Origin of the sequence: Cryobacterium sp. Y57, assembly GCF_002929505.1 — a bacterium.
GTDB lineage: Bacteria > Actinomycetota > Actinomycetes > Actinomycetales > Microbacteriaceae > Cryobacterium.
On sequence record NZ_PJJL01000068.1, the window covers coordinates 1 to 115,343 of the forward strand.

Consider the following 115,343-nt stretch of genomic DNA (forward strand, 5'->3'; position numbering starts at 1 on the left):
CGCACAATGCGCGCAAAAAAGCGGCCAGACCTGCGATAACAGGCCCGGCCGCATCCATGTGCCAAAATAAACGAATTTCGACTCTGCGATTCTCGCGCGCGCCGGGCTACGCGGCTACGCGGCTACGCGGCTACGCGGCTACGCGGCTACGCGGCTACGCGGCTACGCGGCTACGCGGCTACGCGGCTACGCGGCTACGCGGCTACGGATTATGGGCGACGAGTATGGGCGTGCGAACGCACGCTACTGGCTTGATACGGCGACGTGGCGCGGGCGGGCTGGGTCAGGAGTCGACGGGAGGCCAGATGCCGTCGCATCCGCTTTGATCACAAGCGAACTGCCACGCATCCCCGTTGAGCACGACCTGCATCGGCATGAGACAGCGCACGCAGTTGGGCGGGCCGAGCACGACCGTGTTGTCGCTGGCTAGTTCGGATTCGGTATAGGGCGGACCGCAGTAGACCAGCGAGCACGCATAGTTCTCGCAGCCATAGTCGTAGGAGATGCCGTGCCAGGAGACCTGCATGGGGTCGTTACACTGCGGGCACAGCCGCGGCCGGGCCACGTCTTTCTTTTGAAAAACCCACGACACGTTGTCGTCCATGAGGTGAGACTAGTCCTGCTAGTGGGAGCTCGGTATGGTTTTGCCAATTTGTGGAGAGCCGAGCGGTTCCTACTCCGGTCGACGTTCACACGTGCGCAGACCGTGGGTGAGCGCAGGGGCATGTTGGCGCGGCTAGCATGGCTCGCGAAAATTTGCCCAGGTAACCGCGGCATCAGACTCCTGCCGCGATGAGGGCTGCCGTGATCGTGGTGACGGAGACATTGATGGCCGCCGCCGCACGGGCGTACACGGTCGTGGACTGCCGGTAGGGGTCATTGACGTCGTCAAGAGTGGGGGGAATGGGCGAAGGGTGGAGTCCGCGGGTCAAGGCGACGTCGGCGATGAAGGCTGCGAAGTCGAGGGGTGGCGGGGCCTTGATGACGGGGGGCAGGAGTCTCATAAAGGTCTCGACAGGCTCGACCGCCGAGTTCTGGGCTGCGGAGCCGGCGCCGGCCGAGGCCGACGCGTCGACGCGAGCAGCCGGGGCTACCAGACGCGCAAACTGGTTGAGGGTGAAGGTGTAGCGGGTTGCCTTGGGCAGCATCGATACGACCTGACGACGGTGCTCTCTGGTGGCAGTCAGCACCAGGTCGGCATCGGCGATGAACTCCTCGATGAGCTGCCGTGCTGCGTGCCTGGTGTGTGACGCACCATACTGCGACGCCAGCGCCGCTGCCTCGGGTGTCATGGCACTACCGGTCATGGCTTGGGTTCCGGCACTGGTGATAACGGCGTCGATGCCTGCTGTGCGCAGGTTTTCGCGCAGTAGCAGCTCGGCCAGCGGTGACCGGCAGATGTTGCCGGTGCAGACCATGAGAATACGGGGGGCGCGAGCGGGCGCGGCGCTCACGTGCACGGATGCAGCGTATGCGGCAGCGTTCAGGTCCCTGCTGGTCTGGGATTCGTTCATGTTTTGCTCTCGATCGGCCGGAGTTTGTGGGGCGATGACTTCGGGGCCGGAAACGTCACCGTCGGTGTGTCCATTTTCGTAGTGGCTTTAGCCGTCAGTACCGGCCTCTCAGCATCGGACTCGCAGCAGGCAGCGCGGTCATGACGGCGCCGCGAGCACGACCAGAAGTTTTCGAAGGTGAATCCCGTGTAGCGCGGTGGTACCGGATGGCTCTGCTCACCCAGGATCGCGGCGTTCTGCGATCGCTGTGGTCATTCGTGGCGATCCTAACAAGCGAATTCTAATGATGCGGTGTCGTTGAGCACGATCAGTGGTGTGCTGCGCAGTTCGAGCTGGCCGGTGAAGGGTTTTGCGCCCAGCCAGTTGAAGCGCAGCACGGTGCTCTCGCCGGGTGCCAGTTCGATGCCGATCGAACTCACCGGATACCCGGCATCGGTAGCCGGATGATACGGCACTTCGACGCCGTCACGGGTGAGGCCGACGTTGTGCACCTCGGGGGTGCCGTAGCCCGCGACCATGGTCTTGATATTGCCGGGTGCTACACCGAAGGCGCCGCCACCGGTGACGTAGGCCGGGAGGCTGGTGGCGGCATCCGCTGGGGCAGTGTTGGTGAGGGTCACCTCGAACGCATACTGCGGGCGCCGGTCCTGGCGGCAGGTCTGCTGGCCGATAGCGGTCTGCACGTCGAGGTAGAGGTCTATTTTGGAGCCGGTTCCGTCGTTCAGGTAGAGCCCGAACCGGTTGGTCGTGTCGTCACTGACCGGTCTCGCGCCGGCCAGGGTGGTGTCGTTGAGAATCGTCTGCTCGGCTTCGTCGGCATTCCAGACCAGCACCCGGTTCTCGGCAGCGGCCCTGGCGAGCGCTACGATGAGCTTGGCCGGGTCAGCGTTGCCGCTTTTGACTACGGTGAACACGGCGTCGGCTGCGGCCGCGAAAAAGATGTCTTGCTGCTTCGGATCGTCATATCGCGCGTACACGTCACTCAGCAACAACCGCACGGCATTGTCGGCGTTGAGCTGGTCGCCCGTGGGGAGGGTGATCGGGCCGGTGGCTTTGAGCAGGTAGCTGAGCGCGACCGGGTCGATCGAAAGCACACCATTTGCTTCCAGTCCGAAGTCAAGGCGCCACATTTCGCGGGCGAGCTCACCGGTTTGCGCAAAGTCAGGGGCCATTGAGACGTTCTGAATGAACTGCCCGGTGATGTCGCCGTAAATGCTGCGAATCTCCTCGCCGAGGGGCAGCACCGGAGCTGGGTATTGCGCAAAAGAGGTCGAGCTGGCCTGCTGGGTGAGTTCAATGCTGCCGTTATCAGTGTGGAGCAGCGCGAGCGCACCGGGGATGCCGCCGGTGGACCGCAGTTCGGCCGGGTTTTGGAACAGCAGGATGTAGTCGCGCGGCTCGGTGGCGCCGAGCATGGCCGGCAGCAGGGTCACTGCCCGGTTCATGCCGTCGAGCGTGGCCGAGGTTTCACCGGCGACGGTCTGCAGCCGGGTGACGGCACCGCGCACGACGTCGAGCACGTCGTTGGTCTCGATGGCTTTCACGTTCGTCACTGAGCGGGCCAGGGCTGCATCGGCAGCTGCTACTGCCGGCTGCGCATCGAGCAGCGGTTGCAGGGCAATGGCGCCGTCGACGGGCTTGAAATCGGTCAGGTCGAGATTGCCGGCCAGCGCAGCCAGAGGGGTGACGGCCCTCTGCGCAACGTCGTCGACGACCGCGGCGATTTGACGCACGGCCACGAGGTTGGAGCCGAGAAAGGGCAGCAGCTCGAACGTGCGCCAGACCGGGTCGCTCGTGCGTGACCGGGCGGTGGTGGCGTATCCGGCCAACTGTGCAGCGGTCCGGGCAGCAGCCTCACCGTCACCGGAGACGACTTGGTCGGTGATTTTCTCGGCCAGCGGCACCGCAGCTTCGAGTGCGTCCTTGGCCTGCAGGCCACGAATACCCACCCAGGCGGTGGCCGCCACCACAATGACCAGCAGACCGAGCACCAGGAACCCCACGGTGGTGCGTGTTCGCGAGCGCTTCGGAGGCGTGGTCTGGGCCGCGTGAGAAGAGGACATGGCCATATTCAAGCAGACCTCGGATGTCGGCTACGGCTTAACGCGCGCGCCGGTGCGGCATCCGTTTCGCTGGCTTCCGGGCGGAGCGCTGGCGCGATCATCGCGGACCTGACTTTCATCGGCCTCGTGATCGAGCCTGCCTTAGTGATTTTCTGACGATATGCGTGCTGGCCATGCGCTAGCAGCCTCACACCGATCTAACTGTCCCTAGAATTGGGTCTGGGTTATAGCTAACTAAGCGAAATACTTTGCGTCGGAGTTCACTAGGCTCAGCAGCATATGGAAATTGTAGTTCCCGTTTTGGGAAGGAAACCCGTGGTTGTATGCGATTCGGCCTGCCGTTCGCATTCGCCGATGAACCAACGCGAGGCACAATAATGGGCAAGTTGACGTATGACTCAAGTATCACCGTCGAGTTCGATGACCGAGTACTCGCGCACATTCAACTCGTGGTCGGCGCCAAGCTGCGCCGCGGCGAATCGTTCTATTTCTCCTGGCGCGACGACCCCCCCGTCGGGGGAGGCCGCAGCACTGTTTGGATGCACCCCGGCATTTCCTTGGCCTATAAGTACTTCGGCAGCAAGGTGCCGGCACTCAACCGCGACTGGGTTGAGGCGCTGTCGCTCTCGGCCAACTCCGCGACCGGCCTGCAGGTGATGGCGGAACCGGCGCAACGCACCCCCCTAGCGCTGCGCCCCGGCGGTTAGTCTCACGTATTCCCCGGCTACTCCCGAGGAGCAGAACTCGCACAGTCACGCATCGCGTTGAATCGGGCGCGCCCTGTGTCCGTCGTTGAAAGTGGTCGCGCTAATTCAAGTTCTCAGGGGTACGACGCAAGGGGCCTGCGCATTGGCCGCACAGACCGCGAGCACCACACGCTCGCGCTATGTGCGGCGTCAACACGGTCTGGGTCGACGTCACTCGTAATTGTTGAACCGTCCGAGAAGCGCGATCATGAGAACGAGCGCTCCACCGGCCTTATTCGGGCGCTGGTCGGCTGCGATTGTTCAGCACGCCGTGGCTCTCATCGAGGTAACAACTGCCGCAGAGTGACTCGTAGGTGACTTCTTCGCCATCGATAGCCACCTGGTCGCCGTCGAATACGAAGACGCCGTCGATCTTGCGACCGTTGAACACGGCCTTGCGCCCGCAGCGGCAGATAGTTTTGAGTTCTTCGAGGCTATGAGAAACTTCGAGCAGGCGGCGACTGCCGGGAAAAGCGACGGTCTGAAAGTCCGTGCGGATACCGTAGGCCAACACGGGCACGTTCTCCAAAATAGCGATGCGCAGCAGGTCATCGACCTGGGTTTCGGTTAGAAACTGAGCCTCGTCGAGCAGCAGCGCACTCACGTCCCGGCCGGATCTGTGCAGAACCTGCGCGCGGTGCTGCTCGAACGCGGCGTACGCATCCGTCTCGGGGGTGAGCAGAAAATCGACGGTTCTGGTGACACCGAGGCGAGAGAGGATGCCGCGGTCGCCCTTGGTATCGACGCTCGGCTTGGCCAGCAGCACATGGTGGCCGCGTTCCTCGTAGTTATAGGCCGCCTGAAGCATGGACGTGCTTTTGCCGCTGTTCATGGCGCCGTATCGAAAGTACAGTTTTGCCATTATTTAATGCCTTTGATCGTGGTGCGTTCAGCATTGAATTTTAGCGTGAGCAGCGCCTGCCGACTGGTCACCCGCACCCGCGTGAACACGGCGCGCAACACGCTCAGGTACGGGCGCAGGGCACGGCGGCGCTGGTGCGGCGGCAGTGAGGTTACGACCTGGATGGTGATGGTGTCTACGTCGCGGTCGTCGCGGCGGGGTTGCATCTGGGAATGCAGCTGCGCTTGGGCACGCGCCTGGGTGCGGGCCTGCGCGGACGCCTGCTCCTGGGCGGCGGTGACGATGGCGATGGTCGTGGTGTCGGTAGCCGGCGTGGGAAGAGCTCCGCGCAGTCCGAAGGCCTGGGTGACCTGGGCGGTGTCGGTCGGGGCGGCGCCGGATCCGTCGATCTGCACGACGAGGCTGGTCGGGTCGAATCCTTTGAGAGTGCACAGCGCCACGATCATGGCACCAGCGGCGGCGCGCTGGTCGGAGTCGAAAGCGGTCGCTCGACGGTCGGGGTCGGCGATGACGCAGAGCGGGTCGAGGCCGCGATCGGTAAGGCCGATGCGTTCGCGTGCGATGAGGTCGTCGAGCCAGGTGTGGTCGACCTCGGCTACGAGCACCCGCCGCACCTGGAAGGCGAGGGAGCGCGCGCGTTTGATGTCGGCGGCAGTGAGTTCTTGCCGACCGAGGACGTCGGCGAAAAAGGGGAGTACATCGGCGCCGAGATTGGTCAGGCGATGGTCCACCACCTCGTGCGCGAGGGGGCCGCGGCTCTCTTCCGTGCGCGCGCGGATGGCGCGGCGGGCATCCGTCTGCCAGCGGTGAATGGAGTTGACGACTTGTCGAGAGTATGCGGCGGAGGCCAGGGCGGGCGCGAGCACCTGCGTCATAGCGATGATGGCGAACAAAACGGGCGGCGTCTGCACACCGAGAAACGGTGACTGAACCAGGGCCGTGATGCCCACTACCGTGGCGGACGAGCCGCCGAGCACGAGGATCTCTTTCCACGGCCGGAACGGCGCGAGGGCCAAGAGCAGCAGGCCGAGTCCGATCGGGGCAAAGTCGTCCTGGATCATGCCGTTGAACTGCCAGGTACTCGCCGCGGCGAGCAGGTGCGCAGCAAGCCCCAGGGCCACGATCACGATGGCGCGGATACGGGTGAATGGGGCCAGGTCGGGACGAGCCGCCCAGACGAGCACGGCGGCCGCGATCATGAGTACACCAACGGACACCACCGCAAGCTCTATGAGCTGAATCTCATGCATGCGCGAGATCGTCGCGGCGACGGCGTAGGTGACGACGATGGCCGAGACAACCGGAGCGAGCGGCCAGGCGGCCAGGCCTCCGATCGGGTCGAGCCGCTGCTGAGAAGCGGATGCCGGCGCCCGCGGCCGACGCGGAGTGGGGGTCGCGCGGGTCATGCGGCGGGCCGTTTGACGCGGTTCGGCCGATCCTGGGGCTGTATTGGTGCCGCCGGCACCGTCAGGCGCACGTTCGTGCCGGCGCCGGGTCTGCTCCAGATCAAGACGGATCCGCCGAGTTGTTCGATACGGCGCCGCACGGACTGGCGGATACCGAGGCGGTCGGACGCGGATTCCGATTCGGTGAAGCCGCGGCCCGCATCCGTTATAAGAAGTGAAATAGTGCTCAGGTCGGATTCGACGGCAACCTCGGCGGAGGCGACGCCAGCGTGCAGGATGACGTTGACGAGGCAATGCTGTACGGCGAGGCCGACGTCGCGGTCGCTTTCGGCGTCGAGGCGGGCGAGGGCGTCGCGGTCACCGGTGACCTCGACGACGAGTCCGCGGTCACGGCTCCGTTCGATAGCGGTGTACACGGCGCTGGAGAGCCAGGCGTCGCTGGGTGACTTCTGGGTGTCAGTCGGTTGCAGGGCAGTCGTGGTGCGGGCGTCGATGTCGGTGAGCCAGTTAGTGTCGTGCAGGGTGGTCAGCGTGTATTTGAGGCTCGCGGTGAGGCCCGGTGAGAGCGCTCCGGGCTCGGCGAGCGACAGCGCGACGAGCTGAGCCACCGTCGTGTCGTTGAGTAAGGCAATAGCGCGGGTATCGAGGGCATCACGCAGCTGCCGGTTGGCGCCGTCTTGCACTGCGCGGTGGATCGCAGGCTGGGCGGCGTTGCTGGCCCGACGGTCGATTCCGGCGAGCACCATGGCGCCGACCAACACGAGGTAGGTAGACAGGGTGAACAGATCGGGCCGGTAGGGCACGGTGGTGGTGAGAATGGCAAGGAAAGCGGAGGCCTCGGCGAGAATGAAGGCGGCGGTGCTCCAGAGCACGCCGCCGATAGCGGTGATTCCGGCGCCGCCGACCATGACGAGTGCCATCTTGGGCATGGCAACGAGGAACATATTCGACGCTGGGAATGCATCTGGGACGCCGAGCACGGTCGTGGTGAAGACGTAGACGCCGAGGGTTCCCACGACCAGGTAGGCGACCGCGAATGCAATGCGGCGGTGCCGGGTGAACAGCACGAGCAGGGCGCCCATGGCCACGATGACCCCGACTGTCACCCAAAGTTCGGGACTGTGCAGACTAAGAATGGCAACCGAGACGACTGCGGCCATAAGACAGGTCAGCGCAAACCAGTGTGCGGCCCGCGCGAGGGCGCGCGCGAGCGTCAGCTGGACCAGGTGGCCGGGTAACCCTAGAGACATATTTCCCCCAGGTTAAGTATGCCACCGGGGTGGGCGGTGGTTGAGCGGGGGTGGTTCTGGGGCGGTTGGGGCTGGCGTGGTTGGGGCGGCGGTTGGGGCTGGCGCTTGCGGCATCCGCTCGCCGGGCCCACGTCATGACCCCGGGCCCAGTTTCTAAGCTGGGCCCACGGTCCGGGCCCGGGCCCCGTCCCGGAACGGAGTCAGAACAGGGTCGGCGTCAGATCGAGCGGCAGCTCCGCCGCGATCAGCGATCGGGGCGCGTCCGCAGCGCGGGCCCACGTTATGGCCCCGGGCCCAGTTTCTAAGCTGGGCCCACGGCCCGGGCCCGGGCCCCGTCCACTTGGCGCGGCCGGCACACTTGGCGCGGCCGGCACACGGAGCGCGGCCAGGAGCGGCGCGGGCGTGCGCGACCCTGACGTCGGCATCCGCTCTGGGGAGGCCGGAAGAGCACTCGACCGCAGGCCACCGGTGGCTGGGTCGACGATTCCACGCTCCAGGCCGTGCGCACGAATGAGGGGTTTGATGCGGGCGGCGAGCCAAGTGCGGTACTCCTTGGGCGCGTATTGGCCGCCGGCGTAGAGTTCCCGATAACGGCCAACGAGTTCCGGATGCTCGCGCGTCAGCCACAGCAGATACCAGTCTTTGACGGCCGGTTTGAGGTTGAGCCCCGAGTAGAGCACGCTCGTGGCGCCGGCGGCCTTGGCCCGCCGCAGGGCCTCGTCGAGGTGGGCGCGGGTGTCGGTGAGAAAGGGCAAAATCGGCATGAGAAAGACGCCGCAGTCGAGTCCGCGTTCGCGAACCGCGGTGACCGTGGCCAGGCGCGCCTTGGTGGTGGGGGTTCCGGGCTCGACCGATTGCTGCAACTCGTCATCGTAGATCGCGATCGACATGGCCAGGTCCACCGGAACGTGTTCGCTCGCCTCCACGAGCAGGTCGAGGTCGCGGCGCAGCAGCGTGCCTTTGGTGAGAATGGAGATGGGCGTCTTGCTGTCGGCGAGGGCCGTAATGATGCCGGGCATGAGGCGGTAGCGTCCCTCCGCGCGTTGGTAAGGGTCGGTGTTGGTGCCAAGAGCCACTGGATGCCGGCCCCACGTCGGCTTGGCGAGTTCTTTCCTCAAGACCTCGGCCACGTTGACCTTCACGATGATCTCGCTGTCGAAATCTTTGCCGGCGTCGAGGTCGAGGTATTGGTGCGTGGTGCGCGCAAAGCAGTAGGTGCAGGCGTGTGAACAGCCGCGGTAGGGGTTGATCGTGTAGCCGAACGGCATCGTGCTCTGGCCGGGAACATGGTTGAGCGCCGACTTGCACAGGATCTCGTGGAACGTGATTCCCGCGAACTCGGGCGTCTGCACGCTGCGCACGAGGTTGTTCAGTCGGGCGAGACCCGGCAGCGCACCGACTTGTTCGGTCTGTAATTCTTGTGAGCTCCACCGCATGCATCCAGTCGAACACAAGTACTAGTCAAGTGCAAGTGCAACGCAATATATTCGGACTGAAACGAATGCCGGCGGCCGCCCCGCGCGCGCTGCTTCTTCGCGGCACTCGTCCGAGAAGCGGGTACCTCTAACACGGGGTGCCGTGAGTTGCAACGAGTGCCGCGAGGCCTGACGTGCGGTGCGACCCGCGAGACGGGGGTGGTGCCGCATCCGTGCTCGGGTGATTCGCACTACGCTTCGGGCAGGCGCACTGAGAGGGGATTCGGATTACTCGGTTACGACGCAGCGACCCGACCCGACCTGGGTATTCCCGGCGGCGAGCGGGCACGGGGTTCAGCTATCGCGATCCGTCGGGCCAACAAATCACCGACCCGGAGCTGCGGCAGCGGTTCGCGGCCCTCGCTATCCCTCCAGCGTGGAACGACGTCTGGATCTCGCCGCACCCGAACGGTCATATCCAGGCGATCGGTATCGATGCCGCCGAGCGCCGCCAGTACATCTACCACCCGGCCTGGCGTGAACAGAAGGACCGCCTCAAGTTCGAGCGCGCGCTGCAGTTGGCCTCCTCTTTGCCGCGGGTGCGCGGCCAGGTCACCCGTGAGTTGCGCGGCGACGGCCCGCCGCGCATCCGGGCACTCGCCGCGGCATTTCGCATGCTCGACCTGGCCTCACTGCGCATCGGCAGCGAGCGCTACGCCGACACCTACGGCAGCCACGGACTCTCGACCCTGCTCTGCTCGCACGTCACGGTGCGCGGTGACGAGGTCAGGCTTGATTTCCCGGCCAAGAGCGGGCAGCAGTTCGAGGGCGTGATAACGGATGCCGACCTCGCCACCTACCTGCGTGCCCGACTGCGCGAACGGCCGGCCGCACCCCTGCTGTCCTGGGTGTTGGATGACATCGAGGACGTCGTCTCGGCCGCCGACATCAACGATTTCATCAGGGAACGCACCGGCGGCGAGTTCACCGCAAAGGACTTTCGTACGCTGCGAGGCACGATCGCTGCCGCGCAGAGCCTCGCTCAGAGCTTGACAGAGAGTCTGGCGGCGAGCGAGCGACCGGCCGGGCCAGCTGCTAGAAGGTCGACCGGTGGGGCGGGTTCCGATGGCGTGCCCGCCTCGTTGGCTGCGCCCCCGGCATCCGCTGCGCGGCCACCACGCGCGGCCACGCGCAGCCGACGCTCCGATGACCGCGCCATCGCCGAAGCGATGCGGCAGGCCGCCGATGCGCTCGGCAATACGCCGGCGATCGCCCGCACGAGTTATGTCGATCCGCGCGTCGTGGATCTGTTTCGTGCGGGTGAAACCATCGACCCGGCCAGCCGGGTATCGGTCGAAACAGCCCTGCGCGCACTTCTGCTCGGCGACACGGAGTGAGCAAAAAAAGTCACCCGGCACATTGTCACGCCGGCAGCGCGAGCCAATTTCAGTGGATGTCCCCCGTTCGGGGTATAACTTAAACGTCGCCGATCGAGGCGCAGCTATGGTCGTCGAGAAAGGTATGCCCGTGACCCACGATTCTGATCCCGTTGAAGAGCCGCAGCTCAATATTCCGGACCCACCGAGCACACCGACCAATCCCGACCAGCTCGTGGGACCGGACGGCCCAGACGGCCCGGACGCAGAACACGCGGGGTCTACCGGGAAACCAGCCGGTTCTTCCAGGGAACACCCCAAACCGACCATTCTGATCGCGAGCGCGAGCACCGGCCCGGACGGTCCGGCTCCGAGCGTCGATGAGTCGACGGCGGGAGAAGCCGCCGTCGCAGCCGCGGTCGAGCCGGACACCGACACCGACAGCGACAGCGACAGCGACAGCGACAGCGACAGCGACAGCGAAGACGACCAGAACAACCGCGACAACGAGGTGAACCTCGACGACGTAGACCCGGTCGACGATCCCTCGAACCCTGATCTGATTGGCCGCGACGTGGATGACGATGATCCCACCCGCACCGAACCCACGACGCGGATGACGAAAAAACCACCCGCGCCGAAGCCAGGGCCTCAACCCCGCAACCTGAAGGAGTCCCCATGAAAGGCAAATTCCTGTTCCTCGCCGGCACCGCAACGGGCTTTGTGCTCGGATCCAAGGCTGGCCGCCAGGCCTACGACCGCCTGAGCGCGAAAGCCCACCGGCTCTGGGGCGACCCCACCACACAGAAGGTTATCTCGCAGGCCGAGACCATCGCACGAGACGCGGCATCCGTGGCGCAGACCAAGGTGAGCGATCTGCTGGATCGCACGGAGGCATCCGTCAAGAAAGAAGAGTCCAGGACCAGTTCGAAAGAGGATGACGGGGGCCACGTCATATAGACCACCCGCGGAGTCGGCGGCCATGGGGACTCTGTGCCGGTACACGGGCCTCTGTGCCGGACAAGGGCTCTCTGCCGGTACACCGCCTCTCTGCCGGACACAGGCTCTGTGGCGGTACGCGGGCTCCGTGCTGGTACACGGGCAAGGGCGTCGTGTCGCACGGGCCGTCGCGTCGGCCACTTCGCTGTGCGTGAACCGACCGGCTGGGCTGGCTGCGATGCTACTGGAGCCGCCGGTGCGCCTCGCACCAGAAAACTAGCCCGGGCCCGGTCGAACGAGGAGTAACCCACCTTGTCGTGCGCACTCCGAGCTTCGTCACCTCGAAGGCTCCCCCGCTCTGCTGGATGACTCCCCGCAGGGCGTCCGGGTCGCTGTCAGAACTTTCGCACCCACCATTCGGTCGGTGCGAGTTGAAGGATGCCGAGCTGCGATACGCGCAGGTTTCCGCATCCGAAACGCCAATGTTCGGGTGCACTTGCCGCCTCCGGACCGTTCTGAGCCTCAAGTAGATATCAGCTCGTAGACATCAGCTGGCCTTGATCACAGGGTTGACAGGACGCTCCTACAAAAACTCTGACGTCACTTCAAGGCACCACCTGCGCATGACTCCGGCACAGCCCTCCGGGCAACTTCTCTCAGGCGCATAACTCCTGCAATTCGTTCGAGGCACGACGAGGCTTCCGCGTGATCACGCAGGAGCCCACGTAGCGGCACGCAGATTGCAGGAGTTATGCGCCTCGCCAGCCGACCAGCCAGCCAGCCGACCAGCCAGCCGAGCAGACGCCCAACAGCAGCCGAGCAGAGACCGGGCAGTAGCCACGTAGGCGAAAGCCACGTGGGTGCCCACCCGGCCGGCGCCGGATGGCTAGTTGCTCAGGTGCAGGACCTCAGCGGTGGCGGCCAGCGACGCCGCGGCCGCGGCCGGGTCGTCGGAGAGTTTGGTGCCGTAACTCGGGATCATCTGACGTATACGCGGCTTCCAGCCCTCGATGCGGTCGGGGAAACAGCGGGCCAGCAGGTCCACCATGATCGGCGCGGCCGTCGAGGCTCCCGGCGAGGCGCCGAGCAGGCCGGCGATCGACCCGTCAGCGGACGTGATGACCTCGGTGCCGAACTGCAGCACCCCGCCGAGCTTGGCGTCGTGCTTCATGACCTGCACGCGTTGGCCGGCCGTGATGAGCTCCCAGTCGCCAGAGACCGCAGTGGGAATGAACTCGCGCAGGGCCTTGAGCTTGGCGTTTCGCGAGGCGAATACCTCGCCGAGAAGGTATTTCATCAAGTCGAAGTTGTGACGTGCGACGGCGAGCATGGGGCCGAGGTTGTGCGTACGAATCGAGAACGGCAGGTCGAACCAGGTGCTTGTCTTCAAAAACTTCGGGCTGAAACCGGCGTACGGGCCGAACAACAGCGACATTTCGCCGTCGACCATTCGGGTATCGAGGTGCGGCACCGACATGGGCGGCGCGCCCTTGGCTGCCTTGCCATATACCTTGGCCTGGTGCTGGGCGACGAGCTTTGGATTCGTGGTGCGCAAAAACTGGCCGCTGATCGGAAACCCGCCGAAACCCTTGATCTCGGGGATTCCGCTCTGCTGCAGCAATGCCAGGGCTCCACCGCCGGCGCCGACGAAGACGAAGCGGGCGTTGATGCTGGTGCGGGTCTGGCCGACTTGGCGCAACAGTTTGAGGTTCCAGGTGCCATCCGCTTTGTGCTTGAGACCGACGACCTGCTCGTTCATGTGCATCGTGACCCCCTGCTGTTCGAGGGTGTCAAACATGAACCGGGTGAGGGCGCCGAAGTCCACGTCGGTTCCGCTCACGATGCGCGTCGCGGCAATCTTCTGGCCGGCCGGGCGCTTGCGGGTGAGCAGGGGCGTCCACGTACCGATCTTCGCGGCGTCGTCGCTGAACTCCATGCCGGAGAACAACGGCTGGGTGGCCAGCACGGCGTGACGTTTGCGCAGGTACTCCACGTTGGCTTTGCCGTGCACAAAAGTCATATGCGGGGTGGAGTTGATGAACTTGTCCGGCTCCGGCAGGGCGCCGATGGAAACGAGGTGAGCCCACAGCTGGCGGCTGATCTGAAACTGCTCGTTGATGACGACAGCCTTGTCGGCCGTGACCGAACCGTCGGGTGCCTGCGGCATGTAGTTGAGCTCGCACAGGCCAGCGTGGCCGGTGCCGGCGTTGTTCCACGGGTTCGAGCTTTCCTGGGCAAGTTCGCCGAGACGCTCGTACACCTCGATGCGCCAGTCGGGCTGCAACTCCTTCAGCAGTATGCCGAGGGTGGCGCTCATGATGCCCCCACCAATGAGGACTACGTCGACGGTTCCCGAAGAATTCACACTGTTGAGTGTATCGCTGCGAGCGGATGCGCCCTACCGTGCCGCCCAGCCCCGCGGCGGCCCACACCTATCGGCGAGCGGGCGCATTGAGGCACCCGTGGGTCGCGCAGTACCGTTCCACGGCTACTTTCACGACGCAGCGCACACCGAGGTCGATCACCGGCCAGCGCCCACCCCGTGCCGGCAGCGGGGAGAACGTCGCAGTGATTTTCGGCCAGGATCGGAACGGTCTGGTTATTAACGCAATAAGTCACCTCGGTGAGGATCTGCCGACTTAACGGGATACTGGAGTGCATGTTGTCAGAAAAACCCGAGCAGCGCGTCGCCGTCATCATCGAAGACGACGCAGACATTCGTAACCTGCTGGAGGCCGTGCTCACCCAGGCCGGGTTCGAGACAATCGCCGCGAGCAACGGCCTCGACGGTATCGCCGCGGTACGCGCCTACGATCCGATCGTCACGACCCTCGATGTGAGCATGCCCGGTATGGACGGCTTCGAAACGGCCAAGCGTATCCGCGCGTTCAGCCCTACCTACCTCGTCATGCTCACCGCCCGTGACGACGAAATTGACACCCTCCAGGGCCTCGATGCCGGCGCTGACGACTACCTGACCAAACCGTTTCGCCCACGGGAACTGCGGGCCCGCATCGAAGCAATGTTGCGACGCCCTCGCCACACCATCACCGCGGCTACCGTCGTCCCGCCCGCCGCCGCAGTGCACGCCGTGCCCGCGCCGGTAGCGGCCCGGACAGGGGCGGTGGTGGCCGACCCACTGATCGCTGCGCCCACCAGCACGAGCTTGACCAGCGCTGTGCCAAGTGACCCCCCTCGTGACTCGGTATTTCGACAGACCCACGTCGCATCCGCTCCTACCTTCGCTCCGGCCGAAGACGCCGCGAGCCCGCTGCGCGGCGCCACACCACGAAATGGTTGGTTTGAACACAACGACCTGCGCCTGAATCCCGAGGAACGCCTCGTGCAATTGGCCGGCACTCAACTCGAACTGACCCGCACGGAGTTCGAACTGCTCGCCGCCCTGCTCGAATCACAGCGGCGGGTGCGCAGCAAGAACGACCTCGCCCTGCTGCTGCGCGGCGAGGCCTACGCGAGCGCCTACCCGGTGAACGAGGCCGATCGGCGCGCGGTTGAAGTGCACATGGGCAACCTGCGTCGCAAACTCGGTGACAGCAGCACGACACCGCACTGGCTGGAAACCGTGCGGGGCGTTGGCTATCGCCTGGCAGCCGAGAAGTAGTGCGACGAGACGCAAGCGCCGGGCCACATCTGGCCGGCTGAAGCAATCTAACGCGCGATATACCGCGACAGCGCCAAGCAGGTATCTGTGGCCACAGCGGTGAGAAGGGGCAATTGCTGTCGGCACCCGGGCAGGTCCTGGTTCTTCAGGGTGCGGTGCAAAAGGCCCGCAGTGTTTTCGAGACGCACGGCTCCCAGCATTTGGCTGCTCGAGCGGATGCTCAGCAACACAATGTCGGCAGCCTCGAGGTCTGCTGCAGCCAGGGCGGCGCACAAGCGCAACTCCCGGTTGTGCCAGAGATCGAGAAAATCGTTCACAAACCGGTTTTGTACAGCGGCGTCCCCGCCGAGATCACTTCTCAGCCGCAGCAATGTGGCCGGGTCGACCAGCGAACTCATGCCGGGCATCCGCTGGTCGCGGTGGCAGAATTCATCGGCACGGTCACGCGTATCACTCTGACAGATCTGGGTGTATTTCGGGGCTGCTTCGCGTCAAGATCTGATCAAGATCCGTCGTGGCCGGTCGCGGCGAGTTCGACGGCGATGTCGTTACCGCCGCGCGCCTTGACGGTTTCTATGGCCGTGTTGACTGCGATGCTCAGCGCGGTCAGCGCATAGCCGTGGTCGAATGTGTCGGCAATACCAAAACTCGCGGTCAGTCGAATCAGGGAAGCCTCCTTCAACGGTTCGTCGACAAGGGTCGCCTGCATGCGTTCCGCAACCGCGCGGGCTTCGGCCGCCGACCCGGCGCCGACGAGCACCAGAAACCGCCCGCTGGCAGGGTGCCCGATGATCGACAGCACCGGAGCACTTGCACGTAGTTTCGAGGCGAACGCGGCGATCGCCTCGTCGCCGGCCACCCGGCCGAAGGCAACGTTGATTTCCGGCAGGTTGTCGATATCGGCACCGATCACGGCGAGCCCCACGCCCGCATTTCTCGCACGACTCAGATGGTCGGTGGCCGCCTGCCCGAAGGCGGCAGCCGACAGCACACCCGCCGCCGAGTGGATGCCGTCGGTCAGGTCACCGACGGCACTGCCCGGCATGTGCTGCGCGCGCAGGGCGGAAACGGCGATGGTCAGCAGCACCACGACACACAGGCTGAGCGCCGTGGTGTTGGCCGTGTTGAAATAGGTCAGGAACAGCGCCCCGGTCTCCCCGTCCACGGTGAAGACGATGGAGCGAGCCGTAGCCGCCGCTGCAGTGACCCACAGGGCCACGGCCAGAATCTGTCCGCTCAGGTTGCGGCGCATACGCCCGCGCACGGCTTCGAGTGCACCGAGCAGGCACAGGACCGCCACAGCAATCCACAATTCTGCGGCGCCGGCCCAGCGGCCGGCGGATTCTCCGTGCAGCAGCGTTGCGGCGAGCACAAGAACGCTGATCGCGCCGACCACCCACAAGCAGCCACGGCTGCGCCGGTTGTACCGCCGGAGCCCGGCCCACAGCGACCCGACGGCGATCGTCAACGATACGTTCGCGACAACGATGGCCCACCAGATCAGCTGGCCGGTCGCGGAAGCGTCGTGCGCAATGGTGACGACCATGGCGGCGATGAAGCCCAAGCTCCAAATGCGGCCGACGGAATCGGTGCGATGGAACGCAGTGTTCAGAATGAAGGACACCCCACACAGCGCGACGATCACTCCGTTCATGACGAGCAGAGTCAGTGTGTCCAGGTTCATGCCCCTACCCCTTGATTGCCGTTCATGATGTGCGCGGTAACGTCGCGATGGCGCTGGTGCCCTTGCCAAGCTCGGATTCGAGCCTCAGGTCTCCCCCATGCTGGCGGCAAATGTCCCGGCTGATACTCAGTCCGAGTCCAGTGCCGTGGACGCTTGACCCGCGCACCGAATCGGCACGGTAGAACCGATCGAACAGGTTCAGCTGCTCGCCCGGGGACATCCCCCGGCCGGTGTCGGTCACGCGCAGCTCGATCTGGGCATCGGAATCGAGCAGGGTCACGTCGATGCGTCCGGATGCGACGTTGTACTTGATCGCGTTCGAGAACAGGTTGTCGATCACCTGGCGCAGGCGAAAGGCATCCGCGTGCAGTCGCACGGTCGGCAGCGCCGAGAGTACGAACGTGATGTCGCGCTCGGCGGCGGCCGGCCGCAGCGATTCAATGGCGTCGGTGATGATCACCGACAGGTCACAGGGGGCCGGGATCATCGCCAGCTCGTGCTTGGCCGCGGCGGCCGTTGCCAGCAGGTCGGCGACGAGAGCCAGCAATCGGTCGGAGTTCTTCGACGCCACTTCGAGCATGCGCCGGGTCGACGGATCGAGGGTGTCATCGTCGAGGGCCAGCTCGAGATACCCCATGATCGAGGTCAGCGGCGTACGCAATTCGTGCGAAACGGATGCCACCAGGTCGTCGCGCGCTTTGATCGCGCGCAGTTCGACGGTGACGTCCCGCGCGACCAGGACACCGCCGTCGTAGTTGTTGTTTTCGTCGAGAATAGGGCGCGCGGAGACGAGCACGGCGGTCTGCTGCGTGCCCTGTTCCCCCAACCAAACCGTCACGCGGTCGACCGTTTCGCCGCGCATCGCTTGTCGGAACGGCCGATCCCGCTCGGCCAGGGGGGTGACCTGGTCCTCGTGGTACACGTCGATAGAGCCGAGCTGGCCTTCTTTCACCCCGAACCGGGAGAACATTTCACGCTGGGCGCGGTTGATGAGGTTCGGCTTGGCGTCGCGGTCGAATCCGACGACGCCGAAGTCGATGGCGTTGAAGATCTCGTCGAGGGTGCGCTCCTCTCGGCGCGAGCGACGCAGGGCTCCTTCGAACAAAATGGACTGCTGGGTGAGCAACACCCGCTGCGCTGCGGCACGTTTCGTGGTCGTGTGGGTCGTGGCGGCGACAAAGCCCAGCACGATGGTCACAACGGCTAATCGCGGAATCTCACTGCTCGACAGTGCCTCGGTCCGAAACAGGCCGGCCGCCCACAGCATCGCGGAGGTGAACACCACGCCACCAAGAGCACCCCGACCACCAAAGTGCGTCGACAACCAGATGATGGGAAAAACAAGCAGAAACGTCGTTCCGAGCAGCGGCTCGCCTTCCCGGGCGATCACCAGCCCGACCAGGTCGACGACTGGTAGAACGATGATCCATTTTTTGTCGAGACGTCGCCAGGGCACCCCCGCCGCGACCGCGGTGGCGACAAAGATAATGAGGATACCGGCCAGAAACAGCTGGTTGGTGAAGAGGTCGATGTTGAGCATCCCCGACACCGCGACCAGGAGAAGGGTCGACGAACCGACCAGCAGCTGGGAGAGAAAAACGGAACGTTCGACCCGATAGCGAAGCGCTCGTTCGGGTCGTGGGCGGCTGTGAATTATGACGGTGTCACCGTCGCATGCGGCGTAATCGGCGCGAGCGCGGGGCTCGCCGAGGCCGGTAGTACGGCCTTCGCCCCAAATTCATCGAGCCGGTCAACGGTTTCGGTGAACCCCTTCGGTACACCGAAGTGAAAACCCTGGGCGCTGCGAATGCCGAGCCGCGCCAGCTCCCCGGCCATGTATTCGTTCTCCACACCCTCAACGATCATCGAGTACTCGAGCTTGTCGCCGAAACTTTGCAGTGCGGTGAGCACTTCACGCTGGCGCACGTCGGCGAGGTCATCGACCAGGCTGCGATCAATCTTGAGAATGTCCATCGGCACTCGAACGAGCGAATCGACCGAGGAATCTTCGGAGCCGTAGTCATCGAGTGCGATCAGAATACCCACCTCGCGCAGCCGATCAGCCTGCTCTCGAATCTGCGCCGAGACCCGCGCCGCCGAACGTTCGTTGAGCTCGAGGCATAGCAAAATCTCGGGGTAGCGACTGTTCAGGTTTTCTGCGAAGACGCCGAGTCGTTCCGGCGCCAGCTGTTCGGCCTCAACGTTGACGGTGATGCAGATGATGCCGGGTTCGACGAGTCGAAATTCGGCGGCCGCGGCCATGGCCTTCTCGGCAACCTGCCGGGTCAGCTTGTCGAACCGGCCCAGGCTCTTGGCCTTTTCCACCAGCGACGGCGGTGAGATCGCGCCCAACTCCGGGTCGACGTAGCGCAGCAACGCCTCAAACGCCCAAATACGGCCGGTGACGAGGCTGACGATGGGTTGATAGGCCAATTGCAACTGGTTTTCGTCGATAGCACGAGCAACCGTGGCGTTGAGCCGTGAGGAGCGGTGGCCAGACACGTTGATGCTCGCCACACCGTCGGTGCTGCCGCGGCGGCGCCTTTTCTTGACCATGAGCATGCTGTGGTCAGCGTCGTGAACGAGCGCGGCGATATCCGTTTCGATGACAGCGGAGAACGCCACGCCGATGCTGAGGCTGGGCGTGAAGCTCTCGGTGCCGACAGCGAGCGGCGCCGCGGATGCCCTGAGGATCGTTTGGGCGATGGCCGTGGCTTCGTCGAGGGTGGCCAGGCGGGTGAGGATGATGACAAATTCGTCGCCGCCGACCCGCGCGACGACATCGTGCGGACGCACAGCCTGGCGCAGTCGTTGGCCGAGAACCCGCAGCACCTCGTCACCCACCTGGTGCCCGCAGGTGTCGTTGAGACGTTTGAAATCGTCAAGGTCCATGAACAATACGGCGATGGCTTCGGTGTCGCTGCGGGTGCTGTTGATGGTGTCCAGGGCCTCCTGGAAGGCGCCATAGTTGGGCAGGCCGGTGAGCGGGTCGGTGTTGGCTTTCGCGGTGAGTCCGGCCACATTCTGCCGGGCTTTTCCGGCCAGTTCAGCGGTGGCAGCAAGGGCTTGCAACGCGTGCCGGTCGACGCCGGAGAACGCGCCATCCATCGGGTCACGACGGGCCACCAAAAACTGAGGTTCTCCGGGGGTGAACGTGACCGGGACACCGATGGCACCGGCCTCGGCGGGGCCAGGCTGCAGGGCGATGGACTGCACACCGACCGCGGCCGCCGCCGTCTGGCAGAGGGCATCCGCGAGGCTGTCCACGCTGCGTGTGCCGCTGAGGATGCTGCTGCCGACCACGAGACCGTTCAGCCTCCCTCGCATATTCCACGCGGAGCGCACAACAATGACGATCACGGCCGCCGCGAGACTCCCCAGGAGCGTGCCGACCGCGGTTTGGATGCTGGTGCGACCTTCTCCAGGAGTGGGTAAGCCGGCGCTAATCCAGTGGACCGAGAACATAGTCAACGCGGCAACGGTAACCAGCAGCGCAGCCAGTCGCACCGGCGAGACGAATAGACGGCCGCCGCGGTCTGCTGGGGCGTTGAGCAGGTGCATTCTGACGACTTCGAGCGCCAATACGAACAACACATATCCAGCAGATGCCGCGGCTGCGGCTGGCAGCGCGGCCGCGCCGAACTGACCGAGAAGCCAATCGATCAGAAAGTAGACCATGCAGCCGACACCGGCGAGGCCCGAGCTGTAGACGGCCACTGTGATGCGACGGGACTCCAGCAACCGCAGGAGGAGAATTCCACACATCACGACGCCGATGATGGCCTGCCCGGGCAGTACCGGAACGAGCGCGGGAACGGCGAGAATCGGCAGGCTGACGACGGGCGTTCGATGACGCACACTGCCCACTCGAATCCAAGCCAATTCCAGGGCGGCAACGCACAGGATTCCGCTCACCGCAGCGGCGATTCTGGTGCCAGGATCAGCCAGAACGGCAACGATTGCGCCCGAGATGAACGCCACAGCCGCGACCGTGAACATGCCTAAAGAGACGCGCTGCAGCACGCCCGACACCCCAGTTCGAGTCACGCGGTCAAAGCCTACGCGACTTGTCGTGGAACGCGCGCACGGGACGGGATTTGATCGCGGTCGTTGGTTGGGCTGTGGTGACAAACGGCGTTCAGATTTCGGGCGCACCAGCGAAAGCGGGCCCGCGCGCGTCGAGGTTAGGCTACGACGAGGTCGACCGCGATGAGCTCAGCGATCTGCACGGCATTCAGCGCTGCACCCTTGCGGAGGTTGTCGTTACTGATGAAGAGGGCGAGGCCGCGGCCATCCGCTACGCCTTCGTCCTGGCGGATGCGACCGACGAAGCTGGCGTCCTGACCGGCAGCCTGCAGCGGGGTGGGGATGTCGCTCAGTTCGACGCCAGGGGCGGATTGTAGTAATTCCTGAGCGCGGGCAACGCTGATCGGCTTGGCGAACTCGACGTTGATCGACAGGGAGTGGCCGGTGAACACGGGTACACGCACGCAGGTTCCCGAAACGAGCAGCTCGGGCAAGTCGAGAATCTTGCGGCTCTCATTGCGCAGCTTCTTCTCTTCGTCGGTCTCGAACTGGCCGTCATCAACGATGGAGCCGGCCAGCGGAATCACGTCGAACGCGATCGGACGGGCGTAGATGGTGGGCTCGGGCAGGGCAACCGACTTACCGTCGTGCACGAGCTGCAGAAGGTTTTCGTCCTGGGCGGCGACGCGTACCTGGCTGGCCAGCTCGAACGCACCGGCCAGGCCGCTGCCAGACACCGCCTGGTAGGTACTGACGATGAGCCGTTTGAGGCCGGCTTCATCGTGCAGAACTTTGAGCACGGGCATAGCTGCCATGGTGGTGCAGTTCGGGTTGGCGATGATGCCCTTGACTGCTCGTTTGATGGCTTCGGGGTTGACCTCGCTGACGACCAGCGGAACGTCGGGGTCCATGCGCCAGCCCGAGGAGTTGTCGACGACGAGCACGCCGGCTGCGGCGAAGCGCGGGGCCTGGGCTTTCGAGAGGGTGGCGCCGGCCGAGAAGATGGCCACGTCGAGCCCGGTGGGGTCGGCGATCGAGGCGTCTTCGATCGTGATGGGCTCACCCTTGAAGGTGAGGGTACTGCCAGCCGAGCGGGCCGAGGCGAAGAAGCGGATGCTCTGTACCGGAAAATCGCGCTCCTCGAGCAGGCGCCGCACCACGGCGCCGACCTGTCCGGTGGCTCCGACGACGCCGATGTTGATACCGGCCGTGTTGGCTGAGGTGGTCACGTGTGTTTCCTAACGTTGTTCGCCCTCACGGGCACTTCATGCTGTCGAGGGGCTAGCGGCCGGAGCCACCGTGCACGACGGCCTCGATCTCGCCGTCGAGCCCGAACGCAGTGTGCACCACGCGGAGGGCTTCGTTGATGGTGTCGGCCCGGGTGACCACCGAGATGCGGATCTCACTCGTGGAGATCATCTCGATGTTGATTCCGGACTCGTAGAGGGCCTCGAATAGTTTCGCCGATACGCCGGTATTGGTGCGCATGCCACCGCCGACCAGGGCGAGCTTGGCGATCTGGTCGTCGTATTGCAGGCTCGCGAAACCGATGAGCTCCTTCTCGTTGGTCAGCGCGGTGAGTACCCGCTCCCCTTCCGACTTAGGCAGCGTGAACGAGATGTCGGTGAGCCCGGTGGCGGCAGCCGACACGTTCTGCACGATCATGTCGACGTTGGCGTTGGTGCGCGCGACGATCTTGAAGATGAGCGCGGCCTTGCCGGGGATGTCGGGCACACCGACCACGGTGACCTTCGCCTCGCTCAGGTCAGCGGCGATTCCGGCGATGATTGGCTCTTCCACGATTTCTCCTTTTTCTCGCGCGGTCACGGCGTTGTACACGATGGTGCCGGTGTTGTTGTTGAACGAGGAGCGCACGTGGAGCGTGACGCCGTGGCGGCGCGCATATTCCACAGCGCGAATATACAGAACCTTGGCCCCGGCAGCGGCGAGTTCCAGCATCTCTTCGCTCGTGACGCGCTCGAGTTTGCGAGCGCGGGGAACGACGCGCGGATCTGCTGTGAAGACGCCATCGACATCGGTGTAGATCTCGCAGATGTCGGCGCCGAGGGCAGCGGCGAGAGCGACGGCGGTGGTGTCGGACCCCCCGCGTCCGAGGGTGGTGATGTCTTTGGTGTCGCGGTTGAAACCCTGGAAACCGGCAACGATGGCGACGGCGCCCTCGTCGAGCGCCGAGCGGATACGCCCCGGTGTGACGTCGACGATACGCGCGGAACCGTGCCGGGCATCCGTGATCATGCCGGCCTGGCTTCCGGTGAAGGAGCGTGCGTCGTAGCCGAGGCTTTTGATGGCCATCGCGAGCAGCGCCATCGAGATGCGTTCACCGGCCGTGAGCAGCATATCGAGTTCACGCGGGGCGGGCAGCGGGGTGACCTGATGGGCGAGGTCGAGCAGTTCGTCGGTACTGTCGCCCATCGCCGAGACGGCGACGACGACCTCATTTCCAGCCCTGCGGGTGTCGACGATGCGCTTGGCGACCCTCTTGATACTTTCGGCATCGGCGACGGATGACCCGCCGAACTTCTGCACGATCAAGCTCATGTGACTCCTGAAATGGGGGTTTGCGGGCCGATGATGCGCGCCCCGTCCAAGGTCCCATCCTAAATGCTGGCGCTCGGGGACGGTGCCATGTGACGCTGCGCTGCTTTGCGGACCGCGGCGGAAGTGGCTAGTGCGAGACCTCGCGGCGACCCTCGAAGGCGCGGCCGAGGGTGACCTCGTCGGCGTACTCGAGGTCGCCGCCCACCGGAAGACCGGAGGCGAGGCGGGTCACCTTGATCTCGAGAGTTGTGAGCAGGCGCGACAGGTAGGTCGCGGTGGCCTCCCCCTCGAGGTTCGGGTCGGTCGCGATGATAACCTCCTGCACCGTGTTATCGGCGAGACGCTGCATCAGCTGGCGGATGCGCAGGTCGTCGGGGCCGACGCCGTCGATCGGGCTGATGGCACCGCCGAGCACGTGGTACAGCCCCTTGAACTCGCGGGTACGTTCTATTGCTACGACGTCTTTGGCCTCTTCAACCACGCAGATCGACGTGGGCTTGCGACGTGGGTCGCGGCAGATTAGACAGGTGGGCTGCTCGGAAACATTGCCACAAATTTCACAGAATCGCACCTTGTCGCGCACCTCGAGCAGCACGTTCGCCAGCCGGGTCACGTCGAACTTCTCAGTCTGCAGAATGTGGAATGCGATGCGCTGGGCGGACTTTGGTCCGATGCCCGGAAGCTGGCCGAGCTCGTCGATCAGTTCCTGAACGATGCCTTCATACATGGTCTAGTAGTCGTTTCTGGTTCGGGGTGCCGCGGTGTACGGCTGCTCTTCGATGAAGGTGGCGCCGAGTATCTCGCGCACGACGGCTTCGCCGTAGCGCTGCTTCGCTGCGAACGACGGCGCCCGCGATGGATCTTTTGGGGCGCCGCGCTGGCCGGCGTTCGGGTGCTGCCGCCCACGCTGCGCGCTGGTCTGCACGGCGTTGGTCTGCACGGCGTTGGTCTGCACGGCGTTGGTCTGCACGGCGTTGGTCTGGACAGGTGATGCCTCAGCCTGCCCCGCGTAGTTCGGCACACGTTCGTCGGCGGGAGCGTCCATCTCGGGGGGAACGTCGTCATCGAACGGTGGTGGTACATCGTCAAACGGCGGCTCGTCGTGACGCGGCGGCGCGGCGAACGGCGCAGCAAACGGCGCAGCAGCCGAGGCGTCAGGCACTACGGAGTTCGCAGCCCGGGAAGTGGCAACTGAGGACACAACTGAGGACGCAACTGAGGTCGCTGACGAGGACGACGAGGCCGACACCGGGGCAGTCGTTGAAACCGGCGCAGCGGCGTCGGCCGTGGCGTCTGTTGTCTCGTCGGCGATAACGGGCAATGCCGGACCATTGGGCGAACCGGGAATGGCCACGGTGGCCCACCCACTGGTCGATGCGGTGACCGGTGACGCGCCTGCGCCCGGCGACGCTACCGCGCGCGCAGCAGCGGCCGGAACGGACGCCGTGCGCGGGGTAGCACCAGCCCCACGTGCAGTCGGTGTGGCTTTAGTCGGTATGGCTGCACGGGATGCCGCCGAAACCATAGCCCCTGGATCTGGCTCAGCCGCTTCGAACGCATCAGCCGCGGGTGCTGCACTTACGGTTGATTCGAGTGCGGGGTTCGCTGGCGCAGGCTCCGCGGCGGCGGTCGGCGAGGCGCCGGACGACGCGCTGGGCGAGGAGGTCTCCCGGCTCGCTTCGACGCGCGCGATGAACTTGACCCGCAGGCCGAGCACAGCCACGATCGCCGTGCGCAGAAAATCACTGGTTCCCATTCCGGGAACCTTTTGCTGCTTGAAGCTCTCGACGTCGGCTTGGCTCGGGAACGAGAGGGCGAGCACATCGCCGTTCAGACCGAGCACCTGAGCGGTGTAGACGACGAGCCACGCCGTGGTCTTCTCGTTCTTGACGGCTTCGAGAATCTCCGGCCAGGCATCCTTGAGCTGCTGCAGAGTGACCGGGGCGCCGGGGGCGATAGCGGGGCGGTCAGTGGGGCGGTCAGCCTGCGTTCCCGAAATGGCAGACTCGGCTACCGGTTGTGGAGACAGGATCGGCGCCGAGGCTGCGGGCGCGGAGGATGGCGACGCTGGGGAGGCGGGCAGTATGCCCCGTGCGGCGGTCTTGGCGGGCTCGACCAGCGGTGCGGGCGCGGAGGAGGCGTGCACCGAAGGAGGCGCGACAGCCGCGCCCGAGGCAGGCGGCACAGATGCCGCGGAATTCGCCGAGCCACCAACGGCGGGCGCCGCAGCAACACCGTCGACGCCGATGCGACGCTCGAGGCGCTCGACCCGAGCCAAAGCGCCGCGGTTCGTGTCATCGGTCGCGGGAATCAGGGCGCGCGCGATCATGAGCTCGAGGTGCAGGCGCGGCGAGGTGGCCCCGCTCATCTCGGTGAGCGCGGCGTTGAGAATATCGGCGGTCCGCGAGAGTTCGGCCGTCCCAAAAGCGGCGGCCTGCACGCTCATGCGCTCGAGTTCGTCTTGCGGCACTCCGCGCAGCACGGCCGCGGCCCCGGCGACGCTCGTGGCCGCGACGATAATGAGGTCGCGCATGCGTTCCAGCAGGTCTTCGACGAACCGGCGCGGATCTTGCCCGGTCTGGATGACCCGGTCGACCGCATCGAACGCGGCGGCGGGATCGCGGGCGCCGATGGCCTCAACGGCTTCGTCGAGCAGGGACGCACTCGTGTAGCCCAGCAGTGCCACGGCGCGCTCATACTCAATGGACTGCCCGTCAGACCCGGCCATGAGCTGGTCCAGGAGCGAAAGAGTGTCGCGCGGCGAGCCGCCGCCAGCGCGCACGACGAGTGGCAGCACCCCGGGGGCAACGACCATCTTTTCGGTGTCGCACATCTGCTGCACGTATTCGAGCATCGGCCCCGGCGGCACCAGCCGGAACGGATAGTGATGGGTGCGCGAGCGGATGGTGCCGATCACCTTTTCGGGTTCGGTGGTCGCAAAAATGAACTTCACGTGTTCCGGCGGCTCTTCGACGATCTTGAGCAGCGCGTTGAAGCCCTGCGGCGTGACCATGTGCGCCTCGTCGAGGATGAAGATCTTGTAGCGGTCGCGAGCCGGCGCGAAAATAGCGCGCTCACGAATATCGCGGGCGTCGTCGACACCGTTGTGGCTGGCCGCGTCGATCTCGACGACATCGAGGGAGCCTCCACCGTCGCGGGCGAGTTCCACACAGCTCGGGCAGACACCGCAGGGAGTGTCGGTCGGACCCTCGGCGCAGTTCAGGCAACGAGCCAGGATGCGCGCCGACGTGGTCTTGCCACAGCCACGCGGACCGCTGAACAGATAGGCGTGATTCACCCGGTTGGTGCGAAGCGCCGTCATCAACGGATCGGTCACTTGGGACTGGCCGATCATCTCGGCAAAGGTCTCTGGCCGATAGCGGCGATACAGGGCGGTAACCACGTTCTCCATGGTACTTGCCCGCACCGACACTCGCCCGCGCTCGCGCCCTTGACTGTTCTGCGCCCGCGCGTCAATCCGGTCGATCCAGAACAGGGCCCTCGAGCGGGCTAACCCACCGTCGCCAAGGTCTGGCGGGCGATCTCAAGCTCTTCGTTGGTGGGAATCACCAGTACGGTGACCGCGGAATCGTCGGCGCTGATGACGCGCGCGCCCCGTTCGGCGGCCTTGTTGCGCTCAGGATCGATGCGGATACCCAGCGCCTCCAGCCCGGCAAGTGACCGTTCGCGCACGAGCGGCGCGTTCTCCCCGACACCGGCCGTGAACGAAATCACATCGAGCCGGCCGAGCTGCGCGTAGTACGCCCCGAGATAGCCCTTGATTCGGTGCACATACACGTCGATCGCCAGTTGCGACGGCCCGTCACCGGCCGTTGCGGCTTCCAGGACGTCGCGCAGATCGCCGCGTCCGGTGAGACCGAGCAGCCCGCTCCCGCGGTTGAGCAGGGTGTCGAGGTCATCGAAGTCGAGTCCGGCTCTGCGGTGCAGGTGAAAAAGCACGCCGGGGTCGATATCACCGGAGCGGGTGCCCATGACGAGTCCCTCGAGCGGCGTCATACCCATGCTGGTCTCGACCGAACGGCCGCCGGCGACCGCGCAGACCGAGCCTCCGTTGCCCAGGTGCAGCACGATCTGGTTGAGTTCCGTCACCGGGCGCGCGAGAAAGTTGGCCGCCTCGCGGGCCACGAATCCGTGGCTCGTGCCGTGAAAGCCATAGCGACGAATGCGAAAACGCTCGGCCAGATCGGCATTGATCGCGTAGGTGAACGCCTCCGGAGGCAACGTCTGGTGAAACGCCGTATCGAAGATGGCCACGTGCGGCACATCCGCGAAGGCTTCACCGGCCGCGACGATGCCCTGCAGCGCGCCCGGATTGTGCAGCGGCGCGAGCCCGGACAAATCATCGATGTCACGCTCGACCTGCGGCGTCACTAGGGTCGGCTCGTGAAAGCGCGCTCCGCCGTGCACGACCCGGTGCCCGACCGCGACCGGCGCGTGGGCCGCGAGCGATGGCCCGTGGGTCGCGAACGCCGCGAGCATCACGGCAAATCCGGCCGTGTGGTCGGGAATGGGCAGCTCACGCTGCCATTTCTGATCGGCGGATGCTGAAACCGGTGTTTTCGACGCGGCGTCCGCCTCCGCGGTCGTTGCCGCCACCCCGGCGACAGAGTGTGCGGCGGCGCCCATGAGCTCACCGATGCGCTCGACCAGACCACTCGCCAACGTGGTCTCGGTGTCCATTTCGATCAGCTGATATTTGAACGAGCTCGAGCCGGAGTTGACGACGAGAACCGCAGTCACCGAGTTGCTCCGGCGGGTGTGGCATCCACGACCGGCATGCTCCGCGCGCCGCTGTCCGAAGCGGAGGCAAGCCCGGCCGCCTGGATGGCCGTGATTGCGACGGTGTTGACGATGTCCTGCACCAGCGCGCCGCGCGACAGGTCGTTAATCGCCTTGCGCAGGCCCTGCAGCACAGGGCCGATCGCGACGGCGCCAGCACTGCGCTGCACCGCCTTGTAGGTGTTGTTGCCGGTGTTGAGGTCGGGAAAGATGAACACAGTGGCGCGACCGGCCACGCTGGAACCGGGCATCTTGGTGGCGGCGACCGCGGCATCCGCTGCTGCATCGTACTGGATCGGACCTTCGACCAGCAGGTCGGGCCGGCGTTCGCGCACGAGGGCGGTGGCGGCGCGTACCTTCTCGACGTCGGCGCCCTCGCCGGAACTGCCGGTGGAGTACGACAGCATGGCGATTCGCGGTTCGATGCCGAACTGCACCGCCGTCGCCGCAGCGGAGATAGCAATGTCGGCGAGTTGCTCGGCCGTGGGCACCGGAATGACGGCGCAGTCACCATAGACCAGCACGCGGTCGGCGAGGGCCATGAGGAACACGCTCGACACGACTCCGACACCGGTCTGGGTCTTGATGATCTCGAAGCTCGGCCGGATGGTGTGCGCGGTGGTGTGGGTGGCCCCGGAGACCATGCCGTCGGCGAGACCCTGCTGCACCATCATGGTACCGAAGTAGCTCACGTCGGTGACGGTCTCGTTGGCCTGGTCGAGCGTGATGCCCTTGTGGGCGCGCAACTGCATATATTCCTGCGCGAATTTGATGCGCAGCAGGTCGTCGTAGGGGCTCACGACGTGGGCCTTGGAGATGTCGAGGCCCAGGCCGATGGCGCGCGAGCGCACCTCGAATTCCTCGCCGAGGATGGTCAGTTCGACCACATCGCGGGCCAGCAGGGTGGCAGCGGCGCGCAGCACGCGGTCGTCCTCCCCCTCGGGCAGCACGATGTGCTGGCGGTTCTGCCGGGCCCGTTCCAGCAGCGTGTACTCGAACATGAGCGGGGTGACGACCTCGGCCCGGCTCACATCGAGCCGATCGAGCAGTGCGGCCGCGTCGACGTGCGTTTCGAACAGGGCCAGCGCCGTGTCGTGCTTGCGTTGCGAGTCGGCGGCGAGCCGTCCTCGGGTGCGGGTGATGCGCATGGTCGTGTCGTAGGAACCGAGCGACGTCCGAATGATCGGCAGCGATGGGGCGAAGCCCTCCATCAGCTGCTGGATAGCGTCGGGGAGTTCGAAGCCGCCGTTGAGCACGATGCCGGCGATCGACGGGAACGTTGCGGAGGCGTTGGCGAGCAGCACGGCCAGCAGCACGTCCTCACGGTCGCCAGGCACGACGACGACAGCGCCTTCGATCAGTCGCGGCAGCACGTTGACCATCGACATGGCCGCCACGACGACGCCGAGTGCCTCACGGGCTAGCAGCACCGGGTCGCCCTTGATCAGGGTGCCATCGGTCGCCTCCATGATGCTCTGCATGCTCGGTGCGACAAGGTAGGGGTCTTCGGGAATAGCCCAGATCGGTACGCCGAAGGCTCCGCCCGAGCGCGCCGGCTGGGCGTTGGTCGTGGCGCGCACCGACTGGATAATCTCGGTCAGGGCCATTTCGTCGGCGCGGTTGACGATGATCGCCAAAATGGATGCGTGTTCGTCGCGCAATTCCGCTAGCGCCACGTCGGTCTGCTGACTGATGTCCATGGCGGAGCGGGCGTCGCTCTGGCCGAGGCGTTCACCCTCGCCGGGGCCGACACGGCCGCCGAGCACAAGCAGTACCGGGGCGCCGAGATTCGCGGCGATGCGGGCATTGAAGGCGAGTTCGGTGGGGCTGCCGACGTCGGTGTAGTCGCTGCCGATGACGACGACCGTGTCGCAGTGGGCTTCAATCGCCTTGTAGCGCGCAACGATACGGGCCAGGGCCGCGTCGGGGTCGGTGTTGACGTCGTCGTAACTGACGCCGATGCTCTGCTCGTAGGTTTGCCCGGCAGCGGCGCCGGGTCCGGCGTTGGCCTGCAGGTGGCGAAGCAGCAGCTCGACGACATAGTCGGGTTCGGTTGCGGTGCGGGCAACAGGGCGGAACACGCCGACCCGCTCCACCAGGTGGGTGAGCGTGTCGAGTACGCCGAGAGCGATTGACGATTTGCCGGTATTGCCTTCGGCGCTGGTGATATAGATGCTTCGAGCCACGTTGTCCATTCAAGCGTATCTGGGGTGTGAGTGTGTTCCAGCTAGATGTTGTCGCTGCCGGTTTGGTCGGCGCGCGGCGCGGCATCCGTCTTCGACCAGGACCAGTCGGTGACCGCTGGCAGGTCCTCGCCGAAGTCCCGGGTGTACTGGCGCGCAGCCAGGCGGGCGTCCTGCATCTGCTGCCGGAGCAGGCCGGCGCGGGCGGCGAGGCCGGGGGTGCGGTCGATGACGTCCATGACGAGGTGGTACCGGTCGAGGTCGTTGAGCATGACCATGTCGAACGGGGTCGTCGTGGTGCCGTTCTCCTTGTAGCCGCGAGCGTGCAGGTTCTCGTGGCCGTGGCGCTTGTAGGTGAGCCGATGAATCAGCCACGGGTAACCGTGATAGGCGAAAATAATGGGCTTGTCGGGCGTGAACACGGCGTCGAAGGCGCTGTCGCTCAGGCCGTGCGGATGGTCGTCCTCACTCTGCAAGCGCATCAGGTCGACGACGTTCACGACCCGCAGCTTGAGATTCGGCAGATTCTCGCGCAGAATCTCGGCGGCGGCGAGCACCTCGATGGTCGGCACATCGCCGGCCGCGACGAGCACGACATCGGGCTCCTGACCGGCAATTTCAGTGCCCGCCCAGTCGAAGATGCCCAGCCCCCGGGTGCAATGGGCGACGGCCTCGGTCATGGTGAGCAGGTTCGGCGCTGGCTGCTTGCCGGCCACGACCACGTTGACATAGTCGACGCTGCGCAGGCAGTGGTCGTAGGTGCTCAGCAGCGTGTTCGCGTCAAAGGGCAGGTAGACCCGCACCACGTCGGCGCTCTTATTGACGACGTGGTCGATGAATCCGGGGTCCTGGTGGCTGAAGCCATTGTGATCCTGCCGCCAGACATGCGAGCTGAGCAGGTAATTCAGGCTCGCGATCGGCGCCCGCCACGAAATATCGGCGGTCACCTTGAGCCATTTGGCGTGCTGGTTGAACATCGAGTCGACGATGTGGATAAAGGCTTCGTAGCAGTTATACAGCCCGTGCCGCCCGGTGAGCAGGTAACCCTCGAGCCACCCCTGGCACTGGTGCTCGCTCAGCACCTCCATGACCCGGCCGGCGCGCGCCAGGTTGGTATCGCCGGGCTTCATCTCGGCGTTCCACTGCTTATCGGTCACCTCGTAGACCGGCGGGGCCAGCCGGTTCGAAGCGGTTTCATCCGGCCCGAAGATGCGAAAGTTGTCGGGATTCAAGCGGATGACTTCGGCCAGGTAGCCGCCCAGCACCCGCGTGGCCTCATCAACCGTTGCGCCCGGCTCTGGCACGTCGACGGCGAAATCGCGAAAGTCGGGCAGGTGCAGGTCGCGGCGCAGGAGTCCGCCGTTGGCGACCGGGTTGGCGCTCATGCGCAGGGGGCCGACCGGGGCGAGAGCTCGGATGTGTGCGACGGGAGCACCGGTCGCGTCGAACAGTTCTGCGGGACGGTAGGAGAGCATCCACTTTTCGAGCAGGGCCGTGTGCTCCGGGGTGTCACGGGCGTTGGCGAGCGGAACCTGATGCGCCCGCCAGGTGTTCTCCACCTGCACGCCATCGATGAGGGCGGGACAGGTCCAGCCCTTGGGAGTGCGCAGGATGATCATCGGCCAGCGCGGGCGGGTGAAATCCTCGTTGTTCTTATCGGCCTTCGCCGCGGCTGCCTTGATCTCGGCAATCTGGTTGAGTACGAGATCGAGGGTCTCGGCCATACGGGCGTGCACGAGCAGCGGATCTTCGCCGTCGAAGCCGCCGGAGACGATGTATGGAGTGTGACCGTATCCGCGCATAAGATCGAGCAGCTCGTCTTCGGGGATGCGCGCGAGCACGGTGGGGTTGGCGATCTTGTACCCGTTGAGGTGCAAAATAGGCAACACGACGCCGTCCTGAATCGGGTCGATGAACTTGTTGGAATGCCAGCTGGTGGCGAGCGGCCCGGTTTCAGCCTCGCCGTCGCCCACCACCGCGGCCACGAGCAGGTTGGGATTGTCGAATGCGGCCCCGTAGGCGTGGCTGAGGGCGTAGCCGAGTTCGCCGCCCTCGTGAATGGATCCGGGGAGTTCGGGCGAGGCATGGCTGGGGATTCCGCCGGGAAAGGAGAACTGGCGAAACAGCTTCTGCACGCCGCGGGCGTTCTGTTCGATGTCGGCGTAGACCTCGGTGTAGGTGCCGTCAAGGTAGGCGTTGGCGACCATTCCGGGGCCGCCGTGGCCCGGGCCGGTGATATAGATGGTGCTCTGGCTGCGTTCCTGAATGGCGCGGTTCAGGTGCGCATAGAGAAAGTTGAGGCCGGGCGTTGTGCCCCAGTGCCCGAGCAGTCGCGGTTTGACGTGGTCGCGGGTGAGGGGCTCGGTCAGCAGGGCGTTGCCGAGCAGGTAGATCTGGCCGACGGCCAAATAATTCGCGGCACGCCACCAGGCGTCGATACTCGCGAGGGCCTCCGGGCTAAGCGGTGCGGGTGCACGCGAAGGCCAGGTCATGGTGCCGGAATCATGGATCATCGGTCCTCCGCATCGTCTCGCGGCCACGCAGCCGCGCTTCTTCCATCCTATTCAGCCTTGCTCGTGCCTCAAGTGCCAAAGGTCCCGTAGGCCGCGGAGGCGTCCACCCCCTGGCGACAGTCCAGTAGATCTACTTCTGAACGCAAGCTAATCCAGTCATAAGATCGTTCAATGGAACTGCGTCAACTTGAACACTTCGTTACGGTCGCCGAGGAACGTCACTTCACCCGTGCCGCTGACCTCTTACAGATCTCGCAGTCCGGCCTCTCGGCTTCGATTCGCGCCCTCGAAGGTGAACTCGGGATGTCGCTTTTCGCCCGCAGCACTCGACGGGTCGAACTGACCGCGGCCGGACAGGCGCTTCTGGCAGACGCCCTGCGCACGCTGGCCAGCGCCGCCGCGGCGCAGAATGCGGTCGCGGCCGTTCGCGGCGTCATGCGTGGCCGGCTCACCGTCGGGGCCGAACCGTGCGCCGGCGCAATCGACCTGCCCGCCGAGCTGGCGCAGTTCCGCACGGTCAACCGTGGTGTCGAGGTCAGACTGCGCTACGCGGGTTCGGTCGACCTCATCGAGAGCGTCGCAAGCGGGCGAGCGGATATCGCGGTCGTCGTCGAAACCGGTCCCACCCCGCCCGGGGTTACCCTGCACGAGCTCGGCACGCAGAGGCTCGTCGTACTGGCCCACCCCGACCATCCGCTGGCCGGCCGATCCTCGATCACCCTGGAGTCTTTGCGCACCGAGTCGCTGATCGGTTTTCAGTCCGGTTGGGCCGCGCACGTGCTCGCCCGACGGGCCTGTGCGGCAGCCGGATTCGACTATCGGGCGGCGATGGAGGTCAACGACGTGCATCCTCTACTGGATCTGGTGGGCTACAACCTCGGTGTCGCCATTGTTCCGGCGAGCTTCGCCGCCAAGCGTCCCGAAACCCTGCGCACGATCGAACTGCCCGGCGGCCTGCCGACGTGGAGTGTCGCGGTCGCCGTTTCCGACGAGCCGAGCCCGGCCGCCAGAGCGTTTTTGGATCAGCTCTTGACAAACGTGGCGGTTCAGGTTCCGGGCAGTTCGGTCGACGCCAGCTGAACCGCCACGCTTATTGCTGGCTGCTAAGCCCGCGTCCTCGCCGCGTCAATAAGCGCCTCGAAGCTGCGCTCGAGGTCCTCGTCTCTGATTTGCGCGTCGGGGTGTGCGTCGAACCAGCGGATGGTGTCGCGCGCGCCCTGCGCGAGCGGGGTGGTGCAGACAAAATCGGGCACGAGCGCCTTGATCTTGCTGTTGTCGAAGATGACGGAATGTGCCTTGTCGCCGAGCAGTGCCGGGCCGAGATGCGGCACCGCAGCCGCGATGGTCTCCGACGCCACGTGCACCAGCTCGGGCAGTGGCACGCCCGCTGCCTCGGCGTACAGCTCGTAGACCTTATTCCACGCCAGAAATTCGTCAGAGGTGATGGTGAAACTGTCGCCGATGGCCTGCGGCAGGCCGAACAGCCCAACAAAAGCTTTGGCGAAGTCCGTGCTGTGCGTGAGGGTCCAGAGCGAGGTGCCGTCACCGTGCACCAGCACGGGGCGACCGGCGCGCATGCTGACGATGTCACTCCACCCGCCGGTGAGCGGGATCGCGGTCTGGTCGTAGGTGTGCGAGGGGCGCACGATCGTGACCGGGAATCCCTGCTCGCGGTAGGCCGCGACCAACAAGTCTTCGCAGGCAATCTTGTCCCTCGAGTACTGCGAGTAGGGGTTGCGAAGCGGCGTGGATTCCAGAATGGGCAGTCGAGTCGGCGGCTTCTGGTAGGCCGACGCCGAGCTGATGAAGACGAACTGGCCCGTGCGTCCCGAGAACAGCTCGATATCGGCCGCCACGTGCTCAGCTGTGAAAGCTACGAAGTCCACGACGACATCGAAGGTTCGCTTGCCCACGGCAGCCCGGATCGAGGCCGGGTTGCGCCCGTCTGCCGTGAGCACCTCTACACCGGCGGGAACCGGGCGCTGGGTTGTCGTCGCCCGGTTCAGCACCGTGAGACGGTGCCCGGTCGCGACCGCACGTGCGGCGGCGGCAGCGCTGATCACGCCGGTGCCGCCGATGAACAAGACGTCGAGCCCGCGCATCACCATGCGTAGTCTTCCGGAGCGCTTTTCTTGCCGGGAAAGATCTCGTCGAGGCGGGCCAGTGCCGACGTGTCGAGTTTCACATCGAGGGCGCGGATACCCGCAGCCAGCTGGTCCTGCGTGCGTGGACCGATGATCGGGGCGGTGACGCCGTTCTGGTGCAGCAGCCAGGCGAGCGCGACGTCGCCGGGTTCGTGGCCGAGTTCGGCGGCGAAGTCTTCGTACTTCTCGATCGCGTCGCGGTGAGTCGCGAGGGCGTGCACGGCTTGGTCGGAAAGGCGACGCTTTCCGTCTCGTTGCTGGCGGAGGACTCCGCCGAGCAGTCCGCCCTGCAGGGGGGACCAGGCGATGACGCCGATACCGTTGGCCTGTGCGGCCGGCAGTACTTCGAGCTCGATATCACGGGTGATCAGGTTGTAGATGGACTGCTCGCTGATCAGCCCGGTGAAATTACGTCGACGCGCTTCGGCCTGGGCCGTGGCAATGTGCCAGCCGGCAAAGTTGCTGCTGCCGGCGTAGAGGATCTTCCCCTGCGCAACGGCCGTCTCCATGGCCTGCCAGATCTCGTCCCACGGGGTGCTGCGGTCGATGTGGTGAAACTGGTACACGTCGATGTAGTCGGTCTTGAGCCGGGTGAGGCTCGCGTCGAGGGCGCGGCGGATGTTCAGGGCCGAGAGCTTGCCGTTGTTTGGCCAGTCGGTCATGTCACCGTAGAGCTTGGTGGCGAGCACGGTCTTCTCGCGGCGCTCGCCGCCCTGGGCGAACCAGTCGCCGACGATCTTCTCGGTCGCGCCGTGCCCGAGGTGACCGCCGTAGACGTTCGCGGTGTCGACATAGTTGATTCCCGCGGTCTGGGCGGCGTCCAAAATGGCGAACGATTCGGAGGGGTCCGTTTCCGGGCCGAAGTTCATGGTGCCGAGGCAGAGGCGAGAAACCTTGAGGCCGGAGCGGCCCAGTTGGGTGTATTCCATATCTTTAGGTTGGCCGCGCATCGGTCGACTGTCCAACAGCACCTACGGATACCACTGTGCACCTGCGCTTCTCAATCGAGAACGACTCCCCAGCCGTCTCGGCACACGGGTACCGCCCTGGTTGTCCCCGCGCTTCCCCGGATAAAAAAGACTCCTCGCGCACCCGCCAGAGCCCGGTTACCCTTGCTACGTTTCCGTCCTGGGGGAATTGGCCAAGGTGGCGCCACGCGAGGAGCCGAATCTTAGTTTAGGGTACGACGTGGGGCGTGGCCAACCGAGCGCGGTCTGGGCCGGTGGCGGCAGCATCCGCTGGAAACAGGTAAGATTCTCTGGTGCCGTTGCTTTACTGGAACGGCGGCCAGGAGAATTCGCCTAGTGGCCTATGGCGCACGCTTGGAAAGCGTGTTGGGTGAAAGCCCTCGGGGGTTCGAATCCCCCATTCTCCGCCAGATAAGCAAACCGCAGCGTGTTGGGTGACGCACAGCCCCATTTGCGGGGTTCGAATCCCCCATTCTCCGCCAGATCAGCACACCGCCCCACTTACGGGGTTCGAATCCCCCGTTCTCCGCCAGATCAGCAAACGCAGCGTGCTGGGTGACGCGCAGGTCAGGCGTCGGCGCGATCGGCGAGACCGCGCACAAAGGCGGCCTGGCCAGCGTGCTGCAGGTCGTCGGAGAGCACACTTGCCAGGCGCACACCGACCGTGACGGCGGGAGTCCAGGACTCGTCGACGACCCGCTCCAGGTCCGCTTCGCTCAGACCGGCTAGATAGGCGAGGGTCGCGGTGTGCACGGCGTCGTAATAGCCGCCGAGCAGGTCGGCGTCGGCTCGAACGGCGGCGACTTCGGCCGAGGTGAAGCCATAGCCGATCCTCGTCGGCTCGAACGGCAGGTCGAATCGTTCGGCCCACCCCTGCCCGGTGTAGACCTGCTCGCTGCCCGCGAGGTCGGCGATGTGGTCGTCTTGCAGGCGGGACAGGTGCCAGATGAGCCAGGCGATCGTGTTAGCGTCGGCATCCGCTCGATGCGTGAGGGTGGTGACGGTCGCGTTTTTCAGGGTCGCAGCTACGTATCCCTGGATACGGGAAAACTCTTCGATGAGCAGTTCGGACGGGGTCATGGCTCTCCTTAGTCGTTCTGCCACCGTACCCCCGCGCTTAGCCGCGATCCTGCCGGGACTCAGACGCATCCGCTGAACCGCGGGTTGTCGCCACCTCCGACGACACCAGAGCCTGGGCGATCTGCACGATATCTTGAGAGGAGAGCGCCCTGCGGGCGATGTTATTGCTACGCTCCGACCGGACGTGTCCAGCCACGATGGCCACAATCCCGAAATCGCGCAGGTCATCGATTCCGGCCGAACGCAGTCTTGTGTTGTTTACGTGGCGTAAGCGTAAAACTTCGTGCCTCGATCAGCGCTGCGGTCCACCGAGCACGCGCTGCCGCGTCAGGTCGAGTCCGAGGGCAACGACGCGCGCCGAGAGGCCCTCGGGCCCTTCGGCGCGCGCCCGCACCTCGAGCGCGTGCTGCAGCACCGACGCACTTCGCACGGGGAGCGCGCGCCAGAGGTCAGCAACGGTGTGGCATAACGAGATCGAGCCGGTGGCGCTGGTCACCGACCATCCCGCGGCGAGCGCCGAGATGCGGGGTGCGCCGGGCACGCCGGCACACACGGCGGACACCGTTTGCGCCACCAGGATGCGATTTCTGAGGGTGTGTTCGTTGCCCATCACCGGGTCGGGGTAGACCGTCGTGCCGCATGCTCCGCACATTTTTGGTTCCTGACTGACCTGACGGTCCGAGTTACTGCATCACGTCGCCGGAGTTGGGCCCGAGGGTCTGCCCCACATAGAGGTTTCCTCCCGGCTCACTCGCAAGCAGCAGCGCCGTCGGGGCGACTTCGGCCGCAACGCCGAACCGCCCAAGCGGCAATTCGGCGCGCTTGGCACTCTTCCAATCTTCGGAGATGCCCTGCACGAGCGGGGTCTCGATCGGGCCGGGAGCGATGCTGTTGACGAGCACGTTGTCGCTGGCAACTTCAAGCGCCAGCGATTTAGTCAGAGCCACAACCCCGGCCTTGGCCGCCGAATAGTGGCTCAGGCCGGTGCCACCCTTGATGGCGAGCTGGGAGGCGATATTGATGATGCGGCCCCATTTCTGTTGACGCATCTCCCCCACCACCTCCCGGCAACACAGGAACACCCCGGTGAGGTCGACCGAGAGAGTCTCGTTCCACATGGCGAGTGTCATGTCTTGCAGTGGCGACTCGGTGAGCAAGCCGGCGCTGTTCACCAGGACGTCGATGGTGCCAAGCCGTTGGCGAGCGGTCGCGAAGGCCGCGCGCACGCTGTCCTCCTGCGACACGTCGACGTTGATCGCGTCACTGTCCGTGCCCGCGCGATCGAGTACGACCACGCGGTCGCCGTTGGCGACAAATGCTTCGGCGATCGCCCGCCCGATTCCGCTACTGCCGCCGGTGACGACGACTCCGCGGCCGGTGGACGCGCGATGCTGCTGCACGGTCATTTCTGTTCCATTTCTAAGCGCGCATTTTCACGGTGAGTCCGCCGTCAACGATAAGGGACTGCCCGGTGACGTACCCGGCCTGCGACGACGTGAGAAACGCGATGACGCTGGCCACTTCTGCCGGTGTCCCCACGCGACCCCAGGGGATGTCCTTTCCGGCTCGGGCCAGGCCGTCCGGTCCCAGCGAATTTACCGGGTCGAGTGACTGCGGAGTTTCGATGAGTCCGGGAATGACCGCATTGGCCCGAATGCCCTGCGGCCCCAGTTCGACAGCCACACTGCGAATCAGACCGAGCACGCCGGCTTTCGCCGCAGCGTAGTGAGCATGACCTTCCCACCCGTAGACCGCGCCGGCGATCGAGGAGACCGCCACCATGGCGCCGCCCTCGGTCATGCGTTCGGCTCCGGCACGCAGTGTGCGCAGCACACCGGTGAGATCGACATCGAGCATGTCGGTCCACCGGGCATCCGTCATGTCGAGAAGCGAAGAATGACGCAAAATGCCCGCGTTGGCCACGGCGTAGTCGAGACGGCCGTACTCGTCAACCGCTCGTTGGGCGAAAGCGTCAACGGATGCCGTGCTGCGCACGTCGACCTCGTGCACGACGGCTTCACCACCGGCATCGCGCACCGACCGCAGTGTTTCCTGCGGGTCGTGCGGGTCACCCGGAAACGTGCCGATGACGCTGCGCACCCCCTGGCCGGCATAGTGCACGGCGAGGGCCCGACCGATGCCGCTGGCGGCTCCGGTAATTATCGCGACGCGGGCTTCAGACACGCTGGGCTTTCAACTCGTTTTCCGGTACGACAGCGAGCGGAGCTTCTGCCATGGGCTTGGCGGCGAACATGAGCACACCCGAGATGAGAATGCCGAGGGCACCGACCCAGAGCGCAGCGGTTCCCGTGTTGGCTCCGGCGGCGACGGCGGTGAACAGCGCGCCGCCGATAACGATGCCGGGCTGGCTCATCGCGCCGATGAACGCCGTGCCGGTGGCGCGGCAGCTCACCGGGTAGCACTCGGCCATGAAGTACTGAATAGCCGCGTACGGGCCCACGAGAAAGAACAGGCCGGCGCCGAAGCTCGCGACGATGGTCACGGGGCTGTTCGCGAGGGGGCTCAACATGATGGTGAAGGCGACCGATGCGAGGATCCAGCCGCTGATGATGGTGCGCTTGCGACCGATCTTGTCGCCGAGCCACCCGTGAAACACGTAGCCGAAGTAGGCCAGGGCGTTGATGACAATGAGCATCCAGAAGGCATCGGAGAGTTCGACGCCCTTGGCGTTCTTGAGTACGGAACTGCCCAGAATGCTGAAGATCATGATGCCAAAGAAGTTGAAGATCCAGGCGAGTGAGAACACGATCGTGTTCCGGCGCAGCTTCGGCTCCCAGATGAGCTTGAGTGGTGCGGTCGAGGAGTGCTCGACGCCATACGACCCGGCGAGCAGGTGGGCTTCTTCGGTGCGCCCGGCCTTCTCGAGTCGGGTGAGTTCACTGTGCAGTTCGAACTGGGGAGTTTCTTTGAGCTTGCGTGCGATGGCCCAGACGATGAGCGCTGCGGGGATGGTGGCCATCAAGTACAGGGCACGCCAGCCGAGGGTCGGAAGAAAGGCCAGGGCGAGCGCACTGGCGAGCAGAAAGCCGAGCGGCCAGCCACCCTGGATGAAGGAGTAGCTCAGACCCGGGCGCTTGCGCTTCTTCTCGTCTTCGGTGACCTGGTAGACCTCGTTCATGTAGGTCGCGTTGACGGCCTGCTCGGAGAACCCCAGACCGCCAAATGACCGAACGATCACAAGCAACCCGCTGCTGAGGAAGGCCATTCCGGTGGGGATGATGGCGGTGAGGCCGGAGACGATGGCCGTGCCACCGACGGTGACCATCATGCCCTTGCGTCGTCCGAGGCGGTCGATGACCGGGCCGACGCCGAAGCAGACGATCGCGGTGCCCACGGCGATCCAGGTGTTGATCGCGTAGGCTTCGGGCGCAGTCCAGCCGAAGGATTCCTGCATGGCGGGAAGGAGCGTGCCGAACAGTCCGTAGTCGAAGACGGCAACGGTCCAGGCCAACAGCGCCAGAATCGTGGCGGTGCGGGTCTGCTTCACGGTGAAGGCGGGAAAGCGACGTTTCTCGTTGACGGTCGCCGCCGTGAGATCGAGGGTGGGAGATTTCAGTTTCATGCGGAGGGAACCTTTCGGGGGGAACGGGCGAGGAACGAATCTGCAATCTGGTCGAAGGTGTTCCAGCTGACGCCTTCGTAGGAGTTGAAATATTCGATGAGGCGCTCGAGCATGAGGAGCACCTGCGGTCGTCCGGAGACGTCGGGGTGGATCGTCATCGTGAAGACGGCCTGATCCATTTCGCGGTAGACCCAGTCGAACTGGTCTTTCCACATCTGCTCGATATCGCGCGGATTCACGAAACCGTGTGAGTTCGGGGCGGCCTTGATGAACATCATCGGCGGCAGGTCATCGAGGTACCAGTTGGCGGGAATCTCCACCAGATCGGTCTCGACGCCGCGCACGAGCGGCTCCATCCAGGTCTGGGCGTTCTTTGCGTAGTCGATCTTTTTCCAGCTGTCACCGACACGCACGTAGTACGGCTCGAAGTCGTTGTGCATGAGCGAGTGGTCATACTTGATGCCGCGTTCGAGCAGGATTTCGTTCGTCACCGTCGAGAATTCCCACCACGGGGCGACATACCCGGTGGGGCGGTGGCCCGAGACGTTTTCGATCAGTTCGATGGATCGGTCCAGGATCGTGGTCTCCTGTTCGCGGGTCATCGCGATCGGGTTCTCGTGGGAGTAGCCGTGCACGCCCATCTCGTGGCCCGCGGCAACGATCATGCGGGTGAGCTCGGGAAAGGTCTCGATGGAGTGCCCGGGAACGAACCAGGTGGTGGGCAGGTCGTACTTGTCGAACAGGCGGATAAGACGCGGCCCACCGACCTCACCGCTGAACATGCCGCGAGAGATGTCGCACGGGGAATCTTCGCCGCCGTAGGAACCGAGCATGCCGGCGACAGCGTCGACGTCTACTCCAAATGCAATCTGGATATCTTTTTTCATATCTGTGCCTTTCGTTGCACTAACAAATTTGGGTGGACTCGACGATGGCTGCCCCGTACCGGGCAAACGCGTCGGCGATCTCGTCATGGTTGCGATCGAGCTGCAGCAGAAGGCTGAGCAGAATCAGCGATTGTGAGGGCCGCAGCAGGCCAGTGGGGATGGCACCGGCCGCGACGAGGTCTCGTCCCCCGCCGGCGCCGTAGACCGGGATGACCGGGCCGGCGCTCACCCGGGTGCTCGTCACCACCACGGTGCCGGCCGCGGTGGCGGCGGTGACGGCGGCGCACAGGGCGGGGTTGCCGTTGCCGCTTCCCGTTGCTTGCAACACGATTCCGCTGGCCCCGGCAGCCACGGATGCCTGCAGCAGGATTCCGTCCGCCCCCGGATAGGCAGACACCACGTCGACGCGTCTGGCCTGACGGGGAGGGAGGGGCGGGAGCGGGAGCGGGGGCATCCGCTCGTTATGGCGGGTGATGACGACGTCACCGGCGGCGGTCACAAAACCGGCCGAGCCGAAGTCGGGGTTGGTGAAGGCCGAGAGCGCGAAGGTCTGTGCTTTGCGCACGCCGCGGGCGGGGAATATCTCGCCGGCGAAAACGATCAACACGCCGAGGCCTGCTGCCGCAGGTGATCCAGCGACCGCGATGGCATCGGCGAGGTTGCCAGGACCGTCGGGGTCGGCGGCGTCGGCGGATTTCTGCGCCCCGGTGAAGACCACCGGGCTCACGTGGTCGTGGGTGAGGTCGGCCAGGTAGGCGGTCTCTTCCATCGTGTCAGTGCCGTGCGTGACGACGACCCCCCGCACCGATGGGTCGGCGAGGGCAATCTTGATCTGCGCGCAGATCGCGATCATGTCGACGAGAGTGAGTAGGTAGGAGCCCTCACAGGCGACGTCGACGACCCGCACGGGGTAGGCCGGGGCTGTGGCCAGACCGCAGAGAATTTGCGCACCGGCGTCGGCGGCAACCGCGGCACCGCCTTCCGCAGAGCGGGCGCGCGACGAGATTGTTCCACCGGTCGCCAGCAACACCACGTGGGTGCCGGCACGATTCGTCATTATTTTCTCCGGGGGTCGGTACCCAAACGATTGGGTTTCTTGATGTAAGAGTAGATACCCAATGTTTCGGCCGACTGCACGCGTCATTGCGGGTATGTAACGCTCATTACCCAATCGTTTGGGTAGTGAGGTTGTAAAACTATAGAATGAGATCGACAGGCAAGTCAAGCTTCGTATCCGGCTTTCTCGGGTCACGGAAACTGGAGACAGCGACATGACAGGCATCGGACCGGGGTCCGTCACCCTAAAAGATCTGGCCGCCGAACTCGGCCTGCACCCGTCGACCGTGTCACGGATCCTGCATGGGAAAGCTGAGACGGCACGCGGTGCCGCCGCGCCGGTCACGGCCCAACGTGTGCGTGACCTCGCCAAGAAGGTGGGCTACTCCCCCGACCCCCAGGCCACGAGCCTGCGCACGCGGCGCACGCATCTTCTCGGAGTTATCGTTCCGCGTCTTTCCGACCTCGTGCTTGCGGTTATGTACGAAGGAATCGACGAGGCAGCCGACGACGCCAACTACTCCACATTCGTCATGAACTCTCGTGACGATACATCGATACAGCGGCACAAAATGGAAATCATGCTGTCTCGACGGGTAGACGGCCTCATCATCGGTGACGCGCACCTTGACGGCAATATTCTCGACGAGCTCGCCGAACGCAAGGTGCCGTTCGTGCTCATGAACCGCGCCATTGCCGGTTTTGCATCAGCCACCTGCGATGACACCCTGGGCGGAGCTCTGGTGGCGCAGCACCTGTGGGACCAGGGCCACCGCGATGTTTCCATCATCGCTGGTGAACCCTACGCCAGTACTGGAGTCGATCGCACGCACGGCTTCGTCTCCCGGTTTCGCGCGCTCGGTGGAACAATCCCTGAGAGCGCCATCGTGTGGTCGCGCTTCGACACATTGGGCGGGCACACCGCAGCAAATAGCATTCTGCGAGACACAGATCGTCGCCCCAGCGCGATCTTCGCGGTCAACGACTTCGCAGCCATCGGCGCTATGGGCGCGGCAAATTCTCACGGATTACACGTGGGCCGCGATCTGGCAATTGTCGGATTCAATGACACGTCGCTGGCCGCGCAACTGCCTATCGCGCTGTCATCGGTGCACTCGCCGATGCACGACATCGGCCGGGTCGCCGTGAAGTTGCTCCTCGGCGTGCTGAACGGAGACGCCGTGGAGTCGATCAAACTTCTTCCTGTTTTATGCGTGCGAGACAGCAGTGATTTCACCTGGGCGGCGGGGTAAAAGACGGTTACTGCCCGAAAATGCTGCGGCTCCCCCGGGTACTTGGTTGGTGCAGGTCACAGTTGACGCTCCCTGGCACATCATCGCGAAATACCCTTTTTCTCAGCGTTGCGCGCCGTCCCTGGTGCCCGGAATGTACACGTCAGCGACGGTAGGCACTCACATCGGTGGCCTTGACCGAAAGCCAGACCGTCGAGCCCACCTGCAGGCCGAGGTCGGCAACCGCGGCCGGGGTCAGCTCCGCGATGACCTCCGGGTCGCCGCTCGTGCGCAGTCGCACTCCGCCCGTGCCCGGCTCAATGCTCCTCACCCGGGCCGACCAGACGTTGCGGGGACTCGCGTGATGGGGCCGTTCCGTGTGCACGACGACGGATGCCGGGCGAAAGACTGCCGCGACGGGCGCGGGGGCTGCGGGCGCGGGGGTCCCGGAGCCGGGGGCCTCTCTGGCGGGGGTTGCGGGTGACAGGGCCGCGGCATCCGCTGGGCGCACCCAGAACGTGCGGCCGTCTGGGGCGACGACCGCGCCGTCCTGCGCGGTACCCACCACAAGATTGACGCCGGCGAGGGCCGCGACGAAGGGGTTCTGCGGGGCCGCGAGCACCGCTGCGGTCGTGCCTTCGTCGATGAGTGCACCGTGGTGCAGCACGGCGACGCGGTCGGCGAGCACGACGGCATCGACGATATCGTGGGTGACGATGATGGCGCTGGTGCCGGTTTCGGCAAGCTGCTCGCGGATGAGTTGACGGATGAACGGTGCTGTTTCCGCGTCGAGGGCGGCCATCGGCTCGTCGAGCAGGAGCACGCGCGGGCCGGCCGCGAGGGCGCGGGCGAGGGCGACGCGCTGCTGCTGTCCGCCGGAGAGGGCGCCCGGCAGGTTGCTGCCGAGGCCGGCCAGACCGACCCGGTCGAGCCATCGGTCGGCCTGCACCCGGGCCGACGCGGCGTTCAGTTGCGCTTCACCGACCCGGAGCGCGAAGGCCACGTTGGCGCGGGCGCTCAGGTGCGGAAAGAGCAGCGGCTCTTGTCCGAGCAGGCCGATCGCGCGATTCTCGGGTGCCACAAGCCGGCCGGGGGCGGTGAGAGTCGCGCCACCGAGGGTGACGGTTCCGGTATCGGGGGTGGCCAGTCCGGCGAGCAGATCGAGCACGGTCGACTTGCCTGAGCCGTTCGGGCCCAGGAGGGCCAGCACCTCGCCGGGCGCGAGCGTGAGTTGCACGTCGAGGGTGAACCCGCCTCGGGTGAGTTGGAGGTTCGCGGCGAGAAGTGCGGTGACATCCTGGCGGAGGGTGGCGGTCATGAGAGCACGCTCGCCCGGCGGGTTCCGACCAGCACGAGGATGATCACCGCGACCGCTATGAGCAGCAACGACAGGGCCACGGCCTGGTCGGTCGTCACGCCCGAGCCGTTGAAGGCGGTGTAGATGGCGAGGGGCATGGTGCGGGTGACGCCGACGTGGTTACCGGCGAAGAGGGCGGTCGCACCGAATTCTCCGAGGGCGCGGGCAAAGCTCAAAACGGTCCCGGCGAGCAGTCCGGGGCCGACCAGCGGCAGCGTGATGAGCGCGAAGACCGTGCCGCGGCCGGCGCCGAGGGTCGCCGCGACGCGCTCATAGCGGATGCCGGCGGTGCGCAACGCCCCCTCGACCGCGATCACCAGGAACGGCAGGGCCACGAAGGTTTGCGCAATGACCACCGCGGCCGTCGTGAATGGAATGCGCAGTCCGGCAAGTTCGAGGGTGTTGCCGAGTACGCCGCCGCGTCCAAGCAGGGAGAGCAGCGCGATGCCGCCGACGAGCGGCGGCAAGACGAGTGGCACGGTCACGAGCGCGCGTAATAAGCCGGCTGCACGCGGCTGAGACCGCGCGATGACGACAGCCAGCGGCACGCCGAGCAGCAGGCAGAGCAGCGTCGAAACGGATGCCGTCACCAGCGACAAACCCAGCGGCTGCAGGGCCTCGGGTGAGAGCAGCAGGGCGGGCAGGGCAGGCCAGTCGACCTTGAGCAGGAGCCCGGCGAGCGGCAGCACGAGCAGGGCCAGGCCGATGCTCGCGGGTAAATAGAGCAGGCGCGGGATCACGCGCGCCTCCTCCAGGATTCGGTCGCGGCTCCGGTCGCGGCTCCGGTCGCGGCTCCGGTCGCGGCTCCGGTCGCGGCTCCGGTCGCGGCCGGATTCCGGGCCCGGGCCCAGGCCCGGAACGGGGGCCCAGGTTCTAACCTAGGCCCCCGTTCACAAGGTGGGCCCAGACGAACCAGAACCCTCACGGGGCAAGAAAGCCGTGGGCGGCGAGCACGGCCTGACCGGCCGGGGAAAGGACCAGGTCGACGAAGGCCTGGGCGGCCTCGGCGTGCGCGCTGTCGGCGACGACCGCGATCGGATAGTGCCCGACGACCGCATCCGCTCCGGCCGGCGTCACGCCCTGGATGCGGTCGGGATTGGCGGCGACGTCCGTCGCGTAGACGAGGCCGGCATCCGCCTCGCCGCCGGCGATTTTGGTGACGACGGCCGTCACATTCTGTTCCTCGCTGGCGGGGCTCAGTGCGACGCCGGCTTTGGCGAGCAGGCTGGCGGATGCTGCGCCGCACGGGACCTGCACCGCGCACAGCACGGTGATCACGCCGGGTCGGACGAGATCTTTCAGAGTCTCGATCTTGAGCGGGTTGCCCGGGGCGACCGCAATGCGCAGGGTGTTGCCGGCGAACAGCGTGGCGGGGCCGACCAGTGCTTCGTCGCCGAGCGGCTGCATATTCTTCTGGTCGGCACTGGCGAACACGTCGGCGGGGGCGCCGGCCGCGATCTGGGTAGCGAGGGTGGAGGATCCGTCGTAGGTGACCTGCACGTCGAAGGCCGGATTCTCATGTTCGAGCAGGGTGGCGAGCTCGTCGAAGGCGCCGGTCAGAGACGCGGCGGCGTAAACGCTGAGGGTCTGGGACGCCAGCCCCTGACCGGTCGGCTCATCAGTGTTCGAGGTGTTCGAGGTGTTCGAGGGTGCACAGCCGGTGAGGGCCAGGGCGAGCACGGCCAAGACGGCGAAGGCCTGCGGGAGGCGGCTCATGGCATCCGTCCCGGAGTTTCGACGATCACGTTAGTGGCCTTGATCACGGCAACGCTGAGCGAGCCGATCTCGAGGCCGAGTTCGCGCACGGCCTCGCTCGACATGAGCGAAACCACGCGGTGCGGGCCACACTGCAGTTCGACCTGGGCCATGACCGTGTCCATGGTGATGGCGGTGACGATGCCGACGAATCGATTGCGGGCGCTGCGCCCCACGCTCGACGGGTCGGTCGGGGTGCTCGCCTGGTCGACCGCGAAGGCAGCGAGCGCGGTTCCGTCGACCGCGAGGCGACCGGTGGCGTCGGCATCCGCTGCGAGACGGCCACCGTCGACCCAGCGTCGTACGGTGTCGTCACTGACGCCGAGCAGCTCGGCGGCCTCACTGATCCGATATTGCGTCATAAATGGCACGATAGCACCGCATGTGCGGTTTCAACCCATCCGGCTGGCCCCGAAACCTTTCCCAGCTGTCCCGGAAACCACGGCCGGCTGTCCCGGAAACCACTACCGGCTGTCCCGCGCCAGGCGCATAACTCCTGCAAATTGCTCAGCCCGGCTGGTGCGAACCGCTCAAATAGGGGCAGAGTGACGGCGGCGGCGACAGATTGCAGGAGTTATGCCTCTGGGCAGGGCGGTTCGGCTGCGCTCTTCCCCGAGCTGGTGGCCGCGGGGCCGCGCAGCGCCTAGCGTTAAGTCATGGCTATTCCTCCCCTTGTCGAGCCCGTTGATCGGCTCACCGCCTCCGAAACCGTGCGTACCGCCCGCCAGCGTCGCCTCCCCCAGCTCAATGAACTCGGTCAGCGCCGCCTCGCCAACGCCCGGGTGCTCGTGCTCGGCGCCGGTGGCCTCGGCTCCCCCGCCCTGCTCTACCTCGCAGCGGCTGGCGTGGGCACCATCGGCATCGTCGACGATGACGACGTGGAGCCGAGTAATCTGCAGCGCCAGATCGTTCACGGGCAAGCGGATGTCGGCCATCCCAAGGTAGACAGCGCCGCGGAGCGCATCGCCGAGATCGCTCCGGAAACCACGATCGTCCGGCACTCCGAGCGTCTCGTCGCGAGCAACGCGGACGAGATCATCGGCGGCTACGACATCGTCATCGACGGCACCGACAACTTTCCGACCCGGTTTCGCGTCAACGACACCTGCGCGCGGCTGGGGTTACCGCTGGTGTGGGCATCCGTTTTGCGGTTCGATGCCCAGCTCTCGGTGTTCTGGGCCACTCCGCCGGCCGGCAGCGGCATCACCGGAGTGCACCTGCGCGACTTGTTCCCGACGCCACCGGCCGAGGGCGAGGTGCCCAACTGCGCCGACGCCGGTGTGCTGGGCGCGCTGTGCGGCCAGGTCGGGTCGCTCATGGCGACCGAAACCATCAAGCTCATCACGGGGATCGGCTCGCCCCTGATCGGTCGAGTGCTGGTGATCGACGCGCTATCGGGTCGGTTCAGCGAGATTCCGCTGCTCGGAACTGGCATTGCCGCCGAGCCGACCGCCGCCGAGATCGCCGCCGAGCGTTCAGCCGAGCTCGCCGAGGCGGCCATGAAGAGCACCCCCGAGGTCTCGAGCGTGGAACTTGTCCACCGCCTCACCGCGCAGAGCGCCGGCACCGATGATTTTCTCGTCGTGGACGTGCGCGAGCCAGATGAATTCGCCGAAAGCTCGATTCCAACGGCCCGGCTCTTGCCCATCGGTGAGCTTCTCACCGATGGGGCGCTCTCGGACAGTGGCCGCGCCGCGCTGCCTCACGACACGCCGCTGATTCTGCATTGCCACGCCGGCGGCCGGGCGGCCCGCGCCGCGAACGCGCTGCGTGAGGCGGGATTCACCGATGTTTCCGTGCTTAGCGGCGGGATCCTCGCCTGGGATGACCTCGTCACCGCCGGGGGCGCGTCGGGTATCGGCAGCCGCTGGGAGTTGCCAGAGCCCGTCCCGACTCGGCGGCACGCCTCGGCGGGCGACGACGCCGGCACCAGCGATCAGTCAGACAGTCTGGTCTAGCCGGTGACCGACACCGAACGCACACACGATCACACGCACACCGAGCGGGCGGATGCGTGCGCACCCGCCGCATCCGCACGCAGCGTTGCCGAGCAGCTCGCGATCGTGCTCGGCAGTGTCGATCCCCTGTCGCCGGTGCGGGTCGGGCTCGACGAGGCCCGTGGGCTCGTATTGGCCGAAGACGTACTCACGGTGACCGACACGCCTCCCTTCGACAACTCCGCGATGGACGGCTACGCCGTTATCCGCGCTGATCTGCTCGAAGCATCCGCTCAGAACCCGATCACCCTGCCCGTCGTGGCTGACCTGGCTGCCGGCACGGACCAGAACCCGCGCCTGGTACCCGGGCAGGTCGCGCGGATCATGACGGGCGCACCGATTCCCGACGGAGCGGATGCCGTCGTGCCGATCGAAGACACCGACCAGGGCACCGAGCAGGTCACCATTCTTCAGTCGCCCAAGCCCGCCGCGCACGTACGCCGGGCCGGAGAAGATGCCCACGCCGGGGACCGGGTGCTGCGCGCGGGCAGCGTGCTCTGGCCCACCCGGGTCGCCGCAGCGGCGAGCGCCGGAACCAGCTCCGTACTCGTGCACCCCGCCCCTCGGGTGGCCGTCATCTCCACCGGCAGCGAACTCGTCACTCCCGGCAGCCCGACGCGTCGCGGCCAGATTCCCGATTCCAACTCCTTTCTGCTGTCGGCGGCCGTCGCCGAGGCCGGTGGGATTCCGGTACGGATCGGCGCCGTGCCCGACGACGACGATGTGCTGCGTGCGGTGTTGACCGAGCTGGCCGGCCAGGTCGACGTGATCGTGCTCTCCGGCGGGGTGAGCGTCGGAGCGTACGACGTGGTCAAAGCCGTGCTCAAGCCGCTCGGCACCGTCGACTTCGGACCGGTCAAGATGCAACCCGGTAAGCCGCAGGGGTTCGGACGCTGGCCCGCCACCAACAGTGTGCCCGGACCGCTGATCTTCGCCCTGCCCGGCAACCCGGTCAGCGCCTACGTGTCCTTCGAGGTGTTCGTGCGACCCGCGCTGCGGCGTCTGCTCGGCCACGAGACCCTGCAGCGGCGCACCGTCACCGCTACGGCCGTCGATGGCTGGCGTTCCCCGCCCGGACGTGCCCAGTACATGCCCGTCATCCTCACGCACCGCACCGCCGACGCTGAGAGCACAGACGGCAGCACAAACGCCAGCACAAACAATTTCGAGGCACGCCCGGCTTCTCGCGGCGGGTCGGGTTCGCACCTCGTCGCCGGCCTCGCGCAGGCCAACGGGCTCGCCATCGTGCTCGAAGACACGACTCACATTCGCGGCGGCGACCTCATCACTGTCATGCTGACATCATGACGCACATCACCGACACGACCGGAGCGACCATGCCCGCACAGCTGTTCACCCACCTCGACTCGGCCGGACAGGCTCGTATGGTCGACGTGACCAACAAGGTTCCGACCGTGCGCAGCGCCACCGCCGCCGGTTTCGTGCGCTGCGGCGCGACAGTGATCGCCGCCCTCCGTGACGGCACCGCGCCCAAGGGCGACGTGCTCGCTGTGGCCCGTATCGCCGGAATCCAGGGCGCCAAAAAAACCGCCGACCTGCTGCCCCTGGCCCATGTGATCGGTGTGCACGGCGCCGTCGTCGACCTCGTCGTTGACGATGACGGCGTCAGCATCACCGCCACCGTGCGCACCGCCGACCGCACCGGCGTCGAAATGGAGGCGTTCACCGCCGTCACGGTCGCTGCCCTCGCGGTCGTCGATATGGTCAAGGGTCTCGATAAATCCGTCACGATTGAAAACGTGCGCCTCCTCGCCAAGAGCGGCGGCAAGAGCGGCGACTGGCTGCGCGCTTGACCCGGCGCGATTCCGGCACATCCTTCGCGCAAAACGGATGCCCCGCCATCGTCACGGGCGCGCCCAGTTTCGGAAGCCGCTATCCCGGCTACCGGAGCGCGCACCGAAATCGGGCGCTCCCATCCGCTCGGCAGGCGACATGAGTGCCCCTGCAGGCGGCACTGTCGATCTGCTCGTGCTCGCCGGCGGCCGCGGCCGCCGACTCGGCGGTGCACTCAAGCCCGCGGTCGAAGTGGCCGGGCGCACCCTGCTCTCCCGAGTTCTCGACGCCCGCCCGGTCGCCCGGAATGCCGTCGTCGTCGGCCCGCCCGCCGCCCGGCCCGCTGCCGGCGGCCGACCGGATGACGCCCTGGTCTGGGCCCTGGAGGATCCTCCGTTCGGCGGCCCGGTGGCCGGCATCGCGGCTGGCCTCACCGCGCTTGCGGCGAACGCCGATGCACCCGCCGATTGGGTGCTCGTACTCGCCTGCGATCTGCCCTGGGGAGCGGATGCCGCCCGCCTGCTGGTCGCGGCAGCATCCGCTGCCGAGACCAGCGGCGAACAGACCGAGGGCGTGCACCTCACCGACGACACCGGCCACGCCCAATGGCTGGCCGGGATTTACCGGGCGTCTGCCCTGCGCGCCGCCGTGGACCGACTGGGCGCTCACGTTAATGGTGCCAGCATGCGTGAGCTGCTCGCGGGACTCAACCTCATGGGACTACTCGACGAATCCGAAGCCGGCGCTGACGTGGACACGTGGGAAGATGTTGAGAGTAGCACCGCTCGCTTGACCGGTGCTCCGACAATTCAGCTCGACCAAAGGAGTGACCCCGAATGAGCGCTACACCGTTGCCTCCCGAAGCGCTCGACGAGTGGCTCACAGCCCTCGCCGATCGGCTGCAGCTAGACCCGGCCGACGTGCCGGTAGGCGACCTGCTCGACGCCGCCCGCGACATTGCCCACAACGTGGCCCGGCCGGCCGCTCCCCTGAGCACCTTTCTGATCGGCCTCGCCGCCGCGAAGAACGGTGGAACGGGCACCGATATTGAAGCTGCCTGCGCCGCCGCGAGCGAACTCGCCCGCGACTGGGCACCCGAGAAGCTCTGATGGCGACCCTGCGATTCTTTGCCGGCGCAGCCGAAGCCGCCCAGACTGACACGACCACGCTCGACGCTGGCACGATCGGCGAGCTCCGCGCCGAGCTCGGCGAGCGCTACGGCACCGAGTTCATGCGCGTACTCGGGCTGTGTTCCCTGCTGGTGAACGGCGCCCGCGCCGGCGATGACGCGGTTGCGCTTGCGCCCACCGACGCGGTCGACGTGCTCCCGCCCTTCGCCGGCGGCTGATCACCCGGTTTGCCGAACGCGACTTCCAAGATGTGCCCCGTCGCTTCGGTCCTGGTCGTTCGTAACCGGTCGAAACTATAAACCGACCCAGGAATGCGTTCCGTCAACCTCGTACTGCTTCTTCCAGATCGGAACCTCTGCTTTCACGGCCTCGACGAGACTCTCACAGGCCGCGAAGGCGTCGCCGCGGTGCGCGCTCGCCACGACCGCCACGAGGGCGAGGTCGCCGACCTCGAGGTGTCCGATACGGTGGCTGACCGCCAGCACCACCAGCGGATGCTTCCTCCGCACCCGGTCAGCGATCTCACCGATGATGCGCCCTGCATCGGGATGCGCACTGTAGTCGAGGCCCGTGACGCGGCCGGAAGCATCCGGATCGTGATCGCGCACCTGCCCGATAAACGTCACCACGGCGCCATGGGTCGCATCGGACACCGCCGACAGATGCTCACCCACGTCGAGCAGCGACTCGGTGACCCGGGCGAAGCCGACGGACATCAGTGGTCCCCCCCGTCGAGCTGGTCGATGATGTGCCGCACGAGCGGCGCAAGAATGGCCACACCGTCGCGCACCGCGCCGGTGGAACCGGGCAGGTTCACGACCAACGCACCGTTGTTGCCGACCGAATCGGCGATACCGGCGATACCGCGGGACAACACAGCGGTGGGGATCGTCGCGGCGCTCAACGCGCGCATCCGCTCGGAGATTCCCGGCAGCATCGTGTGGATCACGGTCGTCGTGCCCTCGGGTGTGAGGTCGCGCGCCGACACGCCGGTGCCGCCGGTCGTCACGACGAGGCGGGCGCCATCGCCGAGCGCTGCCAGGATCGCTCCCGCCACACTCTCGATGCCGTCGGGCACCACCCGCGGTGGCCCGCACGGAATTCCGACCTCCGCGAGTGCATCAACGGTGGCCGGCCCCGACCGGTCTTCGCGCTCCCCGCGCGACGAGCGATCAGACACGGTGATCACGACGGCCCCGAGTTCGGCACCAAGCTTGAGCTGAGTTTTCACCGTTCTACACTACCGCGACGCAGCCCGAGCGGTCCGGCTACCGGCATGCGCTCTGGGCCGAATTCATTTATCACGGTGTTTGCGCGGTGCACGCCGAACGGCAAACGAACAGGCTGGTTACGCAGCGGGCCGTATGCCCGATAACCAGCCGAGGAAGCCCATGTCAACCGTCTTACCACCACGCGTTACGTCCACGCTGAAGCCGGACCTCTCCAATTGGGATCCGGAACACGACGAAACGTGGGATTCGCGCCTTGCCTGGCGCACCCTGTGGATCACGACTTTCAGCATGACCTTGGGCTTCGCGGCCTGGTACCTGGTCAGCGCTATCGCCCCACGGCTCAACGACATCGGCTTCGACCTCGGCACCAGCCAGCTGTACTGGCTGGTCGCGCTGCCGGGCCTCGCCGCCGGCCTGCTGCGACTCATCTTCATGTTTTTACCGCCGATTCTCGGCACCCGCGTACTCGTCGTCCTGTCGAGCGCCCTGCTGCTGCTGCCGATGATCGGCTGGACCCTCGTCGCCCGCGACGTTTCCACCCCCTACTGGGTGCTCCTGGCCCTCTCGTTCGCCGCGGGTATCGGCGGCGGCAGCTTCTCGGGGTTCATGGCGTCGACGAGCTATTTCTTTCCCAAGCGCCTGGCCGGAACAGCCCTGGGCCTGCAAGCGGGGCTCGGCAACTTCGGCATCGGGCTCATTCAGCTGCTCACTCCGTGGGTGGTCGGTTTCGGCCTTCTCGGCACTGCCGCCCTCACCCCGGAGAGCGACTCGAATGGTGAACTGGTCTGGCTGCACAACGGCGGACTCGTGCTCATCCCCTGGGTGATCCTCGCGATCGTCCTCGCTCTCCTCTGTCTCAAGCGTGTGCCAATCAAGGCCAACTTCACCGAGCAGCTCGACATCTTCACGGTCAAGCACACCTGGATCATGACCGCCATCTACCTGATGAGCTTCGGCGCATTCAGCGGCCTGGCCGCGCAGATGGGCTTGATCATTCTCAACGTGTACGGCGATTTTCCGGATGCTCCCAACCCGCTCGCTTTTGCCTTCATCGGCCCCGTCGTCGGCGCCCTCGTGCGCGCGGCCTCTGGCCCGCTCTGCGACCGGTTCGGCGGCGCCATCTTCACCTTCATCGGCGGCGCAGGCATGGCCGTGGGCACCACCGTCACGGTATTCTTTCTCACCCCGACGAGCGTCGACGAGTTCCACGGCTTTCTCACCGGCATGATCATCATCTTCTTCTTCTCCGGACTGGCCAATGCCGGAACGTTCAAGCAGATGCCGATGATCTTCCCCAAGCGGCAGGCCGGCGGAGCGATCGGCTGGACCGCGGCGATTGCCGCCTTCGGACCGTTCATCGTGGGTATGGCCCTCACCGCCATGAGCCCGACCACCTTCTTCATCGGCTGCTCCGCCTTCTGCGTGGTCTGCACCGGACTGGCCTGGTTCTATTACGCGCGTCCCGGTGCCCCCAACCCGAGCTGACGCTCCCTCCATCGACCCGAAGTCCCCTCCTCCTCCAGCGGGGGGCTTCGGGTTTTTTCCTGCCAGCAGGGGGTCATACTGAAATGAGGAGGTCACCGATGGCCAAAAATGAAGAACCAGTAGGCGGCGACCCGGCCTGCTGGCTTGAACAGGTCTGCCCGGAGTGCGGCGCCTACGTCTCCGGCGAGTTGCCGGCCACCTGTTGGCGGTGCGACACGGTGCTCTCGCCGTCCTGACGGCGTGAACCGCGCATCCGTCAGCCCTTGTGTGAAGCGGATGCCGGCCCGTCGCCCACGCGGCCGGCGGTCGCATCGCGCGTGCCCGCGTGCATGCTGCGAGCTGTGGGCGGGCTGCGTGCGTGCGTGCAGCGTGCGTGCTGCGGACGCTGCGCACGAGGTGCAACACCCGCATCTAACACAGGGACCGCGCAACGCACCCCGCAAGCTTGGCACGCGCGGCGAGCTCGACCAACGGAATCGGCGGGGTCCACAGACGCATTCAGGCGCGGCCCGACATGCGGGCCGCGCTTGAAGTGCGTGTACTCGGAACGGTTAGACGCGCGTCTCGGACAGTTCAGACGGCGCGGGCTCCGCTACGTCGTCCGTAAAGGGCTGCGAGGTTCGCGGGGCGTTGTACAGCGTCTCCTCCAGGATTCCCTGGCGCTTGGCCACGATCGTCGGCACGAGCGCCTGACCGGCCACGTTCACGGCGGTGCGGCCCATGTCGATGAGCGGATCGATGGCCAGCAGAAGGCCGACCCCGGCCAGCGGCAGACCCAGCGTTGACAGGGTCAGCGTCAGCATGACGACGGCGCCCGTGGTGCCGGCCGTGGCGGCCGAACCCAGTACGGATACGAGAACGATGAGCAGGTACTGGGTGAGGTCCAGCTGAATTCCGAAGAACTGGGCCACAAAGATGGCGGCGACGGCGGGGTAGATAGCCGCGCAACCATCCATCTTGGTCGTCGCCCCGAGGGGAACAGCGAAGGATGCATATCCGCGCGGTACGCCCATGCTGCGTTCCGTGACGCGCTGCGTCAGCGGAAGAGTGCCGATGGATGAGCGCGACACGAAGCCCAGCTGAACAGCCGGCCAGACGCCGGAGTAGTACTGCCTGACGGAGAGACCGTGAGACTTGATCAGTACCGGGTAGACCACGAACAGTACCAGGATCAGGCCAACGTAGATGGTGGCTGCGAACTTGCCCAGCGAACCCATCGTGTCCCACCCGTAGACCGCGACGGCATTACCGATCAGGCCGATCGTGCCGAGCGGCGCGATGCGAATAATCCACCACAGCACCTTTTGAATGACCGCCAGAGCTGACGCGTTGAGGTTCAGGAATGGCTCGGCGGCTTTGCCCACCTTCAACGCTGCAATTCCCACCACGATGGCGATGACTAGAATCTGCAGCACGTTGAAGCTGACGGTGGTGCTGGCGATGCCGTCAACGACGGAGGTATTGGCGCCGAGTCCGAGGAAGTTCTTCGGGAAGAGTCCGGTCAAAAATGCCCACCAGTCTCCGGTCTTGCCGGTGTATTCGGCGTTATCGGCAATACCGGTGCCGGCCCCCGGTCGCACCAGCACGCCCAGTCCGATGCCGATCAGAACGGCAATCAATGCGGTGATGGCAAACCAGAGCAGAGTGTTCCACGCCAGCTTCGCCGCGTTGGACACTGCGCGCAGGTTCGCGATGGAGCTGACCACGGCCGTGAAGATGAGCGGTACGACGGCAGCTTGCAGTAGCGAGACGTAGCTTGACCCGATGATTTTCAGGGTCGCACCGAGACCGTTGGGATTCGCTTCGGTACTGCCGGTGTATTTGGCCAGCAGTCCGAGGCCGAGACCGATGATGAGCGCCGCGATGATCTGAACGCCGAACGAGCGCACCCATTTGGGAAATCTGCTGCCGTGGGTACTGACGGGAACTACTGAAGTCACTGGTTCGACACTTCCTATTGTCATTCGTAAGTCACACTGGCGCCCCTGTCCCGCGCAACGGAGCCCCTTGAGAGTCCACCGCCGCGTGCAGGCGCCCTTAGCCCCAAGGCTGAAAGGGGGCACAGTATTCCTTCACGCGGTAAGTGACCTGCTGCGGCTACTTCTCCTGCAGGTATTCGGCGAGCACCCGCGCATGGTTCACCCGTGGGTCCTTTGCTCCATAGACCAAGGTCGTCACGCCGGCCGCGGCGAGCGCGCGCAGCTGCACGACGGCCGCCTGGGTCTCGGTAGTGCCGTCGAGTTCGGCGCGATAGCGCACGGCGAACTCGTCCATGCGCTTCGGGTCGTGCTTCCACCAGGTGCGGAGCTTGGGTGACGGCGCGATCTCTTTCAGCCACTCATCGAGGTCGGCGCTCTCCTTGGAGACACCGCGCGGCCAGAGTCGATCAACCAGCACCCGGCATCCATCAGAAGCGGATGCCGCCTCATACGCCCTCTTGATCCGCACCATGAAAACAGACTACTTTCTGGAGCGCTCCAGCGGGCGCTCGCTTTTCTCCCAGCCCCGGTGGGGCGCCCGCGAACCGGCGCCTCGCGGGTCGTCGCGGGAACGGTAGACCACGTAGGGACGCACGAGGTAGCCGAGCGGCGCCGAGAACACATGCACCAGTCGGGTGAACGGCCAGAGCAGGAACAGCATCGTGGCCGTCAGCACGTGCAGTTGAAAGAAGAACGGCACGTCGCTCATCAGCGACGGGTCGGGCTGCAGGCTATACAGTGAGCGGATCCAGGGGGAGATCGACCCGCGATAGTCGTAGCCGCCGCCAAAGATTTGATACAGCACGGTCGCCGTCGTGCCAAAGGTGATCGTACCGGCCAGGAACACGTACATGACTTTGTCCATTACCGTCGTGACCAGCAGTACCCGTTTGGTCAGGCGGCGGCGGTAGATCAAAATGGCGAGCCCGGAGACGGTGAGTACGGCGGCGAAGCTGCCCAGCCAGGTTGCACCGAGGTGGTATATGTGCTCGGTCACGCCGAAGAATTCCAGCCACGGCTTGGGAATGAACAGGCCGACGACATGCCCGCCGATCACCATGAGAATGCCATAGTGAAACATGGGTGAACCCCAGCGCAGCAGGCGGTTCTCGTAGGTCTGACTGGATCGCGAGGTCCAGCCGAACTGGTCATAGCGGTAGCGCAACAGGTGCCCCACCACGAAAACGCCCGTCGCGGCGTAGGGAAAAGCGACCCAGAGCAGGTAATCCCAGGCGGTCATACTCTCACATCTTCGTTCGCGTGCGCGGAAAACGGCTTCAAATTGCCGAGGTAGGTCATGCCGACCGTCTCGGTCGGCGGCCCCTCATTGACCAGGTTGAGGTAGCGTTCGCGGGTCTCGTCGTCGATCACGGGCAACGACAGGCACACCGCCCCCACCAGGTGCGCGTAGGGACTGTCGAACTTTTCGAGCGCCGAGCGCAACACTTCGATGCCGTCGCGGTGCGCGGCGAGCAGTTCTTGCGCGATCGGCGAATCGGAAAGCGCTGAGAATTCCAGCACCATCGGCAGGTAGTCGGGCAGTTCATCGGCATCCACCTGCCAGCCCGCCGCCCGGTAGGCCTCGACGAACCGCACGAGCGCCATACCGCGGCGGCGGGTATCGCCGGCGGCGTAGTAGGTGAGGTACGGGCAACATTTGCGTTTCAGGTCGAAAATCGCAGTGAAGTGCGTTTCGAGCTCCTGCTGGCTGAGCGTGTTGACCGCGGTGAAAAATGCTTGGAAACTGCGGCGCAGTTCACCGGGCAGATCCGCAACGGATGCCTCCACCAACGAAAACTGCGCCCGCCGCTCGGGCGCGGGGTAGTCGAGCAGAATCGACGCCGCCATGTGCGCGACCACTCCTTGCACGGGCGTCAGCGGAACGGCCGCAAGCGCCCGCGGGGCCGTCTTGGGCGCCCGAAAGCCGAAATTCATCCGTGCGCCCAGGGTGCCGACGTTCACGCGGGGCTCCCGGCATCCGCTATCGGCGGGAACATGCCCTGGGGCGCTCCGTTACCGTTCCAGTTGAGCAGGTTGACCCGGCCCGGGGTGGTCGGCGCGGTCGCACTCGGACGCCCGGTCATCTGGTTGTAGTTGTCGACGGTGGCACCGAGTGGCATACCCACGGTGTTGCCGTATGGGCCACTGTGCCCGGCAGAGCCGGGCCCGCCCATGCCGGGGCCGCCGTCGGCGTCGAGCGAGCAACCGAGCTCTTCAAGCTCACGCGCGGTCTCGACGTGGGCCTTGGGAATGACATAGCGGTCTTCGTACTTGGCAATTGCGAGCAGCCGGTACATGGCCTGAATGGTCTCGCCGGTCATGCCCACCGCGTTCGGAATGCGCTCGTCAGGCTCGTTGCCGAGGTTGATATCGCGCATATAGGCGCGCATCGCGGCGAGCTTGCGCAGCGACAGCTCCACCGGAACCACGTCGCCGGCCGAGAACAGCCCGGCGAGGTATTCCACCGGGATGCGCAGCTTGTCGATCGCGGCGAACAGGGTGCGGGCGTCTTCCCCGTCGCTGCCCGAGTTGCTGACGACATCGACCACGGGCGAGAGCGGGGGGATGTACCAGACCATGGGCATGGTGCGGTATTCCGGGTGCAGCGGCAGGGCGATCTCGTACTCGGAGATGAGCTTGTAGATGGGGCTGTTCTGGGCCGCTTCGATCCAGTCGTCAGCCATGCCCTCTGCCTTGGCAGCGGCGATGACCTCGGGGTCGAACGGGTCGAGAAAGCAGGCGCGTTGGGCGTCGAGCAGGTCCTGATCGTTTGCGATCGAGGCCGCGGCGAGCACCGCGTCAGCGTCGTAGAGCATGAGGCCCAGGTAACGCAGGCGTCCGACGCAGGTTTCGGAGCAGATGGTGGGCTTGCCCTGCTCGATCAGTGGGTAGCAGAGCGTGCACTTCTCGGCCTTGCCCGTTTTGTGGTTGAAGTACACCTTCTTATAGGGGCAGGCGGAGACGCACATGCGCCAGCCGCGGCATCCGTCTTCGTCCACGAGCACGATGCCGTCTTCTTCACGCTTGTACATGGCGCCGGAGGGGCAGGCCGCCACGCAGGCGGGGTTGAGGCAGTGCTCGCAGATGCGCGGCAGGTAGAACATGAAGGTCTCTTCGAACTCCATCTTCACGTGCTCGCTCATCGTGGCGAGAATCGGGTCCTGCGCGGCAGTTTCCTGCGAGCCGCCCAGGTTGTCGTCCCAGTTGCCCGACCATTTGATGTCCATGTCCTGGCCGGTCAAAAGCGACTTCGGGCGGGCGACCGGGCTTTGCGTGCCGGCCGGGGCGGTGGTGAGCATGTCGTAGTCGTAGGTCCACGGCTCGTAATAGTCGTCGATTTGCGGCAGGTTGGGGTTGTTGAAAATCTGCGAGAGCTTCTTCAACCTCCCGCCGACCTTCAGCTGCAGGCGACCGCGACTGTTACGCACCCAGCCGCCCTTCCACTTCTCCTGGTTCTCGTACTCGCGCGGGTAGCCGATGCCGGGCCGCGTCTCCACATTGTTGAACCAGGCGTACTCCACACCGGTGCGGTTGGTCCACACCTGCTTGCAGGTGACGGAGCAGGTGTGACACCCGATGCACTTGTCGAGGTTCATAATCATCGACATCTGGGCCATGACACGCATTAGTAGTCCACTTTCTGGCTGCGACGACGAATCACGGTGACCTCGTCGCGTTGGTTCCCGGTTGGGCCGAGGTAGTTGAAGGCGAAGGACAGCTGGGCGTAGCCGCCGATCAGGTGGCTGGGTTTCAAGAGGATGCGGGTCAGCGCGTTGTTGGTGCCGCCGCGCATACCGCTGGTTTCGGCGACCGGCACGTTGATGGTGCGGTCCTTCGCGTGGTACATGTACACCGTGCCTTCCGGCATGCGGTGCGAGACGATCGCCCTCGCCACGACGACGCCGTTGCGGTTGTACGACTCGATCCACTCGTTGTCGCGCACGCCGATCTTGTCGGCGTCCTGCGGGCTCATCCAGATGGTCGGCCCGCCGCGAGAGAGCGAGAGCATGAGCAGGTTGTCCTGGTATTCGGAGTGGATCGACCACTTCGAGTGCGGGGTCAGATAGCGCACGGCGACCTCCGCGTGACCTGCGGCTCCGGTCACCCCGGCACTTGAGACGCTGGTCGCGCCGACGATCGAATCGTCGAACAGGCGGTGCATGTCCAGCGGCGGCCGAAAGATGGGGAGTTGCTCGCCGAGCTCGATCATCCAGTCGTGGTCGAGGTAGAAGTGCTGGCGACCGGTGAGGGTATGCCAGGGCTTCAGGTGCTCGACGTTGATGGTGAAAGCGCTGTAGCGGCGACCACCGTGCTCGGAACCCGACCACTCCGGGGAGGTAAGCACCGGAACCGGCGCTCCCTGCACATCCGGGTAGCTGAATCGGCGGCCCTCGTTGTCGCTGGCCAGTTGGGCGAGCTTGACGCCGGTGCGTTCCTCGAGCTGGCGAAAACCCTGGGTGCCGAGGCGGCCGTTGGTGGTGCCGGACAGTGCCAGCACCATTTCGCAGGCGTGGATCGCCGTCGACAGGCGCGGACGGCCGGCGGCTGGCCCGCTGGGCACCAGGCCATTCTTCTTGCCGAGGTAGGCGACCTCCACGTCGGGGTTGAATTTCACCCCTTTGGTGACCATGCCGAGCTTCGCGGTGAGCGGGCCGAGCGCGCCGAGCTGCGCGGCAAAGGCCGGATAGTCGCGTTCGACAACGACGAGCCTCGGCATGGTGACCCCGGGAATGAGCGGCTGGTCGCTGAGCACAATACCGTGCGGCGTGGCCATGCCGTCGGGGGTGTCGTGCTGCAGCGGAGCGGCGACGAGGTCTTTCCGCACGCCCAGGTGCGTCACCGACATTTCGGAGATTTTCGCGGCGAGCACGTGAAAGATGTCGAAGTCGGTCTTGGCCTGCCACGGCGGAGCGATCGCGGGGTTGAACGAGTGGATGAACGGATGCATGTCCGTCGTTGAGAGATCGTTCTTCTCGTACCAGGTGGCCGGGGGCAACACCACGTCACTGTAAATAGTCGTCGACGTCATGCGGAAGTCGCTCGTGACCATCAGGTCGAGCTTGCCCTCCGGCGCGCTCTCATGCCATTTCATGGTTTTCGGACGGCGAGCCGGCATCGATTCGACGGCGCGCACAGCGGAGGGCGCCCCGAGCAGGTGCTTGAGAAAATACTCGTTGCCCTTGCCGGAAGAGCCGAGCACGTTGGCCCGCCACACCACGAGCACGCGGGGAAAGTTCTCGGGGGCGTCGGGGTCTTCGCAGGAGAACTCGAGCGAGCCGTCCCGGAGCGAATCGACCACGTATTCCGCTGGCGCTTGGCCCGCGGCTGCGGCGTCGTCGACGAGGTCGAGCGAGTTGCGGTTGAAGGTGGGGTAGCTGGGCATCCAGCCGCGTTTGGCCGAGTCGACCATGGTGTCCGCGGTGGTGCGTCCCGTGAATATGCCGGCGCCGAGCGGGCTTGCCAGGGTGTCGGCGCTGAGTCCGTCGTAGCGCCACTGGTCGGTGGCGAGGTAGAAGAAGCCGGTGCCGATCATCTGGCGCGGCGGTCGTACCCAGTCCAGGCCGAAGGCGTATTGGCCGTATCCGGTGAGGGGGCGCACCTTTTCCTGGCCGACATAGTGGGCCCAGCCGCCGCCGTTGACGCCCTGGCAGCCGGTCATGGTGGTGAGTGCGAGAAAGGCGCGGTAGATGGTGTCGGAGTGGAACCAGTGGTTGGTGCCGGCGCCCATCAGAATCATCGAACGACCCTGTGAGTCCTCGGCATTCTGCGCGAACTCGCGGCCGATGCGCGCGGCGGCCTGCCACGGCACCGAGGTGATCTCTTCCTGCCAGGCAGGGGTGCCGGGCGTCGTCGCGTCGTCGTACCCGGTGGGCCACACGCCCGGCAGGCCGGGACGACCGACGGCGTACTGGGCGAGCAGCAGGTCGAACACGGTCGTCACAAGCACGCCGGCGACGAGGCGTACCGGTACGCCGCGGCGCACGATACCGGCCGCTCCAGCGTGCTGTTCACCGGCATTATCTGCGCCCGGCGTGACGTCGAAGCGGGGCAGGTCGATTGCGACGGTGGCACCGTCGTAATCGGGGGCATCCGCTATCGAGAGCAGCGGATCGCGGCCCTCGAGGTCGAGGTTCCAGGTGCCCTTGTCGGCCTCGCTGAACCGGTGGCCGATCGAACCGTTCGGCACGAACGGTTCGGCGTTTTCGTCGAGCATGAGGGTTTTGAAGGCAGCGCTCGACACCGATGCGTCGGTGCCGGGCAGCGCGTCAGCCGTCAGGAACTTGCCGGGAACCCAGGCATCCTGGCGCGGGGTGAGTGCGATCAGGTAGGAGGAGTCGCTGAACTTCTTCATATAGTCAACGAAACACGGGGTGCGCCGGTCGACCAGAAATTCCTTTAGCACGACGTGCCCCATGGCGAGCGCGAGGGCGCCGTCGGTGCCGGGGTGCACGGCAAGCCACTCGTCGGCGAACTTGGAGTTGTCGGCATAGTCGGGCGAGACCGTGATGACTTTCTGGCCGCGGTAACGGGCTTCCACCATGAAGTGGGCATCGGGGGTGCGGGTAACGGGAACGTTGGAGCCCCACATGATCAGGTAGCTCGAGTTCCACCAGTCGGCCGATTCGGGAACGTCGGTCTGGTCGCCGAACACCTGTGGGCTCGCCACCGGCAGGTCGGCGTACCAGTCGTAGAACGAGAGCATGGTGCCACCGAGCAGCGAGATGAAGCGGTTGCCAACGCCCTGGGACACGATCGACATGGCCGGAATCGGGCTGAAACCGGCAATCCGGTCCGGGCCGTATTTCTTGATGGTGTGCACGTGTGCGGCGGCGACGATTTCGGCGGCCTCATCCCAGCTGGCACGCACCAGTCCGCCCTGCCCGCGGGCACTCTTGTACTGGCGGGCGGTCTCGGGGTTATCGGTGATCTCCGCCCAGGCGAGCACCGGGTCGCCTAGACGGGCCTTCGCTTCGCGATAGAGGTTCAGCAGTACACCGCGCACGTACGGGTAGCGCACCCGGGTCGGCGAGTAGGTGTACCAACTGAAAGCGGCGCCGCGGGGGCAACCGCGCGGTTCGTATTCGGGGCTGTCCGGGCCGACACTGGGATAGTCGGTCTGTTGGGTTTCCCAGGTGATGATGCCGTCTTTGACGTACACCTTCCACGAGCAGCTGCCGGTGCAGTTCACGCCGTGGGTGGACCGCACCTCTTTATCGTGGGTCCACCGGTCACGGTAGAACGTGTCGGCGGCGCGGCCGCCGTTCTTGAACACGCTGCGCAGGTCTTCGCTGGTTTCGCCGCGGCGCAGAAAGCGGCCGAGCTTGATCAAAGAGTCGGCGACCGGGCCGTCGGTGCCGGGCTTGGTCGCGGCGCTGGTGGAAACTCTAGTGCTGGTGTTTATGCGCTTTTTCACGGCTGTCCCTTACCTGCCGGGGAATGCCGCTGCGGCACTCACCCTCGAAATAAGCTTTGCCGCTGGGTAAAACGGCTACAACCGCGAAATACCGTGAATAATGTTTTGCCCCAATTCACACGAGCCTGCATCTGCTTTTTGGGCACTCTGTTCGCTGTCGCGGGCACCGGAAACGGCCACCACGTCGATCACGCAGAGGTGCGGGGCATCGATGAGGTTCAAGCCGACCGCCCGGAGTGGGCCGTCGGCCTGCTCCAGCACACCCTGAATCAAGCGGTAATGCACGCCGCAGACCTCGGGATGGTCCTTGACCATTTCCGAGTACGGGCAGTCACGCAGGTTGAGTTGTGCACGGTTCGCGGCGATGCTCGCGTCGAAACCGGCCTGGTCGAGGTGGTCGTCGAGCGCATCGAGCTGCCGTTGCGCAGCCGGACCAGAGCAACCGGCGAACCCCTGACCGGCGGGCAGCAGTGGCAGCATCCGTCGCAGCTGGTCGGCACGCTCCTGCGCGGCCTCAATCTTGCGGCTGCGAATCGACCCGAGCTCGGCACTGACTCCGTCCGCAGCGGTATAGAGCATTTTGGGACGACCCTTACTGTCGCGCGACTCGGGCGCGCAGGTGACAAAGCCCTCGTTGATCAGGCGGTCGAGGTGTTCGCGGGCGGTGTTGTGATGCAGACCGGCGGCTTCGGCGAGGTCGTTCACGGTCATCGTTCCGCGGCTTTGCAGCTGGTAAAGCAGGTTCATGCGGCTGAGACTGGCGAGCGTTTTGTAACTCGGGGGTTGGGCGGCCATGAGTCTATTATGGGCACCAATCATGTGCGGCAGCAGAATCGATCAGTTTCTTTCTTTCTTCCCGCAGATCCTTCCGCTGCATGGTGGAAAAAGAAAATATTCAGCACACAGTATTAGTCTGGTCAGACGAAGCACGCAGGAAGTGGGATCACATGGCGGCAAAAGCCCGCACGCGACCGGAGTCAACAGTTGAGTCCACGGGTGGTGAGCCCGCCGACACCCTGCGTGACTATTACGAACAGATGTCGTTGGTGCGAGCCTTCGAGCTGCGCTCCAGCGAGATGTATGCCCGGGCCAAGATCGGCGGCTACTGCCACCTGAACCTCGGCGAAGAAGCCACGGTGGTCGGCCTGATGGCCGCCATCGAGGCCCGTGATTATCTGTTCACCGGCTACCGCGACCACGGCTATGCACTGCTGCGCGGGCTGTCGCCCGAGCGGGTCATGGCCGAACTGTTCGGCAAAGTCACCGGCGTCTCGGGCGGACGCGGCGGTTCGATGCACCTGTTCGACGCCGAAACGCGCCTGTTCGGCGGCTACGGCATCGTCGGCGGGCAGATTCCCCCGGCGACCGGCGCCGCACTCGCCTTGAAAAATCAGGAAGTGGCTGGCCCCGACGCTGCGGCGGTGATGTGCCTGCTCGGTGACGGCACCACCAACATCGGCGCGTTCCACGAATCGCTCAACCTGGCCGGGCTGTGGAAACTTCCGATCGTCTACGTGATCGTCAACAACGGGCTGGGCATGGGCACAACGGTGGAGAAAGCATCCGCTGAACCCGACCTGTACAAGCGCGGCGCGTCGTATCGCATGCCCGGCGTACGAGTTGACGGCGACGACGTTCTTGCCGTGCGCGACGCCGCCCGCGATGCACTCCAGCAGGCCCGCGAGTCGCGCCAGCCGGTGCTGCTCGAGGTCATGTGCTACCGGTTGCGCGGCCATTCCGTGGTCGACCCGGCCCGCTACCGCTCGAGCGAAGACACGACCATCGCCCAGCAGTCCGACCCGGTACCGAGCTTTCGTGCCAAGCTGATCAGCGCCGGAGTGCTCAGCGAAACGGATGCCGCCGCCATTGACGAGGCCGCCGATGTGCGCGTGTCCGAGGCGGTCGTTTTCGCCGACGAGAGCCCCGAGCCCGATGTTGACGACCTGTTCAAATATGTATACGCGACCGCGGTGGCAAATATGCCAACCGCCTTGGCCGGAGAACCCGTTATGGACGCACTGTGAACACCGAAGTAGCAACCACCCGCACGATCACCTACCGCCAGGCGCTCAACGAGACACTGCGCGCTGAGCTCGAACGTGACGACAAGGTCTTCCTCATCGGTGAAGAGATCGGCATCTTCGAGGGATCTTATAAGATCACCGTCGGACTGCTTGAAGACTTCGGACCCGACCGGGTGATCGACGCCCCGATCGCCGAAGAGGGTTTCGTGGGGGCAGCCCTCGGGGCCGCGATGCTGGGAATGCGCCCGGTGGTCGAGATCATGACCATCAATTTCAGCCTCATCGCGATCGACCAGATCGTGAACCACGCAGCCAAGATGCGGTCGATGTTCGCCGGCCAGGTGTCCATTCCCCTGGTCATTCGCATGCCCGGCGGCGGTGGCCAACAGCTGGCCGCGACCCACTCGCAGAACCTCGAGGTCTGGTACGCGCACATTCCGGGACTCAAGGTCGTCGCCCCGTCGACTCCGGCCGATGCCAAGGCACTCCTCACCGCTGCCATTCGTGATGACGACCCGGTGATTTTTCTGGAGAACCTTTCGCTTTACAGCGCCAAGGGCGAAGTTCCCAACGACGAGCAGGTTGCCGAGATCGGCAAGGCTGCTGTGGTCAAGACCGGCACCGACCTCACCATCGTAAGCTACTCGCGCGGCACCACAACAGCTCTCGAAGTGGCTCGCCAGCTCGAGGCGGAGGGTCTGTCGATCGAAGTCGTCGACCTGCGCAGCCTGCGGCCGCTCGACCGCGACACCATTTGCGCCTCGGTGAAGAAGACCGGCCACGCCGTCGTCTTCGAAGACGACTGGCTCAGCTACGGCATCGGCGCCGAGATATCGGCGACCATCGGCGAGGGAGTCTTCGACTTTCTCGACGCGCCGGTGCGTCGCGTCGCCGCCGCAGAGGTGCCGTTGCCCTACGCCAAATCCCTCGAGAAGGCCGCTCTGCCCAGCGCCGCCGATCTCGCCAGGGTCGTGCGCGAGGTACTCAACATTTCATCTACCCCGAACGACAAGTAGGAGCCGGCCATGCCCGACGTCATTATGCCCCGTCTCTCCGACACCATGGAGGAGGGCGAACTCAGCCGCTGGATGAAGCAGGTCGGCGACGAGATTCACAAGGGTGACGTGCTCGCCGAAATCGAGACCGACAAGGCCACGATGGACCTGGAAGCCTTCGACAACGGCATTCTCGAGCAGCTGCTCGTCGTCGCCGGCGCGCTCGTACCGATCGGTGCACCGGTTGCGCGCATCGGCGACGGGAGCAACATCGTCGCTGAAGGCGCAGCCCCGGCAGCCCCGGTCGCGGCCCCGGCAGCTCCGGTCGCAGTCGCTGCAGCAGCAACTCCCCCAGTCATCCCCCCAGCGGATGCCCCCACACCGGACACACACACGGCAACCCAGACGGGCGAACTGCGCACCTCGCCGCTGGCCCGCAAAATCGGCCGTGAGCACGGTATCGACCTGCACACCATCGCAGGCACCGGACCGCAGGGCCGCATCACGCGCACCGACGTCGACAGGGCGATTTTGGCCCAGGAGGCGGCAGCATCCGCTGTCCTGACGGCGCATCAAGCCGCAACACCGACGGCAACACCGGCCGCAGCACCGGCCGCAGCACCGGCCGCAGCAACACCGGCCGTCGTTTCGGCCGACTCCGTCTCCGTGCCGGTCAGCCGCATTCGCGCCGTCACGGCCCGCCGACTCACCGAGAGTCAGGCCGTTCCGCACTTCTTCCTCACCAGCGTCGTCAACGTTGAACGGCTGGTCGCTTTCCGCGCCGACGTCAACGAATCGCTCGCCGCCCTCGGCACCAAGGTGAGCCTGAACGACCTGTTCGTGCGCGCCAGCGCGGTCGCGCTGCGCGCGCACCCCGAAGTGAACGCGTCCTGGGGCGACGGCGTGATTCTGCGCCATAACCATGTCAACGTCGGCGTGGCCGTCGCGACCGACGATGGACTCCTCGTTCCCGTCGTCGCCGATGCCGACCAAAAGTCGCTCGGTGCCATCGCCATCGAAACCCGGGCCCTGGCCGGCCTCGCCCGCACCGGCAGCCTGTCCCTCGCCCAGATGTCGGGGGGAACCTTCACCATCAGCAACCTCGGCATGTTCGGCATCGACTCCTTCACCGCCGTATTGAACCCGCCAGAGGCCGGTATCTTGGCAATCGGCGCGGCGAGCGACGTTCCCGCGGTACGGGACGGCGTTCTCGTGACGGTACCAACAGTGAAGATCACCCTGACCGTCGACCATCGAGTACTCGACGGCGCCGTCGCGGCAGCGTTCCTGCGCGATCTCACGACCCTGCTTGAAGAGCCGCTGCGCATCGTTCTCTAGCCGGCCCACCCCACAAGATTAAAAGTACGCGACTCCTCATAATTCCGGGTTAGTCTTGTGGGGTGGATTCCGACGAACGCACTCCCGCCTGGCACGCCGCGCTGGCGTCGCCGATTCGGCGCAGCGTGCTCCAGTTTCTGGTCGCCTCCAGCGAACCGCTCGACGCGGCCGCCGTCGCCGAACGGATGAATCTGCACGTCACCACGGCCAGGTTTCACCTCGACCAGCTTCTGGCCGCCCGGCTCATCGAACGAGAGGCCGTGCGGTCCGGCCAGCGGGGCCGGCCGCGCATCCGCTTTCGTGCCGTGGCCGCCGCGCGCGTAGACACGCGCGACCAGCTCAGCCACGCGCTCGCCAGCGTGCTTGCCGAAGACGACGACGGCGGCCGTGCGCGGGCTATTCGGGCCGGCGAGAAGTGGTCGGAGGCCTTCACCGGCGGCCTCGCAGCATCGACCGGAGCGGGCGCCGCCCCGCTGGTCGAATTACTCGACGAGCTCGAATTCGCCCCCGAACTCGATGAGTCCACGCAATCGATCGCGCTCACGGCCTGCCCGTTTCGCGAGGCCGCCCGCGAAAACCCGGGTGTGGTCTGCGCCGTGCACCTCGGGCTCATCCAGCGGGTGGCGCGCACGCTCGGTCACGACGACAGCGTGATCGAGCTGCGCCCCTTCGTCGGCCCGCACCTCTGTGTCGTCGACCTCGGCAGCAACTGGAATGCCGCTCCGGTCGAGTTGGGTTAGTCCCGGCTCAGGTCGCGCCTCGGGCCCGTCGACTCGGGCACGGACTGTTCCCCGCTCAACCCGGATCCACCGCGCACGTGGGATAGCACGCCTTCACAGCGCGGCCGCCCCCAGTCCCGCGCCCTCCGGTGAAGGGGCGTTCACCCGGTCGAGGTGGTCGATTCCGTCGGCCGTGATCCAGATCACCCGCGCCGTGGACAGGTCGTAGAAGACGCCGGCAAGATGCACGCGACCGCTCGCGACCGCCGGGCCGACAAGCGGATGCCGCTGCAAATTCTGCAGCTGGTCGACCTCGCTGAAACCAGCATCTCGTGCCGCCCGCCCAACGGGATGTCCGTTGCGAAGGGCTTCACGGCTGGGGCGCACATGATCGAGCCAGGCATCGATGGCTCCCCGTTGGCGGCCGGCGCTATCCTCGGCGGCCGCCTCTGTCGCATCTGTCACGTCCATCGCCTCCGTCTCCTCCCGCGCCTGCTCATTGTGCACGGCCGCCATGGCACCGCAGCCGGAATGGCCACACACCACAATTGAATTCACGGATAGTTCGTCAAGACCGAACGCGAGCGCCGCGTCGATCGAGGGTTCTGTACCGTGCGCGCACACGACGTTACCGATATTGCGCACCGTGAACAGGTCACCGGGGCCGCTGCTCGTGATCAGGTTGGGAATGATGCGGGAGTCCGCGCAGGTCAGGAACACGGTGTCGGGATTCTGGGAGTCGGCCACCTCCTGCATGTGCGGGCGCACGCGAGCCGCATGGCGACGGTGATAGTCGTCGATGCCGTGGATCACCGGGTTCAGCGGACGCGGGTGCGCGTAGCTGTTGGCTCCGCCGCGGTCACGGCCCTGCCAGGCCTTCCAGGGCGCAAAACCGAGGCGGGTCGTGGACGGTGCCGAGTTTCTGCGGGGCGGGAGTGCCGCCGCCAATTCGAGGGTTGCGGCGCCGCCCTCGTCGATCTGTACCGTGCCGCCGGTGCTCTCGTGTTGACGTTGCCAGGCGCTGAGCGTCTCGTAGGCCGGATGGTCGAAGAAATCGACCGCCAGATCGATCGTGACGTGGGAACCCGCTGGCACAGAGCTCAGAACAGAATTCAAGCGCGGGAGCGACAGAAAACTGCACGACCCCTCGATCACAACCCGCCACAATTTCGATTCCGGAGGACCCGCTGGTTCGGCGTGGATGGAGGCGCGAACCACACGCCACAAAACGAGGGCGGCTGCCAAGGCGAGTCCGATCATGACCCCCTCAAGCAGGTTGAGAAACACGACCCCGATCAAAGTGATGCAGTACACCAGCAGGTCGCCGGTGCGTCGGGCGGTCTTGAAATTGGCCAGGCTCGCCAGCCGCACGCCCACGACGATCAGAAGTCCCGCGAGCACCGCCTGCGGAATCTGCTGAATCAGACCGGCGAACAGCAACGAGAAGACCAAAATCCACACGCCGTGCAAAATGGTGGACGTGCGCGACCGTGCACCCGCTTCCACGTTGGTAGCACTGCGCACGATGACCCCGGTGACGGGCAAACCGCCGATCGCACCGGAGAGCATGTTCGCCGCCCCCTGCCCCAGAAGTTCGCGGTTGAAGTTGGTGCGCGGTCCGGTGTGCATCTTGTCGAGTGCCACCGCAGAAAGCAACGATTCGATGCTCGCGATCAACGCGATAGACAGAACGCCCATCATGATCGCCTGCCAGTTTCCCTCGGGAACCTCGGGAAAAGACAGGGCGTCGAGAATTGACCCGTCGAAGGTGACGCGTTCCACGTTGGCACCGAGCAGTACCGACAGGATCGTGACGCCGACCACGGCAACGAGCTGTCCTGGAACCCGGCGCACGGCTGGCGGCAGTCGTTTCCAGAGCACCAGGATGGCGATGACCAGGGCACCGAGGAGCACGGCCGGAAGATTCGCGGCCGCGAGCGCTGCGGGGAGGCTCGTAATGTTCGCGAGGGCTGAGCTGCTCGATTCGGAGCCGATCATGACATGCAGCTGTTGCAGCACGATGGTGATTCCGATGCCAGCGAGCATGGCGTGCACGACCACCGGGGAGACGGCCAGTGCCGCCCGGCCGATGCGACAGGAGCCAAAGACGATCTGCACAAACCCGGCGGCGACGGTGATCGCGCAGGTCGCCTGCCACCCGAACTGGTCGATGAGGCCGGCGACGATCACGGTCAGCCCAGCGGCGGGGCCGCTGACCTGCAGCGGAGAACCGCCGAGGCTGCCCGCGACGATCCCGCCAACGGCGGCGGCAATCAGACCGGCCATGACCGGCGCGCCCGACGCCGCTGCGATGCCCAGCGAGAGGGGGACGGCTACGAGAAAAACGACGAACGACGCGGGAAAGTTGAAACGCAGGTCGTTCGTCAGGAAACTGCGAATGCGCCCGCTGCGCGACGTTCCGGGGGGCGAGGAGGCCGAATGGGTGAAGTGCGTGGTCATGAAAAAGTCCTTCGTTCGTAGAATATTCGTGCTGCCTGGGTCCGGAGACAGGCCATCGCACCAGGCGCCGAGTCTCGGGACGCCGATAGGCGGGTGCCGATAAGTCTCCGTGGACGCGCTGGTCTCAGTGAGCGCGCAACCAACCCGCTCCTGGGGGCACGTGAAAGGCGTGCACTGTCTCTGGGCAGGAATTGCGTGGCGGGGTGCTCTGCCGTGGGAATCTGCTCGACTTCTAGGTCTGGCTGATGCACAGTGCGGTAAGCGTGACCGGGCGAGGCGGGGCCTCCAGGCAGCGTATTGCTGCCGACCAGCGAATGCGCGGCGCGAAAGACAACACTGTGAGGGCGCTGGGCTGGCGAATAAGCGCTCGAGGCAGAACGATGCCTCGCCCGGGCTCTGCCGCCGCGCAGAGATCCGCGTCGTTGACCTGGAGTGCCGGTGCGGCCGGCTCTGTTCCGACGACCTGCACGGAGCTGATCGCCGAAGTGGCAGCGCTGTCACCCGAATCGGCCAGGAGCGCCCCGTCGAGGGAGTGTCCGAAGATCAACGAGATGGTCGTGCCGATAAGGGCCAGCATCATCGTCACGGTGCGGCGCAGGTCACCCGCCGCCTGAAACGCAGGGGTCATCGGGTACCTCCTTATCGGCACCTCAGGTCGTCGTCGACCCACGACCGCGAGCCTTCCGACCGCTGAAAACTCAGGTGATCTGGAAGGTAAAAAGTAGCAAGATAATCTCTGTTTAACCTGACCAGAAGGCAAATCAACGCTAGATGTTCACGCACTCGTCACGAAACCTTCAGGGCACGCCGCACGCGCCACGCAACTGATGGACGGGCCGGACGGAGCCTCAGCGCGGTCAGAAAGACTCAGCGCGGTCAGAAAAGCGCAGCGCGGTCAGAGAGACTCAGCGCGGCCAGAAAAGCGCAGCGCGGTCAGAAAGACTCAGCGCGGCCAGAAAAGCGCAGCGCGGTCAGGAAGGCTCAGCGCGGTAGGTGGCGGAAGCGTTTTGGGTGCACGTTCTGGTTCAGATCCTCACGTCAACCGGAAGCTTCAGGCCTGGGCCCGGCGCGGTCTTGGTTCGGGCGCCGGCGGCACGAGCTTCGCGGCCACGACGTCAGCCATCGCGAGTGTGACCAGTCCGCGCCGGGTCTCCACCGAAACGGATACCGCGCTGCGGCTCCGCAGAAAGCCCAGCGCGTCCGTGTATCCACCCGGAATGCTGGTGCGCACGACGACGCGAGTGCCAAGCGGTGCGTCCGTGAGAAAAACGAAGGGGGAACTCATCGCATCAGGCTGTATTCTTCGACTCGCGCAGATTCTCCGGCGATGAGAATGATGTCGCCATCTTCGATCACGGTGTCGAGCGAGGTGTAGCTCCAGCCTGTGCCGGGGCGGTGAAACGCGGTGACGGTGATGCCGTAACGGGCACGCACCTTGGCCTGGCCGAGAGGTACGCCGATGAGCGCCCGCGGCGGTGCCGTCTTGACCAGCGCAAAGTTCTCGCCGATCTCGATATAGTCCTGCATGGCGCCGCGCACCAGGTGCGCAACTCGCTTGCCCATATCTTTCTCCGGGTAGATGACATGGTTGACGCCGAGCTGGGTCAGGATCTCGCCGTGCGGGTCGCTGACCGCTTTGGCCCAGATGTTCGCGATGCCCAGCTTGAGCAGCAGCGAAGCGGTGAGGATGTTTGCCTGGATATCGCCGCCGATCGCCACGACCACGCTGGAGAAGTCGGGTACCGAGAGCTCCCGCAGGGTCGCCTCCTTGGTGGAGTCGGCACGCACCACGTGGGTGAGCAGTCGGTTGTGCATCTGTACCACCTCTTCGTCCCCGTCGATGCCGAGCACCTCGGTGCCACTGTTCATGAGTTCGAGCGCGAGCGCGCTGCCAAACCGGCCGAGACCGATGACGACGACCGACTCAGCTTCGGCGAGGCGGGCGGGGTCGCGGTTTCCGAACAGCGAATATTTAGCCAATGATCGGCCTTTCCTTGGGAAGTTCGTAGGTGGTGTGGCGTTCGCGCAGGGCGATGGCCGACGCGAAGGTGATCGGGCCGAGGCGGCCGATGAACATGAGCAGAATCAGGATGACCTGCCCTCCCCATGGCAGCCCCGCGGTGATCCCGGTTGACAGTCCCACCGTTGCAAAAGCGGAGATCGTCTCGAACAGCAGCGCGTCCAGAGAGATGTCGGTCAGGAGCATGAGTGCCGCCGTCGCGGCAATGATGACGCCGACGGCGAGCAGGGAGATCGTGATCGCCTCACGGTGCACCGCCCGGGAAAGCCGTTTGCCGAACACGTTGACGGCAACTTGCCCGCGCACCTCGGTCCAGATAATGAAGAACAGTACGGCGAACGTCGTGATTTTAATGCCGCCGGCGGTTCCGGCGGGGCCGCCACCGATCAGCATCAAAACGTCCATCCCGAGCAGGGTGGCGGAGTCGAGCTGGCCGATGTCGATGCTATTGAAACCGGCGGTGCGGGTCTGCACCGACTGGAAGAAACCGGCCAGTAGTTTGCCCGACCAGTCCAATGGGCCGAGAGTATTCGGATTCGACCATTCAACGGCGGTGATGTATGCCGTTCCGGCAATAAGTAGCACGAGCGTGCCGACCACCACGATGCGGGTATTCATGGTCCAGGTGCGAATCGACCAGGCGTGCTGTAACCAGTGCCGGGAACCCCGCCCCTGCCGCCGCAGCTGCCGCCGCAGCTGCACGATCACCGGAAAGCCGAGGCCACCGAGAATGACGGCGGCGGCGATCGGCAGGCAGATCCAGGCATCCGTTGCGTATCCCATGAGATTGTCGCTGAACAGGGCGAAGCCGGCATTATTGAAGCTCGACACCGAGTGGAACACCCCCAGCCAGATAGCCCGGCCGACGGGCTCGCCGTAGCCGATCATGAAGCGCAGCGCGAGCATCATCGCCACGGTGACCTCGATCGCGAGCGAGATCCGCACGACACCGAACACCAGCCCCTTCACGTCAGCGAGACCGACGCTCTTGGTTTCGGCGGCGGCCGTGATGCGCGAGCGCAAGGAGAGCTTGCGGGCGATCGCGAGCCCGACGACCGAGGCAAAAGACATGATCCCGAACCCGCCAATTTGAATGAGCAGCAGAATCACGACCTGACCGAACGGTGTCCAGTACACCGCCGTATCGACGACGGTCAGCCCGGTGACGCACACCGCGCTCGTCGCGGTGAACAGGGCCTCCAGAAACGATGCACCGCCCGGCCCGACCCGAGCATTCGGCAGCATCAACAGCGCCGTGCCGCCGAAAATGGTCAGGGCGAAGCCGGAAACGACGACCTGCGCCGGATGCAGCCGGTACCGCTTCGTTGTGTTGCCGCGTTCGCGGATGGCCCGTGAGTGCACGGACCAACTCTACGCTGGGCGCACTCGCCGCGGGTTACCCCTGATTCGTCGACCCGAGACCGTACTCGCTTCAGACGGCTTCGTCTACCCCCCTGAAATAGCAACGAGGTACTGGGTCGATGTGCGGGATACTCACTTTAAGGGGTGAAACGGAACACATGATGCGCGAGGGGTTCGAGCCGGTAGTCAAGCACGTTCTGCGACCGCGGCGCAAGCTGGTCAAGCGGTCGATTATCGCTGCACTGTCGTTGCTGGTCCCCGTTCTGATCGTGCTGTACTGGCTCACTATCCCCCGCGACACCTGGATTTTTGTCGCCGCTGTTCAGTTCGGCCTGACCCTTCTCGCAGTGATCGCTGTATTCGGGGCCCGCAGAGTGTGCGTGACCGTTGCGGCTGAGCGCTTGGAAAGCCGAAACCTACTGGGCCGGGTGACCACGTTTGGCACGGCCGAAATTGCCAGCGTCGTGCTCGTCGAGCTGTATCAGAGCGAGATGGTCGAGACCCTCTCGCACCTGTACCTGCTGGACTCCGGCGGCGACGTGCTGCTTCGCCTGCGGGGCCAGGTGTGGCCCCGATCCGGGCTGGAGAACATTGTCGACACACTCGGGGTGACGGTCGTGCGACCACCCGACCCGCTCACCGTGTCCGAGCTGGGGCGACTCCGTCCGCGGCTGGTGCGCCGCTGGACTCGACACGCTGCTCGGCTGGGAAACTCCTATCCCCGCACGTCTGCGCGGCGAGTGACAGATCCGATCGGCCGTTTACGGCCCCCGGCCCGACACGATGTCGGCCATGCGCGCGAACGGTGACGTGGTGCGACGCCCGGCAAGCTCTGCTCGACCAACCAGTGAGTAGGAACGGTAGAGCGGTGGCGGGGAGCCAACGCAACGACTCGGTTCCCAGTCTTGGACCCGATGAGTGACCCACGGTAGATCGAGGAGCCCGCTGTTGCGCGAATGTCAAACAAAGCGACGACGGGGACCTTGCCGTTCTGCCGGGGGGACCGTGCCGCGCGTGTCATGACGAAAGAGTTTTCCGCTCCTTCCGCTGCCGTTCGAGTCGGCGGCGGGCGGCGAGTGCACGTTCGCCATCGAGTTTGGCGGCGACCGGAGCCCACAGCACGATAGCGACACCGGCGCCGAGTAATAAGCCACCGATGGTGTCGGTAAGCCAGTGCGCACCCAAATAGGTGCGGCTGAGCAGCATCACGATCGTGTACGCGGCGCCGGCGAGCGCCACCCAGAGGCGCGGAAAGATGATGGCGACGCACACCGCCATGGTCGCCGCGTTGGCGACATGACCGGAAGGAAACGACCCAAAATCGGATGTGACCAGCATGTCTTCAGGGCGGGCCCGCCCAAAGACTTGTTTGAGCAGTTGCACGCCGACCGCACTCAGCACCGTGGCCACGAGGTAGTATCCGGCCGCCCACGGCCGTTTGATCAGCACAAGCACGAGGATGATGACCAGCGGCACGACGAGCACGCCGAACGCGCCGCCGCCGAGTGTGTTCATGAACAGCGACGGAACTTCCCAGACCGGCGAACGATGCTCGATGATCTCGTTCATCCACTCGGTGTCAACCTCGAGGGCGATGCTGTTTGCCCGCACGACCACGACGAGACCGAGCAGGGCAGCCAACGCCATCGCGGAGATCCCGCTGACCACGGGCCAGCGACGGGAGATGCGGCGAGCTGCGGGGTCTGCAGCGCGTTCGGGGTTAGTCATTCCGCCATCGTAGGTCAGCAGCCCGTTACTGCGCCTCCCATTGTGGACGGGGCCCGGGCCCGGACCGTGGGCCTAGTTTATAAACTGGGCCCACGGTCACACCATGGGCCCGAGCGGCGAAAGGGCTCAAGACGCGAAAGGGCTCAAGACGCGAAAGGGTCAGAGCGAGCGCCTCGGGCTAGCGTTCGAGCGCTGGCACGCTTCTCGGGCGCACAATCAGCCAGAGCGCGAGAATGGAGATCACGGCGGTGACGCCCATGACGGATGCCATCGGTATCGCCGTGCCTACTCCGAGCAGTCCGACAATCGGCGAGATCAGTCCGGCCACACCGAAGTTCGCGGCACCGAGCAACGACGCGGCGGTTCCAGCCTCGTGTCCGTGCGCGTTGAGCGCGATGACCTGAACACTCGGCAGGGTGAAGCCGCAGGCCGCGATGAAGAACCAGAGCGGCACCAGGGTACCCCATAGCCCCATGCCGCCGAGGTCGAGCAGCACGATCGCACCGGCGGTGATCACCAGCACAACCGTGGAGACGGAAAGAATCCACTGCGGCCCGATGTTGGACCGGTGCATCAGGCGCGAACTCAGCTGCACCCCGGTGACCACACCGAGGGAGTTGATGGCGAACAGCAGACCGTACTCCTGCGGACTGAACGCGTACACGTCCTGGAACAGAAACGGTGAGGCGGACAGGTAGGAGAACAACCCGGTGAAGGTCATCGCCCCGATGATCGCGACGCCCACGAAGGTGCGGTCGCTCAGTACCGCTTTGTAGCGTTGGCCGAGGGTGCTGTGGCCCGTCGCGTTGCGTTCGCTTTCGGGCAGGGTTTCAACGATCCAGAAGGCGACGGCCAGAATCACGATGACGCCGTAGGCGGCCAGTACCCAGAAGATTCCCCGCCAGCTCATGACGAGCAGCAACTGCGAGCCGATCACCGGTGCCAGCACCGGCGCGAGGCCGCTGACCAGCGCGAGGCGGGACAGCATCTTGACGAGCGGCCTGCCGCCGAACAGGTCCCGCACCATGGCCATGGCAACGACGGCGCCGGCCGCGGCGCCGAAGCCCTGCAGCACGCGGAAGATGGCGAGCACGATGATGTCGTTCGACAGGGCGGCGCCGACACAGGCGAGAATGTGCACACCGGTAGCGAGCATGAGCGGGAGTCGCCGTCCGACCTTATCGCTCCAGGGACCTACGACCAGCTGTCCGAAACCGAAGCCGATCATGGTGCCGGTCAGGGTGAGCTGGATGACCGACGGCAGCACGCCGAATTCGTTTTCCAGGGTCGGAAAGGCCGGCAGATACAGGTCGATGGTAAACGGGCCGAGCGCCGTGAGCGCCCCGAGAATGAGTATGTAGACGATGCGCTGGCGCCGAGTCAGTTTGTCCCCGGGATGCGCGGCGGTGGAGGCGAGTTGCGCGGCGCTAATCACGGGGATGCTGGCTGTAATCACGAAAACGGATGTCCTTGGCTGGTCTAGAGAGGCTGGATGGCGGCGGGCGGCGCGATTTCGGGCGACACGGCCGCAGTGGCACTTCCGGCCGCCCTTACGCTAAGCGAGGATAGACCCGAACTATTCCCGCTTTCGGACTGTGGATCGAGAAGCAGTGCTTCGAAGGCCAGCTCGGCGGCACCGATCAGGAGCAGGTTCGAGCCGAGAAGCGCGGGGGCGATCTGCACCTCGTCGAACGCAGTCCCCAGCGTCAGCGCGGCCACCGCGCTTATCAGGCGCCCCGGGTCGACCGCATAGAGCGCCCCGAGGAACCCGCCAAGCACCACGAGCTGCGGGTTGAGTATATTGACGGCGCCGGCTAAAGCCACGGCCAAAAAATCGAGCTGCCGGTTCACTTCGGCGCGGACCGCGGGCGCGGTGGAGGCGAGCAGTGCGCGTTCGAGGTCGTCGGCATCCGTTTTTCCGGCGGGCAGGCCGAGCACGTCAAGGAGCGCGCCGCGGGTGACCTCGGCTTCGAGAGTGCCGGCGATACCGGCCGAGTCGGTGCGGCAGCTCGCGCTCACCCTGGTGTGCCCGAATTCCCCCGCGTAGCCTGCCCGTCCGCCGGCCGCGACTTCCCCGACGACGAGGCCGCCACCGATGCCGCTCGAGCCGCCGTTGAGGTAGATGAGATCGGTCATTCCCTGCCCCGCTCCGAAATAGCGTTCCGCCGTGACGCCGAGGCTCGCGTCGTTGGCGGCCACGACGGGCAGACCGGTGACCTCGGCGAGCAGGTCGCAGAGTGGTTCGTCGACCCAGCCGAGATGTGGAGCGTTGCGAACCAGGCCGTCGTGTGCGCGCACCAGGCCCGGCACGGCCACCCCCATTCCGATAATGGAATACTCTCCGAGCTCGCGCCGCAGGTCGGTGACGATACTCGCCGTGATAGCGACCGCTTCGGCGACCGTTGGCGTGGTTGGCGTGGCGACGCGGATGCTCCGGTGCACGACGCCGCTGAGGGCGACGACTCCCACGGTGATCGCGTCGATTTCAGGATTCACCGCAATGGCCACAACGCGGTCGCTCGCCGCCACGATCGGGCTCGGGCGTCCGGCAAGTTTGGTGGGGTCGGGCGTGCGTTCCTCGACCAGGCCGCGTTCGACCAACTCTGCGACCAGCGCGCCGATGGTCGACCGGTTCAAACCGGTCAGGCGGGTCAACTGGGCCCGCGACGCCGCGCCACCGCGGTGTACGAGGCGCAGAATGATCGATAGGTTGTGCCTGCGCACATCGTCATGGTTACTACCCTGCATGGCGTCCACTGCTCTCGGCTTCCCGCTCGCTTTTTCGGTCAGAAGTCAGGTTACTGCGCCAGATGAGCTCGATGGATGATACGTTGCCAATGTCAACAAATCATCGAGGGCGCTGGCAGACACGAGGCGCCAGACAGGGACGTCATGGAGTTTCGATATCTTGGCAACAGTGGATTGAAAGTTTCAGAGATTACCTACGGCAACTGGCTCACCCACGGGTCTCAGATCGAGAATGACACCGCGACGGCCTGCGTACGCGCGGCCCTCGACGCCGGCATCAGCTCGTTCGACACCGCTGACGTCTACGCGAACACCATCGCCGAACAGGTATTGGGCGATGCCCTGCGCGGTGAACGCCGCCAGTCCCTCGAAATCTTCACCAAGGTCTTCGGCCCGACCGGTCCCAAGGGACACAACGACACCGGCCTCTCCCGGAAGCACATCCTCGAGTCGATCGATGGCTCGCTCACGCGCCTGCAAACGGAGTACGTCGACCTCTATCAGGCGCACCGGTATGACGTGGAAACCCCGCTCGAGGAGACGATGCAGGCCTTTGCCGACGTCGTACGCCAGGGCAAAGCCCTGTACATCGGAGTGAGCGAGTGGAACGCCGAGCAGTTGCGCGCCGGCCACGCCCTCGCCACTGACCTGGGCATTCAGCTCATCTCCAACCAGCCGCAGTACTCGATGCTGTGGCGGGTGATTGAATCCGAAGTGGTTCCGGCCTCCGAAGAACTCGGCGTCTCGCAGATTGTCTGGTCCCCTGTGGCTCAGGGCGTGCTCACCGGCAAGTATCTGCCGGGTCAAGCGCCCCTGAAAGGCAGCCGGGCAACGGATGCCCAGGGCGGCGCCAACATGATCAAGCGTTGGATGGATGAGCCGGTGCTCACCGGCGTGCAGAAATTGCGCCCGATCGCCGACGGGCTCGGACTGAGCATGGCGCAACTCGCGCTCGCCTGGGTGCTGGCGAATAAGAACGTTGCATCCGCCATCATGGGCGCCTCCCGTCCCGAGCAGGTCGCCGACAACGCGAAGGCCGCCGGTGTGCACCTTGACGCTGACGTGCTGGCAAGGATCGATGCGGCCGTTGGCGACCTGGCCGAGTTCGACCCGCGCAAGACGACCTCGCCGGAGCAGCGCGAGGTGTGAGCCAGCCGCATCCGCTTTTGAAACTTAAGGAGTATTCATGAGAATTGCCGTCACCGGTGGTAGTGGCAAGCTCGGCCGTAGCGTGGTTGCACGCCTGGCCGGCGAGGGGCACGAGGTCACCAATCTCGACCAGTCGGGACTTCGCGGTTCCGGATTCACCCAGATCGACCTGACTGATTATGGCCAGGTCATCGACGTGATGTTCGGCATCGACGACCGCACAGATGGGTTTGACGCACTCGTACATCTGGGCGCCATACCGGCCCCTGGCCTTCTGCCCGACGTGGCCACGTTCCACAACAACATGCTCGCGACCTTCAATGTGTTTCAGGCGGCGCGGCGGGCGGGCATCAAGCGCATCGTCTATGCCTCGAGTGAGACGACCCTGGGTCTGCCATTCGACATCGACCCGCCCTACATCCCCGTTGACGAGGAGTACCCGGCCCGGCCGGAGAGCACGTATTCCCTGGTCAAGCACCTCGAGGAACAGATGGCTATCCAGCTCGTGCGCTGGGATCCGCAGCTGAGCATCACGGCGCTGCGCTTCTCCAATGTGATGGACGAAGATGACTATGCGGCATTCCCCGCCTTCAACGATGACGCCACCCTGCGCAAGTGGAACCTGTGGGGCTACATCGACGGTCGCGACGGCGCCCAGGCCGTACTGCGCGCGCTCGAACAGGCCCAGCCGGGTTTCGAGACGTTCATCATCGCCGCCGCCGACACGGTGATGAGCCGGTCGAGCGCGAGCCTGGCCGCCGAGGTCTTCCCGAACGTCACCGTGACGAAGACGGTGGGCGAACACGAGACCCTGCTGTCGATCGACAAGGCGAAGCGGATGCTCGGCTTCGCCCCCGAGCACAGCTGGCGCGACCACGTGTAGGTAGCCACGGCAGCAACGCCACCTACCAGTTGCTGGGCACAGCGCCTTCGGGAACGAGATCCGGCCGCTCGACCGTGCTGGCCAACTCAATGACCGTGTGGTCGTGGCCAGCCCGCACTATGGCGTCCATGATCTCCAAGACGTGAAAAGCCAACTCAGCCGAGGCTCGGTGCGGACGATCGGTCGCGATCGCCCGCGCCATGTCGGCGAGCCCATATCCGCGCCCGGCTTCCGCATATCCGGCTTCGGCCGGAACCTCGCGCCAGGTTCGGTCGTCGCTCGTGAAGAGCTCAGTCACATCGCTGAACCGGTTCGGGTCCGGTACAGCGATCGTGCCGAGGGTGCCGTAGATCTCGATGCGCGGCAGCCGGGCCGCCCACACATCGAAACTCATCATGACGGTCGAAGTGACGCCGGAGGCGTGCTCCAGCAGCGCAGACACGTGAGTGTCGACATCCACTGAAATACTCGTGCCTTCAAGCGGCCCGGTCGCGACTGTGCGCTCCCGCCCGGAGCGCCCGACGCTGCCCGACACGCGCACGACCGGTCCGAGCAGGGTGACCAGGGCGCTCAGGTAGTACGGTCCCATATCAAACAACGGCCCGCCACCCGCCGAATAGTAGAACTGCGGGGCCGGGTGCCAGAGCTCATGCCCCGGCGCGGTCCAGAAAGCCGATGCCGCCACCGGCGTTCCGATGCGGCCACCGTCGAGCAGTGAACGGGCGGTCTGCACGCCCGTGCCCAGCACGGTGTCGGGAGCCGATCCCACCCGCAGCCCGCGTTCGTCGGCGAGCTTGAGCACCGGGGCAGCTTCGTCGGGATTGAGCGCCAGGGGCTTTTCCCCGTAGACGTGCTTGCCGGCGGCCAGCGCTCGCAAGGCGACCGCTGCATGGGCCGCGGGAATGGTGAGGTTGAGCACCGCGTCCACCTCGGGCGAGGCGATCAACTCGTCGACCGTCAACGCCAGAACGCCCTGCTCGGCGGCGACGGCTGTGGCCCTGGCTACATCCAGGTCGGCGACGGCCACGAGTTTCAGGCCAGGAAGCTTGGGAAACTCGGCGAAATACTGCTCGCTGATCTTTCCGACGCCGATAATTCCTATTCTCAACGGGCCGCCCATAGCAATCCCCTCTCAATCATCGTGCGCACGCTGGAGTTCTGCAGGATGTCGACCCGGTGCCCGGGCGTTGAGACGAAGATGCGCCCCTGCCCCCACTGCCGGGTCCAGACGGCCGGCGACGTGATCGGACGGTGCCACGGGTCCCATGGGCGCACGGCCTGCGTCGTCGTGGCCAGCACATCGTTGTAGTCGTCGTGCAATACCCAGTACTGCTCGCTAATGAGGTCGAAATCCTCGATGCCTTGGGTAATCGGATGATCTGCGGCCGCCGGCAGCATATTGATACGGTACGGAACGTAGTTGTCTGACTGTTCCCCGATGCGCTCGGCGGGCGCCTTACCGGGGTGCGCGGCGAATTGCCCGCCGATCAGCTGGAGGTAGTCCACGTTATTGCGGTAGGAGTCGGCGATGCCACCGTGCCAGCCGGCGAGGCCCGTGCCGTTCTCGATAGCCGTGCGCAACCCCAGGAATTCGTCCTTCTCGATCGTGGTCATGGTGTTGGTCTGCACCACGAGGTCGACATTCGTCATGTAGTCGGCATCGGCGTACGGCGCCGGTGATTCTTCGACACGCACCGTGAAGCCGTTCTCCTCCAGGAAAGGAATGAACAGAGCTGTCGTCTCGACGGGCTGGTGGCCGTCCCATCCTCCGCGCACGACGAGTGCATGGCGAAGAGCGGATGCTGCGGGGTTTGTGGTGGTCATGAAAATCCTTCCAGGGTTTGCACAAATGAGGTGTTATTCGCTGAATCCTGCCGTCGTTCCATTGAGCAACTGTCGACGACCGAGCACGTGAAGAACAAAGATGGACAACGTCGATAGCGTGATAAGGCGCCTCTGCTTCCTTACCCTTGACGATTAGGAGGTAATGGTCCAGGCGCTGCCTTTTTCGGCGCTGTTCTTGATCGCGTCGAGCACACGTTGCACCTGGAGGCCGTCGGCGAACGACGGTTCGGGGCGCAGGCTCCGCAATGTCGAACACCAGATCGCGAACCTGGTGAGAGAACGGGTGCTCGTAGCCGATGGTGTGGCCGGTTGGCCACCAGGCTGACAGGTACGCATGCTCCAGCTCTGTCACCAGAATGCGGCGAAAGCCACGCAGGTCGGCTAAGTCGGTCACGTCGTAGAAATCGAGCTCGTTCATGCGCTCGAGGTCGAAGGCCAGCGCTCCTTGGGATCCGCTGATTTCGATGTGGAAGGCGTTCTTGCGGCCGGTGGCGAAACGCGTGGCCTCGAAGGTGCCCAGCCCGCCGCCGGTCAGTCGCGCCGCGAACAGGGCCAATGTCGATCAGATCGATGTCGGGATTGTCCACGACTCGTCGCCAGTCGGTTTCGACGTGTGCCCAACCGAACTTCTGCGCCGCGGCGGCTGTACGGCCGGTGTGCCTGCCGACGATCGTGTGCATTCTCGGTTCAAGGGGTGAATCGAAGAACCGTGAAGCCACTCGCCACGCCTTCGGGTGGGCCGCACCCCTGAATCCGTAGCCGATCATCGCAACGTTCAGGCGGGGCATCCGGTGACTCCTTCGTCGGCGGGCCAGTCTGAGCTAGCCGCTACCCAACGCTATAGGTGTCGCAATAAATTACGCAACATGTAAGTTAATTATCAGAAACTTTCGCAGTTTAATTACCGCACGCCGCCGTACTAGCCCGCTGCACGAGGTTGACCGCAAGATCGAGCCTGATGTTCTCGGTGTGCCGGTCGGTGCGCAGTTTGAGTACGAGTCTGGTCGCCTCCTCCGCCATTTCGACGAGCGGCTGGCGCACGGTAGTCAAGGCAGGATCGACCCATTGGGCCACGGGGAGGTCGTCGTATCCTACGACCGAAAGATCGCGTGGAATCTGCAGATCCAGCGCCCGCGCTGCCTCGTAGAGCCCGATCGCCTGTAGATCACTGCCGGCGAAGATGGCGGTCGGGCGGTCCGGGCGCGCCAGCAGCTCGCGCCCGAGGCTCACTCCAAGCTCGCGGTGAAAGTCGCCGGTCTTGACGAGGCTGGCGTCAAACGGGATGACGGCCGCCTCAAGCGCCGACCGGTAGCCCGAAAGGCGAGCTAGCGAACACAGCATGTCCTCTGGGCCGGTAATGATGCCGATACGGCGGTGCCCGAGCTCGATCAGGTGCCGGGTGGCCAACAGCCCGCCCGACCAGTTGGCCGAGCCGATGGATGGCACGTCCGTGGCCGGGTCTCCGGCCGGGTCCACCACGACGAAGGGAATGTTGCGCGTGTTCAGCTCACGCTTGTGGTCAGCTGACAAATCGGAGAAGACCAGAATCACCCCGAGTGGTTGACGCTGCAACACGCCCTTGATCCAGTCTGGCGCGGGCGAGTGGCGGTCGCCGCTCTCGGTGAGAATGACGCTCAGGCCGTTCTGCCGCGCGACCCGCTCGACGCCCCGAATGATTTCGAGCGACCAGATACTGCCTATGTCGCTAAAGACCAGCTCGATCAGGGTGCTTTTCGAGTGCTCGGATCCGCGCCGACTGTACCCGGAGGAAACCAACAGCGCCTCCACCCGCACTCGGGTCGCTTTCGATACACCGGTTCGAGCATTGAGCACCTTGGAGACCGTCGACATTGACACGGATGCGTCGTGAGCAATTTGGGCCAGGGTGGCCCGGCCATTTTCTCGGTCGAGAAATGTTTCCTGAGTCATAGTGCCAACTCTAATCAGTGGGTCGAGCGGCTTCGCCAGAGGAGTGCCCGAGCCGTCGACTTGGCCTCTAATTACTTTCTACTCCATAGCGACACATTTATTGCTGGCTAGCCCGACAAAGAAGAACTGGCATTTTCGGCAGCCACCGCCCACACCGTTCTGTCGCATGCTTAGCGACTGACGGGCTCGTTGCGTCCCAGAGTTGCGAGCTCGCTGCGGCGTGGCATACCCTCCCAGTCCCCTGAAACCAGGCAGGCGTACGCGCCCACCGTCACGGCGGTGGTCAGCCGGGTGGCCACGTCGCGGCCCAGTAGGTATTCGGCGAGGTAGCCGGCCACGAAACCATCCCCGGCGCCCACGGTGTCGAGCGCCGCGGTCGGAATGGCCGCCCGCTCGTATTCGCGGCCCTGCACGACCGCGACGGCGCCGCGCTCGCCCAGTTTCACCACGGCCTCACCAGCCCCGGCTTCGATCAGCCGATGCGCCAGCAGCAGCGGGGTCGCCGCCTCGCCCACCGCGATGGCCGCCTCGTCGTCGCCGGCGAAGACCACGTCGACAAGCGGCAGGATGCGGCGGTACACGGCGCCGGCTTGCTCTGGCGACCAGAGTTTTCCACGAAAATTGAGGTCGAATGACACCGTGACCCTGGCCTCTCTGGCCACCCGCATCGCCTCAAAAACAGCGTCGGCAGCGGTGTTCGAGAGCGCGGGGGTGATGCCCGTGAGGTGCAGCAGCGACGCCGAGCGAATGAGTTCCGGATCGATGTCGCCCGGCGCCAGCCGCGACCCGGCGTTGCCTCGCCGGTAGTACCAGACGCGGGTATCCCGGCTCGTGCGGCGCTCCTTGACCATGAGCCCCGTCGGCGCCTCTGAATCGCGGATGCCCACCACCTGCACGCCCTCCGCGCTGATTTCGCGCAACACCATGTCGCCGAGAGAGTCCTCTCCGACTCGGCCGATCCAGGTGACCGGCGTACCGAGGCGTTGCAGCGCGATGGCCACGTTACTCTCGGAACCACCAATGCCGAGAGTCATCGCCCGAGAGTGCTGCAGGGGCCCGAACGAATCGGAGCTCATCAGGGCCATAGTCTCGCCGAAGGTGACGACTGATTGTGCAACGGCTGCGGCGCTCATCGCTGCGCCAGGGCATCCGCTGCGAGGCCGGTGACCCGCTGCGCCCGCTGGGCGAGTGCCGCGAGCGACCCGCCTTTCAACGCGTCGCCCACGAGCGGACCGCCGAGGCTCACGGCGAGGGCGCCAGCGTTTAGCCAGCGCGGAACGTCATCGAGGCCGATTCCGCCGGAGGGTACGAACTCGAGATCGGGAAACGGCCCGCGCAGGTGCGAGCCATACTGCGGCCCCACGGTTTCGGCCGGGAAGATCTTCACGGCCGTGGCACCGGCGGCCCAGGCGCCGAAGAGTTCGGTGGGCGTCAGCCCACCCGGGAACACTGGAATACCTTCGCGCACGGCGAGCGCGATCACGTCGAGGTTCACTATCGGCGTCACGAGATAGTGGGCCCCGGCCGCGAGGGCAAATTCGGCCTGCCCGACGGTCACGATGGTGCCGATCCCCACTTCCACGTCGTTACCCAAGCGCTTGACCAGGGCCGGCAGGTGCTCGAAGGTGCCGGGCGTGCTGAGCGTGAGTTCGATTGAACGCACGCCGTTCTCGGCGAGTACGTCCACCACAGGGTCGTAGTCAGACGCGGCGCTGGCGCGTAAAACGGCGATGATCGCGTGCTGGCGTAGCCGAGCGGATGCCGGCACGCGGGTCGATGAGGGGGCGGGGATCACGATGGCTCCGGAGTCTTTTCTTCACGAGGGTTGAGATCGACGGCGGCTCTCGCCGTCGACCGACGCACAATGAGGCGGGTGGGGACGCTGCCGTTCTGCTTCGATTCGGGATCGAGTACGGCGGCCGCGGCAAGGGCCCCGAGGGCCCGGCTCGAGCTGTCAACGGTGCTCAGCGCTGGCCAGGCAAGGCCGTCGGGGAGGGAATCATCGCAGCCGATAACGCTGATGCGGCCGGGAACGTCTATTCCGCGGGCACGGAGGGCAGCGAGCACTCCGAGGGCGACCTGGTCGTTGAAAGCGAGCACCGCAGTAGCCTGGTCGAGGTCGAGGTCGGTGCCGGCCGCGAGTCCAGCGGTGAAGTCTGGCCGTTCGATGCCGACGATGGTCAGGTTCAGCCCGAGCTCGCCGCAGACCCGGGTGAGGACGGCCCGTTTCTGACGCGCCGACCAGGACCGGGCGGGGCCGTCGAGGTAGGTGAGTCGGCGGTGGCCGAGTTTGTACAGGTGGGTCACGGCCGCCGTGAAGCCGGCGTCCACGTCAATGACCATCTGACTCAGCCTCGGCGGCATAGCCATGTCGTCGCCGAGCCGCCGGTTGGCGAGCACGATGGGCAGCCGGCCGGCCGCAGCCACGATCTGTTCGTCGGTCAGTCTGCTGGAGGTGAGCACGAGGCGGTCGACCTGGGTGGACATCTGGCGCACCAGGGCGTACTCGCGATCGGGGTCTTCGTGGGAGTCGCCGATCACAATGCCCAGGTCGTGCGCGCCGACCAGCGACTCGACTTCGGCCAGGAACGAAGTATAGAAGGGGTTGGTGATGTCGGGAAAGATCAGGCCGATGTTGCCGGTCGTGCCGGTCACGAGGCCGCGCGCCAGGCGGCTCGGGGTGTAGTCCAGTGCAGCGGCTACTCGTAAAACGCGGTCTTTGGTCGCAGGCACCACGGCATCGGATCCGCTCAGCGCTCGAGACGCGGTGGCGATCGACACCCCGGCAGCCTCTGCAACCTGTCGAATGGTTGTCGCCACTTGACCCGCCTGTCGGAAAGAATGATACTGGTGAATGAAATCGTTTACATTCACCTTATAGCAGCCACAAGGATCCCGCCAGATGCCCACCAGAGTCTTGCTCCGCGACGTTGCCCTGCACCTGAACGACCGGGACGAGGTGGCCATCGCCCTGCATCCGCTACCCGCCGGCACCGTGATAGATCTCGGCCGGAGCGGCGCTGAGCTCATCCTCCCTGCCGACATCTCGCGCAGCCACAAGTTCGCCCTGGTCGCTATCGCCACGGGCGCGCAGGTGCACAAATACGGGCAGTCCATCGGCCGCGCGACCACGATGATCGCTGCCGGCGAGCACGTGCACAGCCACAACCTTGGCATGGACGACACCGGGCGCACCCACGAGTTCGGCACCAGCCGCACCGACCTCGCGGTGCCGAGCGAGCCGATGCCCACGTTCCTCGGCTACCCGCGCGCCGACGGTCGGGTCGGCACCCGCAATTATGTGGGCATTCTCACCTCGGTGAACTGCTCGGCCACGGCCGCGAACCTCATCGCCGAGGCCTTTCGCGGCTTCGCCCTCGACGAGTTCGAGAACGTTGACGGCGTGATGGCTCTCACACACCAGAGCGGATGCGGCCTGGTCCCCACCAGCGAGGGTGGCCAGGTTCTGCTTCGCACCCTCCGCGGTTATGCGGCCCACCCCAACTTTGGTGGCCTGCTGGTGGTGGGACTCGGCTGCGAAATGGTTCCGGTTGAGTCCCTCGTCGAGGGCTACGACCTGCCGAGTGACACCCTGGTGTCCACCATGAACATTCAGAGCGAGGGCGGCGTGCGGGCCACCGTCAAGGAAGGGATTGCCCGCATCCGGGCCATGCTGCCCGAACTGAACCAGCGCAGCAGGGTTCCGGTTCCGGTGTCAGAACTGGTTCTCGGCCTGAACTGCGGCGGTTCAGACGGTTTCTCCGGCATTACCGCAAACCCGGCTCTCGGAGTGGCGTCCGACCTCCTCGTGGCCTATGGGGCGACATCCGTTTTGGCCGAGACTCCAGAGGTGTTCGGCGCAGAGCACCTGCTCACGAGCCGCGCGGTCTCGCCCGTGGTGGGGCAGCGGCTGCTCGACCGCATCGAGTGGTGGCAGGGCTACGCGAAGCAGGGTGGGGGCAGCCTCGACAACAATCCCTCCCCTGGAAACAAGGCTGGCGGGCTGACGACCATTTTGGAGAAGTCTCTCGGAGCCGTGGCCAAGGCCGGGCAAGCCGACCTGTCTGCCGTGTATGAGTACGCCGAGCGCATCACCGAACGCGGCCTCGTCTTCATGGACACCCCCGGCTACGATCCGGTTTCGGTGACCGGCATCATCGCCGGTGGCGCCACGGTCGTGTGCTTCACCACCGGCCGAGGCTCGGTGTTCGGCTCCAAGCCCACACCCTCGATCAAGCTCGCCACCAACTCGGACACATTCAACCGGATGCCCGATGACATGGACCTCAACGCGGGCCGCATCGTCGACGGCACGGCCACCCTCGCCGAAGTCGGGGCCGAGATCTTCGACCTCATCATCCGAGTGGCGTCGGGCGAACAGACCGTGAGCGAAGAACTCGGCGTTGGCCAGGAGGAGTTCATCCCCTGGCAATTCGGCACCGTCACCTGAGCGCTTCGGCTGCACCTTCCCGGCGCATAACTCCTGCAAATCAAAACAGCCGAGTTGGACTACCGCGTCATTCTGGGGCCGAACTATAGCCGGCCCCAGATCTGCAGGAGTTACGCGCCAAGGCCGGCGGAGATATCTCGTCCACACTCGGCAAGCGGATACCGTCGGGCTACCAGTCGTGCATGGTCCCGTCGCGCTGCAGCCTGTTCACCGGCAGGTACGCCGGCGTGTAGTCGAAGGTTGCGGCGAGCGCCTCGTCGTACTCGACACCGAGGCCGGGGTTGTCGCCCGGATGCAGCAGCCCGTTCTCGAAGGTGTAGCTGGTCTGGAACACAGAGAGGGTGTCCTCCGAGTGCTTCATGTACTCCTGGATACCGAAGTTGTGGATCGCGAGGTCCAGGTGCAGAGCGGCGGCCTGGCCGACCGGCGAGATATCGGTCGGTCCGTGAAATCCAGACTTGATCTGGTAGATCGCCGCGAAGTCGATGATCTTTTTGAGCGCGCTGATGCCGCCGGTGTGAGTGACGGCGCTGCGCACGTAGTCGATGAGCTGCTCGGTGATCAGGGTCTGATAGTCGAAAACCGTGTTGAAGACCTCGCCGATGGCCAGAGGCGTCGTGGTCTGCGCGCGCACCCGGCGCAGGCTCTCCTGGTTTTCACCGGGGGTGCAGTCCTCGAGCCAGAACAAGTCGTAGGGCTCGAGCGATTTACCGAGGATGGCCGCCTCGTTCGGCGTGAGCCGGTGGTGGCCGTCATGCAGCAGCGGCAGGTCGTAGCCGAATTCCTCACGCACGGCCGCGAAGATCGTCGGGATGTGGCGGAGGTACGCGCGGCTGTCCCACTGCTCTTCGGTAGGAACCGAGGTGCGCTTGGCGGGTTCGTAGTCGTAGCGTTCGCCGGGCTTCTGGTTCGTGGCCACACCGTAGACCTGACCGAGGCCCGGCACTCCCGTTTGCACGCGGATGGCCTTGAACCCCTGGTCGAGGTGGTTCTGAATGGAGTTGAACAGCGACGGCAGATCCGATCCGGACGCGTGCCCGTAGGCGAGGGCGCCCGTGCGGGAGGCCCCACCGAGCAGCTGATACACCGGCTGGCCGGTGACTTTGCCCTTGATATCCCAGAGGGCAACGTCCACTGCGGCGATCGCCGCCATCGTGACGGGACCGCGACGCCAATATGCCCCGCGGTACAGGTACTGCCAGGTGTCTTCGATCGACTGCGGGTCGCGGCCGATCAGCAGCGGCACGATGTGCTCCTGCAGGTAGGCGACCACCGAAAGCTCACGCCCGTTCAGGGTCGCGTCGCCGAGGCCCGTCACGCCGTCCGACGTGGTGATCTTCAGAGTGACGAAGTTCCGGCCGGGGCTCGTAACAAAGACTTCTGCATGTTCAATGACGCTCATAGCGCGGCTCCTTCTGGGGTTACAGAGGCTGGTGCCATGCCAGCGGATGCGTCGTCGCGGCGCGCGTATGCCGCCAGCGGCAAGGTGTAGGCGAGGTCGATGGCTGTCTCCGTCGCCTCGTCGAGGGTGAGTCGGTGTTCGGCCACGAGCTTGGATAGGTAGCCGGCGTCGATGCGTCGGGCAAGGTCGTGCCTGGCCGGAATCGACGCGAACGCACGGGTGTCGTCGACGAAACCGCTCGTGTTGTAAAAGCCAGCGGTCTCGGTGACGAGCTCACGGAACCTCGCCATGCCTCCAGGCGAATCGAGGAACCACCAGGGCGCACCGAGCCGCACCGAGGGGTAGGCCCCCGCGATCGGGGCAAGTTCCCGCGAATAGACGTTCTCGTCGGTCGTGAACAGGATGATGCGAAACCGCGGGTCAAGACCGAAGGCGTTGAGCAGTGGCTGCAGCCCGCGGGTGTAATCCACCTGGCGAGGAATGTCGAATCCATTGTCCGGTCCGAAGGCGGCAAAGATCTGGTCGGAATGGTCGCGCTGCACTCCCGGGTGCAGCTGCATCACGAGCCCGTCTTCGACCGACATGCGAGCGCTTTCGAACAGCATGTTGGCTGCGAAGGCTGCGCCGGTGGCCGCATCGACCGGCCCGGTGAGCGCCTGGTCAAAGATGCGCTGGGCATCCGCTGCGGAAAGTGGGGTGGTATCGGCGGAGAGGTGGCCATGGTCGGTGGCCCGGGCGCCGGCCGCCACGAATGCGAGCCGTCGTTCCTGTACGGCCACCAGGAAACTCGCGTAGTTCGTTATCTCGGTGCCGTTGCGGGCGGCGAGCGCGCGCACGGAGGCCCGCCATGCTGCGCGATCGGGGTAGAAAATTCCGTCGGGCCGGAAGGTGGGAACGACGCGCTCGCCCCAGCCGTCTGCGGCGAGCGCTGCATGGTCGGCCAGGTCGGAATCCGGCGCATCCGTTGTGCTGAGAATCTCGATATTGAAACGGTCAAAGAGTGAGCGGATGCGCCACGACGGCGTGGCCAGTGCGGCCGACAGCTGGTCGTAAATCGCGTCAGCCGTGGCGGCGGAGGGTTCTTCGGTAATGCCGAACACCTCTACCAGCTCGTGTTCCATCCAGTACCGGGTGGGGGTTCCCCGAAACAGCTTCCACGTGGAGCAGAAGCGCCGCCAGACGAGGCGGTGGTCGGTCTCGTACGGGTCGCCGTTCAGAGGCCGAACGCCGAGATCTTGTTGACGGTAGCCCTGGGACACGAGCATTCGCACGAGGTAGTGGTCTGGAATGATGAACAGTTCGGCCGGGTCGCCGAAGGCATCGTTGCGCCGGATGGCCCCGGCATCAATGTGCCCGTGCATCGAGACGATCGGCAGTGCGGCGACGCTCCGGTAGACCTCACGGGCGATCGAGCGCTGAGTCGGTTCGGCCGGGAGCGCCCGGTCAGGGTGAAGTTTCCATGGCATTTTGGCCATTTTCTGCCTCCTCGTTGAAACAAAATGAATATTGTTGCAGTCGGTCGCGCCTGATGAACGCGTCTTGGCCGGGTCCGCTGAGACCACTATATGCACGTAAGTAGGACTAATGGAACGGTCATGGTTGTCAATAATGCAAACTTTCTCCCGTTATAAAACTGAGACTTGACGAAACACTGCAAAGGTTTGCAGAATGTATCCACGGTCCACAAACGCTCGGACCATTACACAGGGTGGTGCTGAGCATGGTCGTGACTATTCGCGATGTGGCCCGCGCCACCGGCGTATCGATCTCCACGGTCTCGCGGGCGCTGGCCAACCCTGATCAGGTCGCCGAGGCCACCCGCCTGCACGTGCAGGAGACGGCACGAACCATGGGCTACCGCCCGAACCGCGCCGCCAGGGGGCTCGTCACCGGGCGCACGGGCAGCATCGGTCTGGTCGTTCCCGACCTCGAAAACCCGTTTTTCGGCTCGATCTGCAAGGGAGTCCAGGCCCGCGCCCGCGCCGCCGGCTACGCGGTGTTCATTGCCGACACCGACGAAGATCCGCTCCTCGAAGACGAGGTCGTGCGCGGCCTAGCCAAACAGGTCGACGGCGTCATCCTCTGCTCCCCGCGTGGCTCTGACGAGGCCGTTAGCCGAGCTGCCGAGGAGAGTGCGCTCATTCTCGTCAATCGAGCCCTTCCCGGAGTCCCTTCGATCACGTTCGACAACGGCGGCGGAGCCCGCGCTGTGATGCGGCACTTCATGGCGCTCGGTCACCGCAGGATCGCCTACGCGGCAGGCCCAATCACCTCGTGGTCCAACCAGGAACGCGACCTAGCGCTACGCGAATTCGCCGAACAGTCCAACGATATCGAGTTGATCGAACTGGGCAATTTTTCGCCGGTGTTCTCCGGCGGAACCCAGGCGGCGGACCTCGCCCTCGCGAGCGGCGCCACGGCTATCGTGGCCTACAACGATCTGATCGCTGCCGGGCTCGTCGATCGACTGCGACACCGCGGCATCACCGTGCCGGCCGATATCAGTGTCACCGGATTCGATAACGTGCCAATGTCCACCCTGGTCTGGCCCAACCTCACGACCGTTGATCTTCCCCGGATTCAGATGGGGCGCGCGAGCGTCGACGCGCTCCTCGACAGAGTTCTGGGCCGTTCAACGGGTCCACGCCCCAACCTCGAGATTCCGGTCGAACTCGTCGTGCGACAGTCCACCGGCGTCGTGCCTGCCATCCCGGCGTCATCCACTCAATCAGCAGCGACCCCCTCTTCCAAACGCAGTCGTTTGGTTTGAACAGAAGGAATGAAATCGATATGAGAGCTTTCACCCGCACCTATGTCACAGCGGCAGTCGCCGTGGCAGCCCTCGTTCTCACGGGGTGTACCGCACCGAACTCCGGCGCAGCACCGGCCACACCGGTGGCCAACGCCGCCGATGTGCCCGATAAGCCATCCGCCCCCGTGACGTTGAACATTCTCGACGTGGCGGGCAACCAGAAGCTCACCGGTCCCATGGTCGACGCCTTCGTGGCGGCGAACCCCGACGTGATCTCCGCGGTTACCTGGGAGAGCGCCGGCGCGCCGGACCTCGTGGGTTCCATCAAGCCGCAGGTCGACAGTGGAAGCCTGTCCATCGACATGGTCATGACCGGAACCGACGGCCTGTCTGCCGGTATCGGCCAGAACCTCTGGGTTCCGCTTGTCACCGACTATGGCGACCGGCTGTCGAACCAGGACGGCTACATCGAGCCCGCCGCCAACATGCAGAAGCTCGCCGAAGGCTTTGGCGTCGTCACGACGTACTACCCCTCCGGCCCGCTGCTGCAGTACGATCCCGCCGTGGTAACCGACGTTCCCAGCACCCCGGAAGAGGTACTCGCCTGGGCGCAGGCCAACCCCGGCAAGTTCGGCTACGCCCGTCCGGCCAACTCGGGCCCCGGCCGCACCTTCCTGCAGGGCCTGCCGTACATCCTCGGCGACTCCGACCCGACCGATCCCGTGAACGGGTGGGACAAGACCTGGGCTTATCTGAAGGAACTCGGCCTCACCATCGACAACTACCCCACCGGTACCGGCCAGGTCATCACCAATATGGCCGACGGCACCTGGGCCATGATCCCCACCACGACCGGCTGGGACATCGAACCCCGCGCGACGGCCAAAATGCCCGCAAGCATCGAAGCTGCCCCGTTCGACGACTTCACCTGGGTGACGGATGCCCACTATGCCGTGGTTCCGAAGGGGCAGACCGCTGACAAGATGTCCGCCATCCTGCTACTGCTGCAGGACATCCTCACGCCCGAGACCAACGCCATGGCGTATGACACCGGCTATTTCTACCCCGGCCCGGCCATCGAGGGCGCCACGCTCGACAAGGCGCCCCAGGCTAGCCAGGACGTCATCGCCGAGTTCGGCCGCGACTGGTACGACGACCTGATCGAGGAGATGCCCAAGACAACTCCGCTCGAGCCTGCCGCGCTGGTGCAGGCATTTGATATCTGGGACCGCGAAGTCGGTTCGGGAAAATTTGAGGCGAAGTAGCTCATGACACGGTCGACCAATACATTTGACACCCTCGAACTGAAGAACGTCGGTCGCAGCTTCGGCGGCCAGAATGCGTTGGTCGACCTCAATCTCACGGTTCGGGCGGGCGAATTCATCGCCCTGCTCGGACCGTCGGGATGCGGCAAGTCCACCGCACTCAACTGCCTCGCGGGACTCCTCCCGCTGACACACGGTGAAATCCTGATCGACGGCAAGCGCATCGACGTGCTGCCCTCCGAGAAGCGCGACTTCGGCATGGTTTTCCAGAACTACGCGCTGTTCCCCCACTTGTCCGTGGAGAAGAACATCGCTTTCGGGTTGCAGATGCGCAACCTGCCGAGGCCCGAGATCGCCCGGCGGGTGGCTGAGGGCCTGGCCCTGGTGAAGCTGCAGGAACAGGCGAAGAAACTGCCAGGCCAGCTGTCCGGCGGCCAGCAGCAGCGCGTTGCCATCGCCCGCGCCGTCGTGCTCGAACCGCGCCTCGTTCTCATGGACGAGCCGCTCTCCAACCTCGACGCCAAGCTGCGCCTCGAGATGCGCACCGAGATTCGTCGCCTGCACCAGTCCCTGGGACTCACCACCATCTACGTCACCCACGACCAGGAAGAGGCCCTTTCCCTGGCCGACCGGCTCGTGGTTCTGCGGGAGGGTCGGGTGCAGCAGGTCGGCACGCCGGAGCAGCTGCACGACAACCCCGCCAATTGGCACGTTGCCGATTTCATGGGTTATCGCAATATCGTCGACCTCGAGGTCGAATCGGTCGTGGGCGACCTCGCCAGAGTCTCCGGCCGCGGCATCTCGATCATGGCCACCCTCGCCCAGCCGGCGGCCGTCGGGGACACGGTTCGCGTCGCCATCCGCCCCTCCGACCTTGTCGTTGCCGGGCCGGATACACCGCCCGGTCGCGATACAGTTCAGGCCACCGTCAACGTCGTCGAATACCAGGGGCGCGAGTTCGCGGTCGAGGTCACGACCACCCAGGGCCAGAATCTTTTCGTGCACGCCTACACGGCGCTCGTTCCCGGTTCGACCGTGCAGCTCACCGTCGATCCGTCCCGGGCGCTCGTCTACCGCACGAGCCTCGACGGTGTCGACGCGCCCCGGGAACTCTCGGCGGTGCGATGATGACGTCCGCTACCAATACGGGCTCGCGGGCCCGGGGCTCGGCCAGCCTCAAACACCGGCTGGCCGAACGCGGAGTCGACACGAAGCTCTTGTTGCTCGTGCCGGCCATCGTGTTCGCGCTCCTGCTATTCGTATACCCGTTCGCCTACGGCATCGGGCTCACCTTCCAGCCGCTCGCCGCCACCCAGGAGCAGTGGGGCGGCGGACTCTTCGCCAATTACGTGGCGTTCTTCAGGGACGCGTTCATCTTTGACTCCGTCTGGATCACGCTGCGGCTCGCCCTACCCGCCGCGCTGTTCAACGTGCTCGTCTCGATCCCGATCGCATTCAAGCTCCGCAGTAAATTCCGGGGCAAGCGGATGCTGCAGACCCTGCTCGTGCTGCCGATCACGCTGGGTACCGTGCTCACCGCGCAGGGCCTGTTGATCTTTGCCGGGCGTCAGGGCTGGCTCAACCGGTTCCTGCTGGAAAACGGGATCATCGACCAGCCGCTCCAGCTCGTCAACAACTACCTCGGCGTGATGCTGTCGCTGATCATCTCCGGCTTCCCGTTCGCGTACCTGCTGATCTCGTCGTATCTCTCTGGAATAGATCCCTCGCTCGAAGCTGCGGCGAAAACCCTCGGCGCTAACTGGAAGCAGCGCTTCCGACGGATCACGCTGCCGTTGCTCGCGCCCGGACTGGCGACGACGTTCATCCTCACGTTCGTGCTCGCCTTCAGTGTGTTTCCCTCCGCCCGACTCGTCGGTGACGCCTCGGGTGAGACCCGGGTGCTCGCGCTGATGGCCTACCGGGCGTTCTCGGAGCAGCTGGACTACAGCATGGCTTCCACGATCGCAATCATGATGGGGGTGGTGGAGCTCATCGTGATCGCGTTCGTGTTCCTGGGCCGCTCCTTCCTCTACAAGGGTTCAACGGGAGGGAAGGGCTGATGTCCAACTCACGGCTCAAGGCTGCTCCACCCACCGAAGTGGTCAACATCGTCAAGAACCGCAATCACGGCAAGCTGGCTCCCGGCGAGAAATCCCTGGCGGCCTCGCCGGGAACCTGGTTCGTCTGGTTCGGTATCGCCGCGTTCTTCATTTTTCTGTTCGGCATCGTGCTCAGTGTGCTCGTAGACTCGCTCGGCAAGCCCTGGTTCAACACCTGGCTGCCGGAGAACTTCACCCTGGGCTGGTACCAGGAATCCTGGGCCCGATTCGACCTGGCGCACATTATCGGGGTCACGCTTCTGGTGGCCTTCTCCGTGATCGTCATCTCGGTCATCATCGGGGTGCCGGCCTCTTACGTGCTCGCCCGCAGTAACTTTCCGGGTAAGAAGCTCGTGATGCTGCTGTTCCTGCTGCCCATCCTGATTCCGCCGATCACCTTCGGTATTCCGCTGGCCACCGTGATGTATAACTTCGGCCTCGGCCGCACCGTGCTCGCCGTGATCCTGGTGAACCTCGTGCCCTCCGTGCCGTTCGTGATCATCACGATGACACCGTTCATCGAGCAGATCAACCCGTCAATTGAGAACGCTGCCCGCATGTGCGGCGCCAGCATGTACCGGGTCTTCACGAAGATCCTGGCTCCCCTTCTGATCCCGGGAATCCTCGCCGCCAGCATCCTCGTTCTCGTGCGAACGGTGGGCATGTTCGACCTCACCTTCCTGGTATCCGGCCCGACCTCCGACACCCTGGTGGTCGCCATCTACCGGGCCATGACGAGCGCCGGTGGCGGTGAGGCCCGACAGCTCATCTCCTCGATGGGCGTGATCTACACGGCGATGATGCTGCTGATTCTGATCATCGCCCTCCGTTTCATCAATCCCACCCAGCTGGTGGCCCAGGTCAAGGACTCGCGTGAAGACTGACACAACAGAACGACTGTCGCTCGGGAACATTCCTGGCGTTCACTCGGGGGGAGCCACTGGCCCGCGCGTCGACCCGGCCGCTCTCACCATCGGAATCGTGCACTTCGGAATCGGGGCCTTCCACCGGGCGCATCAGGCCGTGTTTACCGAAGACGCCGCCGCGGCCACGGGCGACACCCGCTGGGGAATCCTCGGCGTCACCGGCCGAACCGATTCCGTGGTCCGGCAGCTGCAACCGCAGGACTGCCTCTACGGCGTCCTGCAGAAGGGCGCCGCCGAGACCGCGCTCCGCATCGTGGGCACGGTTCGCGACGTGGCCTGGCCGGCTCGGGATTCCGAGAAGGTCACCGCCACGCTTGCGCAGGCGACGACCCACATCGCGACGCTGACGATCACGGAAAAGGGCTACCTGCAAGCCGGCGACGGAATCGACCTGAGCCTTCCCGTCGTGCAACAAGACTTGGCTCTGATCGAGCGAGAGCTCGACGGCGAGGGCGATTTGCCGGCCTCCGGCAGTCCGATCGGGCTGCTCGTTCGCGGCCTCGCCCGGCGGTTCCGCCGGGGCGCCGAGCCGTTTACGGTGCTCTCCTGCGACAACCTCGTCAACAATGGCGCCGTGACCCGGGCGTTGGTGTTCTCGCTCGCAGAAGCGCTGTCGGCGGGCGCGGGGCGCGATGATCTGCTGGCGTGGCTCGCGGCATCCGTTTCGTTTCCCTCGAGCATGGTCGACCGCATCGCCCCGGCGACGACGCCGGGCGACCGGGCCGAGGCGCTTACGCTGCTGGGACTTCGCGACGAAGCACTCGTCGTGGCCGAGCCCTTCACGCAGTGGGTCATCGAAGACGACTTCGCCGGACCGCGCCCCGCCTGGGAGCTAGCGGGAGCGATCCTGACCACCGATGTGACTCCGTACGAGCGGGCCAAACTGCGCATACTCAATGCAACGCACACCCAGCTCGCCTACCTCGGAGCCCTCAAAGGGCATACGACCATCGCCCAGGCGATCGCGGACCCGGCCCTGCGGGCGGCTGCGCGCCGCACGATTGATGCAGACATCCTGCCGACACTCGACGTGCCGTTCGGGCTCAACCTTGAGCAGTACCGCGACAGCGTTCTCGAGCGATTCACCAACCCGAACCTGCCGCACACGACCCTGCAGGTCGGCATGGACGGTTCGCAGAAGCTGCCCACTCGCATCCTCGGCACGGTCACCGACCGCTTGAATTCCGGCCACACGCCCGCCGGGCTCGCCCTGACGGTGGCCGCCTGGATTACGTTCGTCGCGTTCACTCTTCACAAGGATGGCCCAACCCTCGACGACCCGCTCGCCGCCCGGCTGCAGCAGGCCGTCGGGTCCGACCATGCCGCGGTGACAGGGCCGGCCGCCCTCGTTGACCGATTCTTCACCCTGGGCGACGTCTTTCCGCCGGACGTCAGCGCGTCGGCCGCATTCCGCGCTGCCGTCGTGGACCAGCTCGGTGAGGTGCAGCGACTCGTTCACCCGTCGGACTGAGCCGCGGTCCTGGGTCCGCAGTCTGACGCTGGTTCCGCCCTGAGCCAGATTGCGCACCCAACGCTGGGCGGCCCGCTCGGTCTGCCTGAGATCGGTTCGAATCAGACTCCGACAGTGGCCGTTGTCGCCATGCGCGTGGCGACCCACGGCGCCCCAGACCCTTCCATACTGAAATAGAACGGCGACGTGGCGTCGATGTCACCAGGTCGCACGCGCACCCCCGTGAAAGCGGAGGCATAGATGCCGGCGATGAGTTCGAGGGTTCTGCGGGCCGACGCGGTGTCGACCGGAAGAGGTTGACCCGCCGCAAGTGCCCGAGCGATGACTGCGAACTGGGCCGCGTGCCCAGATCCCTGGCCGTGTGGGCCGCGGGCAGCAACTTCTGCGACGAGATCTTCGTAGCCGGGGGCTGGCGTGACGCGCCAGTTGTCGTCGCTGTAGCCGTACAGGTGCTCGAGCTCGACGGTGGCGTACTCGAAGTCGAAGCGCAGATAGCTGGTTTCGCGGGGCGAGAGCAGGCTGTTCACGACGCTGATCACCGCGCCGCCCTCAAGCATCACGATGGCGTGAGACACGTCTTCGGTCTCCACATCCCGAGCCAGCCGCGAGGCAACCCCGACGACTTCGGCCCAGTCACCCACGAGGGAAAGCATGGTGTCGATCTGGTGGATGCCGTGACCCATCGTGGGCCCGCCGCCTTCCACGTTCCATTTGCCGCGCCATGGCACCTCGAAGTAAGCGTCGGGCCGGAACCACAGGGTGTTGCACACGCCGGTGAGCAGGCGCCCGAAACTAGCTTCGGCCACCACGTCGCGCAACCAGAGTGCCCGGCCGCCGAAACGGTGCTGGGAGACGGTTGCGAATGATGCCCCGCCTGTTTTCTCGGCCGTCCGGATCTCGTCGAATTCCTGCAGCGACAGTGCTGGCGGCTTCTCGCTCAACACGTTGATACCACGCAACAGGATCGCGATGGCCTGTTCCTTGTGCAGTCCGGGAGGAGAGCACAGATGCACGATGTCGAGCGGCCCGTCGACATTCGCATCGTCGAGCAATTGTTCGAGACTGGCGAAGGAGTTGGCGACCTGCCACTCGGCACAAAACGCCTGCAGCCGGTCAGGGTCGATGTCGGTCGCCGCCACAATGTGTGCGGCCCCGTGCAGTTGCGCTATGCCCTCAGCGTGCACGGCGGCGATTCCACCAGTACCCACAAGGGCGATGCGAAGCGGACGGGCGGTATCGATGGAGGTCATTCTGTGGCTTTTCCCTGCAAAACTCGGCGGCCGGAGTTAGCCAGTGCGGTGGCGCGCTCGCCTTCGGCCCGGCCGTCGGCGATCACCACTGCATAGGAGAACGCGAGTGTCTCTCTCGACGCGAAGCTGTATTCCTCGCTAAAGAACGGCGCGGGGTTCAGGCAGCCGAAATTCTCGCTGCGGGCAAACCACTGCGGCGGGTGTTGCAGGTTGTCGCTGTGGTCGACGATCACGATCGAGGAGAATCCGCCGGCCGAGTCGTGCTGGCCGGTGAGACCAAGCCATGGATGCCGCGTGCCACGTAGTTCCTCTCCGCCCGGCCCTTCCGGGCCGAAGAGAGAGCCATCGGTGAACGACCGTGGACCGCGCCAGAAGAGGCCGCCGTATCCGGCGTTGTCCCGACCCTCCGTGGTGGGAGAACCAATCTGAATGGACGAGGCGGAGACGTTGGTCATCTCGGTGTCCCAGCGCAACACCCAGGCGTCGGGAACGTCAGCGATGGAGACGGTCAATCGGCGACGCTCCTCCACGAGATCGTCACCGGACTGGGTGCGCCAGACCAGGTCATGGGCGAATGATGCCTCCTCGTCGTCGACGGTCACGTCAACAACGGTGTCGTGGGCCATGGTGCCGTTGTTGGGCAGTTGCTGGTAACCGCCCTCTCGCCGGTAGGTGACTCCGCCCCAAAAGTTATCGTCGCCGAAATTGGGCAGCGACCACGCGATGCCTTTGTGCCAAACGTGGTCGTGTGGGCGGAACAGACTCACGATGTCGCCGCCGAGTGTATGCACCGGGTGTACGTAAGGACGAGGGGATTCCATCTGCGCATCCGTGGCCTCGTAGGTATAGGACATGAGCGGGCGCCCCCGCCACGTGACGCTCACCCCGGAACCGATTGTGTGGATGAGGCCGAGGTCACGCTGTGGGTCGGGAAGGCTCATGCTGAATTCATTCCTTCGGTTCATCGTCATTGATTGCCAGCGCATCACTTCTCGAGCAGGCCAATACCAAGCCTAGGGCGCATTCAAATCATAGGGCAAGCGTTTTCCGGCGGCGGTATAGGCTGGGGGCCAGCCTGGCGCTGCCGCTCAGCACAAACCGCTAACCACGCGTCTGCACTATCATACGAACCACCCCCTGCACCACCAAGGAGAATCGATGATGACCTCTCACCGGAAAGTATCACGGGCAGAGCACCCGACGTGGTTGCCGAAGGAGTCCTCCCGCAACCTCGGCGACAAGCGCGTGCACATCGCCGCAACAGGTCCGCTCGTCGAAACCGTGCGTAGTGAGTTCAGGCGTGCAATGCGCCTCTTCGGCGGTAGCTTCGTCGAGAAAATCGGTGATGCCGAAATTGTTGTGATTGTCACCGGCGACCAAGGCCCGGTCGGCCTCGACGATGAGACTCCGGCCGCCGTGCACGAAGCGCTTGCGGCGCATGCGAGTGAACCCGTGTCAGCGGAGGGCTACTTTCTCGCCAATCGCGACTCCGTCAGCGTCATCGTCGCCGCCACCGATCGCGGCGCACTCTATGGCGTGCTCGACCTGTTACGTTCGGGTGAACCGGGCAGCGGCACGAGGCGCGAGGAACCCGCGCACGCGATACGAATGCTGGACCACTGGGACAACATGACGGTCCACCCTGTCATGGGCGCCGTCGAACGCGGTTACTCCGGCGACTCGATCTTCTTTGCTGACGGAGAAGTGCGCCGCGACCTCGACCGAGTCAGCCGCTACGCGCGCCTGCTGGCATCGGTTGGCATCAACCGGGTTGCGATCAACAACGTCAATGTTCATTCAACAGAAGCGCGCCTTCTCACCGACAAGCTCCCCGACGTCGCGCGTATCGCCGATGTACTGCGGCCATGGGGCATCCGCCTACATCTGTCAGTCAATTTCGCCTCGCCGACGCTGCTCGGCGGGCTGGCCAGCGCCGACCCGTTGCTTCCAGCCGTGCACGAGTGGTGGCGGCAGGCTACCGACCGGGTCTACGATTCAATCCCGGACTTTGGCGGCTACGTCGTGAAGGCCGATTCAGAGGGTCAACCAGGCCCATTCACATATGGACGCACGCATGCCGAAGGAGCGGAGCCGCTCGCTGTAGCCCTCGCCCCTCATGGCGGCATCGTGCACTGGCGTGCGTTCGTCTATGACCACCGCCAGGACTGGCGAGACCGCTCCACCGACCGCGCTAAAGCGGCTTTTGACCATTTCGTCCCGCTCGACGGCAAGTTCGCCGACAACGTCGTGGTGCAGGTCAAGCACGGGCCGATGGACTTTCAGGTGCGCGAACCGGTCTCCACGGTGATAGGCGCGCTGACAAAAACGACCGTTGCCGTCGAGTTTCAGGTCACACAGGAGTACACCGGCCAGCAGAAGCACGTCTGCTACCTCGGCCCCGCGTGGAGTGAGATCCTGCGATTTCGCTTCGGAGGCAGCGACGCTGCCCCGCTTGCCAGCCTGGCGACCGGCGGATTCGTCGCTGTCTCGAACGTGGGTACCGACGAATTCTGGACCGGGCATCCTCTCGCCCAGTCGAACCTCTACGCCTTCGGTCGGCTCTCCTGGGAGCCGCTCGCAGACAGCATCGAGATCCTCGACGAGTGGATCAGAGCGACCTTCCCCGACACCGACGACGGCACTAGGGCCGCTCTGCACGCCGTCTTGGACTCCTCCTGGGCGACCTACGAGAAATACACGGCCCCCCTCGGGGTTGGTTTCATGGTGCGACCGGGTCACCACTACGGCCCCGACGTCGACGGGTACGAATACACGCCGTGGGGCACTTATCACTTCGCCGACCGGGACGGCGTCGGTGTCGATCGGACCCAGACGACAGGAACCGGCTTCGCCGGTCAATACCCTTCCCCTTGGCGCGCGCGGTATGAGTCTCTGGCCGAATGCCCCGACGAACTCGTACTTTTCTTCCACCACGTGCCGTACGACCACGTTTTGCACAGCGGCTCAAGCGTCATCCAGCACATCTACGACACGCACGCTGACGGGGTAGAGGACGTTGCTCGGCTGCAGGGTATCTGGGCGGGGCCGACCCAGGGCATCGACTCAGCCACGCACGCACGTGTGACCCAACTCCTCGTCGAACAGCTGCGATCCGCAGGTGAATGGAACGATCAGATCCGTACGTATTTCTTCCGGAAATCCGGTTTGGCGGATGCCGGTGGGCGCCCCCACTTCTGATTGAGACTCCGTCACACAACAGTGCCCGCCACCGGAGTGGAGAGCACTGTCACCTTCTCGGCTCAGTTCTCGCGGAGAACGATCACACCCTTCGGTTCGAGGGTAAGGGCATCTCCATTACCGACGGTGTCACCCGTGATCAGATCCGTTCCTGCGGCGTGGGCGATGATGCTCACCGGGGCGTCTGCGTGGTTGAGTAGGAACGAGACGCGCCCGCCCGCACCCTCCCGCACGGCGAACTCAAGATCAGGCTCGTCTGCGTAAGGTCCGATCAGATCATGCTCGTCGAGCACGGCACGCACGATGACTGAAACACCGTCAGGGTCGAGCAGGGCTCCGACGTACCAGGCCGCCCCTCCCGCTGCGGACGGCATTCGGGTCACGGCCGCGCGTCCCGCGTAGAAGTCGTCAGCATAAGCGCCGACAACTTCCGCACCCTCCGGGACAAGAATCTCGAAAATGCTTCGTGAGCCGAGAAACCCATCGAGCCCTGCGCCGGACAGCGCAATGCGGTTGATCGACTCAGCAGGCAATGAGTCCGTCTCCTCAACACGTACACCGAACAGCGGCGCAAGAGGGCCAGGGGCATCGGCCAGGAACGCGTTCGTGTCTTGGTCGACGCGGCCAGACAGGAATGTCGACACGATCGACCCGCCCCGCTCGACCACGGCACGCAGGCGATTCTCGACGTCATCCTTGAGCATGTGCAAGAGCGGAGCGATGACGATGTCGTAGCGGTCGAGGGTCGCATCGGCGGCCACCACATCCACTTGGACGCCAGCCTGCCACAGCGCTCGGTGGTAACCAAGTACCACCTGCGGGTAGGTGACCGTCCGGTTGAGCCCGTCGGTGATTTCCGATGCCCACCAACTGTCCCAGTCGAAAAGCACTGCCACTCGGGCGGGCGTCCGCGCCCCGAGCACTGCGGCTCCAACGCGTTCGAAGTCGGCACCGAGTTGCGCCACCTCCCGGAATGCACGCGTGTCCATTCGGCCCGCGTGGTCAAGCACTGCTCCGTGGTACTTCTCACAGGCGCCACGTGACTGGCGCATTTGAAAGTAGAGCACGGCATCCGCCCCGTGAGCGACCGACTGCCATGACCACAGTCGAAGCACACCGGGACGCTTGAGCGGGTTGATGTCTCGGCTGGCGGTGATCGTCGGCGTCTGTTCCATCACCCAGAACGGATCGCCGCCCTTGAGTCCGCGCATAAGGTCATGGGTGAGGGCCATGCGCGACTCTGAGCGGTCCGTCGGCGGGTAATTGTCCCACGACGCGAAGTCGATGTGCTTAGCCCAGCGGTGATAATCGATGGGCCGGTACATGCCCATGAAGTTTGTCGTTGCCGGCGTCGCCGCGTCGTGTTCGCGAATCGCGGCCTTCTCATCGATGAAATTTTGAAGCATGGCGTCGGACATGAACCGAAGGTAGTCAAGTGTGATTCCCTGAAATGCCGTGTGATTCGGCCCCCGCCAGTGCTCGCTGATCGCGTTGGGTGACACGATCTGCTCCCAGTCAGAGAAGGTGTGCGACCAGAAGGAGGCATTCCACGCCGTGTTGAGCTGTTCCAGAGTGGTATAGCGTTTGCGCAGCCAGACCCGGAATGACGCGGCACAGTTCTTGCAGTAGCAGGCACCACCGTACTCGTTGCCGATGTGCCAGGCCACGAGCGCCGGGTGACCGGCATATCGTTCGGCAGTCGCGCCGGCAAGGCTGGTAGAGAGTCGGCGGAACACCGGTGAACTCGGGCAGGCGTTGTGCCGCTGTCCGTAGACGTGCCTGCGTCCTTCGAAATCGGTGCGGTTGACTTCCGGATGCTGGTGGGCAAGCCACGGAGGAAGCGCACCGGTGGCTGTGGCCATTACGAACTGACGACCGGACTCGGCGACCCTAGTCACGATCTCATCGAGCGAGGTGAAGTCGTATTTGCCTTCGGCATTCGAAATGAGCGCCCAATCGAAGACGCCGAGCGTGACGGTGTCGATCCGGGCGAGGTCGAACGCGTTATGGTCTTGTTCCCAGACATCGCGTGGCCACTGTTCCGGGTTGTAGTCACCACCGTAGAGGACCTTTTCTCGCGCGGCCGGACGGTGGTCGGTGTGAGTCACAATGTCGGTGTCGGTCACGCGATGTAATTCTCCTCGATGTCAGCGTTCAGCGCTTGGGCATTGTTCACAAGGAGGGCAGCAAAGATGGAGCCGAGGGCGATCAGCGCGATCTCAGAGCCGACGGCAACGATGCCGATGCTTGCAATGACGATGGCGGCAACTCCAATAGTCGCTCTCGGCGAGTGGAGTAGATAGCGCAGGGCCAGGCGGAGTACGTCCCGCGCACGAAAATTATAGAGCGACCCGATTGCGAGGGCGTGCAAGGCGACCGCCGCAACGATGGTGAAGACCAAAGCCTGGGCGACTCCTGCGAGGAGGAGCGGCATCCCGGGTGTGATGACGACGTCAAGGTAGGCGACGTTAATGCCGAGGATCGCGATCATCACAATGATCACCCACCACCAGCGCAAGATTCCAACAGCATTGAGGCGGTATCCCCGCCAAAAGTGCCGGGCCGGCTCGAGGTGTTCCGCGGTTCTGCTCTCCCTCCAAGCGAAGATGACCGCTGAGAGCGCCGGCCCGACCGGGAGCAGGCACAAGGCGAGAAGCGGCGCATTCGACGGATCAGCTGACAGAGTCACGAGGAAGATCAGTCCGGGCGACGCAGTAACGACAAAGAGCAACTCGAGGATCAGGACTCGGTAAACCATGGCGGTAGCGCGGCCGAGGGTTCCCGAGCCGGGCGAACCGGATGCTGGTGTCATTGTGTGTGCTCCCTGGTTGAAACGCCCGCGCCGTCGGGGCCCGCGAAGACCCCGGCGAACACTGGACTACTTTGTTGCGGCGTATCGTTCGTATGCAGAATTCACCAGGTCGAGATACGTGTCCATGCCCTTGCCCTCGAGCTCGGTCACGTAGTCGTCCCACTCTGATAGGTCGCGCTGTCCGAGGATGAAGCGCAGTGTGGCCTGCTTTGCGGTGTCGGACAGTGGCGTTTCAAGAAGAGTTGCCTGCTCACGCTCCGCCTCTTCGAGGGGGAACGGAGGTGCTAGGGGAAGCACGTCCTTCTTCTTCATGACGTCCTGAAAGGCGATTTCCTCATCCGAGAACGTGGACTCAAGCAGTTCAGTCGCGCCACCGTACGCGAAGACGCCTCCGGCGAATCCGAAATCTTTCTGCAAGTGCGTCGTGGCTCCGGGGTGCACGCCAACGTAGTCGATGTCAGCGAGCAACTCTCGCTTGCCGTCCTCGCCCCTGTCGAATGTGATGCCTTCCACACCCCACTTGACGAACTCAGCTCCAGCATCGGAGTACCAAAGCCAGTCGATGAACTGCATCATCGCCGTGAAGTTCTCGCTCTCGAGCGCGTCAGCGTTGATCATGATTCCATTCTCGAGACGGGTCGACTCGGCGACGACGTTGCCAGCTGGCCCTGCCGGTAGCGGCAGTTTCGCGACGGTTGCCCCTGGCACCGTGTCAATGATCGCCGGACGGTAATCGTTGACCAAGGTCTGGGCGTTCGAGCTGATCGCAAATGACTTGCCACTCACGAACTTCTGAATCGCCGAGTCATCGTCCTGGGTGAAACTCTCCGGGTCGACGAGTCCATCTTCAACGAGGGAGTGGAGGTACTCGACAAATTCGCGGTATTCCGCCGTGGCTCCCGTGAATTCAAACTTTTCGTCGTCCGGGTTCCAGGACGCAGCTTCCCAACCCCAGCCAGCCGTGCTGCCGTACGTCATCGACACGACGTTCAGCAAGCTGTCGCCCTTGAACCGGTCGGAGAGGGGATAGGAGTCCGGATATACGGTCTTGATCGCAGTCAAGACGTCGCGGAACTCGTTCCAGTCTTTCGGTGCTTCGAGGCCGAGTTCGTCCATGATGTCGGTCCGGAATGCCACCGAGTAGTCCTGCCAGACGTCTTCATGCAGGCCGGGAAGAAGGTAGAACTCGCCGTCCGCCTGCCGAAGGCCATCGAAGCTATCTTCAAGTTCCCATTTGTCAATCTTCTCGGACAGATTGGGCATTAGGTCGAGATATTTGCTGACCGGAAGCGCTGCCCCCGAGGACACGTAGGCTTGTTCCTGTCCAGGGTAGGTCTTGGGGATGATCATCGGTGCTTTGCCGGCCCCGACGAGAAGGCTGCGCTTCTGCTCATAATCACTCATCGGCACGACGGTGGGGGCCAGCGTGACGTTCGTTCGCTCGGTCAATTCTGACCACAGCAGCCAGTCATCCTGAAGCGGGTAGTTCGGGTGATCACTGAACAGGATGGAGAAGTCGAGTGCCTCCGTCGCCCTGAACTGGTCCCCTGCCTTGAAGTTCGCCATGGCGCCAACATCTTTACCGGTGAGGTCGGTGCCGTCGGAATCGCCGACGGACGAGCAGGCGGTCAGCCCGGCCACGAGCGCAATGAGTGCTCCCGTGGCGATGACTCTCTTTCGTGTGGAAAACATGCTGTTCCTTTCGTTACCGACGAAGTCGGTCTGGTGGGGAGTGCGAGAGAACGGATGTCGGCAGGTCAGCCTTTGACGGAGCCGAGCATGATTCCCGAAACGAAGTGCCGCTGGACAAAGGGATAGAGGCAGAGGATCGGCAGGACGGTGAGCACCATCGTGACGGACTGGATGTTGGACGCCACCTGCGCCAGGTCGTTCCCGCCTCCCGAGGATGCTGCTGTCGTCGCTCCTGCGATCAGGTTCCGGAGGTAGACGGTGACCGGGAACAGATCGGCACGGTCCATATAGAGGAACGCTTGAAACCATGAGTTCCAGAACGCGACGGCGTAGAAAAGAACCATGGTCGCCATAACCGCCTTCGACAGCGGGAGCACGATTCGAAACAGGATGCCGAACGTCGACAGTCCGTCGATCTGTGCGGCCTCTTCGAGTTCCTCCGGCAAGTTCTCGAAGAACGATTTCATCACGAGCAGGTTGAAAACGGAGATGGCGTTGGGAAGCACGATCGCCCATAGCGAGTTCGTCATTCCCAGGCTTGAGATGAGGACATAGTTCGGAATAAGGCCACCGTTGAAGAACATCGTGAAAACAGCGATCCCGATGAGAACGTTCCGTCCCCGTACCTTTTTCTTCGACAGCACATATGCGTAGCAGGTGGTGAGCACCATCGCGATGGCCGTCGCGACCACCGTGTAGACGACGGTGTTCTTGTAGTTCGTCCAGAACATCGAATCTGACAGAACGAGCTGATACGTCGTCGTGTTGAAGCCTCGCGGCCAGAGATTCACCTCACCGGCTCGGATGAACGACTCTCCGCTAAACGACTGCGCGATGATGTTTAGAAACGGATACAGGGTCACGGCAACGACGCCGAGCAGGATCACGACGTTCACGACCTGGAAGATGCCCTCGCCGCGGGAGGACCTGATCCGCTGCGGTCGTGGGGACGGTCCACGCAACTTCAACACAGGCGGTGCGTGATCAACTTTTACCACAGGCTTGTCCCTACTGTTCGGCGAGAAATGGCGTTGGCGGAGAGGATGAGGGTGAGACCGATGATTGCCTCGAACATTCCGATAGCGGCGGCGTAGCTGAAATTGTTCGCTTCAAGCCCGACGCGATAGAGGTAGGTCGAGATCACGTCCGCTGTGGGATATGTGAGGGGGTTATAGAGCAGCAGTACCTTTTCGAAGCCCACCGCCAGGAACGAGCCGATGTTGAGGATGAGGAGGGTGACCATCGTTGGCCGAATCCCGGGAAGAGTAATGTGCCACGTCTGCTGCCAACGGTTTGCCCCGTCGATGCGGGAGGCCTCGTAGAGCGCTGAGTCGACGTTAGTCAGAGCGGCGAGGTAAAGAATCGTTCCCCAACCGACGGTTTGCCAGACCTCGGAAGACACGTAGACCATTCGGAACCACTCGGGCAGTTGGAGGAACGGAATGGCGTCTCCGCCGACGGCGCGGACGATCTGGTTGATCGTGCCCTCGAGGGAAAGCAACTGCATGAGCATTCCAGCGATTATCACGATCGAGAGAAAGTGCGGCAGGTAGGAAATTGTCTGCACTAACTTCTTGAAGTACTGTGACCGGACCTCATTGAGCAGCAGTGCCAGCATGATCGGTAAGGGGAAGCAGAACAGGAGCGTTAGCGAACCGATCGCGAGCGTGTTTCCGAAAACGACCCAGAACGTGGGATCCGCGAGGAACATCTGCACGTAGCGCAGCCCGACCCATTCTTCTCCAAAAATGTTGCCACCCGGACGGAACCGCCGAAAAGCAATGACGTTCCCGAGCATCGGCAGGTAGCGGAATATCGCGACGAATAGAAGCGGCAGGACAACCAGACTGTAGAGCTGCCAGTCCCGCCTGAAGGACTTCCGCCAGGAGAGATGCTTGGTCTTGCGCCCAACTTGTTCGTGCCTCCGGGTCGCGATCTCCGCGGCCAAACCGACTACCGCCGCTGCATCGGGCCCGGTCGCCCCTGGACCGCTCGTCGTGGTTGTCGTTTGCTGCAGGCTCATACCACTGCCTCGAGTTCGAGAGTGGGCACCGCAGATTCGTCGCGAGACGACTCGGCATCGATTGACCGGGTGTTGCTTGACATGTGACCCCTTCGTCATCGGCAACCAGGTACGTACCGAAAGCGACGAGAAGTCGTTTCTGCACTACAGCGGCGTAGTTCGAAAGTTTTCGAAAACTATTGCGCAAATCCTGCTGGAGTAATACTTGGGGATCTGGCGGCTTCTGTCAAGGGCTACTTCCCAGCCACTCCGCAGTGCACTTGGGATCCCAGTCACGGTGGCGAAGCGCAACCGGAGACGAATGGGGGCTGAGGTGCTACGGTTATCCACAAGTTGCGCAACTGTCACGAGGGCCAGACCATGTCAATCGAATCATCGTCGAAGGGTGCCACCGGCACGGGCAGAATGACGATCTCGGCGATCGCTGCCAGCATCGGCGTTTCCGTGCCATCCGTTTCGAAAGTGCTCAACGGCCGCTCAGATGTCGCTCCGGCGACTCGGATGAAAATTGAGAACGCCCTGCAGGAGCACAAATACCAGCGCACCGCCAGGCAGGGGGGCACATCGGCAACTCCCCTGATTGAGCTGGTCTTCCACCAACTCGACTCCGCCTGGTCCATCGAGATAATTCGCGGTGTCGAGCGTGCTGCGAGCCAAAACAGACTGGGCGTCGTCTTGTCAGACCTCGGGGGACGCCATGGCCCCGACCAACGATGGATGGATGATGTCCTGGCTCGTCGTCCCTTCGGTGTCATTCTGGTGCTCTCCACCTTGACTGTCCAGCAGAGACGGCAGCTCGACACTCGCTCCATTCCATACGTTGTCCTGGACACCAACGGGGAGACCCCGAATGACGTTCTTACTGTCGGGTCCAACAACTGGCATGGGGGCCTCGCTGCAACGCGACACCTGCTCTCACTGGGTCACAAACAGATTGCGATGATCTCCGGCCCAAAAGACGTACTCTGCTCACGCGCACGGGTCGACGGGTACCGGGCGGCGCACGCCGAAGCAGGCATGACGCCCATGGAGGACTCCACGCGGTGGAGCGACTTCTCGGTCGACGGCGGCTACCGGTACGGAATTGAGCTCATCACCCGCGAGAAGCGGCCGACGGCGATCTTCGCCGGCTCTGACATGCAAGCACTTGGAGTGCTTCGGGCAGCTCGGGAGCATGGGATCGACGTTCCCAGAGATCTTTCGGTTGTCGGATACGACGATCTCCCCCTCGCCGCTTGGGTTGGGCCCTCGCTAACCACGATCAACCAACCCCTTACGGAGATGGCAGAAACGGCGGCGCGCATGATTCTTGGCATTGCGCGTGGCACTGAGCCGAGACCGCGGAGCGTCGAGTTGGGCACGGCACTCGTCGTACGTGAGAGCACCTGCTCTGCACCGAAATAGCCTGGCTCAACGCCCCGACGGCGGCTGATTTTTCCGGGTCAGAATAGCTGCACAGACCGAAATAGAGGAATAGCAATGGCGCAATTCGATCTCCCCGTCGACGAACTTCGCGACTACCGGTCGGTAACTGAGGAGCCTGACGACTTTGAGGCACAATGGCGAGAAACAATGGACGCTGCCCAACAGCATCCGATTATTCTTTCCGTCGATGCTGCCGACAACGGGCTCGCTGCGGTCGACTGCTGGGATGTGAGATTCGCCGGCTTCGGTGGAACCCCGGTTGCTGCCTGGTTTTCTCGGCCGCACGGGGTTCCGGAATCAACGAACCTGCCCGTTGTTGTGGAGTTCCTGGGGTACGGACGTGGCCGCGGCGTCCCCCACGAGCGGTTGCTCTGGGTTTCGGCGGGTTATGCGCATCTTCTGATGGACAGCCGCGGCCAGGGTGGGCAGTACGGAACCGGAGGAGACACCATAGATGATTGGCCATCGGCGCCATCGGCACCCGGGGTCGTGACCCGGGGAATTTACCGCCACAACGACCACTATTATCGTCGTCTCATCACCGACGCGGCACGAGCCGTGACCGCGGCCCGCCATCTGCCGGGGACGGATGCCGAAACCGTGATCGTCGTCGGTAACAGCCAGGGCGGTTTGCTCTCGCTCGCCGCTGCAGCTCTCGACGGAAACGTGGCTGCGTGCCTCACCAGCGCGCCCTTTCTGTGCGACCCGGCTCGCGCCCTTCGCATCACGGAGAGCGCCCCGTGGGATGAGATTGTCCAGTACCTGTCGGTTTACCGCGACGCCGAAACACCAGCGATGCGGACGCTGTCCTATGTCGACGGGGTGGCCTTCGCACGTCGAGCTCGAGCGCCTGTCCATTTCGCCACGGGGCTGCGCGACACTGTGTGCCCGCCTTCGACAGTCTTCGCCGCGTACAACGCCTACGGTGAGTATTCGAATGACGAGATCCAACGCCGGATCGAGGTCTACCCGTTCAACCACCACGAGGGCGGTGACGCGGTCAATTCACGCCGCCAGCTCCAGTGGCTGCGCGATTTGGGCCTGCACAGTGAGCGAGAAGCGGCGCCGGTTCACTCCACGTCACACCCGGTAGGGCAGCGCCTAGTCGATTTACCCCACTAGCGCCCGTGTCCGTAAGATCCGCGCGCCAGCCAGCGAGGCAGCGCCCGCTTCACTGCGCGCGTCGCCGCGTCAACGCGCTGTCACGCTTGTCGGTGCTAGGTCGTACGTGTGCAGGCGCCCGCACATGCCAAAGCGTTCTGGGCCCGCAGGGGGCTTGGCGGTAAAAAGGGCGGCGTCGTACATGCTTCTACCGTCACCCGCAACGAGGGATTTCAAAACGCTTCCTGTTTGCAGGGCGGCCGCACACGCCCCCTGCTCCCACGTATCGCGCCAGGCTGCGACGCGCGGCTGCACGAGCTGGGCCGCCCGCGCATAAAAGCGCTCGAGGGGCACGCAATCGCTCCGTTCGGCTGCGGCGCGCAGTTCGAGGAACCCGCGTACCCCGAGGTCACGGCGTGCGCTGGCCGACGCGGCGGTGTCATCGCCGGTACCGGGTGGGAGCGAGGCGGCGGCGCGATAGCGTTCCGGGTCACCGAGAATCTCGTCGGGGAAGGCCATCACCGCATCGCCCGCCTCGGGCAAGCCGGAGTTCTGCATGACGCAGAGCACCCGCAGACCGCCGCCATTGACGATGCGGTGGATTGTTCCGGGAGTGAACCACAGTACGGTCTCCGCTTCCATCGTTGTTTCGCGAAACCCGGAACGGTCGAGCGTCTGCACCACGCCGCGGCCCGCAACTACGACGTACGCCTCCGTGGAGGCAGTGTGCACGTGGGGAGTTCCGCTCGCCAACCCGTCAGGAGACGCATCGTCGTAGACGGTAAGTCTGGTGATGCCGGTACCGCCGGGAAAAGAGTACAAAGGATTCCTCCTTGAGTCTGAATGCATTCAATCTATCGGCAAACGCTTTCCGCAAAGGACTTTTACTGCCAGACTGCGTTGAATGATCCCCGGACATACATCCAGCGCACCCACCGCTCTTGCCATCGTGGGCGGCGGGTTTCGCACCCTCGCATTCTTGCGCGTGGCCCACGAGCTGCCCGATTATTTTCGCGTCTGCGGGGTGGTCGCGCGCCGCGCCGCCACAGCGCGTGCCATCAAAGCGGACTGGAACGTGCCTACCTTCGGCACCATCGAAGAACTGCTGCGTAGCTGCTCCCCCGACTTCGTGATTGTCGCCGTGATGCCCCGCGATGCCCCCGATCTCATCACCGAACTCGCCCGCCGCCAAATTCCGGTGCTCACCGAGACTCCACCCGCGCCTGACATGCCTACACTCCTACCGCTGCTCGACCTCGTGCAGGCGGGAGCTCTCATACAAGTGGCCGAGCAGTATCATTTGGAGCCGCTGTTGACCAGCCAGATCGCGGTCGCCCGGTCAGGGAGTCTGGGAACCGTGGGTGAGGCAGCCGTTTCGGTCTGCCACGATTATCACGGCATGAGCGTGCTGCGACGGATGCTCGGAATCGGTTTCGAGAACGCCACGATCACGGCGCACGAGCGCTTTGCCCCGCTTGTGGCTGGCCCCACCAGGTCGGGCGACCCGCACGAGGAGCACCTGTTAAACGAAACCCACACGAGCGCGCGGCTCGATTTCGGCGACTGTCTGGGGTGCTACGACTTCAGCTCCGACCAGTATCGGTCGTGGATTCGCTCCCACAGCGTGCTGGTTCGCGGCGACCGTGGCGAACTGCGCGACGAACAGGTGCGCAGCCTGCATCCCGACGGCACGCCGCAGCACAGGTCGATCACGCGAGTGTCCGCGGGTGGTGCGGGCAACCACGAAGGCCTGTTTCTGCGCGGTCTGACTCTCGGCGACGAATGGGTCTACCAGAACGAGTTCAGCCCGGCCCGGCTGGCAGACGACGAGCTCTCCATCGCTGCCCTACTCGCCGGCATGAGTGTTTTCGTGAACGGCGGCCCCGAGGTATATAGCCTCGCCGAAGCCGCGCAAGATCACTACCTTCAGCTCGCGATCAAGCGCGCCGTCGTCTCCGGGAAGACCGTGCGCACCGAAACTCAGCCCTGGGCGACTAGCGCGTTGGGCCGGTCGCCACAACGAGTTCGTCATACGATCCGTTCAGAACGTCCGTGAAATCCACAGCGCGGCCCACCGTGGCCGAGACGTAGATGGCACGAACCAGTGCGAGAGCGGATGCCGCCTCCTGCACTCCGACGACCGGCTCAACACCACTTCTGATGGCAGTGACGACGTCGGCGTACTGGCGCTGGTGAGCCGACTGCAGATCGTCGGCGCCACTGGTG

General features: G+C 64.9%; 100 protein-coding genes, 1 tRNA gene, 1 other RNA gene and 1 pseudogene (1 of these 103 running past the window's edge). 34 read left to right on the plus strand and 69 right to left on the minus strand.

Annotation, left to right across the window (positions count from 1 at the left end; translation table 11 throughout):
• Nucleotides 1-283: 283 nt before the first annotated feature.
• The 3 genes from CXY72_RS19285 to CXY72_RS10565 form a co-directional block, all read right to left on the minus strand.
• The gene (locus tag CXY72_RS19285; protein WP_146071139.1) at nucleotides 284-604 is read right to left on the minus strand and encodes a hypothetical protein; all 321 of its coding nucleotides are present in this window, start codon (nucleotides 602-604) and stop codon (nucleotides 284-286) included.
• 172 nt (nucleotides 605-776) lie between these two features.
• Nucleotides 777-1,514: a hypothetical protein gene (locus CXY72_RS10560; RefSeq protein ID WP_104127656.1), complete on the minus strand. Its 738-nt coding sequence runs from the start codon at nucleotides 1,512-1,514 to the stop codon at nucleotides 777-779.
• A 266-nt stretch (nucleotides 1,515-1,780) separates the two neighbouring features.
• A complete protein-coding gene (locus CXY72_RS10565) occupies nucleotides 1,781-3,577 on the minus strand; it encodes a DUF4012 domain-containing protein (protein WP_158252542.1) in 1,797 nt (598 codons plus the stop codon).
• A 377-nt stretch (nucleotides 3,578-3,954) separates the two neighbouring features.
• On the opposite strand from CXY72_RS10565, the gene CXY72_RS10570 reads away from it, so the two are divergent.
• Nucleotides 3,955-4,284, plus strand: a complete 330-nt coding sequence (locus CXY72_RS10570) for an ATP-dependent DNA ligase (protein ID WP_104127795.1) — start codon at nucleotides 3,955-3,957, stop codon at nucleotides 4,282-4,284.
• A 271-nt stretch (nucleotides 4,285-4,555) separates the two neighbouring features.
• Here the strand turns inward: CXY72_RS10570 and CXY72_RS10575 are convergent, their stop codons facing one another.
• The 4 genes from CXY72_RS10575 to CXY72_RS10590 all read right to left on the minus strand — a co-directional run bounded on the left by CXY72_RS10575 (nucleotide 4,556) and on the right by CXY72_RS10590 (nucleotide 9,277).
• A complete protein-coding gene (locus CXY72_RS10575; protein ID WP_104127658.1) occupies nucleotides 4,556-5,185 on the minus strand; it encodes a thymidine kinase in 630 nt (209 codons plus the stop codon).
• The gene (locus CXY72_RS10580; protein ID WP_104127659.1) at nucleotides 5,185-6,591 is read right to left on the minus strand and encodes a hypothetical protein; all 1,407 of its coding nucleotides are present in this window, start codon (nucleotides 6,589-6,591) and stop codon (nucleotides 5,185-5,187) included. The genes CXY72_RS10575 and CXY72_RS10580 overlap by 1 nt, the downstream gene beginning before the upstream one ends.
• On the minus strand, nucleotides 6,588-7,841 hold the full coding sequence (locus tag CXY72_RS10585) for a sensor histidine kinase (RefSeq protein WP_146071140.1): 1,254 nt from the start codon (nucleotides 7,839-7,841) through the stop codon (nucleotides 6,588-6,590). The genes CXY72_RS10580 and CXY72_RS10585 overlap by 4 nt, the downstream gene beginning before the upstream one ends.
• A 200-nt stretch (nucleotides 7,842-8,041) precedes the next feature.
• Complete coding sequence (locus tag CXY72_RS10590; protein ID WP_104127661.1) at nucleotides 8,042-9,277, minus strand: Rv2578c family radical SAM protein; 1,236 nt, start codon at nucleotides 9,275-9,277, stop codon at nucleotides 8,042-8,044.
• A gap of 266 nt (nucleotides 9,278-9,543) precedes the next feature.
• On the opposite strand from CXY72_RS10590, the gene CXY72_RS10595 reads away from it, so the two are divergent.
• The 3 genes from CXY72_RS10595 (at nucleotide 9,544) to CXY72_RS10605 (ending at nucleotide 11,592) form a co-directional block, all read left to right on the plus strand.
• Nucleotides 9,544-10,653 carry a DNA topoisomerase IB gene (locus CXY72_RS10595; RefSeq protein ID WP_104127662.1) on the plus strand — a complete coding sequence of 370 codons (1,110 nt, stop codon included), beginning with the start codon at nucleotides 9,544-9,546 and terminating at the stop codon, nucleotides 10,651-10,653.
• 130 nt (nucleotides 10,654-10,783) lie between these two features.
• Complete coding sequence (locus CXY72_RS10600; RefSeq protein ID WP_146071141.1) at nucleotides 10,784-11,314, plus strand: hypothetical protein; 531 nt, start codon at nucleotides 10,784-10,786, stop codon at nucleotides 11,312-11,314.
• Nucleotides 11,311-11,592 carry a hypothetical protein gene (locus CXY72_RS10605; RefSeq protein ID WP_104127664.1) on the plus strand — a complete coding sequence of 94 codons (282 nt, stop codon included), beginning with the start codon at nucleotides 11,311-11,313 and terminating at the stop codon, nucleotides 11,590-11,592. Before CXY72_RS10600 ends, CXY72_RS10605 begins: the two co-directional genes overlap by 4 nt.
• Nucleotides 11,593-12,457: 865 nt before the next feature.
• Here CXY72_RS10605 and CXY72_RS10610 read toward each other — a convergent pair.
• A complete protein-coding gene (locus tag CXY72_RS10610; RefSeq protein WP_104127665.1) occupies nucleotides 12,458-13,936 on the minus strand; it encodes a malate:quinone oxidoreductase in 1,479 nt (492 codons plus the stop codon).
• A gap of 294 nt (nucleotides 13,937-14,230) precedes the next feature.
• On the opposite strand from CXY72_RS10610, the gene CXY72_RS10615 reads away from it, so the two are divergent.
• A complete protein-coding gene (locus CXY72_RS10615; protein WP_104127666.1) occupies nucleotides 14,231-15,193 on the plus strand; it encodes a response regulator transcription factor in 963 nt (320 codons plus the stop codon).
• A 47-nt stretch (nucleotides 15,194-15,240) separates the two neighbouring features.
• On the opposite strand, the gene CXY72_RS10620 is transcribed toward CXY72_RS10615, so the two are convergent.
• The 11 genes from CXY72_RS10620 to CXY72_RS10670 form a co-directional block, all read right to left on the minus strand.
• A complete protein-coding gene (locus CXY72_RS10620) occupies nucleotides 15,241-15,591 on the minus strand; it encodes a hypothetical protein (RefSeq protein WP_146071142.1) in 351 nt (116 codons plus the stop codon).
• Between the two features lie 104 nt (nucleotides 15,592-15,695).
• Entirely contained in the window at nucleotides 15,696-16,877 is a 1,182-nt protein-coding gene (locus CXY72_RS10625; RefSeq protein WP_104127668.1) for a diguanylate cyclase, read from the minus strand.
• Nucleotides 16,878-16,899: 22 nt separating this feature from the next.
• Entirely contained in the window at nucleotides 16,900-18,417 is a 1,518-nt protein-coding gene (locus CXY72_RS10630) for a cell wall metabolism sensor histidine kinase WalK (RefSeq protein ID WP_104127669.1), read from the minus strand.
• 113 nt (nucleotides 18,418-18,530) lie between these two features.
• Nucleotides 18,531-20,924 carry a bifunctional diguanylate cyclase/phosphodiesterase gene (locus tag CXY72_RS10635; protein ID WP_146071144.1) on the minus strand — a complete coding sequence of 798 codons (2,394 nt, stop codon included), beginning with the start codon at nucleotides 20,922-20,924 and terminating at the stop codon, nucleotides 18,531-18,533.
• Nucleotides 20,925-21,061: 137 nt separating this feature from the next.
• A complete protein-coding gene (locus tag CXY72_RS10640) occupies nucleotides 21,062-22,132 on the minus strand; it encodes an aspartate-semialdehyde dehydrogenase (protein WP_104127671.1) in 1,071 nt (356 codons plus the stop codon).
• Between the two features lie 52 nt (nucleotides 22,133-22,184).
• Nucleotides 22,185-23,462 (minus strand): aspartate kinase, encoded by a 1,278-nt coding sequence (locus CXY72_RS10645; RefSeq protein ID WP_104127672.1) that lies wholly within the window; start codon nucleotides 23,460-23,462, stop codon nucleotides 22,185-22,187.
• 127 nt (nucleotides 23,463-23,589) lie between these two features.
• On the minus strand, nucleotides 23,590-24,189 hold the full coding sequence (gene recR / locus CXY72_RS10650; protein WP_104127673.1) for a recombination mediator RecR: 600 nt from the start codon (nucleotides 24,187-24,189) through the stop codon (nucleotides 23,590-23,592).
• A gap of 3 nt (nucleotides 24,190-24,192) precedes the next feature.
• On the minus strand, nucleotides 24,193-26,865 hold the full coding sequence (locus CXY72_RS10655; protein WP_199184010.1) for a DNA polymerase III subunit gamma and tau: 2,673 nt from the start codon (nucleotides 26,863-26,865) through the stop codon (nucleotides 24,193-24,195).
• 107 nt (nucleotides 26,866-26,972) lie between these two features.
• Nucleotides 26,973-28,223, minus strand: a complete 1,251-nt coding sequence (locus CXY72_RS10660) for an acetate/propionate family kinase (protein WP_104127675.1) — start codon at nucleotides 28,221-28,223, stop codon at nucleotides 26,973-26,975.
• Nucleotides 28,220-30,448 (minus strand): phosphate acetyltransferase, encoded by a 2,229-nt coding sequence (gene pta / locus CXY72_RS10665; protein ID WP_104127796.1) that lies wholly within the window; start codon nucleotides 30,446-30,448, stop codon nucleotides 28,220-28,222. The genes CXY72_RS10660 and pta overlap by 4 nt, the downstream gene beginning before the upstream one ends.
• A 41-nt stretch (nucleotides 30,449-30,489) precedes the next feature.
• A complete protein-coding gene (locus tag CXY72_RS10670; protein WP_104127676.1) occupies nucleotides 30,490-32,958 on the minus strand; it encodes a phosphoketolase family protein in 2,469 nt (822 codons plus the stop codon).
• A gap of 171 nt (nucleotides 32,959-33,129) precedes the next feature.
• Here CXY72_RS10670 and CXY72_RS10675 point away from each other — a divergent pair, with 171 nt between their 5' ends.
• The gene (locus tag CXY72_RS10675) at nucleotides 33,130-34,038 is read left to right on the plus strand and encodes a LysR family transcriptional regulator (RefSeq protein WP_104127677.1); all 909 of its coding nucleotides are present in this window, start codon (nucleotides 33,130-33,132) and stop codon (nucleotides 34,036-34,038) included.
• Between the two features lie 23 nt (nucleotides 34,039-34,061).
• Here the strand turns inward: CXY72_RS10675 and CXY72_RS10680 are convergent, their stop codons facing one another.
• From CXY72_RS10680 to ffs, 3 genes are all read right to left on the minus strand, one after another.
• Nucleotides 34,062-35,060, minus strand: a complete 999-nt coding sequence (locus CXY72_RS10680) for an NAD-dependent epimerase/dehydratase family protein (RefSeq protein ID WP_104127797.1) — start codon at nucleotides 35,058-35,060, stop codon at nucleotides 34,062-34,064.
• Nucleotides 35,060-36,031, minus strand: coding sequence for an aldo/keto reductase (locus CXY72_RS10685; protein WP_104127678.1), 972 nt, complete (start codon nucleotides 36,029-36,031; stop codon nucleotides 35,060-35,062). The genes CXY72_RS10680 and CXY72_RS10685 overlap by 1 nt, the downstream gene beginning before the upstream one ends.
• A gap of 143 nt (nucleotides 36,032-36,174) precedes the next feature.
• Nucleotides 36,175-36,271: signal recognition particle sRNA small type (gene ffs / locus CXY72_RS10690), an RNA gene on the minus strand.
• A 121-nt stretch (nucleotides 36,272-36,392) separates the two neighbouring features.
• Between ffs and CXY72_RS10695 the strand changes: the two genes are divergently transcribed.
• Nucleotides 36,393-36,480, plus strand: a tRNA-Ser gene (locus CXY72_RS10695).
• Between the two features lie 157 nt (nucleotides 36,481-36,637).
• On the opposite strand, the gene CXY72_RS10700 is transcribed toward CXY72_RS10695, so the two are convergent.
• The 8 genes from CXY72_RS10700 to CXY72_RS10730 all read right to left on the minus strand — a co-directional run bounded on the left by CXY72_RS10700 (nucleotide 36,638) and on the right by CXY72_RS10730 (nucleotide 42,677).
• A complete protein-coding gene (locus CXY72_RS10700; protein WP_104127679.1) occupies nucleotides 36,638-37,150 on the minus strand; it encodes a DinB family protein in 513 nt (170 codons plus the stop codon).
• A 37-nt stretch (nucleotides 37,151-37,187) separates the two neighbouring features.
• Nucleotides 37,188-37,346 carry a hypothetical protein gene (locus CXY72_RS19545; protein WP_158252543.1) on the minus strand — a complete coding sequence of 53 codons (159 nt, stop codon included), beginning with the start codon at nucleotides 37,344-37,346 and terminating at the stop codon, nucleotides 37,188-37,190.
• Between the two features lie 96 nt (nucleotides 37,347-37,442).
• A complete protein-coding gene (locus CXY72_RS10705; RefSeq protein ID WP_104127680.1) occupies nucleotides 37,443-37,802 on the minus strand; it encodes a hypothetical protein in 360 nt (119 codons plus the stop codon).
• A gap of 31 nt (nucleotides 37,803-37,833) precedes the next feature.
• A complete protein-coding gene (locus CXY72_RS10710) occupies nucleotides 37,834-38,556 on the minus strand; it encodes an SDR family NAD(P)-dependent oxidoreductase (protein WP_104127681.1) in 723 nt (240 codons plus the stop codon).
• Between the two features lie 13 nt (nucleotides 38,557-38,569).
• Nucleotides 38,570-39,334, minus strand: coding sequence for an SDR family NAD(P)-dependent oxidoreductase (locus CXY72_RS10715; protein WP_104127682.1), 765 nt, complete (start codon nucleotides 39,332-39,334; stop codon nucleotides 38,570-38,572).
• Complete coding sequence (locus CXY72_RS10720) at nucleotides 39,327-40,733, minus strand: MFS transporter (RefSeq protein ID WP_104127683.1); 1,407 nt, start codon at nucleotides 40,731-40,733, stop codon at nucleotides 39,327-39,329. The genes CXY72_RS10715 and CXY72_RS10720 overlap by 8 nt, the downstream gene beginning before the upstream one ends.
• Nucleotides 40,730-41,620, minus strand: a complete 891-nt coding sequence (locus tag CXY72_RS10725) for a polysaccharide deacetylase (protein WP_104127684.1) — start codon at nucleotides 41,618-41,620, stop codon at nucleotides 40,730-40,732. The genes CXY72_RS10720 and CXY72_RS10725 overlap by 4 nt, the downstream gene beginning before the upstream one ends.
• Before the next feature lie 19 nt (nucleotides 41,621-41,639).
• The gene (locus CXY72_RS10730) at nucleotides 41,640-42,677 is read right to left on the minus strand and encodes an asparaginase (protein WP_233197765.1); all 1,038 of its coding nucleotides are present in this window, start codon (nucleotides 42,675-42,677) and stop codon (nucleotides 41,640-41,642) included.
• A gap of 214 nt (nucleotides 42,678-42,891) precedes the next feature.
• Here CXY72_RS10730 and CXY72_RS10735 point away from each other — a divergent pair, with 214 nt between their 5' ends.
• The gene (locus CXY72_RS10735; protein ID WP_104127685.1) at nucleotides 42,892-43,929 is read left to right on the plus strand and encodes a LacI family DNA-binding transcriptional regulator; all 1,038 of its coding nucleotides are present in this window, start codon (nucleotides 42,892-42,894) and stop codon (nucleotides 43,927-43,929) included.
• Between the two features lie 142 nt (nucleotides 43,930-44,071).
• Here the strand turns inward: CXY72_RS10735 and CXY72_RS10740 are convergent, their stop codons facing one another.
• The 4 genes from CXY72_RS10740 to CXY72_RS10755 form a co-directional block, all read right to left on the minus strand.
• On the minus strand, nucleotides 44,072-45,226 hold the full coding sequence (locus CXY72_RS10740; RefSeq protein WP_104127686.1) for a sulfate/molybdate ABC transporter ATP-binding protein: 1,155 nt from the start codon (nucleotides 45,224-45,226) through the stop codon (nucleotides 44,072-44,074).
• On the minus strand, nucleotides 45,223-46,005 hold the full coding sequence (locus tag CXY72_RS10745; protein ID WP_233197766.1) for an ABC transporter permease: 783 nt from the start codon (nucleotides 46,003-46,005) through the stop codon (nucleotides 45,223-45,225). Before CXY72_RS10745 ends, CXY72_RS10740 begins: the two co-directional genes overlap by 4 nt.
• A 181-nt stretch (nucleotides 46,006-46,186) precedes the next feature.
• A complete protein-coding gene (gene modA, locus CXY72_RS10750) occupies nucleotides 46,187-46,981 on the minus strand; it encodes a molybdate ABC transporter substrate-binding protein (protein ID WP_104127688.1) in 795 nt (264 codons plus the stop codon).
• Entirely contained in the window at nucleotides 46,978-47,382 is a 405-nt protein-coding gene (locus CXY72_RS10755; RefSeq protein WP_104127689.1) for a molybdopterin-binding protein, read from the minus strand. The genes modA and CXY72_RS10755 overlap by 4 nt, the downstream gene beginning before the upstream one ends.
• Before the next feature lie 294 nt (nucleotides 47,383-47,676).
• On the opposite strand from CXY72_RS10755, the gene CXY72_RS10760 reads away from it, so the two are divergent.
• From CXY72_RS10760 to CXY72_RS10785, 6 genes are all read left to right on the plus strand, one after another.
• Complete coding sequence (locus CXY72_RS10760) at nucleotides 47,677-48,978, plus strand: ThiF family adenylyltransferase (RefSeq protein WP_104127690.1); 1,302 nt, start codon at nucleotides 47,677-47,679, stop codon at nucleotides 48,976-48,978.
• Nucleotides 48,979-48,981: 3 nt separating this feature from the next.
• A complete protein-coding gene (gene glp, locus CXY72_RS10765; RefSeq protein WP_104127691.1) occupies nucleotides 48,982-50,325 on the plus strand; it encodes a gephyrin-like molybdotransferase Glp in 1,344 nt (447 codons plus the stop codon).
• Complete coding sequence (gene moaC, locus CXY72_RS10770) at nucleotides 50,322-50,831, plus strand: cyclic pyranopterin monophosphate synthase MoaC (RefSeq protein WP_233197767.1); 510 nt, start codon at nucleotides 50,322-50,324, stop codon at nucleotides 50,829-50,831. Before glp ends, moaC begins: the two co-directional genes overlap by 4 nt.
• 139 nt (nucleotides 50,832-50,970) lie before the next feature.
• Nucleotides 50,971-51,651, plus strand: a complete 681-nt coding sequence (locus CXY72_RS10775) for a molybdenum cofactor guanylyltransferase (protein ID WP_104127692.1) — start codon at nucleotides 50,971-50,973, stop codon at nucleotides 51,649-51,651.
• Nucleotides 51,648-51,920 (plus strand): DUF6457 domain-containing protein, encoded by a 273-nt coding sequence (locus CXY72_RS10780; RefSeq protein ID WP_104127693.1) that lies wholly within the window; start codon nucleotides 51,648-51,650, stop codon nucleotides 51,918-51,920. The genes CXY72_RS10775 and CXY72_RS10780 overlap by 4 nt, the downstream gene beginning before the upstream one ends.
• On the plus strand, nucleotides 51,920-52,159 hold the full coding sequence (locus CXY72_RS10785; protein WP_104127694.1) for a MoaD/ThiS family protein: 240 nt from the start codon (nucleotides 51,920-51,922) through the stop codon (nucleotides 52,157-52,159). The genes CXY72_RS10780 and CXY72_RS10785 overlap by 1 nt, the downstream gene beginning before the upstream one ends.
• Before the next feature lie 75 nt (nucleotides 52,160-52,234).
• On the opposite strand, the gene CXY72_RS10790 is transcribed toward CXY72_RS10785, so the two are convergent.
• Together CXY72_RS10790 and CXY72_RS10795 are read right to left on the minus strand one after the other, a co-directional pair.
• Nucleotides 52,235-52,657 (minus strand): molybdenum cofactor biosynthesis protein MoaE, encoded by a 423-nt coding sequence (locus CXY72_RS10790; protein WP_104127695.1) that lies wholly within the window; start codon nucleotides 52,655-52,657, stop codon nucleotides 52,235-52,237.
• A complete protein-coding gene (locus tag CXY72_RS10795; protein WP_104127696.1) occupies nucleotides 52,657-53,172 on the minus strand; it encodes a molybdenum cofactor biosynthesis protein B in 516 nt (171 codons plus the stop codon). Before CXY72_RS10795 ends, CXY72_RS10790 begins: the two co-directional genes overlap by 1 nt.
• Before the next feature lie 160 nt (nucleotides 53,173-53,332).
• Here CXY72_RS10795 and CXY72_RS10800 point away from each other — a divergent pair, with 160 nt between their 5' ends.
• Nucleotides 53,333-54,658 (plus strand): MFS transporter, encoded by a 1,326-nt coding sequence (locus CXY72_RS10800; protein WP_104127697.1) that lies wholly within the window; start codon nucleotides 53,333-53,335, stop codon nucleotides 54,656-54,658.
• Nucleotides 54,659-54,756: 98 nt separating this feature from the next.
• A complete protein-coding gene (locus CXY72_RS19550) occupies nucleotides 54,757-54,894 on the plus strand; it encodes a hypothetical protein (RefSeq protein ID WP_158252544.1) in 138 nt (45 codons plus the stop codon).
• A gap of 315 nt (nucleotides 54,895-55,209) precedes the next feature.
• Here CXY72_RS19550 and CXY72_RS10805 read toward each other — a convergent pair whose 3' ends face one another.
• The 7 genes from CXY72_RS10805 to CXY72_RS10835 all read right to left on the minus strand — a co-directional run bounded on the left by CXY72_RS10805 (nucleotide 55,210) and on the right by CXY72_RS10835 (nucleotide 64,846).
• Nucleotides 55,210-56,622: a dicarboxylate/amino acid:cation symporter gene (locus CXY72_RS10805; RefSeq protein ID WP_104127698.1), complete on the minus strand. Its 1,413-nt coding sequence runs from the start codon at nucleotides 56,620-56,622 to the stop codon at nucleotides 55,210-55,212.
• A gap of 133 nt (nucleotides 56,623-56,755) precedes the next feature.
• Complete coding sequence (locus CXY72_RS10810; protein ID WP_104127699.1) at nucleotides 56,756-57,109, minus strand: DUF488 domain-containing protein; 354 nt, start codon at nucleotides 57,107-57,109, stop codon at nucleotides 56,756-56,758.
• 9 nt (nucleotides 57,110-57,118) lie between these two features.
• Nucleotides 57,119-57,877, minus strand: a complete 759-nt coding sequence (gene narI / locus CXY72_RS10815; protein WP_104127700.1) for a respiratory nitrate reductase subunit gamma — start codon at nucleotides 57,875-57,877, stop codon at nucleotides 57,119-57,121.
• Entirely contained in the window at nucleotides 57,874-58,599 is a 726-nt protein-coding gene (gene narJ / locus CXY72_RS10820; RefSeq protein ID WP_233197769.1) for a nitrate reductase molybdenum cofactor assembly chaperone, read from the minus strand. The genes narI and narJ overlap by 4 nt, the downstream gene beginning before the upstream one ends.
• On the minus strand, nucleotides 58,596-60,263 hold the full coding sequence (gene narH / locus CXY72_RS10825) for a nitrate reductase subunit beta (protein ID WP_104127701.1): 1,668 nt from the start codon (nucleotides 60,261-60,263) through the stop codon (nucleotides 58,596-58,598). The genes narJ and narH overlap by 4 nt, the downstream gene beginning before the upstream one ends.
• Nucleotides 60,263-64,051 (minus strand): nitrate reductase subunit alpha, encoded by a 3,789-nt coding sequence (locus CXY72_RS10830; RefSeq protein ID WP_233197770.1) that lies wholly within the window; start codon nucleotides 64,049-64,051, stop codon nucleotides 60,263-60,265. The genes narH and CXY72_RS10830 overlap by 1 nt, the downstream gene beginning before the upstream one ends.
• Before the next feature lie 75 nt (nucleotides 64,052-64,126).
• A complete protein-coding gene (locus CXY72_RS10835) occupies nucleotides 64,127-64,846 on the minus strand; it encodes a metalloregulator ArsR/SmtB family transcription factor (RefSeq protein ID WP_158252545.1) in 720 nt (239 codons plus the stop codon).
• A 152-nt stretch (nucleotides 64,847-64,998) separates the two neighbouring features.
• On the opposite strand from CXY72_RS10835, the gene pdhA reads away from it, so the two are divergent.
• The 4 genes from pdhA (at nucleotide 64,999) to CXY72_RS10855 (ending at nucleotide 69,148) form a co-directional block, all read left to right on the plus strand.
• Nucleotides 64,999-66,075 carry a pyruvate dehydrogenase (acetyl-transferring) E1 component subunit alpha gene (gene pdhA / locus CXY72_RS10840; RefSeq protein WP_104127703.1) on the plus strand — a complete coding sequence of 359 codons (1,077 nt, stop codon included), beginning with the start codon at nucleotides 64,999-65,001 and terminating at the stop codon, nucleotides 66,073-66,075.
• The gene (locus CXY72_RS10845; protein ID WP_233197771.1) at nucleotides 66,072-67,091 is read left to right on the plus strand and encodes an alpha-ketoacid dehydrogenase subunit beta; all 1,020 of its coding nucleotides are present in this window, start codon (nucleotides 66,072-66,074) and stop codon (nucleotides 67,089-67,091) included. Before pdhA ends, CXY72_RS10845 begins: the two co-directional genes overlap by 4 nt.
• Before the next feature lie 9 nt (nucleotides 67,092-67,100).
• Nucleotides 67,101-68,408, plus strand: coding sequence for a dihydrolipoamide acetyltransferase family protein (locus CXY72_RS10850; RefSeq protein WP_199184012.1), 1,308 nt, complete (start codon nucleotides 67,101-67,103; stop codon nucleotides 68,406-68,408).
• 62 nt (nucleotides 68,409-68,470) lie between these two features.
• Nucleotides 68,471-69,148 carry a metalloregulator ArsR/SmtB family transcription factor gene (locus CXY72_RS10855; RefSeq protein ID WP_104127704.1) on the plus strand — a complete coding sequence of 226 codons (678 nt, stop codon included), beginning with the start codon at nucleotides 68,471-68,473 and terminating at the stop codon, nucleotides 69,146-69,148.
• 93 nt (nucleotides 69,149-69,241) lie between these two features.
• Here CXY72_RS10855 and CXY72_RS10860 read toward each other — a convergent pair whose 3' ends face one another.
• The 5 genes from CXY72_RS10860 to CXY72_RS10880 form a co-directional block, all read right to left on the minus strand.
• Complete coding sequence (locus tag CXY72_RS10860; protein ID WP_104127705.1) at nucleotides 69,242-71,587, minus strand: bifunctional SulP family inorganic anion transporter/carbonic anhydrase; 2,346 nt, start codon at nucleotides 71,585-71,587, stop codon at nucleotides 69,242-69,244.
• Between the two features lie 232 nt (nucleotides 71,588-71,819).
• Entirely contained in the window at nucleotides 71,820-72,215 is a 396-nt protein-coding gene (locus CXY72_RS10865; RefSeq protein ID WP_104127706.1) for a hypothetical protein, read from the minus strand.
• Nucleotides 72,216-72,638: 423 nt separating this feature from the next.
• The gene (locus CXY72_RS10870; RefSeq protein ID WP_104127707.1) at nucleotides 72,639-72,872 is read right to left on the minus strand and encodes a ferrous iron transport protein A; all 234 of its coding nucleotides are present in this window, start codon (nucleotides 72,870-72,872) and stop codon (nucleotides 72,639-72,641) included.
• Nucleotides 72,869-73,567, minus strand: coding sequence for a TrkA family potassium uptake protein (locus tag CXY72_RS10875; protein WP_104127708.1), 699 nt, complete (start codon nucleotides 73,565-73,567; stop codon nucleotides 72,869-72,871). Before CXY72_RS10875 ends, CXY72_RS10870 begins: the two co-directional genes overlap by 4 nt.
• Complete coding sequence (locus CXY72_RS10880; protein WP_233197772.1) at nucleotides 73,560-74,969, minus strand: TrkH family potassium uptake protein; 1,410 nt, start codon at nucleotides 74,967-74,969, stop codon at nucleotides 73,560-73,562. Before CXY72_RS10880 ends, CXY72_RS10875 begins: the two co-directional genes overlap by 8 nt.
• Before the next feature lie 158 nt (nucleotides 74,970-75,127).
• Here CXY72_RS10880 and CXY72_RS10885 point away from each other — a divergent pair, with 158 nt between their 5' ends.
• Nucleotides 75,128-75,778 carry a hypothetical protein gene (locus CXY72_RS10885; protein ID WP_104127709.1) on the plus strand — a complete coding sequence of 217 codons (651 nt, stop codon included), beginning with the start codon at nucleotides 75,128-75,130 and terminating at the stop codon, nucleotides 75,776-75,778.
• Nucleotides 75,779-75,986: 208 nt separating this feature from the next.
• Here the strand turns inward: CXY72_RS10885 and CXY72_RS10890 are convergent, their stop codons facing one another.
• From CXY72_RS10890 to CXY72_RS10900, 3 genes are all read right to left on the minus strand, one after another.
• Nucleotides 75,987-76,697 (minus strand): phosphatase PAP2 family protein, encoded by a 711-nt coding sequence (locus tag CXY72_RS10890; protein WP_233197773.1) that lies wholly within the window; start codon nucleotides 76,695-76,697, stop codon nucleotides 75,987-75,989.
• 178 nt (nucleotides 76,698-76,875) lie between these two features.
• On the minus strand, nucleotides 76,876-78,153 hold the full coding sequence (locus tag CXY72_RS10895; RefSeq protein WP_233197774.1) for a multidrug effflux MFS transporter: 1,278 nt from the start codon (nucleotides 78,151-78,153) through the stop codon (nucleotides 76,876-76,878).
• A 23-nt stretch (nucleotides 78,154-78,176) separates the two neighbouring features.
• Nucleotides 78,177-79,445: an ROK family transcriptional regulator gene (locus CXY72_RS10900; protein ID WP_104127807.1), complete on the minus strand. Its 1,269-nt coding sequence runs from the start codon at nucleotides 79,443-79,445 to the stop codon at nucleotides 78,177-78,179.
• A gap of 144 nt (nucleotides 79,446-79,589) precedes the next feature.
• On the opposite strand from CXY72_RS10900, the gene CXY72_RS10905 reads away from it, so the two are divergent.
• Together CXY72_RS10905 and CXY72_RS10910 are read left to right on the plus strand one after the other, a co-directional pair.
• A complete protein-coding gene (locus CXY72_RS10905) occupies nucleotides 79,590-80,594 on the plus strand; it encodes an aldo/keto reductase family protein (RefSeq protein ID WP_104127710.1) in 1,005 nt (334 codons plus the stop codon).
• Between the two features lie 37 nt (nucleotides 80,595-80,631).
• Complete coding sequence (locus CXY72_RS10910; protein WP_104127711.1) at nucleotides 80,632-81,477, plus strand: NAD(P)-dependent oxidoreductase; 846 nt, start codon at nucleotides 80,632-80,634, stop codon at nucleotides 81,475-81,477.
• 22 nt (nucleotides 81,478-81,499) lie between these two features.
• Here the strand turns inward: CXY72_RS10910 and CXY72_RS10915 are convergent, their stop codons facing one another.
• The 7 genes and pseudogenes from CXY72_RS10915 to CXY72_RS19290 all read right to left on the minus strand — a co-directional run bounded on the left by CXY72_RS10915 (nucleotide 81,500) and on the right by CXY72_RS19290 (nucleotide 88,071).
• Nucleotides 81,500-82,597, minus strand: a complete 1,098-nt coding sequence (locus CXY72_RS10915) for a Gfo/Idh/MocA family protein (RefSeq protein WP_104127712.1) — start codon at nucleotides 82,595-82,597, stop codon at nucleotides 81,500-81,502.
• Nucleotides 82,582-83,301, minus strand: coding sequence for a ThuA domain-containing protein (locus CXY72_RS10920; protein WP_104127713.1), 720 nt, complete (start codon nucleotides 83,299-83,301; stop codon nucleotides 82,582-82,584). The genes CXY72_RS10915 and CXY72_RS10920 overlap by 16 nt, the downstream gene beginning before the upstream one ends.
• 153 nt (nucleotides 83,302-83,454) lie before the next feature.
• Nucleotides 83,455-84,110, minus strand: a pseudogene (locus tag CXY72_RS10925) (Gfo/Idh/MocA family oxidoreductase).
• A gap of 109 nt (nucleotides 84,111-84,219) precedes the next feature.
• Nucleotides 84,220-85,251, minus strand: a complete 1,032-nt coding sequence (locus tag CXY72_RS10930) for a LacI family DNA-binding transcriptional regulator (RefSeq protein WP_104127714.1) — start codon at nucleotides 85,249-85,251, stop codon at nucleotides 84,220-84,222.
• Between the two features lie 170 nt (nucleotides 85,252-85,421).
• Nucleotides 85,422-86,384: a sugar kinase gene (locus CXY72_RS10935; RefSeq protein ID WP_104127715.1), complete on the minus strand. Its 963-nt coding sequence runs from the start codon at nucleotides 86,382-86,384 to the stop codon at nucleotides 85,422-85,424.
• Nucleotides 86,381-87,046, minus strand: coding sequence for a bifunctional 4-hydroxy-2-oxoglutarate aldolase/2-dehydro-3-deoxy-phosphogluconate aldolase (locus CXY72_RS10940; protein WP_233197775.1), 666 nt, complete (start codon nucleotides 87,044-87,046; stop codon nucleotides 86,381-86,383). The genes CXY72_RS10935 and CXY72_RS10940 overlap by 4 nt, the downstream gene beginning before the upstream one ends.
• Entirely contained in the window at nucleotides 87,043-88,071 is a 1,029-nt protein-coding gene (locus CXY72_RS19290) for a LacI family DNA-binding transcriptional regulator (RefSeq protein ID WP_158252546.1), read from the minus strand. Before CXY72_RS19290 ends, CXY72_RS10940 begins: the two co-directional genes overlap by 4 nt.
• 82 nt (nucleotides 88,072-88,153) lie before the next feature.
• Here CXY72_RS19290 and CXY72_RS10955 point away from each other — a divergent pair, with 82 nt between their 5' ends.
• Nucleotides 88,154-89,701, plus strand: coding sequence for a UxaA family hydrolase (locus CXY72_RS10955; protein ID WP_104127718.1), 1,548 nt, complete (start codon nucleotides 88,154-88,156; stop codon nucleotides 89,699-89,701).
• Nucleotides 89,702-89,870: 169 nt separating this feature from the next.
• Here CXY72_RS10955 and manD read toward each other — a convergent pair whose 3' ends face one another.
• Entirely contained in the window at nucleotides 89,871-91,103 is a 1,233-nt protein-coding gene (manD, locus tag CXY72_RS10960; RefSeq protein ID WP_104127719.1) for a D-mannonate dehydratase ManD, read from the minus strand.
• Nucleotides 91,100-92,578 carry a glucuronate isomerase gene (uxaC, locus tag CXY72_RS10965; protein ID WP_233197776.1) on the minus strand — a complete coding sequence of 493 codons (1,479 nt, stop codon included), beginning with the start codon at nucleotides 92,576-92,578 and terminating at the stop codon, nucleotides 91,100-91,102. The genes manD and uxaC overlap by 4 nt, the downstream gene beginning before the upstream one ends.
• A gap of 245 nt (nucleotides 92,579-92,823) precedes the next feature.
• Here uxaC and CXY72_RS10970 point away from each other — a divergent pair, with 245 nt between their 5' ends.
• The 6 genes from CXY72_RS10970 to CXY72_RS10995 are packed head-to-tail and all read left to right on the plus strand — an operon-like array spanning nucleotide 92,824 to nucleotide 99,616.
• Nucleotides 92,824-93,873, plus strand: coding sequence for a LacI family DNA-binding transcriptional regulator (locus CXY72_RS10970; protein WP_104127809.1), 1,050 nt, complete (start codon nucleotides 92,824-92,826; stop codon nucleotides 93,871-93,873).
• Between the two features lie 20 nt (nucleotides 93,874-93,893).
• Nucleotides 93,894-95,120 (plus strand): extracellular solute-binding protein, encoded by a 1,227-nt coding sequence (locus tag CXY72_RS10975; protein ID WP_104127720.1) that lies wholly within the window; start codon nucleotides 93,894-93,896, stop codon nucleotides 95,118-95,120.
• Nucleotides 95,121-95,123: 3 nt separating this feature from the next.
• Nucleotides 95,124-96,248, plus strand: coding sequence for an ABC transporter ATP-binding protein (locus CXY72_RS10980; protein WP_104127721.1), 1,125 nt, complete (start codon nucleotides 95,124-95,126; stop codon nucleotides 96,246-96,248).
• Nucleotides 96,245-97,180 carry an ABC transporter permease gene (locus CXY72_RS10985; protein WP_104127722.1) on the plus strand — a complete coding sequence of 312 codons (936 nt, stop codon included), beginning with the start codon at nucleotides 96,245-96,247 and terminating at the stop codon, nucleotides 97,178-97,180. The genes CXY72_RS10980 and CXY72_RS10985 overlap by 4 nt, the downstream gene beginning before the upstream one ends.
• Entirely contained in the window at nucleotides 97,180-98,103 is a 924-nt protein-coding gene (locus CXY72_RS10990) for an ABC transporter permease (protein ID WP_104127723.1), read from the plus strand. The genes CXY72_RS10985 and CXY72_RS10990 overlap by 1 nt, the downstream gene beginning before the upstream one ends.
• Entirely contained in the window at nucleotides 98,093-99,616 is a 1,524-nt protein-coding gene (locus tag CXY72_RS10995; protein WP_104127724.1) for a mannitol dehydrogenase family protein, read from the plus strand. The genes CXY72_RS10990 and CXY72_RS10995 overlap by 11 nt, the downstream gene beginning before the upstream one ends.
• 101 nt (nucleotides 99,617-99,717) lie before the next feature.
• Here CXY72_RS10995 and CXY72_RS11000 read toward each other — a convergent pair whose 3' ends face one another.
• Complete coding sequence (locus CXY72_RS11000) at nucleotides 99,718-100,866, minus strand: Gfo/Idh/MocA family protein (RefSeq protein WP_104127725.1); 1,149 nt, start codon at nucleotides 100,864-100,866, stop codon at nucleotides 99,718-99,720.
• Nucleotides 100,863-101,807 carry a PmoA family protein gene (locus CXY72_RS11005; protein WP_104127726.1) on the minus strand — a complete coding sequence of 315 codons (945 nt, stop codon included), beginning with the start codon at nucleotides 101,805-101,807 and terminating at the stop codon, nucleotides 100,863-100,865. Before CXY72_RS11005 ends, CXY72_RS11000 begins: the two co-directional genes overlap by 4 nt.
• 217 nt (nucleotides 101,808-102,024) lie before the next feature.
• Between CXY72_RS11005 and CXY72_RS11010 the strand changes: the two genes are divergently transcribed.
• Nucleotides 102,025-104,064: an alpha-glucuronidase gene (locus tag CXY72_RS11010; protein WP_370446254.1), complete on the plus strand. Its 2,040-nt coding sequence runs from the start codon at nucleotides 102,025-102,027 to the stop codon at nucleotides 104,062-104,064.
• A 62-nt stretch (nucleotides 104,065-104,126) separates the two neighbouring features.
• Here CXY72_RS11010 and CXY72_RS11015 read toward each other — a convergent pair whose 3' ends face one another.
• The 5 genes from CXY72_RS11015 to CXY72_RS11035 form a co-directional block, all read right to left on the minus strand.
• A complete protein-coding gene (locus tag CXY72_RS11015; RefSeq protein ID WP_233197777.1) occupies nucleotides 104,127-106,190 on the minus strand; it encodes a beta-galactosidase in 2,064 nt (687 codons plus the stop codon).
• Nucleotides 106,187-106,876, minus strand: a complete 690-nt coding sequence (locus CXY72_RS11020) for a DUF624 domain-containing protein (RefSeq protein WP_104127727.1) — start codon at nucleotides 106,874-106,876, stop codon at nucleotides 106,187-106,189. The genes CXY72_RS11015 and CXY72_RS11020 overlap by 4 nt, the downstream gene beginning before the upstream one ends.
• 66 nt (nucleotides 106,877-106,942) lie before the next feature.
• Nucleotides 106,943-108,568, minus strand: coding sequence for an extracellular solute-binding protein (locus CXY72_RS11025; protein ID WP_104127728.1), 1,626 nt, complete (start codon nucleotides 108,566-108,568; stop codon nucleotides 106,943-106,945).
• Nucleotides 108,569-108,633: 65 nt separating this feature from the next.
• A complete protein-coding gene (locus tag CXY72_RS11030; RefSeq protein WP_104127812.1) occupies nucleotides 108,634-109,500 on the minus strand; it encodes a carbohydrate ABC transporter permease in 867 nt (288 codons plus the stop codon).
• 59 nt (nucleotides 109,501-109,559) lie between these two features.
• Entirely contained in the window at nucleotides 109,560-110,591 is a 1,032-nt protein-coding gene (locus CXY72_RS11035; RefSeq protein ID WP_104127729.1) for a sugar ABC transporter permease, read from the minus strand.
• A 360-nt stretch (nucleotides 110,592-110,951) separates the two neighbouring features.
• Here CXY72_RS11035 and CXY72_RS11040 point away from each other — a divergent pair, with 360 nt between their 5' ends.
• Complete coding sequence (locus CXY72_RS11040) at nucleotides 110,952-111,995, plus strand: LacI family DNA-binding transcriptional regulator (RefSeq protein ID WP_104127730.1); 1,044 nt, start codon at nucleotides 110,952-110,954, stop codon at nucleotides 111,993-111,995.
• Nucleotides 111,996-112,070: 75 nt separating this feature from the next.
• Nucleotides 112,071-113,138: an acetylxylan esterase gene (locus tag CXY72_RS11045; protein WP_104127731.1), complete on the plus strand. Its 1,068-nt coding sequence runs from the start codon at nucleotides 112,071-112,073 to the stop codon at nucleotides 113,136-113,138.
• 69 nt (nucleotides 113,139-113,207) lie between these two features.
• Here CXY72_RS11045 and CXY72_RS11050 read toward each other — a convergent pair whose 3' ends face one another.
• Nucleotides 113,208-113,939, minus strand: coding sequence for a cupin domain-containing protein (locus CXY72_RS11050; protein WP_233197778.1), 732 nt, complete (start codon nucleotides 113,937-113,939; stop codon nucleotides 113,208-113,210).
• 82 nt (nucleotides 113,940-114,021) lie between these two features.
• On the opposite strand from CXY72_RS11050, the gene CXY72_RS11055 reads away from it, so the two are divergent.
• Nucleotides 114,022-115,173, plus strand: a complete 1,152-nt coding sequence (locus CXY72_RS11055; RefSeq protein ID WP_104127733.1) for a Gfo/Idh/MocA family oxidoreductase — start codon at nucleotides 114,022-114,024, stop codon at nucleotides 115,171-115,173.
• Here the strand turns inward: CXY72_RS11055 and CXY72_RS11060 are convergent.
• Nucleotides 115,112-115,343, minus strand: partial view of a Gfo/Idh/MocA family protein gene (locus CXY72_RS11060; protein ID WP_104127734.1) — the 3' portion only. Its footprint extends 926 nt past the window's final position; 232 of the gene's 1,158 nt are visible here — the last part of the coding sequence; its start codon lies beyond the right edge, outside the window; it ends in the stop codon at nucleotides 115,112-115,114. The genes CXY72_RS11055 and CXY72_RS11060 overlap by 62 nt on opposite strands.

Excerpts from the sequence above, each read along its gene's own strand:
- CXY72_RS19285 (WP_146071139.1), bottom strand. The coding sequence starts at position 604 with ATGGACGACAACGTGTCGTGGGTTTTTCAAAAGAAAGACGTGGCCCGG.
- CXY72_RS10560 (WP_104127656.1), bottom strand. The coding sequence starts at position 1,514 with ATGAACGAATCCCAGACCAGCAGGGACCTGAACGCTGCCGCATACGCT.
- CXY72_RS10565 (WP_158252542.1), bottom strand. The coding sequence starts at position 3,577 with ATGTCCTCTTCTCACGCGGCCCAGACCACGCCTCCGAAGCGCTCGCGA.
- CXY72_RS10570 (WP_104127795.1), top strand. The coding sequence starts at position 3,955 with ATGGGCAAGTTGACGTATGACTCAAGTATCACCGTCGAGTTCGATGAC.
- CXY72_RS10575 (WP_104127658.1), bottom strand. The coding sequence starts at position 5,185 with ATGGCAAAACTGTACTTTCGATACGGCGCCATGAACAGCGGCAAAAGC.
- CXY72_RS10580 (WP_104127659.1), bottom strand. The coding sequence starts at position 6,591 with ATGACCCGCGCGACCCCCACTCCGCGTCGGCCGCGGGCGCCGGCATCC.
- CXY72_RS10585 (WP_146071140.1), bottom strand. The coding sequence starts at position 7,841 with ATGTCTCTAGGGTTACCCGGCCACCTGGTCCAGCTGACGCTCGCGCGC.
- CXY72_RS10590 (WP_104127661.1), bottom strand. The coding sequence starts at position 9,277 with ATGCGGTGGAGCTCACAAGAATTACAGACCGAACAAGTCGGTGCGCTG.
- CXY72_RS10605 (WP_104127664.1), top strand. The coding sequence starts at position 11,311 with ATGAAAGGCAAATTCCTGTTCCTCGCCGGCACCGCAACGGGCTTTGTG.
- CXY72_RS10615 (WP_104127666.1), top strand. The coding sequence starts at position 14,231 with ATGTTGTCAGAAAAACCCGAGCAGCGCGTCGCCGTCATCATCGAAGAC.
- CXY72_RS10620 (WP_146071142.1), bottom strand. The coding sequence starts at position 15,591 with ATGAGTTCGCTGGTCGACCCGGCCACATTGCTGCGGCTGAGAAGTGAT.
- CXY72_RS10625 (WP_104127668.1), bottom strand. The coding sequence starts at position 16,877 with ATGAACCTGGACACACTGACTCTGCTCGTCATGAACGGAGTGATCGTC.
- CXY72_RS10630 (WP_104127669.1), bottom strand. The coding sequence starts at position 18,417 with ATGCTCAACATCGACCTCTTCACCAACCAGCTGTTTCTGGCCGGTATC.
- CXY72_RS10645 (WP_104127672.1), bottom strand. The coding sequence starts at position 23,462 with ATGAGCTTGATCGTGCAGAAGTTCGGCGGGTCATCCGTCGCCGATGCC.
- recR (WP_104127673.1), bottom strand. The coding sequence starts at position 24,189 with ATGTATGAAGGCATCGTTCAGGAACTGATCGACGAGCTCGGCCAGCTT.
- CXY72_RS10670 (WP_104127676.1), bottom strand. The coding sequence starts at position 32,958 with ATGATCCATGATTCCGGCACCATGACCTGGCCTTCGCGTGCACCCGCA.
- CXY72_RS10675 (WP_104127677.1), top strand. The coding sequence starts at position 33,130 with ATGGAACTGCGTCAACTTGAACACTTCGTTACGGTCGCCGAGGAACGT.
- CXY72_RS10680 (WP_104127797.1), bottom strand. The coding sequence starts at position 35,060 with ATGCGCGGGCTCGACGTCTTGTTCATCGGCGGCACCGGCGTGATCAGC.
- CXY72_RS10685 (WP_104127678.1), bottom strand. The coding sequence starts at position 36,031 with ATGGAATACACCCAACTGGGCCGCTCCGGCCTCAAGGTTTCTCGCCTC.
- CXY72_RS10700 (WP_104127679.1), bottom strand. The coding sequence starts at position 37,150 with ATGACCCCGTCCGAACTGCTCATCGAAGAGTTTTCCCGTATCCAGGGA.
- CXY72_RS10705 (WP_104127680.1), bottom strand. The coding sequence starts at position 37,802 with ATGTGCGGAGCATGCGGCACGACGGTCTACCCCGACCCGGTGATGGGC.
- CXY72_RS10710 (WP_104127681.1), bottom strand. The coding sequence starts at position 38,556 with ATGACCGTGCAGCAGCATCGCGCGTCCACCGGCCGCGGAGTCGTCGTC.
- CXY72_RS10720 (WP_104127683.1), bottom strand. The coding sequence starts at position 40,733 with ATGAAACTGAAATCTCCCACCCTCGATCTCACGGCGGCGACCGTCAAC.
- CXY72_RS10725 (WP_104127684.1), bottom strand. The coding sequence starts at position 41,620 with ATGAAAAAAGATATCCAGATTGCATTTGGAGTAGACGTCGACGCTGTC.
- CXY72_RS10730 (WP_233197765.1), bottom strand. The coding sequence starts at position 42,677 with ATGACGAATCGTGCCGGCACCCACGTGGTGTTGCTGGCGACCGGTGGA.
- CXY72_RS10735 (WP_104127685.1), top strand. The coding sequence starts at position 42,892 with ATGACAGGCATCGGACCGGGGTCCGTCACCCTAAAAGATCTGGCCGCC.
- CXY72_RS10740 (WP_104127686.1), bottom strand. The coding sequence starts at position 45,226 with ATGACCGCCACCCTCCGCCAGGATGTCACCGCACTTCTCGCCGCGAAC.
- modA (WP_104127688.1), bottom strand. The coding sequence starts at position 46,981 with ATGAGCCGCCTCCCGCAGGCCTTCGCCGTCTTGGCCGTGCTCGCCCTG.
- CXY72_RS10755 (WP_104127689.1), bottom strand. The coding sequence starts at position 47,382 with ATGACGCAATATCGGATCAGTGAGGCCGCCGAGCTGCTCGGCGTCAGT.
- CXY72_RS10760 (WP_104127690.1), top strand. The coding sequence starts at position 47,677 with ATGGCTATTCCTCCCCTTGTCGAGCCCGTTGATCGGCTCACCGCCTCC.
- moaC (WP_233197767.1), top strand. The coding sequence starts at position 50,322 with ATGACGCACATCACCGACACGACCGGAGCGACCATGCCCGCACAGCTG.
- CXY72_RS10775 (WP_104127692.1), top strand. The coding sequence starts at position 50,971 with ATGAGTGCCCCTGCAGGCGGCACTGTCGATCTGCTCGTGCTCGCCGGC.
- CXY72_RS10780 (WP_104127693.1), top strand. The coding sequence starts at position 51,648 with ATGAGCGCTACACCGTTGCCTCCCGAAGCGCTCGACGAGTGGCTCACA.
- CXY72_RS10785 (WP_104127694.1), top strand. The coding sequence starts at position 51,920 with ATGGCGACCCTGCGATTCTTTGCCGGCGCAGCCGAAGCCGCCCAGACT.
- CXY72_RS10790 (WP_104127695.1), bottom strand. The coding sequence starts at position 52,657 with ATGTCCGTCGGCTTCGCCCGGGTCACCGAGTCGCTGCTCGACGTGGGT.
- CXY72_RS10800 (WP_104127697.1), top strand. The coding sequence starts at position 53,333 with ATGTCAACCGTCTTACCACCACGCGTTACGTCCACGCTGAAGCCGGAC.
- CXY72_RS19550 (WP_158252544.1), top strand. The coding sequence starts at position 54,757 with ATGGCCAAAAATGAAGAACCAGTAGGCGGCGACCCGGCCTGCTGGCTT.
- CXY72_RS10805 (WP_104127698.1), bottom strand. The coding sequence starts at position 56,622 with ATGACAATAGGAAGTGTCGAACCAGTGACTTCAGTAGTTCCCGTCAGT.
- CXY72_RS10810 (WP_104127699.1), bottom strand. The coding sequence starts at position 57,109 with ATGGTGCGGATCAAGAGGGCGTATGAGGCGGCATCCGCTTCTGATGGA.
- narI (WP_104127700.1), bottom strand. The coding sequence starts at position 57,877 with ATGACCGCCTGGGATTACCTGCTCTGGGTCGCTTTTCCCTACGCCGCG.
- narH (WP_104127701.1), bottom strand. The coding sequence starts at position 60,263 with ATGCGTGTCATGGCCCAGATGTCGATGATTATGAACCTCGACAAGTGC.
- CXY72_RS10835 (WP_158252545.1), bottom strand. The coding sequence starts at position 64,846 with ATGGCCGCCCAACCCCCGAGTTACAAAACGCTCGCCAGTCTCAGCCGC.
- pdhA (WP_104127703.1), top strand. The coding sequence starts at position 64,999 with ATGGCGGCAAAAGCCCGCACGCGACCGGAGTCAACAGTTGAGTCCACG.
- CXY72_RS10850 (WP_199184012.1), top strand. The coding sequence starts at position 67,101 with ATGCCCGACGTCATTATGCCCCGTCTCTCCGACACCATGGAGGAGGGC.
- CXY72_RS10860 (WP_104127705.1), bottom strand. The coding sequence starts at position 71,587 with ATGACCACGCACTTCACCCATTCGGCCTCCTCGCCCCCCGGAACGTCG.
- CXY72_RS10865 (WP_104127706.1), bottom strand. The coding sequence starts at position 72,215 with ATGACCCCTGCGTTTCAGGCGGCGGGTGACCTGCGCCGCACCGTGACG.
- CXY72_RS10870 (WP_104127707.1), bottom strand. The coding sequence starts at position 72,872 with ATGAGTTCCCCCTTCGTTTTTCTCACGGACGCACCGCTTGGCACTCGC.
- CXY72_RS10885 (WP_104127709.1), top strand. The coding sequence starts at position 75,128 with ATGATGCGCGAGGGGTTCGAGCCGGTAGTCAAGCACGTTCTGCGACCG.
- CXY72_RS10890 (WP_233197773.1), bottom strand. The coding sequence starts at position 76,697 with ATGACTAACCCCGAACGCGCTGCAGACCCCGCAGCTCGCCGCATCTCC.
- CXY72_RS10900 (WP_104127807.1), bottom strand. The coding sequence starts at position 79,445 with ATGCAGGGTAGTAACCATGACGATGTGCGCAGGCACAACCTATCGATC.
- CXY72_RS10905 (WP_104127710.1), top strand. The coding sequence starts at position 79,590 with ATGGAGTTTCGATATCTTGGCAACAGTGGATTGAAAGTTTCAGAGATT.
- CXY72_RS10910 (WP_104127711.1), top strand. The coding sequence starts at position 80,632 with ATGAGAATTGCCGTCACCGGTGGTAGTGGCAAGCTCGGCCGTAGCGTG.
- CXY72_RS10915 (WP_104127712.1), bottom strand. The coding sequence starts at position 82,597 with ATGGGCGGCCCGTTGAGAATAGGAATTATCGGCGTCGGAAAGATCAGC.
- CXY72_RS10920 (WP_104127713.1), bottom strand. The coding sequence starts at position 83,301 with ATGACCACCACAAACCCCGCAGCATCCGCTCTTCGCCATGCACTCGTC.
- CXY72_RS10930 (WP_104127714.1), bottom strand. The coding sequence starts at position 85,251 with ATGACTCAGGAAACATTTCTCGACCGAGAAAATGGCCGGGCCACCCTG.
- CXY72_RS10935 (WP_104127715.1), bottom strand. The coding sequence starts at position 86,384 with ATGAGCGCCGCAGCCGTTGCACAATCAGTCGTCACCTTCGGCGAGACT.
- CXY72_RS10955 (WP_104127718.1), top strand. The coding sequence starts at position 88,154 with ATGCCCACCAGAGTCTTGCTCCGCGACGTTGCCCTGCACCTGAACGAC.
- manD (WP_104127719.1), bottom strand. The coding sequence starts at position 91,103 with ATGAGCGTCATTGAACATGCAGAAGTCTTTGTTACGAGCCCCGGCCGG.
- uxaC (WP_233197776.1), bottom strand. The coding sequence starts at position 92,578 with ATGGCCAAAATGCCATGGAAACTTCACCCTGACCGGGCGCTCCCGGCC.
- CXY72_RS10970 (WP_104127809.1), top strand. The coding sequence starts at position 92,824 with ATGGTCGTGACTATTCGCGATGTGGCCCGCGCCACCGGCGTATCGATC.
- CXY72_RS10975 (WP_104127720.1), top strand. The coding sequence starts at position 93,894 with ATGAGAGCTTTCACCCGCACCTATGTCACAGCGGCAGTCGCCGTGGCA.
- CXY72_RS10980 (WP_104127721.1), top strand. The coding sequence starts at position 95,124 with ATGACACGGTCGACCAATACATTTGACACCCTCGAACTGAAGAACGTC.
- CXY72_RS10985 (WP_104127722.1), top strand. The coding sequence starts at position 96,245 with ATGATGACGTCCGCTACCAATACGGGCTCGCGGGCCCGGGGCTCGGCC.
- CXY72_RS10990 (WP_104127723.1), top strand. The coding sequence starts at position 97,180 with ATGTCCAACTCACGGCTCAAGGCTGCTCCACCCACCGAAGTGGTCAAC.
- CXY72_RS11000 (WP_104127725.1), bottom strand. The coding sequence starts at position 100,866 with ATGACCTCCATCGATACCGCCCGTCCGCTTCGCATCGCCCTTGTGGGT.
- CXY72_RS11005 (WP_104127726.1), bottom strand. The coding sequence starts at position 101,807 with ATGAGCCTTCCCGACCCACAGCGTGACCTCGGCCTCATCCACACAATC.
- CXY72_RS11010 (WP_370446254.1), top strand. The coding sequence starts at position 102,025 with ATGATGACCTCTCACCGGAAAGTATCACGGGCAGAGCACCCGACGTGG.
- CXY72_RS11020 (WP_104127727.1), bottom strand. The coding sequence starts at position 106,876 with ATGACACCAGCATCCGGTTCGCCCGGCTCGGGAACCCTCGGCCGCGCT.
- CXY72_RS11025 (WP_104127728.1), bottom strand. The coding sequence starts at position 108,568 with ATGTTTTCCACACGAAAGAGAGTCATCGCCACGGGAGCACTCATTGCG.
- CXY72_RS11035 (WP_104127729.1), bottom strand. The coding sequence starts at position 110,591 with ATGAGCCTGCAGCAAACGACAACCACGACGAGCGGTCCAGGGGCGACC.
- CXY72_RS11040 (WP_104127730.1), top strand. The coding sequence starts at position 110,952 with ATGTCAATCGAATCATCGTCGAAGGGTGCCACCGGCACGGGCAGAATG.
- CXY72_RS11045 (WP_104127731.1), top strand. The coding sequence starts at position 112,071 with ATGGCGCAATTCGATCTCCCCGTCGACGAACTTCGCGACTACCGGTCG.
- CXY72_RS11055 (WP_104127733.1), top strand. The coding sequence starts at position 114,022 with ATGATCCCCGGACATACATCCAGCGCACCCACCGCTCTTGCCATCGTG.